This is a genomic window from Streptomyces sp. B1I3 (assembly GCF_030816615.1).
In the GTDB taxonomy this organism is placed as follows: Bacteria; Actinomycetota; Actinomycetes; order Streptomycetales; family Streptomycetaceae; genus Streptomyces.
In genome coordinates, this window is sequence record NZ_JAUSYD010000001.1 from 2674963 (window position 1) to 2788396 (window position 113434).

Genomic DNA, 113434 nt, shown 5'->3' on the forward strand with positions numbered 1-113434 from the left:
CCCTCCACCAGGGAGATGAGCCGGGCCACCGCACGTGGCCTGCCCTGGCGTGCCTGTTCCACCAGGGTGGGGACGTCCACCTTCACGCTCGGTCTCCTCGCTCGCTCGTACGGTGTGACTACTTGCCGGGGACCCGGATGATCAGGGCGTCGCCCTGACCGCCGCCGCCGCACAGAGCCGCCGCCCCGGTGCCACCGCCGCGCCGCTTGAGCTCCAGCGCCAGGTGCAGGACCACGCGGGCGCCCGACATGCCGATCGGGTGGCCGAGGGCGATCGCGCCGCCGTTGACGTTGACCTTGTCCGAGGTGACGCCGAGGTCCTTCATCGACTGGACCGCGACGGCCGCGAAGGCCTCGTTGATCTCGATGAGGTCGAGGTCCTCGACGCCGATGCCCTCCTTCTTGAGGGCGTGCCGGATGGCTCCCGACGGCTGCGACTGCAGCGAGTTGTCCGGGCCGGCCACGTTGCCGTGGGCGCCGATCTCGGCGATCCACTCCAGGCCCAGCTCCTCGGCCTTGGCCTTGCTCATGACGACGACCGCGGCGGCACCGTCCGAGATCTGGGAGGAGGTGCCGGCGGTGATCGTGCCGTCCTTGGAGAAGGCCGGACGCAGCTTGCCGAGCGACTCCGCGGTCGTCTCCGGGCGGATGCCCTCGTCCTTGGAGAAGAGGATCGGGTCCCCCTTGCGCTGCGGGATCTCGACCGGGGTGATCTCGGCCTCGAAGATGCCGTTCTTCTGGGCGGCCGCGGCACGCTGGTGGGACAGGGCCCCGATCTCGTCCTGGGCGGCACGGGCCAGGCCCAGACGGGTGTTGTGCCTTTCCGTGGACTCACCCATCGGGATGTTCTCGTAGGCGTCGGTCAGACCGTCGTACGCCATGGAGTCGAGCATCTCGATCGCGCCGTACTTGTGGCCCTCACGGGACTTCGGCAGCAGGTGCGGGGCGTTGGTCATCGACTCCTGGCCGCCGGCCACCACCACGTCGAACTCCCCGGCGCGGATCAGCTGGTCGGCGAGCGCGATGGCGTCGAGACCCGACAGGCAGACCTTGTTGACGGTGAGCGCCGGGACGTTCATCGGGATTCCGGCCTTGACCGCCGCCTGGCGTGCCGGGATCTGCCCCGCCCCGGCCTGGAGCACCTGGCCCATGATCACGTATTCGACCTGGTCGCCGCCGATGCCCGCGCGGTCCAGGGCGGCCTTGATGGCGAAGCCGCCGAGGTCGGCTCCGGAGAAGCTCTTCAGGGAGCCGAGGAGCCGGCCCATGGGCGTACGCGCGCCCGCGACGATCACTGAGGTGGTACCGGTCGTTCCTGACATGAGGCGCAGCCCCTTGGGATCGGTTGTGAACGAGGGTTTACTTGAATGTACTGAGCGGTACGGCGCCCGTCATCCGGCTGTAGGTGTGATCGCGCGCACGTTGCGTAACCATCGCCGTAGCGATGCACTGGTTCCATGCTGACGCGAATCGACCACATCGGAATCGCCTGTTTCGACCTCGACAGGACGGTGGAGTTCTACCGCGCGACCTACGGGTTCGAGGTGCACCACTCCGAGGTCAACGAGGAGCAGGGTGTCCGGGAGGCCATGCTCAAGATCAACGACACCTCGGACGGCGGGGCCTCGTACCTCCAGCTCCTGGAGCCGACCCGTGAGGACTCGGCCGTGGGCAAGTGGCTGGCGAAGAACGGCGAGGGCGTCCACCACATCGCCTTCGGTACCGCGGACGTCGACCAGGACGCCTCGGACATCCGCGGCAAGGGCGTCCGGGTGCTGTACGACGAGCCCAGGACCGGGTCGATGGGCTCCCGGATCACCTTCCTGCACCCCAAGGACTGCCACGGCGTCCTCACGGAACTGGTCACGGCCGTGGACGAGCACTGACCGACCCGTACCCGGCCCGGTAGAGTGGGCGGTTCCGGGCCGGGGCCGGGTCGGGGCCGCGCCGCGTCTCCGCCGTTGATCTGTCACCATTCCCCGGGGGACCGTTCGCCCGGCGAGCGGTACTCGTTCGGAGAATTGCGACCACGGGACGGATGGGACCGCGCAGTGCGGGGCTACGAGAGCCAGCAGAGCCACCGAGCTGACGACGACCATCTCTCGCGGTTCGAAGCCGAGATGGACCGGCTGAAGACCGACCGGGAGAAGGCCGTCCAGCACGCCGAGGACCTCGGCTATCAGGTCGAGGTCTTGCGTGCCAAGCTGCACGAGGCCCGGCGCAACCTCGCGACCCGCCCCGCGTACGACAGCGCGGACATCGGCTACCAGGCCGAGCAGCTGCTGCGCAACGCCCAGATCCAGGCCGACCAGCTGCGCAGCGACGCCGAGCGCGAACTGCGCGAGGCCCGGGCGCAGACGCAGCGCATCCTGCAGGAGCACGCGGAGCACCAGGCGCGTCTGCAGGCGGAGTTGCACACCGAGGCGGTTCAGCGGCGTCAGCGGCTCGACCAGGAGCTGGCGGAGCGCCGGCAGACCGTCGAGTCCCACGTCAACGAGAACGTCGCCTGGGCCGAGCAGTTGCGGGCCCGGACGGAGTCCCAGGCCCGCCGGCTCCTGGACGAGTCGCGCACCGAGGCCGAGCAGTCGCTGGCCGCCGCCCGCGCCGAGTCCGCCCGGCTCGCCGACGAGACCAGGCGGCGCCTCAACGCCGAGGCGGAAGCGGCCCGTTCCGAGGCCGAGGCCACACTGCTGCGGGCCCGCCGGGAAGCCGAGCGGCTGGTGGCCACCGCCTCCACGCAGGCGCAGGAGGCCGCCGCCCACGCCGAACAGCTGCGCTCGACGGCCACCGCCGAGACCGATCAGACCCGGCAGCAGACCGCGGAGCTCAACCGCACCGCCGAGCAGCGCATGCAGGAGGCCGAGACCCGGCTGCGCGAGGCCCGTCTGGAGGCCGAGAAGGTCGTCGCGGAGGCGAAGGAGGCCGCGGCCAAGCGGCTGGCCGGCGCCGAGTCGCAGAACGAGCAGCGCACCCGTACGGCCAAGTCGGAGATCGCCCGGCTCGTCGGTGAGGCCACGAAACAGGCCGAGGCCCTCAAGGAAGAGGCCGAGCAGGCACTCGCCGACGCCCGGACGAAGGCCGAGCGGCTGGTCACCGAAGCCGCGGAGAACGCCCGTACGGTCGCCGCCGAGGACGCGGCGGCCCAGCTCGCCAAGGCCGCCCGCAGCGCCGAGGAGGTCCTGACCAAGGCCTCCGAGGACGCCAGGTCCACGACGAAGGCGGCGGCCGAGGAAGCCGAGCGGATCCGCCGCGAGGCCGAGGCCGAGGCGGACAGGCTGCGCGGCGAGGCCGCCGAGCAGGCCGACCAGCTCAAGGGCGCGGCCAAGGACGACACCAAGGAGTACCGGGCCAAGACCGTCGAGCTGCAGGAGGAGGCGCGCCGCCTCCGCGGCGAGGCCGAGCAGCTGCGCTCCGAGGCCGTGGCCGAGGGCGAGCGCATCCGCGGCGAGGCCCGCCGGGAGGCGGTCCAGCAGCTGGAGGAGGGTGCCCGCACCGCCGAGGAGCTGCTGACCAAGGCGAAGGCCGACGCCGAGGAACTGCGGACCTCGGCGAGCGCGGAGGGCGAGCGCGTGCGCGCCGAGGCCGCCGAGCGCGCCGCCACGCTGCGCAAGCAGGCCGAGGAGGCGCTGGAAGCCGGCCGTGCCGAGGCGGAGAAGTTCCGTACCGAGGCCGAGGAGCAGGCCGCCGCCCTCACGTCGGCGGCGGAGAAGGCCGCCGAGGAACTGCGCGAGGAGACCGAGCGCGCGATCGAGGCCCGCAAGGCCGAGGCGGCCGACGAGCTGGCCCGGCTGCGCACGGAGGCCGAGTCCCGCCTCACCACGGCGGAGGAGGCGCTCGGCGAGGCCCGCACGGAGGCGGAGCGGATCCGCCGTGAGACGAGCGAGGAGTCCGAGCGGCTGCGCGCTGAGGCCGCCGAGCGGCTGCGCACGCTCCAGGAGCAGGCCACGACGGAGTCCGAGCGGCTGCGTACCGAGGCCGCCGCCGACGCCGCGGCGTCCCGCGCCGAGGGCGAGGCCGTCGCCGTACGGCTGCGTACCGAGGCCGCCACCGAGGCCGAGCGGCTCAAGACGGAGGCGCAGGAGAGCGCCGACCGGGTGCGTTCCGAGGCCGCGGCCGCGGCCGAGCGGGTCGCGACGGAGGCCGCCGAGGCCCTCGCCGCCGCGCAGGAGGAGGCCAACCGGCGCCGCCGCGAGGCCGAGGAGACGCTCGGCAGCGCACGCGCCGAGGCGGAGCAGGAGCGCGAGCGCGCCCGCGAGCAGAGCGAGGAGCTGCTCGTCTCCGCCCGCAAGCGGGTCGAGGAGGCGCAGGCCGAGGCGCAGCGGCTGGTCGAGGAGGCGGAGAGCCGGGCGAGCGAGATGGTCTCCGCCGCCGAGCAGACCGCCCAGCAGGTGCGGGACTCCGTCGCCGGGCTGCAGGAGCAGGCCGAGGAGGAGATCGCCGGGCTGCGGTCCGCCGCGGAGCACTCGGCGGAGCGGACGAGGACCGAGGCGCAGGAGGAGTCGGACCGGGTACGGGCCGACGCCCACGCCGAGCGCGAGCGGGCCACCGAGGACGCCAACCGGATCCTCCGGGTCGCGCACGAGGAGTCGGAGGCCGCGAAGGCACTGGCCGAGCGGACCGTCTCCGAGGCGATCGCCGAGTCGGAGAAGCTGCGCTCGGACACTTCGGAGTACAGCCAGCGGATGCGGACGGAGGCGTCCGACGCCCTGGCCTCCGCCGAGCACGACGCCTCACGCGCGCGGGCCGAGGCCCGGCAGGACGCCAACCGGATCCGTTCCGAGGCGGCGGCGCAGGCCGACCGGCTCATCGGCGAGGCGACGAGCGAGAGCGAGCGGATCCGCGCCGAGGCCGCCGAACAGGCGGAGCGGTTCGTCGGCGAGGCGACCGACGAGGCGGAGCGGCTGCGCGCGGAGGCGGCGCAGACCGTCGGATCGGCGCAGGAGCACGCGGCCCGCACCCGCGAGGAGTCCGAGCGGCTGCGCGCCGACACGGAGTCCGCGGCGGAGCAACTGCGCGCGGAGGCACGCCAGGAGGCGGACCGGATGCTGGACGAGGCGCGCGAGGCCGCGGCGAAGCGCCGTGCCGACGCCGCCGAGCAGGCCGACCAACTCGTCGCCAAGGCCCAGGAGGAGGCGTTGCGCGCCGCCACGGAAGCCGAGGAACAGGCCGACCGGATGGTCGGCGCCGCACGCAACGAGGCCGTACGGATCACCTCGGAGGCCACCGTCGAGGGCAACTCCCTGGTGGAGCGGGCCCGTGCGGACGCGGACGAGCTGCTCGTCGGCGCCCGCAGGGACGCCACCGCCACCCGGGAGCGGGCGGAGGAGCTCAGGGCCCGCATGGAGAGCGAGATCGAGGAGCTGCACGAGCGGGCGCGCCGCGAGACCTCGGAGCAGATGAAGACGGCGGGCGAGCGCGTCGACAAGCTGATGAAGGCGGCGACGGAGCAGCGGGCGGAGGCCGAGGCGAAGGCCAAGGAGCTGCTGGCCGACGCGAACTCGGAGGCGAGCAAGGTCCGGATCGCGGCGGTGAAGCGCGCCGAATCGCTGCTCAAGGAGGCCGAGACCAAGAAGGCCGAACTGACCCGCGTGGCCGAGAAGCTGCGCGCCGACGCCCAGGCGGAGGCCGAGAAGATCGTCGACGAGGGCCGTCGCGAGCTGGACCTCCTGGTCCGAAGGCGCGAGGACATCAACACGGAGATCTCCCGGGTCCAGGACGTACTGGAGGCGCTGGAGTCCTTCGAGGCTCCGGCCGGTACGGGCAAGTCCGCGAACGGCGGTACGGGGGCCGTCAAGGCGGGCGCGGCCGCGGGTAACCGCGCGGGCGGCAAGGCGTCGGATGGGTAGGCAGTGCTCATCCGCTCGTCAGCCGGTCCGCGCCGGTTATTTCGTCATGAACATTCAACCCTTCGGGTGGCAAGCGCTCCGGGGGTCAGCCACTCAAAAGGGGTGTCATTCTCCATAGCAAAGCGGCATCTTCATGTTGACACGCCGCCCAGGCCCCTAGGATTCCCTCCAACACCTCACCGGTCTCATTCGACAGGAACCCCATGAGCGACCCTTCTTCCCCCTTCGGCTTCGAGCTCGTGCGACGTGGATACGACCGCGGTCAGGTGGACGACCGCATTACCAAACTCGTCGCCGACCGTGACAGTGCACTCGCCCGCATCACCTCTCTGGAGAAGCGAATCGAGGAGCTCCACCTCGAGACGCAGAACGCGCAGGCCCAGGTCAACGAGGCCGAGCCGTCCTACGCCGGGCTCGGCGCCCGCGTGGAGAAGATCCTCCGCCTGGCCGAGGAGGAGGCGAAGGACCTGCGTGAGGAGGCCCGCCGCGCCGCCGAGCAGCACCGCGAGCTGGCCGAGTCGGCCGCCCAGCAGGTGCGCAACGACGCCGAGTCGTTCGCCGCGGAGCGCAAGGCCAAGGCCGAGGACGAGGGCGTACGCATCGTCGAGAAGGCCAAGGGCGAAGCGGGCACGCTTCGCACCGACGCCCAGAAGGACGCCCAGCAGAAGCGCGAGGAGGCGGATGCCCTCTTCGAGGAGACCCGCGCCAAGGCCGCCCAGGCCGCCGCGGACTTCGAGACGAACCTCGCCAAGCGCCGCGATCAGTCGGAGCGCGACCTCGCGTCCCGCCAGGCGAAGGCCGAGAAGCGTCTCGCCGAGATCGAGCACCGCGCCGAGCAGCTCCGCCTGGAGGCCGAGAAGCTCCGCACGGACGCCGAGCGCCGGGCCCGCCAGACGGTGGAGACCGCGCAGCGCCAGTCCGAGGACATCGTGGCCGACGCGAACGCCAAGGCCGACCGGATCCGCAGCGAGTCGGAGCGCGAGCTGGCTGCGCTCACCAACCGCCGCGACTCGATCAACGCCCAGCTGACCAACGTCCGCGAGATGCTGGCGACGCTGACCGGTGCCGCGGTGGCCGCCGCCGGCTCCCCGGTGGACGACGAGCCCGCCTCCCGCGGGGTCCCGGCCCAGCAGACCCGCTGACACCCGCCTACATCAGCTGTACCCCTTGCGCGCCCGGTTCCGCCTGTGTGGTGGCGCCGGGCGCGCGGGCGTTCTAGCGTGAGCGCATGATCGAGCTCGACGGCCTCACCAAACGCTTCGGCGACAAAGTTGCCGTCGACGGCCTGTCATGCCGCGTCAGACCGGGAATGGTGACGGGTTTCCTCGGTCCGAACGGGGCGGGCAAGTCGACCACCATGCGGATGATGCTCGACCTCGACAACCCGACCAGCGGCTCGGTGCGCATCGACGGCAAGCCCTACCGCGAGCTGCAGGAGCCGCTCAAGCACATCGGGGCCCTGCTGGATGCCAAGTCCATGCACGGCGGCCGGAGCGCGTACAACAACCTCCTCTGCCTCGCACAAAGCAACCGCATCCCCGCCGGCCGGGTCGCCCACGTGCTCGACACGGTCGGGCTGAGTGCGGTGGCGAAGAAGAAGTCCAAGGGATTCTCGCTCGGTATGGGTCAGCGGCTGGGAATCGCCGCCGCGCTGCTCGGCGATCCGGAAATCCTGATGTTCGACGAACCCGTCAATGGTCTGGACCCCGAGGGAATTCACTGGATCAGGAATCTGATGAAGGCGCTCGCCGCGGAAGGCCGCACGATCTTCGTTTCCTCACATCTGATGAGCGAAATGGCGCTGACGGCCGATCACTTGATTGTGATCGGCCAGGGAAGGCTGCTCGCCGACACCTCGATGGCCGACTTCATCCACGAGAACTCCCGCAGTTACGTGCGGATGCGTTCCCCGCAGCGGGAGCAGCTGCGGGACATGCTGCACGAGGCGGGGGTCGTGGCGGTCGAGGCCGACGACGGCGCGCTGGAGATCGACGGCGCGGAACCGGAACGGCTCGGTGAACTCGCCGCGGGACGAGGCATCGTGCTGCACGAGCTCAGCTCCCAGCGCGCGTCGCTGGAGGAGGCTTTCATGCAGATGACCGCGGGCTCGGTGGAATACCACGCCCATTCCGAGCACGAGGCGGCCGAACCACCGCAGGCGGGGCCCCACTGGGACGACCGGTTCGACCGGCAGGCCGGCGGCGCGGCGCCCGGCGACGGCACGAAGGGGGCGTGAGGGTCATGGCATCGGTGCCCGCGGTATTGACATCCGAGTGGACCAAGATCCGTACGGTCTCCTCGACCACGTGGACCCTGATCTCCGCCTTCGTCGTCACGGTCGCGATGGGCGCGGCGCTCAGCGCGCTGCTGAACGCCCAGTTCGACGACCTGCCCACGGCGGAACAGGCCACGTTCGACCCCACGTTCGTGAGCTTCTCCGGCATGGTCCTGGGGCAGCTGGCGATGGTCGTCTTCGGAGTCCTGGTGGTAGGTACGGAGTACAGCTCCGGCATGATCCGCACCTCCCTCGCGGCCGTACCCCAGCGCGGCTCGTTCCTCTTCAGCAAGATCGCGGTCGCCGGGGTGCTGGCCCTGCTGGTGGGCCTCGCCACCAGTTTCGTGACCTTCTTCCTCAGCCAGGCCCTGCTGGGCGACCACCGCACGGACATCGGCGCGGACAACGTGCTGCGCGCCGTCTTCGGCGGTGGCGTCTACATGGGGCTGATCGCGGTCTTCTCCATGGGCGTGGCCACGATGCTGCGCAGCTCCATGCTGTCGCTCGGCATCCTGATGCCCTTCTTCTTCCTCGTCTCGCAGATCCTCTCGGCGGTGCCGGGCGCCAAGAACGTGGCCCGTTACTTCCCCGACCGGGCCGGGTCCAAGATCATGCAGGTGGTGCCCGACGCGATGAACAGCGATCCGGCGCCGTACGGGCCGTGGGCCGGGCTCGGCATCATGGCGCTGTGGGTGGTGGCGGCACTGGTCGGCGGGTATCTCGTCCTGAAGAAGCGGGACGCCTGAGCGCCGCGGCCGTCCGCCCCGCCCCGCGTGACGACTTGGCCGGAACCGCTATGGCGTGGTTATCCTCCTAACTCTTACGGGGGTGCGCGGCCGGGTGGCCTGGGCCCCGACGACAGATACGTCGATGGGGCTGGAGAATGATCGAGGCAGTCGGCCTGACCAAGCGCTACGGCGCGAAGACAGCCGTGTACAACCTTTCCTTCCAGGTGCGGCCGGGAGCGGTCACGGGTTTCCTCGGTCCCAACGGGTCGGGCAAGTCGACCACCATGCGCATGATGCTCGGCCTCGACCGGCCGACCTCGGGCCACGTGACGATCGGCGGCCACGCCTTCCGGAGCCTTCCCAACGCACCGCGTCAGGTGGGCGCACTGCTCGACGCCAAGGCGGTGCACGGCGGGCGCAGCGCCCGTAACCACCTCCTGTGCCTGGCCCAGCTGGCCGGTATCCCGGCGGCCCGGGTGGACGAGGTCCTCGGTGTCGTCGGACTGCAGGACGTCGCGAAGAAGCGGTCCCAGGGTTTCTCCCTCGGCATGGGGCAGCGGCTCGGGATCGCGGCGGCGCTGCTCGGTGACCCGCAGGTGCTCCTCTTCGACGAGCCGGTCAACGGCCTCGACCCCGAGGGCATCCTCTGGGTGCGCAACCTCATGAAGCAGCTGGCGTCCGAGGGCCGTACGGTCTTCGTCTCCAGCCACCTGATGAGCGAGATGGCGGTGACCGCCGACCACCTGATCGTGATCGGGCGGGGCCAGCTGCTCTCGGACATGAGCGTCACGGACTTCATCTCCGCCAACTCCGCGGACTTCGCCAGGGTCCGTGTCGCGACGGACCGGCCGGAGGGGCGGGAGAAGCTGACGGCCTCGCTCACCGAGGCGGGCGGCCGGGTCATGCCGGAGGTGGACGGAGCCCTGCGCGTCACCGGGCTCCCGCTGCCCCGGATCAGCGACCTGGCGCACGCCTCGGACGTCCGGCTGTGGGAGCTCTCGCCGCACCAGGCCTCCCTCGAGGAGGCGTACATGCGGATGACCCAGAGCGCCGTCGACTACCGCTCGACGGCCGACGCCAAGGCGGGACTCCAGCTCCCGCCCCCCGGCTACGGAACCGGCTACGGAACCGGCTACGGAACCGGCTACGGATCCGGCTACGGTCACGGGGAGGCCGGGCAGCCCGGTCACGCCGCCCAGCCTCCGGCCGAGGTGCCGCAGCAGGGCTGGTACGCCCCGCCGCCGCCGGGACAGAATCCGTACGCCGCGCCCGCGCCGGCCTCGGCCCCCGGGCCCGTACAGCCGGCCGGAGCGGCCCCGGCCGCCCCCGCAGATCCGACCACGCGCGAGACCAGCGAGGACATCCGATGACGACGCCGGCCACCCCGCCGCACCCGCAGCCACCCCTCGAGCCTTCCCCGCAGCCGCAGCAGGGCTGGGGCGGTCCGGCGGGGTCCTACGCCTCGCCGATCCCGGTGCGCAGCCCCGGCCTCGGCGACGCGATCGCGTCCGAGTGGACCAAGATCCGCTCCGTGCGCTCCACGATGTGGACCCTCGGGGTGATGGTCGTGCTCCTGTTCGCGGTGGGGCTGCTCACCGCGTTCGCCGTCAGCGCCGCCGACGCCGATCTCGAGGACACCCCGGTGCTCAGCCTCGGCTTCTTCGGTGTGCTGCTCGGCTCGATCTGTGTGATCACCCTGGGCGTGCTGACCATCGCCTCCGAGTACGGCACGGGAATGATCCGTACGACGCTGACCGCCTGCCCGAGCCGCGCCCGCGTGCTGATCGCGAAGTCCGTCGTCTTCTTCCTGCTCTCGTTCACGATCACCGCGGTGACGACGGGCATCGTCGCCCTGCTGCAGACGGCCATGCTCGGTGGCGCGACGCCCACCGGCGGGGACTGGCTGCGGGCCACGGTGGGCGTGGCGCTCTACGTGGCGACGCTGGGGCTGCTCTCGCTCGCCCTCGGCGCGCTCATCCGGCACTCGGCCGGTGCGATCACGATCATGATCGCGCTCGTGCTGCTGCCACTGGTGCTGGCGATGTTCATGTTCTCGCCGACGCTGTCCGGCCTCCAGGAAGCACTCTTCGAGTACTCGATCCCGAGCCAGATCGGCGCCTTCTACAACGCGTCGGTCACCGTGTCCGGGCCGTCCGGCTGGGAACCGCTGTGGATCATCATCGGCATGACCGCCGTCGCCATGCTCGGCGCCTTCGCCTCCCTGGACCGCCGGGACGTCTGAGGCACCCCGCCCGTCCTCAGTGGCGTGGCGCGTTCCTGGACCGCTGCACCCGTGTGGTGCGGCGGTCCTTCGCGTTCCAGCAGGCCTTGTGCCAGTGCCTGCGGTCGTCGATGCCGCCGAACTCCGGCCAGGCGACCAGGTGCGGGACACCGGAGGGGATCTCCTGGTCGCAGCCGGGACAGCGGTAGCGCTTGCCCGCCGCGCTCGCACCGCTCACCGGACGCACCGACCACTCCTCGCCCCGCCAGCTCTCGGTGGCGCCGCCTCCCCCGTACCCCTCCGCCGGCCCGCGTGCGTTGCCGGTGGGACTCTCGCCGCCTCGGGGGCGGTTGCGGCGCGGGGACACGTGACACCTCACGGGGCGGTACGGGCAGGTCCGTCAAGCCTAGAGCCCTTCATCCCGCGCCGATGCCGCGTGCGACAGGGGGTATGCGACGGGGCAGGTGAGTTAGCGGAAAATCGCAACAACTTCGTGCAGGACCGTGCCTTTGGCACGTGTCGGACGTTGTTGCCAGTAGGGGGAGAGCCGCGTCGGCCGCAAGGAGGTAGAAGGCGATGCGCGTGGGAACGTTCGTACTGGCGGCACAGTTTCCGGGCCAGGGGCCGGGCGAGGCCCTGCACCGGGCCGTCCGGTCCGCGGAGGTGGCGGAGGAGTCCGGACTCGATTCGGTCTGGCTGGCAGAACATCATTTCGTGCCGTACGGCGTGTGCCCGTCGGCCGTGACACTGGCCGGGCTGCTGCTCGGCCGCACCCGCAGGATCCGCGTGGGCACGGCGGTGAGCGTCCTGTCGACGCAGCACCCCGTCTCCCTCGGGGAGCAGGCGGCCCTGCTGCATCTGACCAGCGGCGGCCGCTTCACCCTCGGGGTGGGCCGCGGTGGGCCCTGGGTGGATCTGGAGGTGTTCGGCGGCGGTCTCGACGCCTACGAGAACGGCTTCCCCGAATCGCTGGAGCTGCTGCTGGACTGGCTCCGGGAGCCCAGGGTGGCGGGCGGCGGCGAGCGCTTCGGCTTCCGTGAGGTGGCGGTCGTGCCCCGCGCCGACGAGATCCTCGGGGGCGGTCCCGCCGTGCCCGAGGTGATCGTTGCGTGCACGTCGCCGAAAAGCGTGAAACTCGCCGCTGAAAAGGGTTTGCCGATGCTGCTCGGGATGCACTGCGGCGACGAGGAGAAGGCCGGCATGGTCGCTCTGTGGCGTTCCGCCGCTCTCGAGGCCGGTCAGCCGCCCGAGGTGGTGGAGCAGGTCGGACATGTGTCCGCAGGGGTGGCCCAGATCGCCGACGGGCAGGCGGACGCCGTCGAGACGCTCGTGAAGGCGATGCCCGGCTGGCTGCGGCAGGGGCTCGAGGCCCATGTCACGGTCGACGGCAGGCACCGGGTGATGCGCGACCCCGTCGCGTACACCGAGTTCCTGTGCGGCCTGCATCCGGTGGGTCCGCCCCGGCTCGCCGCGGACCGGCTGGCGGCCACGGCGGAGCGCACGGGCATCTCCCGTTTCGCCCTCCTGGTGGAGGGCTCGGGCGACCTCGCGACGACCGAACAGAACGTCCAGCGGCTGGGCACGGAGGTGCTGCCGCTGCTGACGTGAGGTGTCCATGCCGGTAGTCCTGGTGGTGCGGTGGTGCGGGAGCTGCCGCCCCGGAGCCAGTTGCACCTCCCGCGGCCCGAAGCGGCAGCAGAAGCGCTCAGCAGTCCCGAAGTCCGGGCGACTGGTTGAGCAGCTGGCCCCTCACCGAGGTGAAGCGGGCCAGGCGCTCGTCGACCGAGGCGTCCAGCGGGAACACCGCGACGCGGTGGCAGTTCTGGAATGCCAGACGCACTCCGAAGTGCCGCTGCAGCGCACCACGTATCGCATCACTCGCGAGCGCGCGCAGCAGCTGACCACGTGCCTGCTCGTCCGGCGGAGGCGTCTGGTTGTCGGCGAACTGTCCGCCGTCCACCTTCAGCTGGGCCACCAGGGAGCTGATCATCTCCCATGCGTAGGGCAGGGAGGTCCGGACGCAGTCGACGAAGTCGGCTTCGTCGACCTCGCCTCGCTCGGCCTGTTCCAAAAGGGCCGGTGAGACGTCGAGCGACATGGGTTCTCCTCTCGCGACCCCGGCGGGTCACCGGGGCCTTACGGGCAGGGAAGAAGGCCGGCGACGCTGCGTGCACAGACGGCGACCTCCTGCTTCCACGGTAAGGGCGCAGTCCGGGCCGCACCAGGAGATTGGGAACACAACCGGCCAATAACGAACGGTCGCAAAGACGGACAAGCCCGAAAGCCGTCCGTCAAGGGCCCGACCGGGCGCCGGGACCGGGAATCGCGTCGGACACCGGTCGTCGAGTAGCGTTGCCGACCATGCGTCTCGTCATCGCCCGTTGCTCCGTCGACTACGCGGGCCGGCTCACCGCCCACCTGCCCTCCGCCCCCCGTCTGATCCTCGTGAAGGCGGACGGCAGCGTCTCGATCCACGCCGACGACCGGGCGTACAAACCTCTCAACTGGATGTCCCCGCCGTGCACCTTGAAGGAGGGCGCCGACGGCAGCGAAGGCGTCTGGACCGTGGTGAACAAAGCGGGCGAGAAACTGATCATCACGATGGAGGAGGTCCTCCACGACTCGTCCCATGAGCTGGGCGTGGACCCGGGGCTCATCAAGGACGGTGTGGAGGCGCACCTCCAGGAACTGCTCGCCGACCGGATCGAGACACTCGGCGAGGGTTACACCCTGATCCGCCGCGAGTACCCGACCGCCATCGGCCCGGTCGACATCCTGTGCCGGGACGCGGAGGGCAGGACCGTGGCCGTGGAGTTGAAGCGGCGGGGCGACATCGACGGTGTGGAGCAGCTGACCCGCTATCTCGATCTGCTCAACCGCGATCCGCACCTGGCGCCGGTGCGGGGTGTCTTCGCGGCCCAGGAGATCAAGCCACAGGCCCGGGTGCTGGCGACGGACCGCGGCATCGGGTGCCTGGTCCTCGACTACAACGCGATGCGCGGCATCGAGGACGACAAGCTCCGGCTGTTCTGACCTGGGGCCGATCGTGCCCGATCGCCGGGCGGGCCGGGATCATCCCGGCCCGCCCGGCGATTTCCGGTTTTCAGACCACGGTCGATGCGGTGCCGGAGGGGCTCGACGATCCCGCGCCCGCTTCCGAGGCGGTCGCCGACTCCGCGGGGCCGCTCGCCGAGTCGGTGTTCTCCGGCTCCGACGGGGAATCGGTCGGGGTCGGCTCCGTCGTGCTCTCGCTGGGGGTCGGCTCCGGCGACGTCGTCGGGGGCGTGGTGCTCGGCGAGGCCGTCGGTCCGGTCGATTTCCCGGTGGGCGACGGCTTCCCGGACGGCGGCGGGTCGCTGGGGCTGCCGCTGGAGGGGGTGTCCGTGCCCGGGCTCGTCCCAGGGCTCGACGTGCCCCGCGACGGCGTCGCGCTGCCGGACGGGACCGTGTCCCCCGACGCCCCGGGGGACACGGTCCCGTCGGCCGGGCCGTCGTCGGAGGCCGGGCCGTCGGCCGGCTCGTCCGCGGGGGAACCGTCCTGGCTGTCGTCCTCGGTGACCGATTGCTCGGTCGTGACGTCGCTGCCCTCGGGATCCTCGCTGCCGGAGGTCGCACCCAGCGTCACCACGGTGCCCAGCACGGCTGCCAGCAGGGCGCCCGCGCCCACCGCGACCACGTTGCGCCGGGCGCCCCGGAGCACCGTACGGCCGCCGAGCGCGCCGGCGACCCTGCCTGCGGGACGTGGCGCGGGGACGTGGTGGGACACGCGGGTGAACGGCTCCTCGACCACGCGCGGGAAGAGGGGCATCACGGCCGGCACCCCGCCGGGCGGCGAGGCGGGCGAGGCTTCGGCCGGCGGGACCCCGCCGCTCGGTGCGGGCCCGCCGGAACGGTCCTCGACCAGGGCCAGCGCCCTGCGTCCCGCCACCGCGCCGGCCTTGTCGGCGAGCGCGCCGCGCATGCCGATGGACGCCTCCAGCTCCGCCCTGGCCCGGTCCAGGTGGCCGGTGCAGAGCGCGAGGACGCCCAACTCGTGGTGGAAGTAGGCCTCCTCCGCCACCTCGCCGGCGATCCTGGCGGCTTCCTGCCCGATCCTGAGGGCCTTCTCCCAGACGCCCCAGTGCATCCCCGCCGCGAACGCGGGCGAGGCGCTGCGGGCCAGCAGGACGGCCACGCTGGCCTGTTCCCCGGCGTCGCCCGGCAGGAGGGGTGCCATCGACGCGAGGACGGCGTCCGCCTCGGCGACCGCACGTTCGGGGGTGACGGACGGGTGCCCCGCCCACCAGGCGTAGTGCTGGGCGGCGCTGCGGGCGTGCGCCGCAGCGTCCTCGCCGTAACCGCTCGCCTCCAGCTGGGCCAGGACACCGGCGGCCAGCCGGTAGCGGGGGCCCGCCGGGGAGAGCAGACCGCACAGGGACAGCTCCCCCAGCGCGGCATCGGCGTGGGTGTCCCCGACGAGGGCCGGCAGGTGCGCCTGGTGCGGGACCTCACCGCCGAGGGCGACGGCGAAGCGCAGGGTCTCGCGGGCCGACTCGCTCAGCCGGGAGGCGAGCAGGGCGGCGGGTGCCGCGGCCTCGCCCAGGCCGGGCAGGGGCACGTCCTTCGGCTCGATCCGGCCGAACGGCGTATCGGCGGGTTCTCCGTCGCCGTAGCCGTCGAAGGACTGCGGGTCCGTGCGCATCTCGTCGCGTCGGCGCAGCAGGGCGCCGGCCTGGACGAAGCGCAGCGGCAGGCCTTCGGACTCGAACCAGAGGTCGCCGGCCCAGTTCGCCTCGTCGTCGGTGAGGGTGCGCTCGACGACGTGTTCCAGGAGCTCGATCGAGGCGCTGCGGCTCAGGCCGGAGAGGAAGACCTCCTCGAGGTCCGCGTCGGCGGTGGATGCGGGCACCTCGGACGTCGTGCCGAGGAGGAACGCACACTCGGGCGTCGCGTCGAGCAGCTCCTGCAGCGCTCCGCCCCCCAGCTCCAGATCGTCGAGCACGACCACGGCGCCGATGCCGTGGACGAGGGCCAGGAGGCCCTCGCGGTCGGGCCGGTGCAGCGGAGCCCGGTAGACGGTCTCGAAGAGCCCGTACAACAGGTCCGTGGCGGTCCGCTTGTGCCCGGAGAGCCGGACGACCCCGTCGGGCGCCAGGTCCGCGCAGTCGGTGGCGACGGCGTTCAGGAGAGCCGTGCGGCCGGACCCCGCGGGGCCGGTGAGCCGCACCGAGCGACCCCGCGCCAGCAGCCGTACGAGACGTTCCCGCTCGTCCTGGCGCTCGAGGAGCGGCAACCGGGGTGCGGGCGGTCCCGGAGGCACGGGCGGCGCGGTGGCGCGTTCCCGCTCGGCGCGTTGCGCGGCGGTGTGCCGTACGGGCGGGGCGGGCTGCTCCCCGGGCCGGCACGGCTCGATCTCGCTGCCGTCGACCGGGTTGACCGTGAGCAGGAAGTCGCCCGAGGTCAGCTGCACCGTGCGGGACTGCTGTGCGGCCTGGTGCCCGAAGTCCGGCGTCAGGGCTTCGCGGGACTGCCGTCGCCGCTCGGTGTCCTCACCGGGGTGGTCGCCGTCATGCCCGTACTCTTCCGGTTCCCGGTTGGTCGGGTCCATCGTCAAGTCCCCCAGACGCATAGCGCGCGGTTGCCCCACCCGGCCTCGCACGCCCCGCTGTCGCTTCCGGTCCGGTGTCCGCCCGTGGGTCCGTGTACCGGCAGACGGCCGAACCTTAAACCTTCGCACAGTATCCACGCACCGGCGGGGGGCCGCGCCGCCCAGCCCGTCACGTTCTCGTGAGGATTGTGCGTGCATCCCCGCCGGGCAGGGCTCAGACGCGCGGCAGGGAGTCTGCGGCGATTCCGCCCTCGATGGCCAGAATGCGATGCAGTCTCGTCGCCACCAGCAGGCGCTGCATCTGCGGCGGCACACCGCGCAGCACCAGCCGTCGGCCCGCCCGGCCCGCCCGGCGGTGCGCACCCATGATGACGCCGAGTCCGGTGGCGTCCCAGGAGTCCAGCTCGGTCAGGTTCAGTACGAGGTCACCGGCGCCGTCGTCGACGGCCGCATGCAGAACCGTACGGGCGTCCGCCGCGCTTCGGACGTCGAGGCGGCCCCCGACGGCCATCTCGACGTGGTCGCCCCTGATGTGCATATGCGCTCCCCGGATGACTCCGCAGCAAGGTCGGTCTGTCTGAAATCTCTTCCGTCTCTGCCACAACTGACTGCCGCAGCGACATGGAAGTTGCCGTCTGTGGGTGAACCGATACCGAATTCACCCCGAGGGGTGAAGGGGATCCCCCGGATCGTGGCATCCGGGCACCGGATCCCACGGGACCCCCGGCTGGTTGACGGCACGTCGGACAGCCGGGGACCCGGAAACGATCAGTAGGTGTAGAAGCCCTGCCCGCTCTTGCGGCCGATGTCACCTGCGTCGACCATCCGGCGCATCAGCTCCGGGGCGGCGAACTTCTCGTCCTGCGACTCGGTGTAGATGTTGCCGGTGGCGTGCAGCAGGATGTCGACGCCGGTCAGGTCGGCCGTCGCGAGCGGCCCCATGGCGTGGCCGAAGCCGAGCTTGCAGGCGGTGTCGATGTCCTCGGCGGAGGCGACGCCCGACTCGTACAGCTTGGCGGCCTCGACGACGAGCGCCGAGATCAGCCGGGTGGTGACGAAGCCGGCGACGTCGCGGTTGACGACGATGCAGGTCTTGCCGACGGACTCGGCGAACTCCCGTGCGGTGGCGAGGGTTTCGTCACTGGTCTTGTAGCCGCGCACCAGCTCGCAGAGCTGCATCATGGGAACGGGCGAGAAGAAGTGCACGCCGACGACGCGCTCCGGGCGCTCCGTCACGGCCGCGATCTTGGTGATCGGGATGGCGGAGGTGTTGGAGGCGAGGACGGTGTCCTCCCGCACGACCTTGTCGAGCGTCCGGAAGATCTCGTGCTTGACCTCGAGCTTCTCGAAGACGGCCTCGACGACGACGTCGGCGTCGGCCACGGCGTCGAGGTCGGTGGTCGTGGTGATCCGGGCGAGCGCGGCCTCGGCGTCGGCCGCCGCCAGCTTGCCCTTGGAGACGAACTTGCCGTAACTCGCCTCGATGCCGTCGCGTCCGCGCGCCAGGGCCTCGTCGGTGACGTCACGCAGGACGACGTCCCAGCCCGCCTGGGCGGAGACCTGCGCGATACCGGACCCCATGAGTCCGGCGCCGATGACGGCGAGCTTCCTGGCCACGTTGGCACCCCTATGCACTGTCGACGGTTCACATGCTCTCCGGCGGAGGTTAGTACCCGTGAGGGGCCCTGGGGCGGCTAAGAGATGCGCGTCACGTCTCACATGACGGACATCACACCGGCCCGCGTCACGCGGCGGCGCGTCGCGCGTAGTTGAGCACCTTCTCGCCGAGGAGGCCCTCGACGCCGTCCAGCAGCACGAGGGCCTCCCTGGACACCTCGGCGGGCTTGCGGCCCGCCACCATCACGCGGCCGATGTGTCCCATGAGGGTGTCGTGCACCCGGGAGAGCTGACCCGCCACCAGGACCGCGGTCGGGTCGCCGGTTTCCGCGCCGGACTCCTCCAGGACGGTCGCCTCCAGGTGGAGGAGGGCGTCCTGCTGGATGTGCCAGAGACGCGCCTTGAGGCTTTCGGCGCCCTCGATGACCCGCATGAAGCGGTCGTAGCCCTCCATCAGGCCGACGGTGGGCGAGACGCCTGCGGTCCGCGACGCCTACACCGGTTCGCACGCCACCGCGCACATGCGGTACGGGGTCCTGGTGTCGGTGGCCTGCGCGGTTCCCGCCGTGACGGTGGGCACACGCGTCTTCCGCAGGGCCGGGGCTTAACTAGGCTGGCCCCATGGTCAACCTGACGCGCATCTACACCCGCACCGGCGACCGGGGCACCACCGCCCTCGGGGACATGAGCCGGACCGCGAAGACCGATCTGCGGATCTCCGCCTATGCCGACGCCAACGAGGCCAACGCGGTCATCGGTACGGCGATCGCGCTCGGCAGTCTCTCCGAGGACGTGGTCAAGGTCCTCGTCCGCGTACAGAACGACCTGTTCGACGTGGGTGCGGACCTGTCCACACCGGTCGTGGAGGACCCGAAGTACCCGCCGCTGCGGGTCGAGCAGTCCTACATCGACAAGCTGGAGGCCGACTGCGACAGCTTCCTTGAGGAGCTGGAGAAGCTGCGGAGCTTCATCCTGCCGGGCGGTACGCCGGGGGCGGCGCTGCTGCACCAGGCCTGCACGGTGGTCAGGCGGGCGGAGCGTTCGACCTGGGCGGCGCTGGAGGTGCACGGGGAGGCGATGAACGCGCTGACGGCGACGTACCTCAACCGCCTCTCCGACCTCCTGTTCATCCTCGCCAGGTCGGCGAACAAGGAGGTCGGGGACGTGCTGTGGGTGCCGGGAGGCGAGCGCTGAGTCAGCGGCCGGCTCCCACCCGGCCCTTCGGCTCCCGCTTCGGGGCGACGGTGTAGCCGACGGCGATGATCAGGTTGATGCCGATCACCCAGAGCATCTTCTGCTGCCACATCCGGAGCGAACCGGTGTCCCCGTCCACGCCGACGTACCAGACCGCGCCCTGGAGCAGGGCCATGGCGGTCACCGCGGCCAGGCTCCAGCGGGCCGCGGTCCGCCACTCGTGGGCCGCCCGGGCCATTCCGTACGTGGGGGGCTTCACCGGCGCCGGTCCGCCCGCGAAGCGGTGGACGACCCTGGCGTCCGCCCACCTGATGGTCGAGCGGCCGAGTCCCACGGTGAAGCCGATGTAGACGGCGGCCAGGCCGTGCTTCCAGTCAGGCTCGGCGCCGTTCCTGAGGTCGAAGGCCGTCACCACCAGGAGCACGAGCTCCAGCAGCGGCTCGCACAACAGGACGGCCGCGCCCAGCCGGGGCTTCTTCGCGGCGTACCGCAGTGCGAGTCCGGCGGCCAGCAGGACCCAGAAGCCGACCTCACAGAGCAGGATCAGTGTGACGATCACGGGATTTCCCCTTCCGGTCCCCTCCAGACTCCCCTCCGTACGGCGCCGGATCGTCGTCGGCGGGGACGAAACGGGACTGCATCCTTCGATGTAGCCGGGGCTCCCCCCTCGTACGGACGTGCCGTGGACCCGCGCCGTGTTGGATGGACCCGTGTCCCTCTCTTCACGACCGCACCGCCACGACGTACTGATCGCGGTGACCGGGCTGGTGGGTGGGCTGGCTCTCTGGGCCGCCGGGCTGCACACCCAGGGCGGGCGGCTCTTCGGCGCCCACTGGGTGGCTCTCGTGCCGCTCGCGGTGACGGCCGGCCTGGAGCTGCTGCGCCGGTGCCGGCCACGGACCGCGATCGTCCTCGGGACGTTCGCGCTGCTCGCCGACCAGTTCACGACGGGCAGCCTGGCGACGGTCCTGATGTACACCGACCTCGTGTACGCGGCCGTGGTGTACGGAAGCCCGGCCGCGGCCCGGCGGATCCCGGTGGCCACCTTCCTGGTCACCGTCGCGGTCACCATCGGGTTCTTCGCCTGGTTCCGCGACGCCGAGGCACTGCTGATCGGCGTGGTGACCGGACTGGTCTCCTTCGCCCCCGCGATCACGGGGGTCAGCGTGCGCAATCATCGCGACGCCGCCGAGACGGCCCGGCTGCGTGCCGACCAGACAGCGTTGCTCGCCGAGATGGACCGGGTCCAGGCGGTCACCGCGGAGCGGTCCCGGATGGCCCGCGAGCTGCACGACATGGTCGCGGGCCACCTCTCCGCGATCGCCATCCACTCCACCGCCGCGCTCTCCATCGACGACCCGGCCGACCCGGCCACCTCCCGCGACGCGCTGGGCGTGATCCGGGAGAACAGCGTCGAGGGGCTGGCCGAGATGCGGCGGCTGATCGGACTGCTGCGGGAGCCCGGTGGCGATGACGCCCCTGCCGCGGCGCCGACCCTCGCCTCCCTGGACGTCCTCGTCGGGCAGGCGGGGGCCACGTCCGCGCCCAGCGGGCTGACCGTCACGCTGGACGACGGCCGGGAGGGGGCCGGGAAGCTGCCCGCCCCGGTGGAACTGGCCGCCTACCGCATCGTCCAGGAGTCCCTCACCAACGCGCTGAAACATGCCGCGCCGGGACCGGTGGAGGTCCGGCTGGGGCGGTCGGGGAACCGGCTGACGGTCGAGGTGAGCAGCGTGGCCGGTGACCGTCCGGACCCTCGCGCCCCCGGGTCGGGGGCCGGCCTGGCAGGGATGCGGGAGCGGGTGGCACTGCTCGGCGGGACGCTCGAGGCGGGGCCCGTGTCCGGGGACGGCACGGCGCTCTGGCGGGTACGGGCCGTACTGCCCGTCGGCGAAGGGATCCCGGGACGATGACGATCCGGGTACTGGTGGCCGAGGACCAGTCGGCCGTACGGGCGGGTCTCGTGCTGATCCTGCGCAGCGCACCGGACATCGAGGTCGTGGGTGAGGCCGGCGACGGCGAGGCCGCCGTGCGCCTCGCACGTGAACTGCGCCCCGACGTGGTGCTGATGGACGTACAGATGCCCCGCCTCGACGGGGTGTCCGCGACACGGCAGGTCGTGTCGGAGGAGCTCGCGGACGTCCTGGTGCTGACCACCTTCGATCTCGACGAGTACGTCTTCGGGGCGCTGCGCGCGGGCGCCGCCGGCTTCCTGCTGAAGCACACGGACGCGCGCGACCTGATCGACGGGGTGCGTACGGTGGCGCGGGGCGAGGGCCTGATCGCCCCGGCCGTCACGCGCCGGCTGATCGCGGAGTTCGCCGGCACCACGCCGGCACGCAGGGCCGCGGCGCCGGACCCGCCGGGGCTCGACACGCTGACCCGACGGGAACGAGAGGTACTCGCCTGCCTCGGTGAAGGGCTGTCGAACGCCGAGATCGCGGGGCGGCTCTCGATGGCGGAGGCAACCGTGAAGACCCACGTCAGCAGGCTTCTGGGCAAGCTGAATCTGCGCAGCCGGGTCCAAGCAGCCGTACTCGCACAAGAGTTGCGCCTCTGAGTCGTCCGAGTCGACGCGGGAAACTTTGGTCTGGACCTCTTGACGATTGGTCCAGACCTTCCTAATCTCACCGAGCACGCACGCTGCGGTGAGTACGCCATGACAAGCGCGCTCAGGGCGACGCAGGGTTTGCAGTCCACGGACCACCCCCCGTTTGCCGGACCTCACCCGAGGAGCACCGTTGAGCACTGAAACCCCCCTACGCCGATCCCGACCCAGATGGAGACTCGGAGCCGGCGGAGCCACACGATCCAAGGCGGTCGCGGGCTTCACCGCGCTGCTCCTGCCGCTCGCCGCGATGGTCGGGCTGGCCTCCCCCGCCGAAGCCGCCACGTCGGCGACCGCCACCTACGTCAAGAAGTCCGACTGGGGCAGCGGCTTCGAGGGGCAGTGGACGGTCAAGAACACCGGCACCACCGCCCTCTCCTCCTGGGCGATCGAGTGGGACTTCCCCTCCGGCACCGCGGTCGGCTCCGCCTGGGACGCCTCCGTCACCAGTTCCGGAACCCACTGGACCGCCAAGAACCTCGGCTGGAACGGCACGGTCGCCCCCGGCGCCAGCATCAGCTTCGGCTTCAACGGCACCGGCTCCGGCTCCCCCACCGGCTGCAAGCTGAACGGCGCCTCCTGTGACGGCGGCAGCGTCCCGGGGGACAACGCCCCCTCGGCACCCGGCACCCCCACTGCGAGCGGCGTCACCGACACCTCGGTGAAGCTCAGCTGGAGCGCCGCGACGGACGACAAGGGCGTCAAGAACTACGACGTCCTGCGCGACGGTTCCAAGGTCGCCACGGTCACCGGTACGACGTACACCAACACCGGGCTCACCGCCGGTACCGACTACTCGTACACCGTGCAGGCCCGTGACACCGCCGACCAGACCGGCCCGGTCAGCGGTGCGGTGAAGGTGCACACCACCGGCGGCGGCGGCGGCAACCCGGGCCCCGGCGACAAGGTCAACCTCGGCTACTTCACCGAGTGGGGCGTCTACGGGCGCAACTACCACGTCAAGAACCTCGTGACGTCGGGTTCCGCCGCGAAGATCACGCACATCAACTACGCGTTCGGCAACGTCCAGGGCGGCAAGTGCACCATCGGTGACGCCTACGCCGACTACGACAAGGCCTACACCGCCGACCAGTCGGTCGACGGCGTCGCCGACACCTGGGACCAGCCGCTGCGCGGCAACTTCAACCAGCTGCGCAAGCTCAAGGCGAAGTACCCGCACATCAAGGTCATCTGGTCGTTCGGCGGCTGGACCTGGTCGGGCGGCTTCGGCGCCGCGGCACAGAACCCGGCCGCGTTCGCCCAGTCCTGCTACGACCTGGTGGAGGACCCCCGCTGGGCCGACGTCTTCGACGGCATAGACATCGACTGGGAGTACCCCAACGCCTGCGGTCTCACCTGTGACACCAGCGGCCCCGCCGCGCTGAAGAACCTCTCCTCGGCGCTGCGCAGCAAGTTCGGCTCGAACAACCTCGTCACCGCCGCGATCACCGCGGACGGCTCGGCGGGCGGCAAGATCGACGCGGCGGACTACGCCGGCGCGTCGGCGTACTTCGACTGGTACAACGTGATGACGTACGACTTCTTCGGCGCCTGGGAGGCCAAGGGCCCGACGGCCCCGCACTCCCCGCTGACCTCGTACAGCGGCGTCCCGCAGGAGGGCTTCAACTCCGCCGCCGCCATCGCCAAGCTGAAGGCGCAGGGCGTCCCGGCCAAGAAGCTGCTGCTCGGCATCGGCTTCTACGGCCGCGGCTGGACCGGCGTCACCCAGGCCGCTCCCGGCGGCACCGCGACCGGCGCCGCCCCGGGCACGTACGAGGCGGGCATCGAGGACTACAAGGTCCTCAAGAACAGCTGCCCGGCCACCGGCACCATCGCCGGCACCGCGTACGCGCACTGCGGCACCAACTGGTGGAGCTACGACACCCCGGCCACGATCACGTCCAAGATGGCCTGGGCGAACAGCCAGGGCCTGGGAGGCGCGTTCTTCTGGGAGTTCAGTGGTGACACCGCGAACGGCGAGCTCGTGAGCGCGATGGACAGCGGCCTCAACTAGTCCCCACGCCGCACCGACCGCACCACCCCGCACAAGCGCCGGGGAGACGGGTCCGCCCCCTGTCTCCCCGGCTTTCGCATGCTTCCGAGGGGCCGTCGGCGCCTCAGGCAGCGGGACCCACGGGGGCGCAGTGCCTCAGGCACTCAGGCACTCAGGCACTCAGGCACTCAGGCCACATTGACTCGCTGGCCGGGCGGTGCCGCCTCCAACCAGGCGAGGAAACCGGTCAGCGCGTCCTCGCTCATCGCCAGCTCCAGGCGCGTCCCCCGGTGGAGACAGCCGAGCACGACGGAGTCGGACAGGAGCGCCAGCTCCTCCTCGCCCTCGGGCAGCCGGCGCGCGACCACCTCGATGGCGGAGCGCTCCAGACCCCGGCGCGGGCGGGGGGCGTAGGAGAAGACCCGGAACCAGTCGACGCGGTCACCGCTGTAGCGGGCGACGCCGTACACCCATCCCTTGCCGGACGGATCGGGCTCCTCGGACACGTCCCAGCGCAGGCTGCAGTCGAAGGTTCCGCCGGACCGCTGGATCAGCCGCCTGCGCAGACCGAAGACGAACAGACCCACCGCGACCAGCACGACGACCAGGCCGCCCACCCACAAAGCGAGGACCATCTCCACCGACCTCCTCGCATCGTCGAGTAACGGATACCGAACCGAGCCGAACCGGACTGCACCTGCATCGCCTCAGCCGCGACACGCTCCGGATGATTCCGGAACGGGCCGCGGCTGAGTCAAAACATCTCGTGGGGACGCTCAGTGCGCCGCCACCGCACGCAGTCGCACATCGGCGCGCCGCTCGGAAGCGGCGTCCGTGTCCGACTTCGCACGCTCCAGCGCACGCTCGGCGCGCTGGACGTCGATCTCGTCCGCCAGCTCGGCGATCTCCGCGAGCAGCGAAAGCTTGTTGTCGGCGAACGAGATGAAGCCGCCGTGCACAGCGGCGACGACCGTCCCGCCGTCGCTCGTACGGATCGTCACCGGGCCCGATTCCAGCACACCCAGGAGCGGCTGGTGACCGGGCATGACGCCGATGTCGCCGGACGTGGTACGTGCGACAACGAGGGTGGCCTCGCCGGACCAGACACTGCGGTCCGCGGCGACCAGCTCGACATGCAGCTCAGCAGCCAAGGGTGGCTCCTCGGGTCACCACCCGGCGGTCGTGCCGGGTGTCGTTTCGATTCTACGGGGCGTGGTGAGGGGGGCGGGACACACCCACCCCCCTCGGTGAGCCGGAGGCTCAGGAGACGCCGAGCTCCTTGGCCTTGGCCTTGAGGTCGTCAATGCCACCGCACATGAAGAACGCCTGCTCGGGGAAGTGGTCGTACTCCCCGTCGCAGATCGCGTTGAACGCGGCGATCGACTCGTCGAGCGGAACGTCCGAACCGTCCAGGCCGGTGAACTGCTTGGCGGCGTGGGTGTTCTGCGACAGGAAGCGCTCGACGCGACGGGCACGGTGGACAACGAGCTTGTCCTCCTCGCCCAGCTCGTCGATACCGAGGATCGCGATGATGTCCTGGAGGTCCTTGTACTTCTGGAGGATCCCCTTGACGCGACTGGCGGCCTCGTAGTGGTCCTGCGCGATGTAGCGCGGGTCCAGGATGCGGGACGTCGAGTCCAGCGGGTCCACGGCCGGGTAGATGCCCTTCTCGGAGATCGGACGGGAGAGAACCGTCGTCGCGTCGAGGTGGGCGAACGTGGTGGCCGGGGCCGGGTCGGTCAGGTCGTCCGCGGGGACGTAGATCGCCTGCATGGAGGTGATCGAGTGACCACGCGTCGAGGTGATGCGCTCCTGGAGCACACCCATCTCGTCGGCCAGGGTCGGCTGGTAACCCACCGCGGACGGCATGCGCCCGAGCAGCGTGGAGACCTCGGAACCGGCCTGCGTGAAACGGAAGATGTTGTCGATGAAGAGCAGCACGTCCTGCTTCTGCACATCGCGGAAGTACTCCGCCATGGTCAGGGCGGACAGCGCGACCCGCAGACGGGTGCCCGGCGGCTCGTCCATCTGGCCGAAGACCAGCGCGGTCTTGTCCAGGACGCCCGACTCGGTCATCTCGTCGATGAGGTCGTTGCCCTCACGGGTGCGCTCGCCGACACCGGCGAACACCGACACACCGTCGTGCAGCTTCGCCACACGCATGATCATTTCCTGGATGAGGACCGTCTTGCCGACGCCCGCACCACCGAACAGACCGATCTTGCCGCCCTTGACATACGGGGTCAGCAGGTCGACGACCTTCAGGCCGGTCTCGAACATCTCGGTCTTCGACTCGAGCTGGTCGAAGGCCGGGGCCTTGCGGTGGATCGGCCAGCGCTCGGTGATCTGCGCCTCGGCCTCCGGCTCGTTCAGGATCTGACCGAGGGTGTTGAACACCTTGCCCTTGGTCACGTCACCGACGGGGACGGTGATGCCCGCGCCCGTGTCGGTCACCGCGGCCTGGCGAACCAGACCGTCGGTGGGCTGCATCGAGATCGCGCGGACCACGCCGTCACCCAGGTGCTGGGCGACCTCGAGGGTCAGCAGCTTGCGCGCACCGGCCTCGGCCGGGTCGTCGACCTCGACGTGCAGGGCGTTGTAGATCTCCGGCATCGCGTCGACGGGGAACTCCACGTCGACGACCGGGCCGATGACCCGGGCGACGCGGCCCGTGGCAGCGGCCGTCTCAACTGTCGTCGTCATTACTTGTCACTCCCCGCGGACGCGTCGGCCAGAGCACCTGCACCGCCGACGATCTCGCTGATTTCCTGGGTGATTTCGGCCTGGCGGGCCGCGTTGGCAAGCCGGGAGAGGCTCTTGATGAGGTCCCCGGCGTTGTCGGTCGCCGACTTCATCGCGCGGCGGCGGGCGGCGTGCTCGGAAGCGGCCGCCTGCAGCAGTGCGTTGTAGATGCGGCTCTCGACGTAGCGCGGCAGAAGGGCGTCGAGGACGTCCTCGGCCGACGGCTCGAACTCGAACAGCGGAAGGATCTCGCCCTTCTCGGTGCTCTCGTCCTCGCTCTCGTCGAGCGACAGCGGCAGCATCCGGCCGTCGACCGCGTTCTGCGTCATCATCGAGACGAACTCGGTGAAGACGATGTGCAGTTCGTCGACCCCGCCCTCGGCCGTGTCCTTCTGGATGGACTCGATCAGGGGCGCGGCGATCTTCTTGGCGTCCGAGTACTCGGGGCTGTCGGTGAAGCCCGTCCACGAGGCCGCGACCTTGCGCTCACGGAAGCCGTAGTAGGCGACACCCTTGCGGCCGACGATGTACGTGTCGACCTCCTTGCCCTCGGCCGCCAGCCGCTCCCGCAGCCGCTCCGCCGCCTTGATGGCGTTGGAGGAGTAGCCGCCGGCCAGACCGCGGTCGCTCGTGAGGAGCAGGACCGCGGCCCGGGCCGGAGCCTCGGCCTCGGTGGTGAGGGGATGCCTGGTGTTCGAGCCGGTCGCGACCGCGGTCACCGCACGGGTGAGCTCGGTCGCGTACGGCATCGACGCCGCCACCTTGCGCTGCGCCTTGACGATGCGCGAGGCGGCGATCATCTCCATCGCCTTGGTGATCTTCTTGGTCGCGGTGACGGCTTGGATGCGGCGCTTGTAAACGCGAAGCTGAGCGCCCATCGATCAGCCCTCGCCCAGGAGCTTGCCGTCCGAGGTCTCGAACTGCTGCTTGAAGGCGGCGATCGCGTCGGCGATCGACTGCAGCGTGTCGTCGGACATCTTGCCGCCCTCGGCGATGCTGGTCAGGAGGTCCTTGCGCTCGCGGCGCAGGTACTCCAGCAGCTCGCTCTCGAAGCGGCGGATGTCCTCGACCGGGACGTCGTCCATCTTGCCCGTGGTACCGGCCCAGACGGAGACGACCTGCTCCTCCATCGGGAACGGCGCGTACTGGGGCTGCTTCAGCAGCTCGACCATGCGCTTACCGCGCTCCAGCGACGCCTTGGAGGCCGCGTCCAGGTCGGAACCGAAGGCGGCGAACGCCTCCAGCTCGCGGTACTGGGCGAGGTCCACGCGCAGACGGCCGGAGACCTGCTTCATGGCCTTGTGCTGGGCGGAGCCACCGACTCGGGAGACCGAGATACCGACGTTGAGCGCCGGACGCTGACCCGCGTTGAACAGGTCGGACTCCAGGAAGCACTGGCCGTCGGTGATGGAGATGACGTTGGTCGGGATGAACGCCGACACGTCGTTCGCCTTGGTCTCGACGATCGGGAGGCCCGTCATCGAACCGGCGCCCATGTCGTCGGAGAGCTTGGCGCAGCGCTCCAGCAGACGCGAGTGCAGGTAGAAGACGTCGCCCGGGTAGGCCTCGCGGCCCGGCGGACGGCGCAGCAGAAGCGACACGGCGCGGTAGGCGTCGGCCTGCTTCGAGAGGTCGTCGAAGATGATGAGGACGTGCTTGCCGGCGTACATCCAGTGCTGGCCGATGGCCGAACCGGTGTACGGCGCCAGGTACTTGAAGCCGGCCGGGTCGGACGCCGGGGCGGCGACGATGGTCGTGTACTCGAGCGCGCCGGCCTCTTCGAGGGCACCGCGCACGGAGGCGATGGTGGAGCCCTTCTGACCGATGGCGACGTAGATGCAGCGCACCTGCTTGTTCACGTCGCCCGAGCGCCAGTTGTCGCGCTGGTTGATGATCGTGTCGACGGCCAGAGCGGTCTTACCCGTCTGACGGTCGCCGATGATCAGCTGACGCTGGCCGCGGCCGATCGGCACCATGGCGTCGACGGCCTTGTAGCCGGTCTGCATCGGCTCGTGGACCGACTTGCGGACCATGACGCCGGGGGCCTGCAGCTCGAGGGCGCGACGACTTTCGGTCGCGATCTCGCCGAGACCGTCGATCGGGTTGCCGAGCGGGTCGACGACGCGGCCGAGGTAACCCTCGCCGACGCCGACGGAGAGCACCTCACCGGTGCGCTGCACCGGCTGGCCCTCCTCGATTCCGCTGAACTCGCCGAGGACGATCGCACCGATCTCGCGCTCCTCGAGGTTGAGGGCGAGACCGAGGGTTCCGTCCTCGAACTTCAGCAGCTCGTTCGCCATGGCGGAGGGCAGGCCCTCCACCTTCGCGATGCCGTCACCGGCAACGCTGACCGTACCGACCTCCTCGCGCGAGGCCGCGTCCGGCTGGTACGACTGGACGAAGTTATCCAGTGCGTCCCGGATCTCCTCCGGCCGGATCGTGAGCTCCGCCATCTGGGTTCCCTGCTCTCCTTGTTGGGCCCGAAGTTTCTCAATGGGGTCTGGGGGCGACCCCCAGGAATCTTCTGCAATTTCTGCACGGCCCAACCGGGCCGCTGTTCTTGCTCGTTCAGTTGGTGCGGTGTGGCGCTGCGCGCTGTCAGCCGGCCATCCTGCGGGTGACCTCTTCGAGGCGCTCCGCGATCGTGCCGTTGATGACCTCGTCACCAACGCGCACCGAGATCCCGCCGAGGACTTCGGGGTCCACGTCCAGGTTCAGGTGCATCTGCCGGCCGTAGATCTTCGCCAGGGCGGCGCCGAGGCGCTGCTTCTGGCGATCGGACAGCGGCACCGCCGAGGTGACGACGGCGACCGTGCGGTCCCGGCGCTCCGCGGCGAGCCTGGACAGGGACTCGAGTCCCGCTTCCAGGCTACGTCCACGGGGCTGCGTCACGAGACGCGTGACCACGCGCTCGGTGACGGGCTGCGCCTTTCCGCCGAGCAGGCTGCGCAGCAGCTCACCCTTGGCGGAGGCCGGCGCGGACTTGCTGGTCAGGGCGGACCGCAGTGCCACGTCCGAGCCGACGATCCGGCCGAACCGGAACAGCTCGTCCTCGACGTCGTCCAGGACACCCGCGCGCTGGGCGGCGGTGAAGTCCGCGGTGTTCGCCAGTTCCTCGACCGAGTCGACCAGGTCACGCGACTGCGACCAGCGGGAGCGGACCATGCCGGACACCAGGTCCACGGCTTCGCCGCCGACCTGACCGCGCAGCAGCCGTCCGGCCAGCTCGGCCTTGGCCTCGCCGCCCTGCGACGGGTCGGTCAGGACCCGGCGCAGCGACACCTCGCGGTGGAGCAGCGCGGTGACGGCGGCCAGCTCTTCGGCGAGCTTCGCCGCGTCGACCGACGTGGAGTCGGTCAGCGCGTCGAGACGCTCACGTGCGGCAGCCAGTGCCTCGCGGCTCGCTCCGTTCATCGGACAGCCTCGGCCTTCGCCTCGAGCTCGTCGAGGAATCGGTCGACGGTGCCGCTCTGCCGGGCGTGGTCCTCGAGGGACTCGCCGACGAGCTTGCCGGCCAGGGCGGTGGCGAGTGAGCCCACGTCCTGACGCAGCGCCGAGGCCGCGGCCTTGCGGTCGGCCTCGATCTGGGCATGGCCGGCGGCGATGATCTCCTCGCGCTGCCGCTGACCTTCCGCCCTCATCTCCTGGATGATGACGGCACCCTGCTCCTGCGCCTCCTGGCGCAGACGGGCGGCCTCGTGGCGGGCCTCGGCGAGCTGAGCCTTGTACTGCTCAAGAACGCTCTGGGCCTCGGTCTGGGCCGCATCGGCCTTCTCGATACCGCCTTCGATGGCCTCGCGGCGCTCTTCCAGAACCTTGTTGATGTTCGGGAGGAGCTTCTTGGCGAGGAAGCCGAAGACGATGGCGAAGGCGATCAGGCCGATGACGATCTCAGGGATCGCCGGAAGCAGCGGGTTCTGGATCTCTTCCTCGGCCGCCAGCTGTAGGGCGTTCACATCAATGCCTTTCGTCGCATCGGGCAGTCGGAATGCCGCGACTTAGTCGACCGGGTAGACGAAGGGCATGACGAGACCGATCAGGGCGAGCGCCTCACAGAGGACGAAGCCGAGGATCTGGTTCGAGCGGATCAGGCCGGCAGCTTCGGGCTGGCGGGCCAGCGCCTGGGTGCCGTTACCGAAGATGATGCCGACGCCGACGCCGGGGCCGATCGCGGCGAGGCCGTAGCCGATGGAACCGAGGTTGCCCGTGATGTTGACGGCGGCGAGGGTCTCAAGAGCGGACATGCCGTTTCTTCCTTCTCTTTCAGAACCGGTGGGGGTTGGCCACCGGACGACTATCGGGGGTGGAGCTGGCTGCTCAGTGGTGCTCGGCGAGAGCGCCCTGAATGTAGTTGCAGGCCAGAAGCACGAACACGTAGGCCTGCAGCGCCTGGATGAAGAGCTCGAAGGCGGTCATCAGGATGGTCATCACGAACGAGACACCGGCGTAGGCGATGCCGATGCCGTTCAGCAGGTACCAGCTGGCGATCGTGAAGATCAGCAGCAGCACGTGGCCGGCGAACATGTTGGCGAAGAGTCGCACGGCGTGGGTGAAGGGCCGGATCAGCAGGTTCGACATGATCTCGATGAGCATGACGAACGGGAGCGCCGGGCCGATCGACGGGTCGTAGCCGGAGATGTTCTTCCAGCCGCCGACGAAGCCGTGCCGCTTGAAGGTCAGGCTGACCCAGAGGACGTACACGATCGCGGCCAGCGCCACCGGGAAACCGATGACCGAGACCACCGGGAACTGGGCGAGCGGGATGATCGCCCAGAGGTTCATGATCCAGATGAAGAAGAAGAGCGACACCATGAGGGGCACGTACTTCTTGCCCTCACGCTTGCCGAGCGTCTCGTAGACCACGCCGGTGCGGATGAAGTCGTAACCCGCCTCGGCGACCATCTGGAGCTTTCCGGGCACCAGCTTCGGCTTGTTGAACGCCGCCCAGAAGAAGCCGACGACGACAACGGTGCTCAGGACCGCCAGCAGCATCGGCTTGTTGATCTCGATGCCGCCGACGGTGAACATCGGCTCGAAAACAAAGGAGTGCAGGCCAGGAGCCGGGAAGCCGCATCCGTCGAAGATGTGGCAGTCGGTCTCGAAGGCGAGCACCGTCGTCGGGTCAGCACTCACCGCGGGCTCCTTCAGCGTGGCGCATAGGTACGGCAACCTCGTTGTGTCGGCGCGGCAGGCAGCCGCTGGTCGGCACTGGACTGGTGTTACGGATGGGGGGCGGCTCAGGCATTACGCCTCGCGTCGGAGCGGGCGTCGATTCGGATCGGATGCCCGCGCCCGCAGTGCCGCAGTTGGCACCGGACGATAGCAGGGTCTCGAACGCCCGCTTATCCCGGCCCTACCCCTCACGACGAAGACCCCGTGTTCTGGGGCTTCTTGGCCACGGACGGTTCCGGTTCGACATAGAGGATCTTGGTCTTCATGTGGACGCGGATCTGAGCGGCGACCCAGGAGAGCGTCGCGACGATGATCGCCGCGGCGAAGGCCCTCGGGTTGAAGAGCGTCGTGTCCTTGAATGCGGCCACGAAGACGAAGAGCAGCAGCAGCTCGGTCGTGTAGAGGGCGAGCCCCATGGACTGGAACAGGTGCGGCAGCGACTTCGCGGTGCGCTGGAGGACGGTGAGACCGATCCCCATGAAGAGGATCACCACCAGCGTCCCGACCGCCGCTCCGATCGCCCCCTTGCCACCCGCGACCGCACCGCTGACGGCGACGGTGACGGCACCGGCGACAGCAGTGGGCACGGCGGTGTGGAGGAGAGTCCGGACGTCGTTGGACGGCATGGCGGTAACTCCGCTTTGCAGGGGGTGGGCAGTGGTCGTCAGGGACGAGCGTAGGCCCGGTACGAGTCGGTACCTCCGGCCGAGGAACCGTCTCTCGAGGTCCCTTCGGCTCCGTCACCGGGCTTAGTGAACGGTATCACAAACTATTTGATGAGGTCTTTACCCGAAAGGTGTGCTCGCTGTCACACATGAGAGTTAACCCGCGCGTGTGTGCAGAACATCACGGCACCTTGTGTGGTAATGAACCTTGGCGTCCGAATCGTCAACGCGAGGAATCGGCACGATCCCGAGCGGCGAAGCGCGAACGGGGGCCGATCGCGGTCGCTCCGTTGACGCCGGACACCCCCACGGCCACCGGGGCCCGGTCCGGGGCCCCGGACGCCAGGTGCGAGCCGCCGGGCAGATGCCGGTCCTCCGCCTCCCCGTCCGCGGCCGGCTCCGGCCCGTCCACCGGCTCGTCCTGCGCGGAGTCACGGCGGCGGCGCCGGTAGCGCGGGGGCACGAACCTCTCGGCCCAGCGCGGAGCACGCGGCGTGAATCGTGGCATCAGCAGCAGGACCAGGCCCACGGCGCTGAGTCCGACGACCACGAGCACGATCCACAGCGAGGCCGAGTGCACGGAGTACCCGACGGCGCCGAACGCGATGAGCGCGGACCAGAAGTACATGATCAGGACGGACCGGCTGTGCGAGTGCCCGATCTCCAGCAGCCGGTGGTGCAGGTGCCCGCGGTCGGCCGCGAACGGCGACTGGCCGTTCCAGGTGCGCCGCACGATCGCGAGGATGAGGTCGGCGGCCGGGATGGCGATGATCGTCAGCGGCAGCAACAGCGGGATGAAGACCGGCAGCATCGCGTGGGTCGCCTGCCGTTCGCTGCCCTCGAAGAGCTTCATCGCGTCCGGGTCGACCTGGCCGGTGACGGAGATCGCGCCGGCGGCGAGCACCAGACCGATCAGCATCGAACCGGAGTCGCCCATGAAGATCCGGGCAGGGTGCATGTTGTGCGGCAGGAAGCCCAGGCACATGCCCATCAGGACGGCGGCGAAGAGCGTCGCCGGGGCCGCGGCCTCGATCCCGTACCCGTACCAGAGCCGGTAGGTGTACAGGAAGAACGCGGCGGAGGCGATGCACACCATGCCGGCCGCGAGACCGTCCAGGCCGTCGACGAAGTTCACCGCGTTGATGGTGATCACGACCAGCGCGACGGTGAGCAGCGTCCCCTGCCACTGGGTCAGGGCCACCGTGCCGACCCCGGGGATCGGCAGCCACAGGATCGTCAGACCCTGGATGACCATGACGGCGGCGGCGATCATCTGCCCGCCGAGCTTGATCAGGGCGTCGATCTCGAACTTGTCGTCCAGGACGCCGATCAGCCAGATCAGCGCGGCGCCGGAGAGCAGGGCCCGCGGCTCGTTGGAGAGTTCGAAGACACCGTTCAGATTGAACAGGTGGTCGGCGACGATCAGTCCCGCGCACAGTCCGCCGAACATGGCGATGCCACCGAGCCGCGGTGTCGGTTCTCGGTGTACGTCACGCGCACGGATCGCGGGCATCGCCCCGACCGCGATGGCGAACTTCCGCACCGGCCCGGTCAGCAGATAGGTAACTGCGGCCGTGACACAGAGCGTCAGCAGGTAATCACGCACGGGCTGCCCCACAGATTTCGCCGGCCATCTCAGCCCCACACCCTAGTCCCATGTACAAGGACACCGAGGTACGGGTGATGGTTGCACGGGCTTCGGCTACGCCGGATAGGGCGGATTGCGCTCCGCCAGGCCGCGCACCTCGGCCCGCAGCCGCCCGGCGTCGTCCTCCTCCCGCACCGCCGCGCCGATCAGGGCGGCGATCTGTGCCATGTCCGCGTCGTCCATCCCCTGGGTGGTGACGGCCGCGGTACCGAGCCGGATGCCGCGGCCGTCCCCGTGGGGCAGCGCGCAGGTGTCGAGAACCACACCGGCGGCCGCGAGGCGCTCACGGGCGGTACGCCCGTCGACCCCCAGCGGCCCGGGGTCCGCGACGACGATGTGGGTGTCCGTGCCGCCCGTGGTGACCTCGAAGCCCTCGGCCTCCAGGGCCGCCGCGAGGACGCGGGCGTGGGCGACCACCTGGTGGGCGTAGAGCGCGTAGGCCGGCGTGGCCGCCTCCCCGAACGCGACGGCCTTGGCGGCGACGGTGTGCATCTGGGCGCCGCCCTGGCTGAACGGGAACACCGCTCGGTCGATCCGCTGGGCCAGTTCGACGCCGCACAGGATCATGCCGCCGCGGGGTCCGCGCAGCACCTTGTGCGTCGTGGCGCACACCACGTCGGCGTACGGGACCGGGCTGGGTGCCGCTCCGCCGGCGATCAGGCCCATCGGGTGGGCCGCGTCGGCGATCAGGTAGGCGCCCGCCTCGTCGGCGATCTCACGGAAGACCTCGTAGTCGGGGTGGCGGGGATAGGAGATCGAGCCGCAGACGATCGCCTTGGGGCGGCGGGCCCGCGCCAGGGCGCGCACCTGCGCGTAGTCGATCAGCCCGGTCTCCGGGTCGACGCCGTAACCGGCGAAGTCGAACCAGCGGCCGGAGAAGTTCGCGGGAGCTCCGTGCGTGAGGTGCCCGCCGTACGGGAGCCCCATGGCCAGCACGGTGTCTCCGGGGCGCAGCAGGGCCGCGTAGGCGGCGAGGACGGCGGAGGAGCCGGAGTGCGGCTGGACGTTGGCGTGCTCGGCGCCGAACAGCGACATGGCCCGCCGCACCGCGACACGTTCGGCGGCGTCCGCCTGCTCGCAGCCGCCGTGGTGGCGGGCGCCGGGGTAGCCCTCGGCGTACTTGTTGGCGAGCGGGGAGCCGAGGGCGGCCAGGACGGCGGGTGAGGTGAAGTTCTCGGCGGCGATGAGCTGCAACGTGCTCGACTGGCGGCCTGTCTCGGCCAGCAGGATGCCCGCGACCTCCGGGTCCTGCCGGAACAGGGCCCCGAAGTCCTGCGGCATGGCGCCGCCGGACGAGGCCGGCGGGGACACGGCGGCGGGTGCGGCTGGAGTGGTGACCGGCATCTGACGGCTCCGGGCCTGAGGAGGGGTGCACTGGTCGGGAGCCGTCGCCCCACTCCCGCCGCCGGACCGGCTCGAGGCGCGCCCGGTGCGGTCGATCGCGGGGCGCCTGCGCGCCCTCATAGCGGAGCTATCAGGGCGTTACGGCTGCGCCACGAGCGGCCGTGCCCGGCATTCCGGGCCCAGCGTGGGTTGGACAGCGGCTTCCAGCTCCAATGTAGGCCCGCTCCGGGCGGAGTGCCCGCTGCCGTGCGGCCCCGTACGCCGGTCGGCGCACCCGCACGTCCGGAGCCGTCAGTGCGGGGCGCGTACGCCCGTCAGCGCCGTCACCACGGGGTCGAGTGCCTGGTTGATCTCGTCGCCGATGGAGCGGAAGAACGTGATCGGGGCGCCGTACGGGTCGAAGACCTCGTCGGCCTCCGCGGTGGGGGCGAGCAGCCAGCCGCGCAGCGCCGCCGCGGCGCGCACCAGCGCGCGGGCGCGTTCGACGACACCCTCCTCGTGCGCGTCGGGCAGCGTCGCGGGGTCTATGGCCCTGACGAGCCGGGTGAACTCCTTGAGCGTGAAGGTGCGCAGCCCCGCCGAGTGCCCCATGGAGATCACCTGGGCCCGGTGGTCGCGGGTGGCGGTGAGGACGAGGTCGGCGCGGATGACGTGCTCGTCGAGCAGCTCGCGGCCGACGAAGCCGGAGGCGTCGGCACCGAAGTCGGCGAGGACCACCTCGGCGTTGGCCTCCATGGGCGCGCCCTCGTGCCCCCAGGTGCCCGCGCTCTCCACGATCAGGCCGCCGCTGAGCGGATCGCCGAGGCGGTCCACCAGGGCATGGCGGGTCAGCCGCTCGGTGATGGGCGAGCGGCAGACGTTGCCTGTGCTGACGTGGAGGATGCGGAAAGTGTCGTGTCGTCCCGCTATGCCACGCCCCTCAGGGGCGGTCAATTGGCCACCTCGAGGTCGGGTACCACCTTGCGGAGCTCTTCGACGGAGAGCGCTCCGGCCCGCAGGAGAAGAGGAACCTTGCCGGTGACGTCGACGATCGAGGACGGGACGATCCCGGGGGTCGGCCCGCCGTCGAGGTAGACGGAGACGGAGTCCCCGAGCATCTCCTGAGCGGCGTCGCAGTCCTCGGGCGAGGGGTGTCCGGTGAGGTTGGCGCTGGAGACGGCCATCGGGCCGACCTCCGTGAGGAGTTCGATGGCGACCGGGTGCAGGGGCATCCGGACGGCGACCGTGCCCCGGGTGTCGCCGAGGTCCCACTGGAGGGACGGCTGATGCCTGGCGACGAGCGTCAGGGCGCCGGGCCAGAAGGCGTCGACGAGCTCCCAGGCCTGCTCGGAGAAGTCCGTGACCAGGCCGTGCAGGGTGTTCGGGGAGCCGATCAGGACGGGGGTCGGCATGTTCCGGCCGCGGCCCTTGGCATCGAGCAGGTCGGCGACCCCCTCGGAGCTGAAGGCGTCCGCACCGATCCCGTACACGGTGTCGGTGGGCAGCACGACCAGTTCACCGCGGCGGACGGCGGACGCGGCCTCACGCAGGCCGGTCGTACGGTCGGTCGCGTCGTTGCAGTCGTATCGCCGTGCCATCAGCCGGCCTCCTCGGACATGTGCGGGTCTGGCGGGTAGGGGTCGTCGTGCGGTTCCGGCGTGCCGGCGGTCACGGCATGGCCTTGCGGGCCGTCGCGAACCGGGGCCGGTTGTTCAGGTCGGGGTGGTCGGCCGCGTCGGCCCAGCCCCGCTCCTCGGTGAAGATCCACGGCACCTGGCCGCCCTGGGTGTCGGCGTGCTCGATGACGACGAGCCCGCCGGGACGCAGGAGGCGGTGCGCGGTGCGCTCGATGCCGCGGATGGTGTCGAGGCCGTCCTCGCCGGAGAAGAGCGCCATCTGCGGGTCGTGGTCGCGGGCCTCGGGCGCCACGTACTCCCACTCCGTGAGAGGGATGTACGGCGGGTTGGAGATGACCAGGTCGACCTGTCCGTCGAGCTCCGGGAGGGCGCTGAGGGCGTCCCCGCGGTGGACGGTGACCCTGGACCCCTCGGCGTTCTTCCGGGTCCACCTCAGGGCGTCCTCGGACAGCTCCACGCCGTGCACGCGCGAGCGCGGAACCTCCTGGGCCATGGCGAGGGCGATCGCGCCCGAACCGGTGCAGAGGTCGACGATGAGCGGCTCGACGACGTCCATGGCGCGGACCGCGTCTATCGCCCAGCCGACGACCGACTCGGTCTCCGGACGGGGCACGAAGACGCCGGGTCCCACCTGGAGCTCCAGGTAGCGGAAGAAGGCGCGGCCGGTGATGTGCTGGAGCGGCTCGCGGGCCTCGCGGCGGGCGACGGTCTCCCAGTAGCGGGCGTCGAAGTCGGCGTCCGGCACACGGTGCAGCTCACCCCGCTTGACGCCGTGCACGAAGGCGGCGAGTTCCTCGGCATCGAATCGCGGCGAGGGGACACCGGCGTCGGCCAGCCGCTGGGTGGCCTGGGCCACCTCGGCGAGCAGCAGGTTCATCGCGGATCTCCGTACGGGTTCACGGGGGTGGGACGCAGCTTATGCGGCAGCGAGCTTGGCGGCCGAGTCGGCGTCGACGCAGGCCTGGATGACGGCGTCGAGGTCGCCGTCCAGGACCTGGTCCAAGTTGTACGCCTTGAAGCCGACCCGGTGGTCCGAGATCCGGTTTTCCGGGAAGTTGTAGGTCCGGATCTTCTCGGAGCGGTCGACCGTGCGGACCTGGCTGCGGCGTACGTCGGAGGCTTCCTGCTCGGCCGCTTCCTGGGCGGCGGCCAGCAGCCGGGAGCGCAGGATGCGCATGGCCTGCTCCTTGTTCTGGAGCTGGCTCTTCTCGTTCTGGCAGGAGGCGACGACACCGGTCGGCAGGTGCGTGATGCGCACTGCGGAGTCGGTGGTGTTGACGGACTGGCCGCCGGGGCCCGAGGAGCGGTAGACGTCGATGCGCAGGTCGTTGGCGTGGATCTCGACGTCGACCTCCTCCGCCTCGGGCGTCACCAGCACACCGGCGGCCGAGGTGTGGATGCGGCCCTGCGACTCGGTGGAGGGCACGCGCTGCACCCGGTGCACGCCGCCCTCGTACTTCATCCGGGCCCAGACGCCCTGGCCGGGTTCGGTGGCGCCGTTGCCGCCCTTGGTCTTCACGGCGACCTGGACGTCCTTGTAGCCGCCGAGCTCGGACTCGGTGGAGTCGATGATCTCGGTCTTCCAGCCGACGCGCTCGGCGTACCTCAGGTACATGCGCAGCAGATCGCCGGCGAACAGGGCGGACTCGTCGCCGCCCGCACCCGCCTTGATCTCCAGGAGCACGTCCTTGTCGTCGCTGGGGTCGCGCGGGACCAGGAGGAGGCGGAGCTTCTCCGTGATCTCGTCGCGCTGCTTCTCCAGGACCTTGACCTCGGCGGCGAAGTCCGGGTCGTCCGCGGCGAACTCGCGTGCGGTGCCGATGTCGTCGCCGACGCGCTTCCAGGTCCGGTACGTGGAGACGATCGGGGTCAGCTCCGCGTAGCGCTTGTTGAGCTTGCGCGCGTTGGCCTGGTCGGCGTGGACCGACGGGTCGGCGAGCCTCTTCTCGAGATCGGCGTGCTCACCGATCAGTTCCTCGACCGCCTCGAACATCGGGTGCTCCTGGTTCCGTGCGTCATACGTCTGCGGGCCTGCTGGACGGCCTGCCGCCGGCGGGCGGTACAGCCGGAAAAAACGCCGGCCCCGGCGCCCCCGCAAGAGGGCGCCGGGAACCGGCGCAGTGGCTCGCTACTTGCTGGCGGAGCCGGCGGCCTTGCCGAAGCGGGCCTCGAAGCGGGCCACACGGCCACCGGTGTCGAGGATCTTCTGCTTGCCCGTGTAGAACGGGTGGCACTCGGAGCAGACGTCGGCGCGGATCGCGCCGCCCTCAAGGGTGCTCCGGGTGGTGAACGACGCACCGCAGGTGCAGCTGACCTGCGTCTCGACGTACTGGGGGTGAATCTCGCGCTTCAAGGTGTCTCCTAGTTTCGGGAGGGCTCCGGGTCGTACGCGCGGATTGCGCGTCCGTGAACCGGGGCCGACGTACCAGTCTGCCAGGACCGGCCGTATCTCCCAAAACGAGAGGCGGGGCGCGGGTATTCCCCGTACTGCCCGCGAACGTTCCGCGCCCGCGTGGTGACGGGACGCCCTCACCGCACGACGTCTCCCGCGTCGCCCTTGTCGCCGGCCGACGTCTCGGTGGCGGACGCCGGGATCGGCTCGTCGTGCTCGAGGGCCGTCCACACCTGCCTGCCGGCCTTCTCCTGGGGCAGCACCCGGTTCGGGTCGGCGGGGTCGTACTCCACGGGCAGCGTGACCATGTGGACGTGGGCCGGGTCGAGGGCCTTGAGGCCGTTCGCGAAGCCGGTGAGCTTCTTGACCGAGGCCAGCTCCGAGTCGGTGGTAACGGCCTTCGTGGCGGTGTCGGCGAGACCGAAGAGCTTCGTGGGGTCGGAGAACACCCCGACGCTCTTCACCTGGTTCATCAGGGCCTTCACGAAGGCCTGCTGGAGCTGGATGCGGCCCAGGTCGCTGCCGTCGCCGACGCTCTTGCGGGTGCGCACGAGACCGAGCGACTGCTCCCCACCCAGGGTGTGGGTGCCGGGCTGCAGATGGAGGTGGCTCTTGGAGTCGTCGATCGCCTGCGAGGTGGTGATCTCGACGCCACCGAGCCGGTCGACGAGCTTCTTGAAGCCGGTGAAGTCGACCTCGACGTAGTGGTCCATGCGGATGCCGGACATGGCCTCCACCGTCTTGACCGCGCAGGCCGGGCCGCCGACCTCGTACGCGGTGTTGAACATCGCGTGCTGCGCCGCACCGACCCGCTCGCCGGTCGTGTCGCTGGTGCAGGCGGGGCGGTCGACGAGGGTGTCCCGGGGGACGGAGACCACTTCGGCGGACTTGTGGCCCTTGTTCACGTGGACGACCATCGCGGTGTCCGAGCGCGCCGCGCCCTCGTCGGCGCCGTACGCGGAGTTGGCGCCCGAACGGGAGTCGGAGCCCAGCACCAGGATGTCCTGCGAACCGTTGTCGACGTCGTCGGGGCGCTCCGCGCCCAGGGCGGCGTTGATGTCGACGCCCTTGAGATTGCCGTTGAGCGTGAAGTAGGCGTATCCGAGCCCTGATCCTCCCGCGACGACCACGGCGGCGGCGCCCCACAGGGCCACGGTCTTCACCCGGCGCGCCCGGGAGGGCTTCCTGCGGCGGCTGCCGGTGCCGCGTATTCGGCCCGTGTTCCTGCTCTGCCCACTGCTCATGCGACTCCCTCGTTCCTCGACTGCTCCCCGCTCCCTGCCAGGGGTTCAGGTACGGCTGCCGGCGTCCTGGCCGGACGCCGAAGCAGGGGAAAGAGTGGCACAGGCGGCTGTGGGGCCGGGAGGCGCGACGGGGCGGCCGGGGCACGCCCCCGGCCACCGGGCACCGCCGTGTATCGCGGCCCTCACCTGCGCGTTCGTCCCGCGTCGCAGGGGCGGCCGGGGCCGGTGACCCGGGCCGGCCGCTGTGGGCAAGGTCTCTCCGGGGGGGGGACCGCGGACGGGGACCGGCGGACGCGACGGGCCCGTCGGCACGGACGCGACTGCCCCCGTCACGAGTGTGACGGGGGCAGTCGCGTGGTGACCAGCTGAGGCGGCGTCAGTCGTTGCCGTTACCGCTGCCCGGCGTCGTCTTCTGGATCTGGAGCAGGAACTCCGCGTTGGACTGCGTCTTCTTCATGCGGTCGAGCAGCAGTTCGATGGCCTGCTGCTGGTCGAGCGCGTGCAGCACCCGGCGCAGCTTCCACACCACGGCCAACTCGTCCGCGCCGAGAAGGATTTCTTCCTTACGGGTGCTGGACGCGTCGACGTCCACCGCCGGGAAGATGCGCTTGTCCGAGAGCTTCCGGTCGAGCTTGAGCTCCATGTTGCCGGTGCCCTTGAACTCCTCGAAGATCACCTCGTCCATGCGCGAGCCGGTCTCGACGAGCGCGGTGGCCAGGATGGTCAGCGAACCGCCGTCCTCGATGTTGCGCGCGGCTCCGAAGAAGCGCTTCGGCGGGTACAGCGCGGTCGAGTCGACACCACCGGAGAGGATGCGGCCGGAGGCCGGTGCCGCCAGGTTGTAGGCGCGGCCCAGACGGGTGATCGAGTCCAGCAGGACGACCACGTCGTGGCCCAGCTCCACGAGGCGCTTCGCACGCTCGATGGCCAGTTCGGCGACCGTGGTGTGGTCCTCGGCGGGACGGTCGAAGGTCGAGGAGATGACCTCGCCCTTCACCGACCGCTGCATGTCGGTGACCTCTTCCGGACGCTCGTCGACCAGGACGACCATCAGGTGGCACTCGGGGCTGTTGACCGTGATCGCGTTGGCGATCGCCTGGAGGATCATGGTCTTACCGGTCTTCGGCGGGGCCACGATCAGGCCTCGCTGGCCCTTGCCGATCGGGGCGACCATGTCGATGATCCGGGTGGTCAGGATGTTGGAGTCGGTCTCCAGGCGGAGCCGGTCCTGCGGATACAGCGGGGTCAGCTTCTGGAACTCGGGGCGACCGCGGCCGCTCTCCGGGGCCATGCCGTTGACCGAGTCGAGGCGGACCAGCGCGTTGAACTTCTCGCGGCGCTCGCCGTCCTTGGGCTGGCGCACCGCACCGGTGACGTGGTCACCCTTGCGCAGGCCGTTCTTGCGGACCTGGGCGAGCGAGACGTACACGTCGTTCGGTCCCGGCAGGTAGCCGGAGGTCCGGATGAACGCGTAGTTGTCGAGGATGTCGAGGATGCCCGCGACGGGGATCAGGACGTCGTCGTCGGCGACCTGGACGTCGGTCGCGAAGTCCTCGCGGCCACGACGGCCCCGGCGGTCACGGTAACGGCCCCGACGGCCGCGCCGGCCGCCCTCGTCGTCGTAACCGTCGTCCTGCTGGCCGCCGCCACCCTGCTGGCCCTGGCCCTGGCTCTGGCTCTGGCTCTGTCCCTGGCTCTGGCCGCCGCCCTGCTGGCCCTGACGGCGTCCGCCGCCGCCCTGGCCCTGGTCGTCGCCCTTGCCGCGCCGGTCGCGCTGGCGGTCACGACGGTCACCGCGGTCCTGGCGGTCGCCACGGTCACCGCGCCGGCCGTCCTGGCGGTCACCCCGACGGCCCTCGGCCGTGTCGACGGCGGACTCGGCCTTGGCCTCGCCCTTCGCCTCGGCGCGGTCGTCGCCGCGGTCCTGGCGGCCCTCGGCCTTGGGCTCGGCCTGCGGCTCCGCCTTGGTCTCCGTCTTGGTGTCGGGGCTGCCCGCCTGGGCGGTCGCCCGGCGGCGACGGCGCTCACCGGTGGGCTGCTCGTCGCTGGCCGGCTGACCGGGGATGTCGATCTGCTGCTGGGCCGCGGCCTTCTCGGCCGGTGCCGCTGCGGACTCGTCACCGGTGCGCGTCTTGGACGTGGCGCGCCTCTTCGGCTTGGTCTCGGCGTCCGCGGCGGCGGGGGCAGCGGTCTTGGAGGCGGTCTTGGGGGCGGAGCCCCCGGCCTGCGCCTCCTTGATGACCTCGATCAGCTGGCTCTTGCGCATCCGCGCAGTCCCCCTGATGCCGAGGCCGGACGCGACCTGCTGCAGCTCGGCCAGGACCATGCCCTCGAGGCCGGTGCCGGAGCGGCGGCGCCGTGCGGTGGTGCCAGTGGCAGCACCTTCGGCGGGCGCGGCGCTGTCGACGCTCTTGTCGGCAGTCACGCCCATCAGATCGGTGGTGTCGCTCACGAAGGGTCCTTCCCTGGAGCGGACGTCGGCCTTCTGGCTCGGCGACCGGTTGTGCTGTCCGACTGCGGTCTGTTGATCGTGTCGATCGCGGACCTTGCCGGGGCGGTGGTCCGCCGGGTACGGCGGAAGAGATGAATGTGCGGGGTTCCGGCGCGAGATCCCCCTGCTCGGCCCACTCCTGAGATGAGCAAGAGGGTGTCGTGCCGGTTCCGGAGCGTGCTCGAAAGCTCAGGCAGGCTGCTCAGGCAGTCGGGGAGGCTCCCGGAAGAGTGGTGGTCCCGGAGGGGGACACGAAGCAACGCGCCACAAAGACGTCGATTGCTGACTTGAGGTTAACACTACCGGCTCCAACAAACATTCCCCCTCTCATGCACCGGCAATCACGTGCGACTACGCGGCGAGCGGCAGCACGATCGCACCCGTGGCGTCGAGGGCGAGCCGGTTCGCGGCCCATCCCTCACCCGCCAGCCGGGCCACCTTGTCGGCCGAACCTTCTTCCGTCAGCGCGAGCACGGTCGGTCCGGCGCCGGAGATGACTGCGGGAACGCCGTCGGCGCGCAGCCGGTTGACCAGCTCCACGCTCTGCGGCATCGCGGGACCCCGGTACTCCTGGTGGATCCGGTCCTCGGTGGCGGCGAGCAGCAGCTCGGGGCGCCGGGCCAGCGCCTCCACGAGGAGGGCCGCACGGCCGGCGTTGGCCGCGGCGTCCACATGGGGGACGGTGCGCGGCAGCAGGCCGCGGGCGGTCTCGGTGAGGACCGGCGTCGACGGGACGAAGACCACCGGAACGACGGAATCGGCGGGGTCCATCCTGATCGCCCTCGCAGCTCCGCCGTCCATCCAGGCCAGCGTGAAACCGCCGAGGAGGCAGGCCGCGACATTGTCGGGGTGGCCCTCGATCTCGGTCGCCAGCTCCAGCAGCGCGGCGTCGTCGAGGCGGGCGTCGCCGCCCGTCGTCACGGCGCGGGCGGCGACGATCCCGGCGCAGATGGCGGCGGAGGAGGAGCCGAGTCCCCGGCCGTGCGGGATGCGGTTGGCGCAGACGATCTCCAGCCCGCGGGGCTGCCCGCCGAGCAGGTCGAAGGCCGTGCGCAGGGAGCGTACGAGCAGGTGGCTCTCGTCGCGGGGCAGCGTCTCGGCGCCCTCACCCGCGATGTCGATGTGCAGCCCGGAATCGGCGACCCGGACGACGACGTCGTCGTAGAGCCCCAGCGAGAGGCCGAGGGCGTCGAAACCCGGACCCAGATTGGCGCTGGTTGCGGGGACGCGCACCCGGACGGCGGCGGCTCGGAACGCGGGACCGGCCATCGGTTGGACGACTCTTCCTGTACGGCGGCGGGGATGGTGGTGCGAGGTGGTGTCGTGCGGAGTGGTGTCGTGCGGGTACTTCGACGTGCGTGGGGGTGCCGTTCGGTGCCGGGTGGGGTACCCGGCAGTCACTACGGCGACTGCACCGCGGCGCGTGCGGCGGGGCGGGTTGTGTACAGCTTATCGAAGGAAGGTTCTGCGGCGACATAGGGCGCACAGGAGGCGCACGGTGCGTGTCGCACGCCTCCTCTGCGCTCTCCGCCCCGGAACCGGGGCGGAGAGGCCGACCGGGGTGCCGGTTACACGAGGCCCAGCTTCTCGGCCGCGGTGGTCGCGTCGACGGGCACCGTGACCGGCTGGGGGGCACCCGCGACGGCCCAGTCGGGGTCCTTGAGGCCGTTCCCGGTGACGGTGCAGACGATCTTCTGGCCGGGGTCGACCTTGCCCTCCTCGGCGGCCTTGAGCAGCCCGGCCACCGAGGCGGCCGAGGCGGGCTCGACGAAGACGCCCTCCTGCGAGGCCAGCAGGCGGTACGCCGACAGGATCTGGCGGTCCGTCACCTCGTCGATGAAACCGCCCGATTCGTCCCGGGCGTCCAGCGCGAACTGCCAGGAGGCCGGGTTGCCGATGCGGATCGCGGTCGCGATGGTCGCCGGGTCCTTGACGATCTCCCCGCGGACGATGGGCGCGGAACCGGAGGCCTGGAAACCCCACATGCGCGGGGTGTGCGTGGAGATCGCGTCGCTCGCGTACTCCTTGTAACCCCTCCAGTAAGCAGTGATGTTGCCCGCGTTGCCGACCGGGAGGACGTGGATGTCGGGGGCGTCGCCGAGTGCGTCGACGATCTCGAACGCGGCGGTCTTCTGGCCCTCGATCCGGACCGGGTTGACCGAATTGACGAGCGCCACCGGGTAGTTGTCCGAGAGGCTGCGGGCCAGCGTCAGGCAGTCGTCGAAATTGCCGTCCACCTGAAGGATCTTCGCGCCGTGGACGAGGGCCTGCCCCATCTTGCCGAGCGCGATCTTGCCCTGCGGCACGAGGACGGCGCAGACCATCCCGGCCCGCACGGCGTAGGCGGCGGCGGAGGCGGAGGTGTTGCCGGTGGAGGCGCAGATGACTGCCTGCGCACCCTCCTCCTTGGCCCGGGTGATCGCCATCGTCATACCGCGGTCCTTGAACGACCCGGTGGGGTTGGCGCCCTCGACCTTGAGGTGCACCTCGCAGCCCGTGCGCTCGGAGAGAACCTGCGCCGGGACGAGCGGCGTTCCACCCTCACGGAGTGTGACGACCGGCGTCGTGCTCGTGACCGGAAGGCGGTCCCGGTACTCCTCGATGATGCCGCGCCACTGGTGGGTGCCGTTGCTGGTCATGGGTCCTTACTCCCCTTCAACACGCATGATGCTGGCGACACCGCGCACGGTGTCCAGCTTGCGCAGCGCCTCGACGGTCCCCGAGAGGGCGGCGTCGGACGCGCGGTGGGTGACGACGACGAGGGATGCCTCGCCGTCTCCGTCCTGTCGGCTCTGCTGTCGGACCGTATCGATGGATACGCCCTGTTCGGCGAAGACCGTCGCGACCTGGGCGAGTACGCCAGGCTTGTCGGCCACGTCGAGACTGATGTGGTAGCGCGTGACGACATCGCCCATGGGGCTGACCGGCAGGCGCGTGTACGCGGACTCACCGGGACCGGTGGTCTCACCGATGATGTTCCGGCACACGGCGACGAGGTCGCCGAGGACGGCGGACGCGGTCGGGGCGCCGCCCGCCCCGGGGCCGTAGAACATCAGCTGACCGGCCGCCTCGGCTTCGACGAAGACCGCGTTGTACGCCTCGCGGACCGAGGCCAGCGGGTGGCTGAGCGGGATCATCGCGGGGTGCACCCTGGCCGTGACGGACCTGCCGTCGGCGGCCCGCTCGCAGATGGCGAGGAGCTTGACGGTGCAGCCCATGCGGCGGGCCGAGGCGATGTCGGCGGCCGTGACCTCGGTGATGCCCTCGCGGTGCACCTCACCGATCCTGACCCGGGTGTGGAAGGCGATGCCGGCGAGGATGGCGGCCTTCGCGGCGGCGTCGAAGCCCTCGACGTCGGCGGTGGGGTCGGCCTCGGCGTATCCGAGGGCCGTCGCCTCGTCGAGCGCCTCGGAGTATCCGGCTCCGCTCGTGTCCATCTTGTCGAGGATGAAGTTGGTCGTGCCGTTGACGATGCCGAGGACCCGGTTGACCTTGTCCCCGGCGAGGGACTCGCGCAGCGGTCGTACGAGCGGGATGGCGCCGGCCACGGCCGCCTCGTAGTACAGGTCCCGGCCGTGCTTCTCGGCGACGGCGTGGAGCGCGGAGCCGTCCTCGGCGAGCAGCGCCTTGTTGGCGGAGACGACGCCCGCGCCGTGCTCGAAGGCCGTCGTGATGAGGGTGCGGGCGGGTTCGATGCCGCCGATGACCTCGATGACGACGTCGATGTCACCGCGTTTGACCAGGGCGGTCGCGTCGGTCGTGATCAGCGCGGGGTCGATGCCCTCCCGCACCCTGGAGGGCCGGCGGACGGCCACGCCCGCGAGCTCGACCGGCGCACCGATGCGCGCGGCGAGGTCGTCGGCGTGCGTCGTCATGATGCGCGCCACCTCTGAGCCGACCACTCCGCAGCCCAGCAGCGCCACCTTCAGCGGACGCGTACGCATCATCCGACCTCGTTTCTCATACTTCTGATGTGTGGACCAGTCTCACTCACCGGACGGGCGTTTCTGCCACCCGTCCGGATTTTGAGATGTGAATTTCATCAGCCGACATCGAGACGCAGGAGGTCTTCCTCCGTCTCACGCCGGACGATCACGTGCGCCCGGCCGTCACGCACGGCGACGACTGGCGGACGCAGGGCGTGGTTGTAGTTGCTCGCCATCGAGCGGCAGTACGCGCCGGTGGCGGGCACGGCGATCAGGTCGCCGGGCGCCAGGTCGGCGGGCAGGAAGGCGTCCTTGACCACGATGTCCCCGCTCTCGCAGTGCTTGCCGACGACGCGGACGAGCATGGGTTCGGCGTCCGAGCTGCGCGAGACGAGCGCCACGCTGTACTCGGCGTCGTACAGGGCGGTGCGGATGTTGTCCGACATGCCGCCGTCGACGCTCACGTACGTACGCAGCCCCTCCAGGGGCTTGATGGTGCCGACCTCGTACAGCGTGAACGCGGTGGGCCCGACGATCGCGCGGCCCGGCTCGACGGAGATGCGCGGGGTGGCGAGACCCGCCGCCTCGCACTCGCGGGTCACGATGTCGCTGAGTGCCTTGGCGATCTCGTGCGGCTCGCGGGGGTCGTCCTCGGAGGTGTACGCGATGCCGAGGCCCCCGCCGAGGTCGATCTCGGGGAGCTCGACGCCGTGTTCGTCGCGGACCGCGGCGAGCAGCTGCACCACGCGCCGCGCGGAGACCTCGAAGCCGGCCATGTCGAAGATCTGCGAGCCGATGTGCGAGTGGATGCCGATGAGCTCCAGCCCGTCCAGGGTCAGCGCCCTGCGGACGGCCTCGGCTGCCTGACCGTCGGCCAGCGCGATGCCGAACTTCTGGTCCTCGTGCGCGGTGGCGATGAACTCGTGGGTGTGCGCCTCGACACCGACCGTGACCCGGATCTGTACGCGCTGCCGCGTGCCCAGCCGCTGCGCGATGTGGGAGACACGGACGATCTCCTGGAAGGAGTCGAGCACGATCCGCCCGACTCCCGCCTCGACGGCCCGCTCGATCTCGGCGACGGTCTTGTTGTTGCCGTGGAAGGCGATCCGGTCGGCGGGCATCCCGGCGTCCAGCGCGGTGGCCAGTTCACCGCCGGAGCACACGTCCAGGTTCAGCCCCTCCTCCGTGAGCCAGCGCACGACGGCGCGCGACAGGAAGGCCTTGCCGGCGTAGAACACGTCGGCGTCCGGCCCGAAGGCGTCCGCCCAGGCGCGGCAGCGGGCTCGGAAGTCGCTCTCGTCGAGGAAGTACGCCGGGGTGCCGAACTCCTCGGCCAGCCGGGCGACTTCGATCCCGCCGACGGTCAGTGCGCCCGCGTCGTCACGGGTGACGGTACGGGACCACACCTTCTCGTCCAGCACGTTGAGGTCGGTCGCCGGCGCGGTGTAGTGGCCTTCGGGGAGTACGTCGGCGTGGCGGGGTCCGGCGGGGTGTGCGGATCGGCTCATCGTTCTGCTCTGCTCTCTCGGTTCTCAGAGGTGTTCGGGTGCGCTGATGCCGAGCAGGGACAGGCCGCCTGCGAGCACCGTCCCGGCTGCTTCGGCAAGAGCCAGCCGGGAGCGGTGGGCGGCCGAGGGTTTCTCGTCGCCGACGGGAAGCGGCGGGCAGGCGTCGTGGAAGTCGAAGAAGGCGTGCGCCACCGTCTCGAGGTGCCGGGCGAGCCGGTCGGGCGCCCGGTGGCGGGCGGCGCCGGCGAGGACGCCGGGGTGGTCGGCGAGCGCGGCGTGCAGCGGGGGTGCCTCGACGTCCTGCTCGTACGCGCCGGTGAGGCCGAGGAGCGCCCCGTGGCGGGTGAGCGCGCGGGCGCGGGCATGGGCGTACCGGACCAGGAAGAGCGGGTTCCCCTCGCCCTGCACGAGCAGTTCCTCACCGAGGGCGGCACGGTCGTGCCCGGCGGGCCGCAGCAGGCCCCACCGGGCCGCGTCGGCGCCCAGCCGCTCCAGCAGCTCCCCCGCCGTGGCGCCGGCGGGGACGGGCCTGATCTCCGCGAAGGGGGAGGGCCGCCCGTGCGCGTCGACGGTGACGCCGAGGCGCGCCCAGTCGGGGTCGGGCCCCTCCTCACAGGTGGTGCGCGCCAGGGCCCCCTGCGCACGCAGCAGCTTCGTCACCGTGTCCGCCAGGACCGCCGCCCGGACCTCGCGCCGGTGGTGGAACCGGTGGAGCTCTCCGGCGCACTCCGTGCCCCACCCGTACCGGAGCCCCTGCTCGCGCACCTGGCGTACGCGTGCGGAGCGCGCGGAGCCGTCGGTGGAGGCGTCGGGCGTGAAGTTCAGGAATCCGGGCCCGGTGATCTCCACCCGGCCGACACCGGGCGCACCGGCGATCCGGTCCCGCAGAAGTGCGGCGACTTCGCGCGCCGGGAGTTCCGCGGGCCCCGCCAGCTGCAGAGCGACCGCGCAGGCGTACTCCCCGCTGCCGCCCGGACGTGTCCTCTCCACCCGCACCCGCGCGGGCACGGGCGCGCGGAGGACGTCCTCGTCCACCGCGCGGCGCACGGCGTGCAGCACGGTCCGGGAGAGGTCGGCGGGGGTCATGGGACAAGCGTATGGGAGGGAGGGGGTCACTTCGCCAACCGGTTTCGCGATGCGGGCGGCCGACGGTGCCGGTGCGCGGACCGGTACCGGTGGCGTGGAGCGGGCGGCCGACGGGTCACCCGGCGGCGCTCCCGGCCCTTCCGGCACCGCGCCTGCCGTCGCACGGCGGCGGGTCCCCGCGGCTCGCGAGCCGCCGCACCATCCGCACGAGCTCACTCGGCTCGAACGGCTTCGCGAGGAAGGCGTCCACCCCGGCGGCCACGCCGGAGTCCACCTCGTACGGTGTGCAGGCGCTGACGACGGCCACGGGCAGATGGCTGGTACGCGGATCGGAGCGCAGCCGGACAGCGGTCTGTATTCCGTCGAGCCGGGGCATGACGACGTCGAGCGTGATCACGTCCGGGCAGACGTGGTGCACGAGATCCAGGCATTCGACACCATCGGCCGCGGTCACGACCTCGAAGCCCTCCAGCTCGAGGTTGACCCTGATCAGCTGCCGGATGACCTTGTTGTCGTCGACAACAAGCACGCGGCCGTACGCCCCTGACACCCTTCGAGAGTAGGTCGGCCGGAGGGGCTGCGTGCGGGTTTTGCCCACTTCCGCCCGCACCGGGCGCCCGGGACCGCCCGGCGGCGGCTCACCACCCGGTGCGCCACGCGCACGCCGGAGCGTCCGCGGCGGGCACCGACGCGGAAATACCTGTTCCCGGCCACCCCCTCGGAGCTGGTAGGGTTTCACTCGTCGCCGCCGAGTGCAGCGACATCGCCCCCGTAGCTCAGGGGATAGAGCATCGGCCTCCGGAGCCGGGTGCGCAGGTTCGAATCCTGCCGGGGGCACTTCGCAGGAAGTGCCGAAAAGACCTTCTGATCAGTGGAAGCACTGAGCAGGGGGTCTTTTTTTATGACCGCCGGGTCTTTGTCCACGCTGCCGGGCCCTGTGCGGCAGTGACCCCCGCGCGCCACCTTCCGGGGCCGGGCCGGCTCCGGGCCGGCGGTCCCCCGGCGGGCGGACACGGTCGCGGTGGACGTCGGACCGCCCCGGCACGAAGCGCCCGGGCCGGCGCGTGCGGGCAGCCGCGTGCGGGCCGGCGCGTGCGGGCAACGCCCCTGGACGTGGCGGAGCCCGGGAGTCGTATCCAGCTCCCGGGCCCCTGGGGTTGCCACCCAATTGCGCTTGCCAGCGCCGTTTAAGAGTGCGGATCAGTCGTCATACCGTCGCGTTCTGCCTTTGAACTACCGCGCCACGGCAGAGGCGCAGGCCGGATTCGAACCAGCATTCAACGGTGTTCGTCCGTACTCGGTCGATCTGGCAATCGGCGGCGATACTGAAGCTGGAGCGAGAGTCTGAGTGTGATCGCGGCTGCCTCTGCCATGTTGGGCCACCCCGGCGTGTGGTGCCGGGGGGAGGACTCGAACCTCCACCGTTACCGCGTCTTCAGGCTGAACGTCAGTTTCAGCTTGCGCTCGTCACACGGGACGGACCTCGAGTCCGCCTCGTGCAGTGTGCGCACCCCCACGACGTGCGCGGGGGCGTTCGGGGGTGCCGCCTCGCGTCCGGCGTCAGCCGAACAGGTAGCCGAACACCGCGTCACCGACCCGCCGGTCGGTGACCTCGGCGCTGTTGGCCTCCTCACGGGCGAACTTCACCGCGTGCTGGAGCTTCTCGACCCGCTCCAGCAGTTCATTCACCCGGCGCGCAGGCAGCGCCCCGGAGAACTTCACGGTGGTCCAGTACCCGATCGGTACGTCCTCGTAGTACACGTCGACCTGCGCCGGGTGCTTCTCGGTCGCCTCGGCCTTGACGTGGTTGCGCGGGACCTTCTTCGTGCGGATGGTGCGTACCGGGTCGGTCTTCCACCAGTCCGTCGACGGGTCGGGCGACCAGGACTCGGCGGCGTCGAGCGTCGGGAGCTTCTTCACGAAGGTGTGCAGGTCGGTGAGTTGCTTCTCGAGGAACAACAGGTAGCTGACCGGCACTTCGGCGACCACGGTCCGCCCGTCCACGGCGACGTCCGCGCGGGCCGTGCAGTTGGCCCAGTCCTTGGTGGCGGTCACGTCGAACAGCCGGGTCAGCGACGCGGACATCTCCCGGAGGACGTCCTCCGCCTGGACCTGCACCCGCGTCGACTCGGGCGGGAGTTGCTCGCCCTCCTCGTCCTTGGGCTGGTACGTGCGCGAGATGCCGGCCAGCAGCGCGGGTTTCTGCACCTTGTGGTGGGCCGCGGTGATGTCCTGGAGCGACTTGCTCTTGACACCCTTCTCCACGGCGATGATCTGGTTGAGCTTCGTCACTTCGCCCCCTTCGAATGGCAGAAACGTACCTCACACGACGTCGATCACCCGTATGAATTCCGCTCCTGCCGTCGCGGGCGGCCTACGGCGCCGGGTACGTCACCCCGCCGTGCTCGTCGACCCGGGGTTCCGCGCCCCAGGCGCCCAGTTCGTGCACGCGCGTCCCGCCGGCGCCCATGATGTGCCGGACCGTCCAGCCGCGGGCGGTGAGCGTGTTCGCGATCAGCAGGCGGTGACAGCGCCACGGCATCGGCTCGCCGCACATGACGGCGACGCGCTCGCACTCCGCGAGGGAGGTCAGGCGGGAGATGCCGCGCTCGTACGCCGGCAGCAGGGTGTGGTCGGCGTAGTTCCTGAAACTCGGGTTGTGCCAGCCCGCGTTGATCACGGGGTCCACGTCCTGCTTGCGCCGCCGGCCGCCGAGCTCGTCCAGGTACACGTAACCGATCCCGGCCCGCTCCAGCCACCCGCGCATCGCCTCTGCGGAGAACTGTGGGCTGCGGCGTGAGCCGGGGTGTGCCCGGACGTCGGCCAGTACGCCGATGCGCTGGGCGTCGAGGAGGCCGATGAACGTCTCTTCCGGGCACGTCCAGTGCCCGATCGTCCAGAGCTCACGCATCGCGCCCCTCCCGTCGAAGGACCCGGCGGACGGTTCGCCCCCGCGTCCACCCTGACATCATGCGTCCACCACCCCTGAAGGCCCGGGAGACATGCGAAGAAGTCCCACCGGCGACATCGCGAGGGGCGACGGGCGGACCAGTCCGCGGAGCATTCCTCTTCTGCGGGACCTGCCCTCGACCGGATGCGCCCGGCAGGCCGACCGGGTGCTCACAAGCTCGGCCGCATGACGCGGCCACTCGCGGTCAGCCGAGCAGGCGCACGGGCTCTCCGTCGAGGTACGCCCGGATGTCCTGGACGGCGTGCGTGTAGTACGTGGCGTAGTTGGCCCGCGTGACGTATCCCAGATGGGGAGTGGCCAGCAGCCGCGGTGCGGTGCGCATCGGATGGTCCGCCGGGAGGGGTTCCACGTCGAACACGTCGACACCCGCGCCCGCGATGCCCCCGTTGCCGAGCACGTCCAGCAGCGCGTCCTGGTCGACGATCGCCGCCCGGGATGTGTTGATCAGGTAGGCCGTGGTCCGCATCAGGGCGAGCTCCGCCGGACCGATCAGGCCCCGGGTGCGATCGCTGAGCACCAGGTGTACGGAGACGAAGTCGCTGCTCCTGAGCAGTTCCTCCTTCGACGGGGCAAGGACCGCCCCCACCTCCTCGGCCCGCTCCCGGGTCAGGTTGTGGCTCCAGGCCACCACGTCCATGCCGAACGCCCGGCCCACCGCGGCGACCCTGCCGCCGATCTTGCCCAGCCCGAGGAGCCCGAGCCGGCGGCCGTGCAGGTCGGCGCCGACGGTGGACTGCCAGGGCCCGTTCCCGCGCAGGGCGTCGGACTCGGCCACGATTCCGCGCGCCAGGCCCAGCAGCAGCGCCCAGGTGAGCTCGACGGGCGGGGTCGTGGTGCTGGCGGTGCCGCACACGGTGACCCCGTGCCGCTCGGCGGCGGCGTAGTCGATGACGGAGTTACGCATGCCGGAGGCGACGATCAGCCGCAGGCGGGGCAGCCGTTCGATCAGGCCCGCCGGGAAGGGCACCCGTTCCCGGAGCGTGACGACCATGTCGAAGTCGGCCAGTCGGGCCGCCAGTTCGTCCTCGGTGGCGCAGTGCTCGGTGAAGCTCACCACGTCGACGTCTTCGGCGACGGGCGACCAGTCGGCGACGGTGGTCGCGACGGACTGGAAGTCGTCGAACACGGCACAGCGGAGCTTCATGGCGGGCTTCTCCCTCGGCGGCGGCACCGCGAAATCTACCGGCTCCGCCCTGGGGCACTCGCCCAGTCCTGGGTCACTCGCCCAGCCATGCCTCCCGGTGCCGCGCGACGTCGTAGACCTTCTCCACCTGGGTGGGTGTGAGCACACCGGTCAGCGGCGCGAGTGCGGACACCTGACGGTCCCGGTGGACGCGGACGCCCGCGGGGGCGGCGACGACGTCGAGGGCGGCGACGCCGACGAACACCAGCACGGTGTGGACGGGCACGGGGAAGGTGCAGTGCGCCTCCAGCACCGCCTGGGCGGTCGCCGTCCCGGGGTGGTCGGCGAGTGCGTGGGGCCGCGGGATGCCGTCGTCGATCTGCAGGGTGTCCTCCCCGACCCGTACGGAGGCCTGCGGGTGGTGTTCGGTGTGCACGGCGAACACTCCGCCGGGCCCGATGAGGAGGTGCCCGAGCTCACTGCCGTCCGGCAGGGGCACGGAGTGCAGGACCCGCCAGCCGTGCCGGGTCAGCCGCTTCAGCTCGGCGCCGGACCGCCGTTCCCCCGCCAGTGCGGTCCGGCGGGGGTCCGCGTCCTTGTGGCGGCGCAGCGCCCCGGTGGCGGCCCGCACGAGCGCCGTGGGGCCGGACCCGTCGAGCTGCTCCCTCAGTGCGGCGCCCGGACGCCGGGCGGCGAGGTCGTCCGCAGGGGTGAGAGCGGGCAGCTCGGGCCGGGGGGACCGCCCCGGCGGCGGGACCGACGCGGTCGCGGGCGCCCCGTGCGGGCGGAGTCCCGGCGCGGAGCCGGATGCGGACGCACGGTCCTGCCGGGGCTCCGCCACGGGACCCGGCGCCACGGGACCCGGCGCGGACGCACGGTCCTGTCGGGGCTCCGCGACGGGACCCGACGCGGGGACCCGGTCACCCTGGCGCGGGGCCGGGGCCGGCGCTGTTGGCGGCGCGGATGGCGATGCCGATGCCGATGCCGATGCCGGGAGCGTCCCGGGGGCGCGTACGCGGGCCGGACCCGTCTCCGGGGCCGTAGGCGGACGGGGTTGCGGGACCCGTGAGGTGGCCGGCTGCGCGAGCGGTACCGACGGCCCGTCCGCCGGTCCCGCTCCCGGTCCTTCTCCCGCACCTCGCTTCCGCAGCCGCCGCAGGGGCGGGATACGGGGTACCGGCGGCGGGACCGGCGGTCCCGGGGGTGCCACCTCGCCGAGGGCCGGGATGTCCGGGACCTGGCGCGCCAGTGCGTCGGTGACGGCATCGCGGTAGCGCGGGTGCAGGACCGTTATCGTGCCGCTCGCCAGGTCGGCCCATCCGATCGCGGTGCCGTCCGGCAGGTTCACGTAGAGCCGGTCGTGCCCGAAGAGCTGCCATGACGTGACCTTGAGATCCTGCATCGTGCCCCTCCTGTTCACCGTTCCGACGTCCCTGCTCCCCAGCGTGGACGCCGGTCCGGCCGCCGGACAGGGCGCAGAGCGGGCGCGCGGGGTCGAGGGCACGGCGTTCCCGGAGCGGTCCGGGCCCGGGTGTACCCCGGACCGCTCCGGCGCCCCGGTCAGGCCAGGGGGAGGCCGGGCGCCGGATAGGCGTCCATCATCGTCTTCACCTCGGCCCGGACCTTGGAAACGATGGTTTCGTCACCTGTACGGGCGGCATCGACCACGAGGTCGATCCACTGTGCGACGGCGCGCATCTCCGATGCCGGTACGCCTCGGGACGTCAGGGCCGGGGTCCCGATGCGGATGCCGGAGGGGTCGAAGGGCTTGCGGGGGTCGTACGGAACGGTGTTGTAGTTGACGACGATCCCCGCCCGGTCCAGTGCCTTGGCCGCGACCTTGCCCGGTACGCCCCGCGCGGTGAGGTCGAGCAGCAGCAGGTGGTTGTCCGTACCGCCGGAGACCAGGTCGAGGCCGCGGGCCGCCAGCTCCTCCCCCAGTGCGCGGGCGTTGGCGACGACCTGATGGGCGTACGCGCCGAAATCGTCCCCCGCGGCCTCCTTCAGCGCGACCGCGATCGCGGCGGTGGTCTGGTTGTGCGGGCCACCCTGGAGTCCGGGGAAGACGGCCCGGTCGATGGCTCGCGCGTGCTCGGCCCGGGACAGCAGCATCGCCCCGCGCGGCCCGCGCAGCGTCTTGTGGGTGGTGGTGGACACGACGTCCGCGTAGGGGGCGGGGGACGGGTGCGCGCCGCCGGCGATCAGCCCCGCGATGTGGGCGACGTCGGCCACCAGCACCGCCCCCACCTCCCTGGCGATGTCGGCGAACCCGGCGAAGTCGATCACCCGGGGGACGGCGGTGCCGCCGCAGAAGATCACCTTGGGCCGCTCGGCCCGCGCCAGGTCGCGCACCTCGTCGAGGTCGACGCGCCCTGTGTCGCGCCGCACCCCGTACCGCACGCCCCGGAACCACGTGCCGGTCGCGGAGACGCCCCAGCCGTGCGTGAGGTGTCCGCCCATCGGCAGCGACATGCCGAGGACCGTGTCCCCGGGCTTCAGGAAGGCAAGGTAGACGGCGAGGTTGGCCGGTGAGCCGGAATAGGGCTGCACATTGGCGTGCTCCATCCGGAACAGCGCCTTGGCCCGCTCGACGGCGAGCGTCTCCACCTGGTCGATGACCTGCTGGCCCTCGTAGTACCGCTTTCCGGGGTAGCCCTCGGAGTACTTGTTCTGCAGGACGGTGCCGGAGGCCTCCAGTACGGCGGCGGACACGTAGTTCTCGCTGGGGATCAGGCGCAGGGTGTCCGCCTGGAGGCGCTCCTCGGCGCCCACCAGGGCGGCGAGCTCCGGGTCCGCGGCGGTCAGGGCGGGGTGGCGGATGTCGGACGGCTGGACGGTCACGGGAAACCTCCCGGGTCGGTCGCACTGCTGCGACATGGACCCGGATGCCCAGGCGGACGGCCTTCCGGAGATGACGCCCCGGACACGCCCGGGGTCTGCCGCTCCCTCGTGGTCGTTTCCACGGAGCACCCTGCCGGGCGCGCGCCAGTCGCGGCATCTCGCACTGTAGTGCCCGGGCATCCGGAACGACGCGTGCATTGCGATGAGTGCGGGCAGCTTTTCGGGGACTCGCGGTGGTACCACGGTTGGGGGACCGTATGGAAGCACGGGAGCGTGCCCGGATCCGGGTTACACGTACACGAGCTGCACCTACGTGATCGAGCGGGACAGGTACAGCGGCGACCGGCGTGCCTTCGGCCATCAGGGTGGGGTGGGGAGGTCAGGCCGAGGTGCGCTTCCGGGGGGCGGACGACTTCTTCGGGGCGGCCCGGCCGCCTGAGGCGGTCTTCTTGGCGGCCGTCCGCTTCGCCGGTGCCTTCTTCGCCGGTGCCTTCTTCTCCGCGGTCTTCGCCGGTGTCTTCCTCTCAGCGGTCTTCGTGGCCGGCTTCTTCTCCGAGGTCTTCCTGGCCGGCTCACTCTCCGCGGTCTTCTTCGCCGCGCCCTTGGCCGGAGCCTTCTTCGCGGGAGCCTCTTCGGCGGGCGCCTTCTTCTCGGCCGCTCGCTTCCCAGGCGCCCTCTTCCGGGCCGGTTCCTCCGAGGCCGGCTTCCTCCCCGCCGTCTTCTTCCGCTTCCCGCCGGAGGTGATGTGGTGCACGTCCGCCACCTCGCCCCCCTCCGCGTCCCCGCCCCCGTCCCCGCCATGGGACTCCTTGGCGGCCCGCACGCTGCTCTCAAGTGCCGCCATCAGGTCTATGACCTTGCCCCCGCCCGCCTCCTCGTCCCCCTCCGGCTCCACCGTCTCCCCGGCGGCCTTCGCCGTGACGAGTTCTTCGACCGCCTCGCGGTAGTCGTCGTGGAGCGTGTCGAGATCGGCCTCCCCGAGGGTGTTCATCAGGGCGTCGGCCAGGTCGAGTTCGGCATCGCGGACCGTGACGCCGGAGTCCGGGGCGACGCCCTCCGGGGCGCGGATCTCGTCCGGCCACAGGAGTCCGTGCATCGCGATCACGTCGTCGACCACCCGCAGCATGCCGAGCCGCTCCCGCCCGCGCAACGCGTACTTCGCGACGGCGACCTTCTCACTGCGCTTCAGTGCCTCGCGCAGGAGGGCGTACGGCTTCGCGGCCGGGACCCCGTTGGCCGAGAGGTAGTAGGCGGAGTCCAGCTGGAGCGGGTCGATCGCGGAGGCGGGCACGAAGCCCTCGATCTCGATCGTCTTGGCGGTGGGCAGCGGGAGCGAGGCCAGATCCTCGTCGGTCACGGGGACCACGGTGCCGTCGGACTCCTCGTACGCCTTGACGGTGTCCGACGCGGGGACCTGCTCCTCGTCGAGTTCGCAGACCTTGCGGTACCGGATCCGGCCACCGTCGGCGAGGTGGATCTGCCGGAAGGAGATCGAGTGGTTCTCGGTGGCGTTCATCAGTTTGACCGGGATGCTGACCAGGCCGAACGAGACGGAGCCGTTCCAGATGGACCTCACCGTGCACCCCTTACGCCCGCAATCACCGCATCAGACCGATTTCATGTGATTCTTATCGTATGACGCCGATCACAGAGGTGGAGGGGCGGCGGCTGGCGCTCAGCAATCTCGACAAGGTGCTGTACCCGGCCACCGGGACCACCAAGGGAGAGGTGCTGCACTACTACGCGGCCACGGCGGCGGACGTGATGCTCACACACCTGAACGACCGGCCGTTGTCCTTCCTGCGGTACCCGGACGGACCGGACGGGCTGCGCTTCTTCACGAAGAATCCGCCGCCGGGTACGCCCGACTGGGTACGGACGGCCCCCGTGGCCCGCACCGACGACCCCGGCGCCCGGCAGGTGCTGGTCCAGGACCTGCCGTCGCTGATGTGGGCGGCGAATCTGGTGGTGGAGTTCCACACCCATCAGTGGCGGGGGGACACGCCGGGGGTCGCCGACCGGATGGTGTTCGACCTGGACCCCGGGGCGCCCGCGACGATCGTCGAGTGCTGCGAGGTCGCGCTCTGGCTGCGGGAGCGGCTGGCGGCGGACGGACTGGCGGCGTACGGGAAGACCTCCGGTTCCAAGGGTCTCCATCTGCTCGTGCCCCTGAAACCCACCCCTTCCGGGGACGTGACGGCGTATGCGAAGGGGCTGGCCGTCGAGGCGCAGAAGGCGCTGCCCGAGCTGGTCGTGCACCGGATGACGCGGGCCCTGCGCCCGGGGAAGGTGTTCGTCGACTTCAGCCAGAACGCCGCGGCCAAGACCACCGCGGCCCCCTACACACTGCGCGCCAAGGACAGCCCCACCGTCTCCGCCCCCGTCACCTGGGACGAGGTCGAGGCATGTGCGGCCCCCGCCGAGCTGGTCTTCCTGGCCGGCGACATGGCGGCCCGGCTGGCCCGGCACGGAGATCTGCTCGGCCCGCTGACCGATCCGGGGCGTGCGCGGCCGCTTCCCGGCGGATGAGGCGGACAGGGAAGGCGCAGCCCCTCCACAGCCGCCCGTACACGGCCCGAGGAAAGGCCACAAGTGGAGGGTGGATTCGCCTGGCCGTGGTGCACACTCTGCGCAGACGCTGCTTCGTGGACCCGGTTTCCGCCGGGTACACGGAGCAGAGGACGACACGGGGAGGGAATGGCGTGTTCTCGGGGATCGACGAGGTCGGCTGGGCCTCGATGGAGCATGCCTACGGGCCGGCCGACGACGTGCCGGGGCTCCTGCGGGGGCTCGCCTCCGCCGACGCGGCGGAGCGCGAGAGCGCACTCGACGGGATGTACGGCGCGGTGCACCACCAGGGCGACGTCTACGCGTGCACGCTCGCCTGCATCCCCTTCCTCTTCGAACTGGTCGTGGACACCCGGGTGCGGGACCGGGGCTCTCTCGTCGAGCTGCTCACCAGCATCGGCGGCATCGACCTGGACGAGGACGACGAGGACGACCTGGACGAGGACGAGATCGAGGGCGCCGCGAACTACGCGATGGCGGCGGCGGCGGTCACCGCGGGCGCGGGGGTGTTCTTCGAACTGATGGCCGACGAGGACCCGGGTGTGCGGCTGGCCGCCCCGCTGGCCCTCGCCACGCTGCACGGGCACCCGGTCAGGGTGCTCACGGTGCTGCGGGAGCGGCTGCCGGTGGAGGCGGACGGCGAGGTGCGGCTCGCGCTCGTCGAGGCCGCCGGCCGGGTCGCCCTGCGTCACCGCCCGCTGGCGGGGCGGGTGGCGGACTGGCTGGCCCGGCTGGCCGCGGAGGAGTACGCGCCGGGGCTGCGGCTCGCGGCCCTCGCCCAGCTGGCCCGCTGCGCCCCGGAAGCGGTGCCCGGTGATGTCGTCGCAGTGGTGTCGGGGCTGCTGCGTGAGCTGCGGTCCGGGCCGGCCCCGTCGGGGCCGCAGCAGGTGGAGCCGCCGGTGGAGCGGGCCTCCTCGACGCTCGTGGGCCAGTTGCGGGCGCTGTCCGCCGCGGAGTCCGCCGAGCGCAGTACACCGTGGGCGGCCGACCTGCTGCGGACGCTGCACGTCGGCCTGGACGACCGCGTCGAGGACCGTACGGCGCTGCTGGCGGACCAGCTGTGCAGCCCCGACCCGTGGCAGCGCATCGATGCCGTGCGGATGAGCGGCGGCCTGATGCGGGCCTGGCGCGGCCCGTACGAGGGCCTCGTGCGTCTGGTCGGTGCTCAGCTCACCGACCCGGAACCACGGCTGGCCGAGGCGGCCTCGCACGTGCTGGAGGAGTTGTTCGGGCTGGCGGCGCCCGCCGCCGACGCCCTGGCCGAACGGGTGGCCGCGGATCCCGGCGCCTGGGTGAGGGAGTGGGCCAGCGGGCCACCCGGGCTCGGCTCGGCGGTGAAGGCGCTGGCCCGGCTCGGCGACGCCCGGGTCCTTCCCGCGCTGGCGACCGCGCTGGAGCGGCCGGAGATACCCCACGACGTGGGATTCGCGATCAGGTATCTCGGCGCCGCGGCCGCCCCGCTCGCCGGGGCGCTGCGCCGCAGACTCGGCGAGGTCGGTCTGGACGAGGGGGCGTACGACCGGGCGAGTCCGCTGCTGAGCGGGCTGACTGCCCTGCGTGCGGGCGAGGCCGCGCCGGAGGTGCTCCGGGTGCTGCGGGGGGCACCCGAGTACCGGGGCGAGTGGCTGCGCACGGCGGCGCTGCGGGCACTGGGCTCGTTCGGGCCGGCGGCCCGCTGCGCCGTCCCGGAGCTGCGGGCGCTGCTCCGGCGCCCCGGCACGGCGGCGGCCACGGAGGCGGCGGAGGCACTCTGGGCGGTCGCGGGCGACGCCGGCGCGGTGCTGCCGGTGCTGCTCGAAGGCCTGCGGACGGAACGGGTCCACGACTGCCGGGCGGCGGCGAGCGCCCTGGGCGGGCTCGGCGCCGCCGCGGCGGTGGCCGCACCGGGGCTGCGGGCCCTGCTGGCGCACGACGAACTGTGGCTCCGGGTCGACGCCGCGATCGCCCTGTGGGAGGTTACGGGGCGGACCGCCGACACGGTGCCGGTGCTCCTCGCGGCCTGGGAGAAGAATCGTCACGTCAGGGTCCGGGTGGCGGACTGTCTGGCGCGGATGGGGCCGGCTGCGGCAGGGTCGGACGCGGCACGGGTGCTGCGGGCCGAGCTCCTGTCCGTACGCCGCCACAACGCGATGGACGGCGGCTACGGCAGTCACGACACTTATGAGGACGAGAAGCTGCTGGCGCTCTGCCGGCGGGCACTTCTGGGGAACACGGGGAAAGGAATCACATCATGATCATTTTCGGTACGCGGGGCTACCTCTACCAGCTGGCGGTCCTCACCATGGTGTGCGGCTGGTGCGGCAATCCCGCGGCGCACACGCTGCGCAAGCGCGTCACGAAGTTCACGCTGTTCTTCGTGCCGCTGTTCCCGTTCTCCACCAAGTACGCGACGCAGTGCACCTTCTGCGGCGGTGAGCGTCAGATACCGAAGGAGCAGGCCGACCAGCTGCTCGCCCAGGCGCACGCCGGTCAGGACGGGAATCCGTACGGGGCCGCGCAGCAGCAGCCCGGGTACGCGCCCGGCGGCCACAACCCGTACCAGGGCTGAGCCGCACCCGGGAGGTGCCACGAGGCTGACATAAGGGAAATGGCACCCGCCTCTTGCTACGTTGCGGGACATGACCGCAACGACGGCGGAGGCGCGCCCGCCCGAGCTACGCCTGCCCAAGCGGCGCGGGGTCGAGCTCTCGCTCCTGATCGGGGCCGTGCTCATCTCCGTCTACGGTTACGCCGCCGTCGGCCTCGCCAGGAACAACGCCGTACCTCCCGACGTCGCCGGGTACGGCGCCGGCCTGGGCCTCCTGGCCCTGCTCGCCCACCTCGCCGTCCGCTTCCGCGCCCCCTTCGCCGATCCGCTGCTGCTGCCCATCGCGGTCCTGCTCAACGGGCTGGGCCTGGTCCTCATCTACCGGCTCGATCTGGAGACCCCGAGCGACCGGGCGGCCACCACCCAGCTGATCTGGTCCACACTCGGGGTCGCGTTCTTCATCGCGGTCGTGGTGCTGCTGCGCGATCACCGGGTGCTCCAGCGCTACGCCTACCTCTCGGTCGCCGTCGCGCTGGTCCTGATGATCGTGCCGATCTTCTTCCCCGCCGTGAACGGCGCCAAGATCTGGATCCGGTTCGGCGGACTCTCCTTCCAGCCGGGCGAGTTCGCCAAGATCCTGCTCGCCGTCTTCTTCGCCGCCTACCTCGCGGCCAACCGCAACGCCCTCGCGTACACCGGCCGCAGGATCTGGAAACTCCAGCTCCCCACCGGCCGGGTCCTGGGGCCCATCGTGGCGATCTGGCTGCTCAGCGTCGGGGTGCTGGTCCTCGAACGGGACCTCGGCACCTCGCTGCTCTTCTTCGGGCTCTTCGTGATCCTGCTGTACGTCGCGACCGGCCGGACCGGATGGATCGCCGTCGGACTGCTCCTCGCCGCCGCGGGTGCCTTCGCCGTCGGCTCGTTCGAACCCCACGTGCACAGCAGGGTCCAGGACTGGCTGGACCCGTACGCCACCATCAACGCGGGCCGGGGCCCCAGCCAGCTCGCCCAGTCGCTCTTCGCGTTCGCCGCGGGCGGCATCCTCGGCACCGGCCTCGGCCTCGGCCACTCCATCCTCATCGGCTTCGCCGCCAAGTCCGACTTCATCCTGGCGACCGCCGGTGAGGAGCTCGGTCTGGCCGGGCTCACCGCGATCTTCCTGCTGTACGCCCTGCTGGTGGCCCGGGGGTACCGGGCGGGGCTGGCCCTGCGCGACCCCTTCGGCCGGCTGCTCTCGATCGGCCTCGCCTCGATTCTGGCGCTCCAGGTCTTCGTGATCGCGGGCGGGGTGATGGGGCTGATCCCGCTGACCGGCATGGCCATGCCGTTCCTGGCGCAGGGCGGCTCGTCCGTCGTCACCAACTGGATCATCGTGGCGCTGCTCATCCGGGTCAGCGACGTGGCCCGCACCCCGCACCCCGGTCAGCAGGCGACGGGGGTCATCGCGCCCGTCGTGGAGGAGGACCCACCGGACATCGGGCACCCCGGAAAGGACGGACGGTGATCCGCTACATCCGGCGGGCCGCCGCCTTCTGCCTGCTCCTGCTCCTCGCCCTGCTGGCCAACGCCGCCCGCGTCCAGGTCTTCGAGGCGGACGAGTTGAACAGCAACCCCGCCAACCGCCGCACCACGATCGACCGTTACGACCAGCCGCGAGGCAACATCCTGGTCGGCGACGAGTCCGTCACCGGCTCGAAGGACACCGGCGAGCAGCTCGCCCACGAACGGACCTACCGCCACGGCCCGCTGTACGCCCCGGTCACGGGTTACGCCTCCCAGACGTACGGCACCTCGCTGCTGGAGCACGCCGAGGACGACATCCTCTCCGGTACCGCCCCGATCCTGGCTCCCCTCCCGCTGTGGGGCGACATCACCCGCAGCCGGCAGCCCGGAGGCAACGTCGTCACCACCGTCGACGCCGCGATGCAGCGGGCGGCGTACAAGGGCCTGGCCGGCCGGCGCGGAGCGGTCGCGGCCCTCGACCCGGCGACCGGCAGGATCCTGGCGCTGGTCTCCTCCCCGTCGTACGACCCGGAACTCCTGTCCGGTACCGGGTCCTCGGTCACCGACGCGTGGGCACGGCTGAACCGGTCCGCGAGCCAGCCGATGCTCAACCGGGCCATCCGGCAGACCTACCCGCCGGGCTCCGCCTTCAAGATCGTGACGGCGGCGGCGGCACTGGACGCGGACGTGGTGACCGAGCCGGACGCGGAGACGGACACGCCGTCCCCCTACGTGCTCCCGGGCACGTCGACCACGCTCCCCGACGAGGCCCGTGGCTGCGAGCAGGCGTCGCTGGCGGAGGCGATCCGGGTCTCCTGCAACACGGTGATGGCGCACCTGGGGGTCGAGGTGGGTCTGGAGGGCATGCTGGAGACGGCGGGCAGATTCGGCTTCAACGACAACGACCTCGAGATCCCCTCCCGGGTGGCCCGCAGCAACTTCGACTCGGACATGAGCGACGACCAGCTGGCGCAGTCCTCGATCGGTCAGTTCGACACGACGGCCACCCCGCTCCAGATGGCGATGGTGGCCTCGGCGGTGGCGAACGGCGGCGAGCTCAGGCGCCCCTACCTGGTGGACCGGGTGACCACCGCCGACGGCGGCACGGTGCGGCACGGTGATCCGGACTCCTACCGCCGGGTGACGGACCCGTCGACGGCTGCCCAGTTGCGGCGGATGATGGTCGACGTCGTGGAGAACGGCACGGGCACGAACGCGGCGATCGACGGGGTGGAGGTCGGTGGCAAGACGGGCACCGCCCAGCACGGCGTCGAGAACTCCGGCACGCCGTACGCCTGGTTCATCTCGTGGGCGCAGGACCCTGGCTCGGACCGCCCCGCGGTCGCGGTGGCCGTGGTCGTGGAGGACGCCTCGGCGAACCGGGCGGACATCAGCGGCGGCGGAAGCGCGGCCCCGATCGCCCGGGCGGTGATGGAGGCTGCGCTGCAGGGCTGAGACCGGTCCCATGACTCCTGCCGTCGAGGCTGCCCTGACGCGGATCGACCGGCTGGACCCGGAGCTGTGCGCCTTCACCGAGGTCTGGCACGAAGAGGCGCGGGCCCGTGCGGGAACGGCCTCCGGACTCCCCCTGGGCGGGTTGCCGTTCGCGGTGAAGGGGCGCGCGGGGATCCGCTCGTACGCGGCCCGCCGGCTGATCGAGGCGGGCGGGGTCCCGGTCGGTGCGACGTCCGTGCCCGGCCCCGGGACGTACTGGCAGACCTGGGGTCAGGGCGCGCACGGCCGGACGGTCAACCCGTGGCGCGCGGACCGGACTCCGGGCGGTTCGTCGGCGGGCTCGGCGGTCGCGGTCGCGGCGGGCATGGTGGCGCTCGCGACGGGGAGCGACGGCGCCGGGTCGGTACGCGTCCCGGCGGCGTGGTGCGGGGTGTTCGGCCTGAAGACGACGACGGGGCTCCTGCCCTCCCCCGACCGCACGGGCCTGGCCTCCCCCGGCGTGCTCGCGAGCTCGGCCGCACGCGCGGAGACGTGTCTGCGCCATGTACTGGACGCGTACGTGCCCCGGCCCGCAGACCTTCCCGTGCCGGCCGTCCTCAGCCCGGACCTGGGCTTCGCCTCCGTCGACCCGGACGTGGCGCGTGTGGTGCGCAACGCGGTGGACCGGCTGGTGGCGGCCGGGGTGGTCCGCCTGCTTCCCGGCGCCTGCGAGCTGCGCGACCCGGTGGACGCGTGGACAGCCGTGCGCCGGACGTCGCAGACCCCTGCCACCCGGGCGCTCCGGGCCTCCAACGACCGCGCACTCGACGCCTTCTTCGCGCGCACGCCCCTGCTGCTCTGCCCGGTCACGCCGAACCGGCCGCACGGCCACGAGGGCCCGGGAGAGGTCTACTCGACGGCCCTCACCTGGGCTTTCAACCTCAGTGGGCATCCGGCGGCGAGTGTGCCGGCCGGTTTCACACCGGACGGCTGCCCGGTCGGTCTCCAACTGGTGACCGACCGGGGAACGGACGCGGAACTGCTCGGCATGGCCCGCGCGGTGGAGCGGGTCCTGCCCGCCCCGCGCCCGGCCGCGTTCAGCTGAGCGGCTTGCGGATCTCCTCGCGCACCTCGGCGGTCTCCTCGGCTGCCTTCGCCAGGTCGATGGAGCTCGCGTCCTTCGTCGCCTCGTCGAGCCGGACCACAGCGATCATGGCGGCCGTGTTGTCGTCCCCCCAGGCGCACATCGGCATGTTGCTCGTCCCGCCGACGCCCGTGGACTGCACGACCTGGCACTCCACGGTGACGTCGTAACCCTCGGGCCTGAACTCCTCGGCGGGCACGACCACCTTGGCGCCCTCCGCCTCGGCCGCCCCCTCCATGATCTTGCCCCGCATGAACGAGGGGTCGGCGATGCGTCCGTACATCCCGGAGAGCACCAGGACATCGCCGTCGTCCGACGTGTACTGGGCGACGGTGGCCTGCCCGTCCCGGATACCCGGGTCGGGGGTGTCCTCGATCTCCTTGCCCTCGGTGTCCGACGCGTCCTGGGTCAGGGCGAATTCCTCGTCCAGGACTTTTTCAGGGACGAGGAGTTTGTGTGTGGCCTCGGGGAACGCGGCGTCCGCACCCGCGCCGACCAGCTTGTACGCACCGAAGCCGAGCGCGGCGACGGCGACGAGCGCCCCGGCCACGATCCCGATGACCAGGCCGGTCCGCTTCCGGCGCGGCGGCTGCGGGGACCACCCCGGGGCACCGGGCATCCCGGGCTGCCCGTAGGGACCGGGCGCGCCCTGCGGCGGCTGTGGCGGGTAACCGTAGGCCGGCGGTTGCTGCGGGTAGCCGTAGGCCGGCAGTTGCTGCTGCGGGTAGCCGTAGGCCGGCGGTTGCTGCTGCGGGTAGCCGTAGGCCGGCGGCTGCTGCTGCGGGTAGCCGTAGGCCGGCGGCTGCTGCTGCGGGTACGGGTTTCCCTGGGGCTGCTGTGCGTACGGATTCTGCGGGGGCCGGGGCGGCCCGTTCGGGCCCTGCGGCGGCATGGTCATACGGTCACGGTACGTCACCCTGCGAGGTGGGATTGGGCGACCGGACAACCCGCCCCCGGCATCGGCCCGGGCGGATCCGCCCGGCCCTACGGGGTGCGGGCGTGCCTCGATTCTGCGGCGCGCCGCTGCCGAATCATGCCTGTGCACGGCGGAGTCCAAGCCGTCGTTCTCCATCTGCCGGGCGAGGGACGCCGGTGGTTGCCCAGGCGTGCGTACGCGGACGTACCGTCCTGAGTACGCCTACTCATGATCGGCCCCCGCATCCCGGGCAGGCTGACTCCATCAGCCCAGCCGTACGCAGAGGAGCCGATCATGCGCAGGATCCGCCGAGCTCTCCCTCCGGCCCCCGTGAAGGGCAGCCGCCGCACGGGGCGGCCCGCTGCGGGCCTCGCCGTGGCGGCCGTGACCGTCGCCCTGCTGACCGCCGGCTGCTCCATGGCGGACGCGACCTGCGGCGGCGGGGAGTACCCGGTCCTGGCCGTGGGCGGCCCCGGCAGCGCGTGCGTGCCTGACGGTGAGGAGCCGCCCAAGGGGTACGCCCGTTACCCGCGGGGGAAGGTCCCCGAGCACGTCGGCGACACGTGGGACACGTACTGGGAGACCAGGACCGTCGACAAGGACGGCAGGACCGTGGAGCTGCCCGAGGAGTGAGGGGTGGTCAGGCGGAGGGCGCGCCACCCTCCGCCACCGCCTCCGCGACCTCGGCCACCCTGGCCTCCTCCTCCGCCGCGAAGCGGTCCCGGTCCAGCTGTTCGGCCATCTCCTCGTCCTGAGCCATCAGCAGGTCCAGGTTCGAGTCGCCGAGGTCGAAGACGCCCATGTCCACATAGGCCTTCTGGAGTCGCTCGCCCCACAGGCCGATGTCCTTGACGCAGGGGACGATCCGGCTGAACAGCAGCTTGCGGAAGAGCTGTAGGTACTCCGAGTGCTCGGAGAGGTCCTTGGCCTCCTGCTTGCCTATGCCGAAGTTCTCCAGTACCTCGACACCGCTGAGCCGGTCGCGCATCAGGTAGCAGCCCTCGATGACGAAGTCCTCGCGCTCGCGCAGTTCCGCGTCGCCGAGCTGTTTGTAGTAGTCGCGCAGGGCCATCCGCCCGAAGGCGACGTGCCGGGCCTCGTCCTGCATGACGTAGGCGAGGATCTGCTTCGGCAGCGGCCTGGTCGTCGTGTCCCTGATCATGCCGAACGCGGCGAGCGCCAGGCCCTCGATGAGGACCTGCATGCCGAGGTAGGGCATGTCCCAGCGGGAGTCGCGCAGGGTGTCCCCGAGCAGCCCCTGGAGGTTGTCGTTGATCGGGTAGAGCATCCCGACCTTCTCGTGCAGGAACCGGCCGTATATCTCCGCGTGCCGCGCCTCGTCCATCGTCTGGGTCGCGGAGTAGAACTTCGCGTCCAGGTCCGGGACCGCCTCCACGATCCTGGCCGCGCAGACCATCGCGCCCTGCTCGCCGTGCAGGAACTGGCTGAACTGCCAGGAGGTGTAGTGCTTGCGCAGCTCGCCCCGGTCGCGTTCGGTCATCTTCGCCCAGTGCGGGGTGCCGTAGAGGGTGAGCGCCTCGTCCGGCGTGCCCAGCGGGTCGGCGGGGTCGACCTCGAGGCTCCAGTCGATGCGCTTGTTGCCGTCCCACTGCTTGTCCTTGCCCTTCTGGTAGAGGGCGAGGAGGCGTTCGCGGCCGTCGTCGTAGTCCCAGCTGAAACGGGCCGCGCCGGTGGCGGGAACCTGCCACGTCGGTGCGTCGGGCGGGGTGGTGTAGAGGTCGTGTGTCGACACGGACAGCTCCTTCGCCTGGCGAGGATCGTATGTTCCGTGGTGCAGCGGTCAGTTGGCAGGTTCACACGTTGGTAGACGCCGGGTCAACAAGTCGCGCACAAGGGATTGACGGTCTTGCTGACAGGCAGTCTCATAAAGCATGACCGCCGGTAACCCATGCGCGAGGGACCTACAGCCATGACGACAGTGACCGAACAGGACATCCAGGCGCTGCGCGACGCGCTCGGACCGCTCAAGGACCGCGAGCAGGTCGCGGCGCGCCTGCTCGAGGCCTCGGCCAAGCACTCCTTCGACCCGGACACCGAGCTCGACTGGGACTCCGCCGTCGAGGAGGGAAAGTGGTTCTGGCCGCCCGAGCTCGTCTCCCTGTACGACACCCCGCTCTGGCGGAGGATGTCCGAGGAACAGCGCATGGACCTCGCCCGGCACGAGGCGGCGTCGCTCGCCTCGCTCGGCATCTGGTTCGAGATCATCCTGATGCAGCTGCTCGTCCGGCACATCTACGACAAGCCCGTGACCAGCAATCACGTCCGGTACGCCCTCACCGAGATAGCCGACGAGTGCCGGCACTCGATGATGTTCGGCCGGATGATCGAGTGGGGCGGAGCCCCTGCCTACCCCGTGCCGCGGGTCTACCACAACCTGGCGCGGGTGCTGAAGACCGTCTCCACCACACCCGGTTCCTTCGCCGCGACCCTGCTCGGCGAGGAGATCCTGGACTGGATGCAGCGGCTCACCTTCCCCGACGAGCGGGTGCAGACACTCGTACGCGGGGTGACCCGCATCCACGTCGTCGAGGAGGCCCGGCACGTCCGTTACGCACGCGAGGAGCTGCGCCGCCAGATGGTGACCGCGCCCGCCTGGGAGCGCCGGCTGACCCGGCTCAGCTGCGGGGAGGCGGCACGCGTGTTCTCCGTCTGCTTCGTCAATCCGCAGGTGTACGAGAACGTCGGTCTGGACCGTCGTGAGGCCGTCGCCCAGGTGAAGGCGAGCGGCCACCGGGCCGAGGTGATGCAGACGGGCGCCCGACGGCTGACGGACTTCTTCGACGACATCGGGGTGCTGAACGGCGTCGGGCGCAGGCTGTGGAAGCGCTCCGGCCTGCTGGCCTGATCCGGCCCCGGCCGGGCGCGGGGCCGTACGACGCGATCCGACCTCTCCCGTGCTCCGGGTCGTTAGGCTTCGGAGTATGACCTCCGTCCCCGCAGCACCTCCGGCCCGCGCCTACCGAAGGCTCGGCGTCGAGGAGCGCCGCACCCAGCTGCTCGGCGCTGCGCTCACCCTCTTCGCCCACCGGGCGCCGGACGACGTGTCGATCGACGAGGTCGCCGCCGTGGCCGGCGTCTCCCGGCCGCTGGTCTACCGCTACTTCCCGGGTGGCCGGCAGCAGTTGTACGAGGCCGCGCTGGGCTCGGCGGCCGAGCAGCTGACACTCTGCTTCGCCGAGCCCGCCGTCGGCCCGCCGACCGAGCGGGTGAGCCGGGTCCTGGACCGCTACCTCGGCTTCGTCGACGAACACGACGCCGGTTTCAGTGCGTTGCTGCGCGGCGGCAGCGTCGCCGAGACTTCGAAGACCTCCACGATCGTGGACGGCGTACGCCGGGCGGCTGCCGAGCAGATCCTGTGCCACCTGGGCAGGGGGGGCGGCCCCGGGCAGGAGGCCGCCGGACCCCGGTTGCGGATGATGGTGCGCACCTGGATCGCGGCCGTGGAGGCGGCGTCGCTGATCTGGCTGGACGAGGCGAAGCAGCCCCCCGCCCAGGAACTGCGCGGCTGGCTGGTCGACCATCTGATCGCGCTGCTCGCGGCCACGGCGGCCTCGGACGGCGAGACCGCCTCCGTCGTCGCCGGCCTGCTGGACCAGGAGACCGCCGACGGTCCGGCCGGACGGCTGGCCGCGCTGGTGGTTCCGGTGGCGGGGCGCGCGGCGCACCTGCTGCCGCCCGCGAGCAGCCCGGGCAACTGACGACGACGCGGCGAGGCGCGGTGCCGGGGCACGCGAGCCCGGTCCCGTCCGCACGGACGGCCCTGGGTCAGACTGGCACCGTGAAAAGCGAGAACACGCCCTTCCGCGGCGGCCCCCTGGACGGCCGGGAGCTGCCCGTCCTGCTCGGGCCGACCGGGCATCCGCCCAAGTGGTACGAGGTCCCCGTGCCGGACCCGGACGGCGGCCCCGCCACCGTGTACGCCTACCGCCGCACCCCGGCGGGCTATACGAAGCGGCTCGGGCTGCAGCGTGGCTGGGTGTACGAGTACGCCCCCGGCGGCCGCGAGCGCCCGACGCCCAAGTGGCCCTGGACGAAGCCCGACCGGAGCGTCTGAGCGCCGACCCCGCCCGGGCTCCCCGCACCCTCTAAGATCGACGGTCAGGTGCCGAGGGCACGGTCACAAGGGGGGTGCGCCATGGAGGCGCTGCGTCAGGACGATCCACGCCACTTCGGCCCGTACACCGTGCTGGCGCGCTTCCGTGAGACCGCGAGCGCGGTGCAGTACCTGGTCAGGGACGCGGACGGCGAGGACATCGCCGTGGTGAGCTCCGCGCGGCCCTCCCTCGCCGCCGTGCCCGCCTTCCGGCGCCGCTTCCGGTCCGAGGCCGGCACCGCCGAACGGCTGTCCGGGGGCTGGGTGCAGCCTCCGCTCGCCGCCGCCGAGGCGGACGGCGAGCTGTGGACGGCCGCGGCGTACGTACCGGCCCTGACGCTCGCCGAGGCAATCGACCTCGCCGGTCCGCTGCCCGAGCGTGCCGTGCGGATACTGGGCGCCGGCCTGGCCGAAACCCTCTCCCGGGTTCACGCCACCGGGGCCGTGCTCCAGGGGCTGGCGCCGGGGACGGTACTGCTGGCCGGGGACGGGCCGCGACTGACCGCGTTCGGACCGCTGGGCGCCGCCGCCCGGGCCGAGGCCCGGGCCGGCGGACAGCTGTCCGTGCGGCTCGGCTACCTGACGCCGGAACAGGTGGAGGGCAAGGAGGCGGGCCCCGCCTCCGACCTCTTCGTCCTGGGCCTGCTGCTGGCGTACGCGGCGACGGGTACGACCCCGCTCGCCGACGGGCCCCTCGACGAGGCGGCCGAGCGGATCGCGCACGCCTCGGCCGAACTCGACTCGGTTCCGGCCGAGTTGCGTGACCTGATCGCCCGCTGCCTGGCGAAGGACCCGGCCGATCGGCCGGGCGCGGGCTCGGTCGCCGCGGAGCTCGCCCTGGAGGGCGCGGCGGGCCTCGCCAAGGGCGACTGGCTTCCGCGGGTCCTGGCGGACGCGCTGGCGGACCAGGCGGCGCGGGTCCGGGCGCTGCCGGTACCGGAGGAGGCGCGGGACGTCCTGCGGGCCAGGGACGAAGCACAGGGGCAGGACGCACCGGTGGCGCAGTCGGACTCGGCCGGCGCCGACGCCGGCGAGGACAGCCGGACCACGCGCTTCCTGGCACCCGGCGCACGTGCGCCGCAGACCGATCGGGCGACGGCCCACCTCGCCCTCCCGCGCGAGCCGGCCGGAGCCCCGCACCTACCCGCCCTGCCGCAGCCCGCGCCGCACCAGCTGTCGCAGGCCCCCGCGCCCGCGCTGCCCGCCGCCCGGCCGCACTCCTACGCGTACCCGGCCGCCGCCTCCCCCGCGCTGCTCCCCGGACCCGTGCCTCCCGCCGCGCCCGCACCCTCCGCGACGGGGCGGCGCGCCCTGCTCACGACCGTGGCGGCCGGGGTGGCCGGGATGCTCGTCGGCGGCGGCGCCGTACTCGCGCTCGGCTCCGGCGACTCCGCCCCCGCTGCGGACTCCGACGACAAGCCCGCGCCGAAGCCCCGGACGACACTGGCGGGCCGCGCCCCGGAACCGCAGTGGACGTACGCGCATCCGGCCGACGCTCCCGCACCGCTCTCCGCAGGACTCTGGCAGGACGAGCTGCTCCTACTGACCAGCACGGCCGGGGCCACGGCCGTCGACCTGCGCACCGGCCGGAAGGTCTGGGCCCAGGCGGACGCCGCCGGCGCCCAGGAGGTCCGGGCCGGCGGAAAGGGCCTCTGCTTCCTGGCGGGTCCGACCGGATTCCTCTGGCTCTCGTCCGAGGACGGGCGGATCGCGCACCGGGTCCGGTACGCCGACCAGTTCGCCGGTGTACCGGGCCTGAAGGTGGCGGCGCTCACCGGGAGTTCCGGGCCCGTCGTCTGGTTCACCGGCTCGCACACGGTCACGGTGAAGGCGCCCAAGCCGAAGAAGGGCAAGAAGCCCGGCAAGGACACCCAGGTCGTCAAGGCCTACTTCTTCGCCTACGACGTGGTGGCGCGCAAGGAGTTGTGGCGCGTCCCGGTCCCCGTGGGCCGGGCACCCGGCACGCCCGCCTACCGGCTGACCGCCGTCCGGGACGCCGACATCGTCGTGGCCCAGGACGCGGCCACCCTCACCCCGGCGGACGTCAAGGCGGCCAAGGGCAAGGCATCCTTCCGCTGCTTCGACCGCGCCACGGGCAAACAGCTGTGGAATCGGCAGTTCGGCGCCCTCACGCCGGCCGGCGCCGCACTCGGCGACGACGAGGGGCGGCTGTACGGCGCGGTGGGCGACGACCTCCAGGCGTTCGAGACGGCCACGGGCAAGCCGGTGTGGACGGTGAACGGCACCGAGGGCTCCGTGTTCGGCACGCCGGTCCAGGCCGGGACGCTGCTGCACACCACCAATCGCAACCAGGAGGTCGGCGCGGTCGAACGCGCGACCGGACGAGTGCTCTGGCGGCGGTCCACGGAGGTGCCGCTCGGCGGCGCCGCGCCCGCCCTCACCCTCAGCGGCGGTGGGAAGACCCTGCTCGCGGCGGACACCTCGCAGGTGACGGCGTTCGCGGCGGCGGACGGGCGGCGGATGTGGAAGTTCCAGGACATCGGCGTACAGGACCCGAAGGGCGCCACGGTCGGCGGGCCCTACCGGGTGCTCGCCACCGGGAAGACCGCGGTCGTCCAGCGGGAGCGGGCCGTGTACGCGTTCCCCGTGGACTGAGGCAGGGCTCCCCCGTCCGGGGGACAGGAGGGACGCCACGCCGGGAGGTCCTTGCCTTGCCCGGTGCCGAGTGACCGGATGGACCAGATCCGATCATTTGTGGGCTGGTCCTACTCATGGCTGTGCCCCCGTCACCGGAGGTGATGTCGTGTCAGGCCGACTCGCACATACGCTCTGTACGGTGGCCTTGGCCGCAGTCGTCGCGGCCTCCCCCGCCGTCGCCGGACCCACGGCCGAGCCCACAGGCGACCCCACGGCGGAGTCCACGGCCGGCCCCACGACAGAGTCCTCAGCCGGCCCTACGACACGGTCCGGCCCCGGCACCGGCACGGCCACGGCCGGCACGGACCCCACCCCCACCCCCGCCGCCGCCGCCGGTGCCCGTGCCGGTGCCGGGGCCCCGCAGGGCGTCGCCGGGCTGCTCAAGCGGCTGCAGACCCTGTACCAGGAGGCTGAGGAGGCCGGCGAGCGCCACAACGCCATGGAGGAGGAGCTGAAGAAGCGGGCCGCCGAGTCCAGGAAGCTCGACACCGCTCTCCGTGAAGCCCGTAAGGCCCTGGGCGGCAGCCGCCGTGACGCGGGACGCCTGGCCCGCGACCAGTACCAGGGCCGCACCGACTACTCCGTGTACCTGCGGCTGCTGCTCTCCAGCGACCCGCAGCAGGCCCTGGAACAGACCCACGTCATCCAGCGGGCCCAGGCCGGCCGCACCGCCACGGTCGAACGGCTCACCCGTGCGGAGAAGCGGGCCGACGCGCTGGCGGCCGAGGCCCGCCTCGCCGTGAACCGGCAGAAGGTGCTGGCGAGGAAGGCGAAGAAGCAGCGCGCCGCCGTGAAGGCCCGGCTGAAGGACGTCGAGGCGATGCTCGCCTCGCTCTCCGAGGAACAGCTCGCACAGGTGTCGCAGCTGGAACAGAAGAACATCGACGAGGACCAGGACGCCCTGGTGGCGTCGGGAGCGCTCAGCTCGACCCGGCTGCCGTCCGAGGAGGGCAGCGAAGCCGTGCGGTACGCGGTCGGGCAGATCGGCAAGCCGTACGTCTGGGGCGCCGAGGGACCGGAGTCCTTCGACTGCTCCGGGCTCACCTCGCAGGCCTGGTCGGACGCGGGGCGGACCATTCCGCGGACGTCGCAGGAACAGTGGCGGCGCCTGCCCAAGGTTCCGGTCGAGTCGCTGCGCCCCGGCGACCTGGTGGTCTACTTCCCGAAGGCGACCCACGTGGCGCTGTACATCGGCAACGGCCTCGTCGTGCAGGCGCCCAGGCCGGGGAGCTCGGTCAAGGTCTCACCCATGGCGTCCAACCCGCTGCTGGGCGCCGTCCGGCCGGATCCGGGGAGCGAGCCGCTCAGCACGTACTCCACGCCGGAACTCCCCGAGGTCGCCACGGCCGGCTCGGACGCGGGGTACGAAGTGGAGTCGGCCCCGCGGACCTGAGCATCGCCCGTGCCCACGGGACCGGGCCGGCCGGACCGCCGTGGCGCCGCCGTGCCGGGCGCGGCGGTCCGGCCGCCCGTGTGCGCGGAGGTCAGCCGGCCTGGCCGCCGGAGACCTCGGCGAGGTACGCGTTCGTCTTCTCCGGCTCGAAGAAGAAGTTGTCGAAGTCCGCCGGGTCGTTGAACCCGTTGGCGAAACGGTCCGCGACCGGCTGGAGCTGACCTGCGGCACCGATCAGATTCAGCACGTGCTCCGGGGGAACGCCGAGCATGGCGTTCGTCCACTTCACGACGTGCTGCGTGTTCTCCCAGTGCCGGTCGAAGGTGGACTGCATCCACTCCGCGTCGAACTCGCGGTCGCCGTGCTCGACGATCGACTGCAGGTAGGAGTGCGCGCACTTGGACGCCGTGTTGGAACCCTGGCCGGTGATCGGGTCGTTGGCCACGACCACGTCGCCCACCCCGAGGACCAGGCCGCCGCCGGGCAGCCGGCCGATCGGCTTGCGCACGGTGGGGGCGTAACGGCCCGCCAGCGTGCCGTTGGCGTCGGTCAGCTCCACCTTCGTCGCGCGCGCGTACTCCCACGGCGTGAACCTCTCCATGAGCTCCAGGGTCTTGGCCAGGTGCTCCGAGGGGTCCTTGATGCCCTGGAACGCGTCGAGCGGGCCTCCGGGGATGCCCTCCCAGAAGAGGATGTCCGCACGGCCCGACGTGGTCAGGGTCGGCATGATGAAGAGCTCACCCACGCCGGGGACCAGGTTGCAGCGGACCGCGTCGAAGTCCGGGTGCTCCGGGCGCGGGCCCAGACCGTGGACGTACGCGACGGCCAGGGCGCGCTGCGGGGTGTCGTACGGCGAACGGGAGGCGTCCCGGCCGAACATGGAGACCAGTTCACCCTTGCCCGCCGAGACCATCACCAGGTCATAGGTGCGGGAGAAGTAGTCCAGGTCGGAGACGGCCGCGCCGTGGATGACGAGCTGACCACCGCGCTGCGCGAAGGTCTCCATCCAGCCGGCCATCTTCACCCGCTGGTCGACGGACTGCGCGAATCCGTCCAGCCGGCCCACCCAGTCGACGGCGCGCGAGGAGTCGGGCGCGGCGACCGAGACGCCGAGCCCCTCGATGCGCGGGGCCTGCGACTCCCAGAAGTTCAGCTGGAGCTCACGCTCGTACTCCAGCGCCGTGTGGAACATGCACTGCGTCGACATGACCCGGCCGGACCGGATCTCGTCCGCCGTGCGGTTGGACATGAGGGTGACTTCGTACCCCTGGGACTGAAGGCCGAGGGCCAGCTGGAGACCGGACTGGCCGGCTCCGACTATGAGTATCTTCCGCATCGCGGTTCTCCGTTACGTGTGCCTGATTGCGTCGGACAGGGTCTTTCCTCCGGATGAGGCCGGGCTCACGGGCCATGCCGCCCGCTCCCTCATCCGGCCTGTTCCGTACGGGAAACCCTAGGCGGGCGTGGCGTCGAGGGCGTGCCCCACCAGGGCGAGCAGCGACTCGACGACCGTGACCCTCTTGCGCGCGTCCATGATCACGACAGGCACCTGCGGCGGAACGGTCAGGGCGTCCCTGACGTCCTGCTCCTCGTAACCGGGCGTTCCCTCGAAGTGGTTGACGGCGACGATGTACGGAAGCCCGCAGCTTTCGAAGTAGTCGAGCGCCGCGAAGCAGTCGGCGAGGCGACGGGTGTCGGCGAGCACGATCGCGCCGATCGCACCGCGCACGATGTCGTCCCACATGAACCAGAACCGCTGCTGGCCGGGTGTGCCGAAGACGTACAGCACGAGGTCGTCGTCGAGCGTGAGGCGGCCGAAGTCCATGGCGACGGTCGTGGTGATCTTGTCCGGCGTGGCACTGAGGTCGTCGGTGGCCTCGCTGGCCTGTGTCATCAGCGCTTCGGTCTGGAGCGGGGTTATCTCGGAGACCGAATGGACGAAGGTCGTCTTGCCCACGCCGAACCCGCCCGCCACCACGATCTTGGTGGCGATCGGCGCCCGGGTGTGGTCCAGCTGCCAGGCCTGCACCGCTTCGTCGGTCTGGTCCTGCGGCCCCGGCTGACGCGGGGCGAAGAGCGGCGCCTCAGAGACGGCGGAGTCCATTGAGCACCCTTTCGAGCAGTGCGCGGTCGGGCTGGCCGGCGCCGTGGCCGGTTCCGTACACGCGGATCTTTCCCTGGTCGGCCAAGTCGCTGAGCAGCACCCTGACCACGCCGAGCGGCATCCTCAGCAGGGCGGAGATCTCCGCGACCGTACGCATACGACGGCAGAGCTCGACGATGGCGCGGAGCTCCGGCATGACACGTGAGGCGAGGTTGCCGTTCGTCAGTTCCCGGCGCTCCTCGGGGGCCTCCAGCGCGGCGACGAACGTCTCGACGAGCAGGACGTGGCCGAAGCGGGTGCGGCCGCCGGTGAGGGAGTACGGGCGGACCCGCGCGGGCTTGCGGTCGGCCCCCCGGACGGGGAGCCTGCGTACGGGTTCAGCAGCTGACGTCACTGGGCGCTCTCCATCGATTTGCGCAGCTCGCTGCGGAGTTCGGGGGTGAGTACGTGTCCGGCACGGCCGACGAAGAGCGCCATGTGGTAGGCGACGACGCTCATGTCGCAGTCGGGCGTGGCGTGCACGCCGAGCAGGGAACCGTCACTGATCGACATGACGAAGACACTGCCCTCGTCCATGGCGACCATCGTCTGCTTGACGCCGCCGCCGTCCATCAGCTTCGCGGCGCCGATCGTGAGGGAACCGATGCCGGAGACGATGGTGGCGAGGTCGGCGCTGGAGCCCTTGGGGCCTTCCTGCCGCCCTGCCGCCTTGGCTGTCGCGAGGCCGGGGTCCGAGGAGAGCAGCATCAGCCCGTCGGACGAGACGACGGTGACCGAGTGGACCCCTGGCACCTCCTCCACGAGATTGCTCAGCAACCAGTGAAGGTTCCGGGCCTCGGCGCTCAGCCCGAATGTGCTGGGTGCAGTCAACTGCGTGCCTCCTCGACTGTGTCCCCCGTCTCATCGATGCGACCGCCGGTACGGCCGGTCAGGTCGGTGTGGTCGTTGCGGTCCGCGCTCTCCGCGTCCGTGTCCCCGGTGATCTCGGCCTCGACGTCGCGCCGGCCGTTCTTCGCGCCCTGGTGGAAGCCGCCGAGCTTGCGGCGCAGGGCTTCCTTGTCCACACCGCCCTTGCGGCCGGTGACCGGGGCGGCTGTGGGGGCCACGATCTTGGGCGTGCGCTTGGGCAGTCCCTTGTCGGTGACGCGTGCGGGCGAGGGTGCCGGGTCGGGCACCTCCTCGCCCAGCCCGGTCAGGGGCTGCCGGGGGCCCGGGAGGGCGTCGGCGACGGGCGGGGCGGCAGCGGCGGCCGCGGGGCTCGTGTCGGCGGCCCGCTCGTGACGGTCGGGGCCGACGGCGTACGGTCCCGGCGCGTCCTGCGACGCGGCCGGGTCCGGCCGCACGGGGGCGTCCTCCCGCTCGGGGGCGCCGTGCAGACCGGGCATGCGGAACTGCATCGTGGTCTCGGCCGGGGACTCGGCGGGAGCGGGTGCCCCGGGAGCCGGCGCCTCGGGAGCGGGCTCGGCGTCACGAAGCTCACCGGCAGCGGGCTCGTCCGGCAGCGGGGCCGGAGCGGGCGCCTCGGGGGCGGGCTGCGGTGCGGCGGGCTCCGGTGCGCCCGAGTCGCGTACCGTCCGCTCGGCCGCCGCGATCAGCGGATCCGGGAGCACGCCTGCCGAACGCTGCGGCAGCGCGTTGGAGTTGGCTTCGGCGACCGAGCCCGGCAGATTCAGCGTCGGCGCGTCCCCGGGCATCTGCACGGGCGGCGGGGACGCGGTGGGCGGTGCCTTCGGCAGCAGAGCCTGCGGGAGTACGACGACGACGGTCACCCCGCTCCCCTTCTGCTCGCGCAACTGGACCCGCACACCGTGGCGTGCCGCCAGCAGTGAGGTCACCTGAAGTCCCAGTCCTGCCCCGTCCGCCGCCTGCTCACCCGCCTCGAACGATGCCGGGTCGGCCAGCCTGGCATTGAGCTCGCTCATCCGGACCGCCGACATGCCGATGCCCTCGTCCTGTACGGAGAGCATCACCTCACCGGTCTCCAGCAGCCAGCCGGACAGTTCGACATGCGAGTCGGGCGGCGAGAACGAGGTCGCGTTCTCCAGGAGTTCGGCGACCAGGTGACTCAGGTCGTCGGCGGCGAAGCCCGCGATCTGGGCGTGCGGCGGCAGGGACTGGATCGTCACCCGCTCGTACCGCTCGATCTCGCTGACGGCGGCGCGCAGTACGTCGACGAGCGGGATCGGGCCCGCGTGCCCGTGGCCGTGCTCGGCGCCCGCGAGGACCAGCATGTTCTCGCTGTGGCGCCGCATGACGGTGGCCATGTGGTCCAGCTTGAAGAGCGTCGCGAGGCGCTCCGGGTCCTGCTCCCGGTCCTCCAGGCCCTCGATGACACCGAGCTGGCGCTCCACGAGCCCCAGGGTGCGCAGCGAGAGGTTGACGAAGGTGTGGTGGACCGTGTTCTTCAGTTGCTCGAGCTGGGTGGCGAGCTCGGCGGCCTGGACCTGGAGTTCGGCGCGCTGCAGGATCAGGGCCTCGCGGCCCGTGATCAGCTCGGCGCGCTCGGTCTGCAGCGCCTCCAGGCGGCCCGTGATGTCGTGGTGCAGCCCGTACAGCTTGCCGTGCAGGCTGTTGATGGAGCGGACGACCTGCGCGAACTCGTCGTTGCGCCCGTTGTAGCGGACGGGTTCCGCGGTCTCGGGTTCGGCGGCGATGCGGGCGGCACCGATCCGCAGGACGGCGAGCGGCTGGGTCAGGGTCCGTGCGACGGCGGTGGAGACACCGACGGCGATCAGCACGCAGCCGCCGAGCAGCGCGAGCCTGAGTTCGAGAGCGGTGACGTCGTCGTCCCGCAGCTGCTCCAGGCGCTTGACCTGGGCCGTGCCCAGCGCCGATTCGACGCTCCGCATGCGGTCGATGCGGGCGGAGAGCGCCGAACCCACCTTCTCGCGGTCGGACTTCCGGTCCGAGTCGGACAACTCGGGGCGGTCCGTGAGCCGGGTGAGGTACTTCTCCGCGCTGTTGACCTCGGGCCCGGTGACCGTGGAGGCGAGCTTGTCCCGTGCGACGGGCCCGGCGGCCTGGTCGAAGTCGGCGAGGGAGGCCAGTTCACGGACCCGCGCCTGCTGGGCGGCGGCGCTCAGCTCGTCCCGGTTGCGGTCGTCCTCGCCGGCGCCCTCGTCCCGCGTCTGCACCGGCAGCCCCGTGTAGGGATCGATCTGCGGGTCGGCCGGCTCCGCACCGGGCACGGAGAGCGCGGCCACGAGGAGGCCCCGGGTCGCGGACGCCTGCTCGACGGCGCCTCCGAGTGCGAGCGGTGCGCGGGTGGCGTCGGCGGCACGCGGCGGGGTCCTGTCGGCGAGCTCGGCGGCGAGGTCGTGCAGCTTGGTGATGACCTCGGTGTAGGCCTGGTAGGCCTCCATCGCCGAGCCCTTGCCCGTCAGGGCCGTGCGGCGCAGCGAGGCGATGGTGGAGAGGTCGCGGCGCAGCGCGGCGGGGGCCGCCTCGTGGATCTCGTCCACCTGCTGGTCGACACGGGCCGCGGGGCCGGCGGGACCGCTCTCGCCGTCCTTGCCGTCGTCGTCCTCGCGGCCGGCCGCGATGTGGGCGGTGACCTCGTCGCGCTCGTCCGCGAGGGAGTGCGCGAGGGAGATCGCCTGCTGGTTGAGTTCGGCGAGCGTGACGAGCCGCTGGGACTCGTTGAGATCGGCGGAGGCACCGAGGGCCGCCGGCGCGCCCGCCGCGATGACGGTGATCCCGACGACGGCGACGCCGGCGACGAGCCGGCTGCGTACCCGAACGGTCCGCTTGCCGTCACCCGCGGCCGGAGCCATCGCCCCGGTCTCCTCGCGCGTGCCGTCCTTGCTCCGAGGCCGCTTCTTCTGCACCGGTGCTCGCAATCTTGATTCGTCCACCCTTGAAGCAGAGGTGACGTACGGTCACGTGAAAATGCGCCCCCACCCCTGGTACGGCTTCTGACCATTCCAGCGCTTTTGGGAGGGGGGCGCGCATCAACCGCTCCGCCACACGAACGAGTGAACATCACTCCGGAGTTGGCGAACAAGTCTCCCCACCGGGCCTGCGGGTCATGCACGGGTCGCCGGGTGGAACTTCCGCCCAGGCTTTGGCAAGATGCCCACCCGCATATGCGCGGAGCACCTCCCTTGACCCCGGTCAGTGGCTCTGACCTGCTGGTACGACCCAACGACCGGGGCGTGCGCGCTTGGTGAAGACATCGTGCAGACTGACCTGATGCGTATCGACCTCGCCACGGAGCCGGGCAGCCCCGAACGCCCCAACGAGGACTGGGCGGCGACAGCGGTCCCCGCGTCCGGCCAGGGCGGTGTCCTCGTTCTGCTCGACGGTGTCACGCCGCCGGGCGGTGACGTCGGGTGTGTACACCCGGTGCCGTGGTTCACCGCACGACTGGGTGGCTCCCTGGTCGAACTGTCCGCTTCGCGGCAGGATCTGACGCTGACCGACGTCCTCGCGGAGTCCATTCGGCGCACCGCCGACTCACACCGCACCCTGTGTGACCTTTCTCACGCGCGCACGCCTCAGGCGACGGTGGTCCTGGCGCGTTGGGACCGGGAGCGGGTCGAGCACCTGGTGCTCTCCGACTCCGTCCTTCTCCTCGAGGCGCCCGACGGCACTGTCGTGCCGGTGCTGGACGACCGCCTGGACCGGCTGCCACCGGGCCTTCTCGCCTCCGAGGCCGTCACGGACGCGCGGGTGCGGAACAAGGAGGGCGGCTTCTTCACCGCCGCCGCCGACCCCCTGGTGGCCTCACTCGCGGTGACCGGCGAGACCCCGCGTTCGGAGGTCCGGGCGCTGGCGGCACTGACCGACGGGGCGAGCCGCTGGACGGAGAAGTTCCGTGAGGGCGACTGGACGGCCGCCCTGGAGCTGCTGCGCGAGGCCGGGGCGCAGGGGCTGATCGACCGCGTCAGGGAGCTGGAGCGGGGCGACACGGAGCGCAGGTACCTGCGCCGGAGCAAGACGCACGACGACGCGACCGCGGCACTCGCCGAGCTGTAGCCGACCCGGGCCCGGTCGGGCAACGCCCCCAGGCCCGGTGGAACACCTTCCCGGGCCCGGCCGGGCATCTTCCCGGGCCCGCTCAGTCCTCGGCGCGGGCGTTCAGGTGGTGCAGGAGCCGTGCGAGCTCGGCGACCTCGGCCCGGTCCCAGTCCGCCAGCTTCCGGGCGTACCGGCCACGGCGGGCGTCCCGCACGCTGCGGAAGCGGGCGAGGCCCTCGTCGGTGAGGTGGACGAGTGAGGCGCGGCCGTCCGCCGGGTCGTCCTCGCGCGCCACCAGGCCGAGGGTCTCCAGGGCCCGCAGCTGGCGGCTCATGGTCGCCTTGCCCACTCCGAAGTAGGCGGCGAGATCGGTGGCGCGCTGGCGGCCGGCGGACTCGAGCCGGACGAGCAGGCCGTAGGCCGCGGCCTCCAGGTCGGGGTGGACCTCGCGGGCCATCTCCCCCGAATTGGCCCGCGCCCTGCGCAGAAAGACCGACAACTCGCGCTCGAGCGCGAGGAACTCGTGGTCCACACCACTCCCGGACGGTGCACCGGGTTCACTTCCGCTTCCACTCCCGTGCACGTCAGCACCCCTCGTACGCTTTCCAGCCGATGAAAGTTTCTTTCAACTCCGGCCATCGCCGCAGCTGGGCCAGTATTTCGCAGGCGTAGACCTTCGGCAGCGACCGGGCCCTCTTCCGGAGGGCGGGTCTACGTGCGTAGCTTCATGGGTGCCACGGGTGGCATGTCCACACCATGGCGGCACGCACCGCAGGGGTGTCCCGCATCCGCCCCTGCTCCACGAGCTCCCCCCACCGAGCCCTCGGAGGCACGCACATGCCCGTGCTCAGACCCGGAACCACGACATCCCGCCGCTCGCACATCGCCGCGGCGGGAGCGCTCCTCGCCGCCCTCTCCCTCCTGATCGCCCTGCCCGGGGCGGCATCCGCCGACGCCACCGCCGTTCCCGATCGCGGCACGGCCAGGATGGGCCAGGGCGTCATCGCGCACGACGGCCGGCAGACCGGCGACACCACCGGCACCGACGCCGTCCAGACCGAAGGCGTGGACGTCAGCAGCCACCAGGGCAACGTCGCCTGGTCGACCCTCTGGAACAGCGGCGTGAAGTGGGCCTATGTGAAGGCCACCGAGGGGACGTACTACAAGAACACGTACTTCACGCAGCAGTACACCGGTTCGTACAACGTCGGCATGATCCGGGGCACGTACCACTTCGCCACCCCGGACACCACGAGCGGAGCCGCCCAGGCCAACTACTTCGTGGACAACGGGGGCGGGTGGTCGAGGGACGGAAGGACGCTGCCGGGCGTGCTCGACATCGAGTGGAACCCGTACGGCGCCGCGTGCTACGGCAAGACCCAGGCCGGCATGGTCGCCTGGATCCGCGACTTCGTGAACACCTACAAGGCCCGCACCGGACGCGACGCGGTGATCTACACCGCGACCAGCTGGTGGAAGGACTGCACGGGCAACAACTCCGGCTTCGGCGCCACCAACCCGCTCTGGGTGGCCCGGTACAACACCACCGTCGGTGAACTGCCGGCCGGCTGGAGCTACTACACGATGTGGCAGTACACCTCGTCCGGCCCCACGGTCGGCGACCACAACCACTTCAACGGCGCCCTCGACCGCGTGGTGGCGCTCGCGAACGGCTGACCCCCTCCCCGCACACCCGGCCCCGGCGACGAACCCATGTCGTCGGGGCCCGGCGTCTTGCGCACCTGACCTTCTCCGCACCCCGCTGTGCATCCGGTGCGCCGTGCCGGTGCCGGGCATCATCGACGCGCTGCGGGCGGACGGCTGCACCTCCGTGACCCCGCGGAGCCGGAGCCGGGCACGGTGTACCGCCCCTGAGGCCCGTCCGGCACGGCCGTGCGTCCCTGGCGCGCGGAACGGCCCGCCCTCCCTCGCGGGAGAAGCGGGCCGTCCGTACCGGCCGTGTCCGTGGCGCCGCGCCCGTCACTGCGTGGCGCCTACGCCGCGGCCGGGATCCTGTCCTGCGCCCTGGTGGAGGCCGGGGCGAGCGCGATCTCCAGCACCTGACGGACATCGGTCACCGGGTGGACCTCCAGCGTGTCGAGGACCTCGGCCGGGACATCGTCCAGGTCGGGCTCGTTCCGCTTGGGAATCACCACGGTGGTGATTCCCGCCCGGTGAGCGGCCAGCAGCTTCTGCTTCAGGCCGCCGATCGGCAGCACCCGTCCGGTGAGCGAGACCTCGCCGGTCATCGCCACGTCCGTACGGACCAGCCGCCCGGAGAGCAGCGAGGCGAGCGCCGTCGTCATGGTGATACCGGCACTCGGGCCGTCCTTGGGAACCGCGCCCGCGGGGAAGTGGATGTGGGCACCCCGGTCCTTGAGGTCCGCGACCGGCAGTTCCAGCTCCGCGCCGTGCGACCGCAGGAAGCTCAGCGCGATCTGCGCGCTCTCCTTCATGACGTCGCCGAGCTGGCCGGTCAGGGTCAGTCCGGACGCACCGGTCTCCGGGTCGGCCAGCGACGCCTCGACGAACAGCACGTCGCCGCCCGCGCCCGTCACCGCGAGCCCGGTGGCCACACCCGGCACGGCGGTCCGGCGCTCGGCCGGGTCCTGGGCGGATTCCGGGACGTGGTGCGGCCGGCCGATCAGACCCCGCAGATCGGTCTCGGTCACCGTGAAAGGCAGGTGACGCTCGCCCAGTTCGTGCTGGGCCGCGACCTTGCGGAGCAGCCGGGCGACAGCCCGTTCCAGGTTGCGTACGCCGGCTTCCCGGGTGTACTCGCCGGCCAGCTTGCGCAGCGCGGACTCGTCGAGGCTCACCTCGTCCGTCTTGAGACCGGCCCGCTCCAGCTGACGCGGGAGCAGGTGGTCACGGGCGATGACGACCTTCTCGTCCTCGGTGTATCCGTCCAGGCGGACCAGCTCCATGCGGTCGAGCAGGGCCTCCGGGATGGCTTCGAGAACGTTGGCCGTGGCCAGGAACACCACGTCGCTGAGGTCGAGTTCGACCTCCAGGTAGTGATCGCGGAAGGTGTGGTTCTGTGCCGGGTCGAGCACCTCGAGCAGGGCGGCGGCCGGGTCGCCCCGGAAGTCCGACCCGACCTTGTCGATCTCGTCGAGCAGGACGACCGGATTCATCGATCCGGCTTCCTTGATCGCCCGCACGATGCGTCCGGGCAGCGCGCCGACGTACGTACGCCGGTGGCCGCGGATCTCCGCCTCGTCCCGGACACCGCCGAGCGCGACACGGACGAACTTGCGCCCCATGGCGTGTGCGACGGACTCTCCGAGGGAGGTCTTGCCGACCCCGGGCGGCCCGACCAGCGCCAGCACGGCGCCGCCGCGCCGGCCGCCGACCACGCCCAGCCCGCGCTCGGCACGCCGCTTGCGCACCGCGAGGTACTCGGTGATGCGCTCCTTCACGTCCTGCAGACCCGCGTGTTCGGCGTCGAGGATCTCCTGTGCGCCCTTGATGTCGTAGGCGTCCTCGGTCCGCTCGGTCCACGGCAGCTCCAGGACGGTGTCGAGCCAGGTGCGGATCCAGGAGCCCTCGGGGCTCTGGTCGGACGCGCGCTCGAGCTTGTCGACCTCCTTCAGGGCGGCCGCCCGCACGTGTTCCGGCAGATCGGCGGCCTCGACACGGGCCCGGTAGTCGTCGGACTCGTCCTCAGGGTCGCCGTTGAGCTCGGAGAGCTCCTTGCGCACGGCCTCCAGCTGGCGCCGCAGCAGGAACTCGCGCTGCTGCTTGTCGACGCCCTCCTGGACGTCCTTGGCGATGGACTCGGCCACGTCCTGCTCGGCGAGGTGCTCACCCAGCCACTGGATGGCGAGCTTCAGGCGGGCGACCGCGTCCACGGTCTCCAGCAGCTGCACCTTCTGGGAGGTGGTCAGGAAGGGCGAGTACCCGGAGTTGTCGGCGAGGGCGGAGACGTCCTCGATCTGCTGGACCCGGTCCACGACCTGCCAGGCGCCGCGCTTCTTCAGCCAGCTCGTGGCGAGCGCCTTGTACTCCTTGGCCAACTCGGCCACCGAACCGGGCAGGGGGTCGGGCAGGGACACCCCGATCCGGGTGCCCTCCACCCACAGCGCGCTGCCGGGGCCACTGGTCCCCGCACCGATCCGCACCCGGTCGCGTGCCCGGATGAGCGCTCCGGGGTCCCCGTCCGAGAGCCGTCCGACCTGCTCGACGGTGCCCAGCACACCGGTGCCGGTGTAGTTCCCGTCGATACGCGGCACGAGCAGCACCTCGGGCTTGCCGCCCCCGGACCGCGCGACCGCCTGGGCGGCCTCCACGGCGGCGCGCACCTCCGCGTCCGACAGGTCGAGCGGCACGACCATTCCGGGCAGGACGACCTCGTCGTCGAGCGGCAGCACAGGCAGGTCGATCGGCGTGAACGCCTGGGACGCATTGGACTCAGCAGTCATGATCTCCCCTTCGGCAGGCAAGTTGAGTTATGCCGACTCAATGCTTGTGAGCCTCAGAATGTTCCCGACGCCTTGTTCGCTCTCAGCGATCACCGCCGTGGACACCACGTCACCTACCTGGATCCCGCGGCCGCCCCCGCTCATACGCCAGCGCCCCGGCAGGCGCCGTCATTCCCGGCAGCCGGTTCCCGGGGCGGCCACAACCCCCTTCGCGCCGGCCGCCGGACGGCCCGGCCCCCCGGGCCCCACGGCGGGGCCGCGGTGGTCACGCGCGAAAGCGCCCCACCCTTCGGGGGAGGTTCGGGAAACCTGCTGGTCCCGGCGGGCGGGGACCGGGAGGATGGGCCGATCACTACCGCCCGCCCCGACCGGAGACCGGAGACCGCGCCCATGTCCGCCACGCATGCCCCCAGCCCCGTCACCCTCGACCGGCGTGAAGGGCCGTACGGCGAGGTCGTCCTGCGGGAGCGCGGCGACGACTACGAGATCATCGCCAACGGGTGTTTCCTGATGGACACCTCCGACGGGCGCTCCGAACGGCTGCTGATCGACGCGGCCCTCGCCGCCCTCCCCGCCGGCCGACCGGACCCGTCGGTGCTCGTCGGCGGGCTGGGCGTCGGCTTCTCGCTGGTCCGCGCCGCCGCCGAGCGGCGGTGGGGCCGGATCTGCGTCGTCGAGCGCGAGCAGGCCATCGTGGACTGGCACACCGAGGGGCCGCTCGGCCGGATCTCCGCAGGGGCCCTCGCCGATCCGCGGACCCGGATCATCCGCGCGGACCTCGTCGATCACCTCCGGACGACCACGGAGCGTTACGACGCCCTCTGCCTGGACATCGACAACGGCCCCGACTGGACCGTCACCGAGGACAACGAAAGCCTCTATTCGCCCACCGGTCTGGCCACCTGCCGGGCGCGTCTGACCCCCGGCGGAGTCCTCGCGGTGTGGTCCGCGCAACCGTCCCCGGCCTTTGAGACAGCGCTGCGGAATGCCGGATTCCACGCGGTACGGACCGAAGAAGTAGCCGTTGCCCGAGGTGTACCGGACGTGGTCCATCTCGCACTCGCCGCCGACTGAACCCCCTCTCGGTACCCACAGACCCGGCGCGCCACGGGCCGAGCGGCACGAGGCCGCCGCTCCGCCGTGCCCGCCGGGGTAACGGCTTCACGTCGGACAACACCCTGCGTAGCCGAGAGCCGTCCTCTGCCTTTACGCTGCTGACCGGCACAAGGGATCACCGACGACATCCACAAGCGATAAACCGTGCCTCCGGGGGAATGGCCCCCGCGAGAACGGGCAGGGGCGGGGCGATGGAACAGACACACACCACCCACAACGGCGTCGCGGCCACCCCCGGGGCTCAGCGCCGGGTGCTGGTGGTCGAGGACGACGCGACGATCGTCGACGCCATTTCCGCCCGGCTGCGGGCCGAGGGCTTTCTGGTGCAGACCGCACTGGACGGGCCGGCGGCCGTGGACGCGGCCGAGGCCTGGCAGCCCGACCTGATGGTGCTCGACATCATGCTCCCGGGCTTCGACGGCCTGGAGGTCTGCCGGCGCGTACAGGCCCAGCGGCCCGTCCCGGTGCTGATGCTCACCGCACGGGACGACGAGACCGACATGCTGGTCGGCCTCGGGGTCGGTGCCGACGACTACATGACCAAGCCGTTCTCGATGCGCGAGCTGGCCGCGCGCGTCCACGTCCTGCTGCGGCGGGTCGAGCGGGCCGCGCTGGCCGCGGTCACCCCGCGCAGCGGCATCCTTCGCCTGGGCGAACTGGAGATCGACCACGCCCAGCGCCGGGTGCGGGTCCGCGCCGACGACGTCCACCTGACGCCGACCGAGTTCGACCTCCTGGTGTGCCTGGCCAACACCCCGCGCGCCGTGCTCTCCCGTGAGCAGCTGCTCGCGGAGGTCTGGGACTGGGCGGACGCCTCGGGGACCCGCACGGTCGACAGCCACATCAAGGCCCTGCGCCGGAAGATCGGCGCCGAGCGCATCCGTACCGTGCACGGCGTCGGGTACGCCTTGGAGACCCCCGCGCCATGACCCGGCCCGGCTCCGGACTGCGGCCTTTCTCGATCAAGGCCAAGCTGGGCACGCTCGTCGTGATCTCGGTGTTCATCACCACGGGACTCCTGATCGTCGCCCTGCGGACCAGGACCGAATTCCGGTTCATCACGGTCTTCTCGGTGATCGCCACGCTGCTGATCACCCAGTTCGTGGCCCATGGCCTGACGGCACCGCTGGACGAGATGCGCGCCGTGGCCCGGTCGATCTCGCACGGTGACTACACGCGGCGGGTGAGCGGCGCCGGACGGCGTGACGAACTCGGCGACCTGGCACAGACGATCAACCGCATGGCCGACGACCTGGAGGCGGAGGACCGGCACCGCAAGGAGCTGGTGGCCAACGTCTCCCACGAGCTGCGGACCCCCATCGCCGCACTCCGGGCCGTCCTGGAGAACGTGGTGGACGGAGTGTCCGCCGCCGATCCCGAGACGATGCGGACGGCGCTGAAACAGACCGAGCGCCTCGGCAGGCTGGTGGAGACCCTCCTGGACCTCTCACGCCTGGACAACGGCGTGGTGACGCTGAAGGCGCGCCGCTTCGAGGTGTGGCCCTACCTCTCCGGCGTGCTGAAGGAGGCGAATCTCGCGGCCTCGCAGCGCCGGCTCTCCTCCGGTTCCGGCAACCACTCCCGTACGGACGTCCATCTGCACCTCGACGTGTCGCCGCCGGAGCTGACGGCCCACGCGGACGCGGAGCGTCTGCACCAGGTGGTCGCCAACCTGATCGACAACGCCGTCAAGCACAGCCCGCCGCACGGCCGGGTCACGGTATTGGCGCGGCGCGGGGCGTACCCCGAGTCACTGGAGCTCGAGGTCATCGACGAGGGACCGGGCATCCCGGAGCCTGAGCGGCACCGGGTCTTCGAGCGGTTCAACCGGGGCCAGGCGCCGTCCCCGCACGGGCCCGGCAGCGACGGCGGTACCGGCCTGGGACTGGCGATCGCCCGGTGGGCGGTGGATCTGCACGGCGGCCGCATCGGTGTGGCCGAATCAGCCCGGGGCTGCCGGATCCAGGTCACCCTTCCGGGGAACCAACAGCTACACGCTTGACCCCGCGTTCGAACCGGAGGGCCTCGTTCTCCCCTGCGCCCGAGAAGAGATACGGTCCAGGGGGCCGCACTGTCGGCCTCGCGTACCCGAAGTGCAGCGGAACCCCGCTTGTTTCCCGCCATTTCATGCGCCGAAACCCGGCTTCCGATGTGATGTGCACGACGAAGACCGGCCCGGCCTGCACGTTACGGCTGGGGAGGCGTAGCCTTGATTTCCGCTGTCCATCACCTTGTGAAGCGGAAGAGGGCGGTTGCCGCCGTGTCGTCTCAGTCCCCCAGTAACTCGAGCATCTCGACCGATCAAGAAGCAGGCTCCGGGTCCAACCCGGCGGCCGCTTTCGGCCCCAATGAGTGGCTCGTCGACGAGATCTACCAGCAGTACCTCCAGGATCCCAATTCGGTCGATCGCGCCTGGTGGGACTTCTTCGCCGACTACAAGCCGGGCACATCCGGCACGGCGGACAAGCCCGTTCCCACAGCTGCGGCCGCGTCGCCCCAGGCGCCGGCCCCCTCGGCCGTGAACTCGGTCGACAACGCCGCTCCGGCCAGGACCGAGGCGCCCGCCGCGGCCCCCGCCGCACCTGCGGTTCCCGCTCCGGCGAAGGCGGCGGCTCCCGCGCCGGCCTCCCAGTCCGCGCCCACCGCACCGGCCAAGGCCGCGGCACCGGCGGCCGCGCCCGCCAAGGCCGCCCCGGCGCCCGCGAAGGCCGAGGCCCCCGCGAAGGCCGACGCCTCCACGGAGGCCCCGGCCGGCCCCGAATACGTGACGCTGCGCGGCCCGTCGGCCGCCGTCGCGAAGAACATGAACGCCTCGCTGGAGCTGCCGACGGCCACGTCCGTCCGCGCCGTCCCGGTGAAGCTGCTCTTCGACAACCGCATCGTCATCAACAACCACCTCAAGCGCGCCCGCGGCGGGAAGATCTCCTTCACGCACCTCATCGGGTACGCGATGGTGCAGGCCCTCAAGGCCATGCCGTCGATGAACTACTCCTTCGCGGTCAAGGACGGCAAGCCGACCCTGGTCAAGCCGGAGCACATCAACCTCGGCCTGGCCATCGACCTGGTGAAGCCGAACGGCGACCGCCAGCTGGTCGTCGCGGCCATCAAGAAGGCCGAGACGCTCAACTTCTTCGAGTTCTGGCAGGCGTACGAGGACATCGTCCGCCGCGCCCGTGTCGGCAAGCTCGGCATGGACGACTTCACCGGCGTCACCGCCTCGCTGACGAACCCCGGCGGCATCGGCACCGTCCACTCGGTGCCCCGCCTGATGCCCGGACAGGGCCTCATCATGGGCGTCGGCGCGATGGACTACCCGGCCGAGTTCCAGGGCACCTCGCAGGACACGCTCAACAAGCTGGGCATCTCGAAGGTCATGACCCTGACCTCGACGTACGACCACCGGGTCATCCAGGGTGCCGCGTCGGGTGAGTTCCTGCGCGTCCTGGCCCAGCTCCTGCTCGGCGAGAACGAGTTCTACGACGAGATCTTCAAGGCGCTGCGCATCCCCTACGAGCCGGTCCGCTGGCTCAAGGACATCGACGCCTCGCACGACGACGACGTCACCAAGGCCGCACGGGTCTTCGAGCTGATCCACTCCTACCGGGTCCGCGGTCATGTGATGGCCGACACCGACCCACTGGAGTACCGCCAGCGCAAGCACCCCGACCTGGACATCACCGAGCACGGCCTCACCCTGTGGGACCTGGAGCGCGACTTCGCGGTCGGTGGGTTCGCCGGCAAGACGATGATGAAGCTCCGCGACATCCTCGGTGTCCTGCGTGAGTCGTACTGCCGCACCACCGGCATCGAGTTCATGCACATCCAGGAGCCGAAGGAGCGCAAGTGGCTCCAGGACCGGGTGGAGCGTCCGCGCCCGGCACCGGAGCGCGAGGAGCAGCTGCGGATCCTGCGCCGCCTCAATGCCGCCGAGGCGTTCGAGACGTTCCTGCAGACCAAGTACGTCGGTCAGAAGCGATTCTCCCTGGAGGGCGGCGAGTCCGTCATCCCGCTGCTCGACGCGGTCATCGACTCCGCGGCCGAGGCCCGCCTCGACGAGGTCGTCATCGGCATGGCCCACCGCGGCCGGCTGAACGTCCTGGCGAACATCGTCGGCAAGTCGTACGCGCAGATCTTCCGGGAGTTCGAGGGCAACCTCGACCCGCGGTCGATGCACGGCTCCGGCGACGTGAAGTACCACCTGGGCGCCGAGGGCACCTTCACCGGTCTGGACGGCGAGCAGATCAAGGTCTCGCTGGCCGCCAACCCCTCGCACCTGGAGGCCGTCGACCCGGTCCTCGAGGGCATCGCCCGCGCCAAGCAGGACATCATCAACAAGGGCGGCACGGACTTCACGGTCCTGCCCGTCGCGCTCCACGGCGACGCGGCCTTCGCCGGCCAGGGCGTCGTCGCCGAGACGCTGAACATGTCGCAGCTGCGCGGCTACCGCACCGGCGGCACCGTGCACGTGGTGATCAACAACCAGGTCGGCTTCACCGCCGCCCCGGAGTCCTCGCGCTCCTCGATGTACGCCACCGACGTGGCGCGCATGATCGAGGCGCCGATCATCCACGTCAACGGCGACGACCCGGAGGCCGTGGTCCGCGTCGCGCGCCTCGCCTTCGAGTACCGGCAGACGTTCAACAAGGACGTCGTGATCGACCTCATCTGCTACCGCCGCCGCGGTCACAACGAGGGCGACAACCCGGAGTTCACCAACCCGCAGATGTACACCCTGATCGACAAGAAGCGCTCGGTGCGCAAGCTGTACACCGAGTCCCTCATCGGTCGTGGCGACATCACGCTGGAAGAGGCCGAGCAGGCCCTCCAGGACTTCCAGGGCCAGCTGGAGAAGGTCTTCGCGGAGGTCCGTGAGGCCACCTCGGCGCCGTCCCAGCCGCATGTCCCGGACGTGCAGGCGGAGTTCCCGGTCGCCGTGAACACCTCGGTGTCCTCGGAGGTCGTCAAGCTGATCGCCGAGTCCCAGGTCAACATCCCCGACGGGATCACCGTCCACCCGCGTCTGATGCCGCAGATGCAGCGTCGCGCCGCCTCGGTGGAGAACGGCACGATCGACTGGGGCATGGGCGAGACCCTGGCCATCGGTTCGCTGCTGATGGAGGGCACCCCGGTCCGGCTCGCCGGCCAGGACACCCGCCGCGGCACGTTCGGCCAGCGTCACGCCGTCCTCGTCGACCAGAAGACCGGCGAGGACTACACCCCGCTGCTCTACCTCTCCGAGGACCAGGCCCGTTACAACGTCTACGACTCGCTGCTCAGCGAGTACGCGGCGATGGGCTTCGAGTACGGCTACTCGCTGGCCCGCCCGGAGTCCCTGGTGATCTGGGAGGCCCAGTTCGGTGACTTCGTCAACGGCGCGCAGACCGTCGTGGACGAGTTCATCTCCTCGGCCGAGCAGAAGTGGGGCCAGACCTCCGGCGTCACGCTGCTGCTGCCGCACGGTTACGAGGGCCAGGGCCCGGACCACTCGTCCGCCCGGCCGGAGCGTTTCCTGCAGATGTGCGCGCAGGACAACATGACGGTCGCGATGCCGACGCTCCCGTCGAACTACTTCCACCTCCTGCGGTGGCAGGTGCACAACCCGCACCACAAGCCGCTGATCGTCTTCACGCCGAAGTCGATGCTCCGCCTCAAGGCGGCGGCGTCGAGCGTCGAGGAGTTCACCACCGGCGGCTTCCGCCCGGTGATCGGGGACGAGACGGTGAAGCCCGAAGCGGTCCGCAAGGTCGTCTTCGTCGCCGGCAAGCTCTACTACGACCTCGACGCCGAGCGCGAGAAGCGTGGCGACACGGAGACGGCGATCATCCGTCTGGAGCGTCTGTACCCGCTGCCGGGTGCCGAGATCCAGGCCGAGATCGCCAAGTACCCGAACGCCGAGAAGTACCTGTGGGCCCAGGAGGAGCCGGCGAACCAGGGTGCCTGGCCGTTCATCGCGCTCAACCTGATCGACCACCTGGACCTGGCCGTCGGCGCCGACGTCCCGCACGGTGAGCGCCTGCGCCGCATCTCGCGTCCGCACGGCTCGTCCCCGGCGGTCGGCTCGGCCAAGCGCCACCAGGCGGAGCAGACCCAGCTGGTCACCGAGGTGTTCGAGGCCTGATCCCAGGGACGTCGAGGGCCGAGGCTCCCGGCGACCCGGCCAGTTGTCGTACACCACCGAGGGCCCGGCCCCGCGAGTCGATCGCGGGGCCGGGCCCTCGGTGGTGGCTACGGCAGGCGTCCCTCGGCCGGGCTGCGGGCCGAGCCGACTCTCGGTGGAGCTGACGGCCGGGACCGCCGTCCGGCGGTTCGCGCGACGCCATACCCTTGCAATGACTACTACCGTCCCCACCCGGAGCGAGCACAGGCATGTATTTCACGGACCGTGGCATCGAGGAACTGGAGAAGCGGCGCGGCGAGGAGGAGGTCACCTTCGAGTGGCTCGCCGAACAACTGCGCACGTTCGTCGATCTCAACCCCGACTTCGAGGTTCCCGTCGAGCGCCTCGCGACCTGGCTGGCCCGGCTGGACGACGAGGACGAGGACGAGTAGTCACCGCGCGGGGCCCGCCGCCCCGCCGGACGCCCGCCCCCTGAACCTGTCGTACGCCAGCCCGAGCACGCCCTGCACCAGCAGGAGCAGGCCGGCCGCGACCCAGCCCCCGCTGCGGCGGCGGGCCCCCCACAGGGTGAGCGGCAGCCCTGCGGCGACCTGCGCCGCGGCCACCGCGCGGGCCTTCGGGCCGAGCATCCAGGGGCCGAGGCTGCCGCTCTCGACGGCGTCGAGTTCCACCCGCACCGCATCGCGCCAGCCGCCCCACTCGATCTGTCGCACCTCACGGTGGGCCCCGGCGGAGGCGCGCAACCGGTCGGCGGGTTCGCCGGGGACCAGTCCGGGCGGCAGCGACAGCCCGGTGCGGACGAGCACGGCCAGCAGCCCGGCCAGCCGGGCCTCGGCGTCCGCCTCCGGGTCCGCGCGCGTGAGCGTGTCGAGCGCCTCTCCGTCCAGGACGGGATCGAGCCCCAGCCGGGCGGCGAACGACCGCATGGCCTCGTCCTCACCTACGGGGGTGCCGTCGGCCAGCCAGACGTAGCCGACCGGGCGGCGGAAACCCGCCGCCAGCGTGTAGCCGGCCCTCTCCCTGTCCCACCAGAGGGCGAGACAAGGCCAGGCGGAGCCTACGGCGAGTGCGGTGGCCCAGCCGCCGACGACCCGGTCGACGGGCTCCGGGCCCGCCTCGCCCGGCGCGGTGGCGTCGGCCTCGTGGCCGTCCCGCTGCCAGGGCTTCCCTTCGGGAACGAGCGCGCTCCAGCCCTCCCCGGCGGGCACGAGCAGCATGGACTCCTGCAGGAGGTGGGCCAGGGGCCGTACGGTCTCGGGGTCGGCCCGGCACAGCACCAGGGCGCCCACGGATGTCGCGGTCATGGTCCATACGCTAGGGCAGTTTGCGTACATATGGCGCCTTTACAGATCTTTCGGGCACGCTCCCCGGCCCTCCTTCCTCCACTCGGCCACCCCTCCCTCCTCCCCACCCCTGCCTGACCTTTCCCCACCCGGCCCTCCCCTCCCTCGGTCGACCTCCTCCCGGATTCACCCTTGACTTCGAGAACCCGCGATATATCGTGTTCCCAGGAGACGCGATATGTTGCGTCGTCCAGCACCCCAAGGAAGGTCGGATTCATGCCTGAGTCGAGGTGGAACGTCGCCGAGCCGCAGAAGCTCACGTTCGACGAGCCCGTGACCGCGCTCCATGTGCGCATCGTCGACGGCGCCGTCAACGTCGTCGGCACCGACGAGGCGACAGCCCACCTGGAGGTCTCCGAGATCGAGGGCCCGCCCGTGATCGTGACCCAGCAGGGCGGCACGATCACCGTGGCCTACGAGGACCTGCAGTGGAAGGGATTCCTCGCCTGGCTGGACCGCAAGGCGCCGCGCCGCCGGGCCGTCGTCTCGCTCGCCGTGCCGTCCGGCGCGGCGGTCGAGGTCGGAGTGATCGGCGCCGGGGCCGTCGTCTCCGGGATCCAGGGGCGCACGGAGCTGCGCGGCATCTCGGGCGACACGACGCTGGTCGGGCTCACGGGCTCGGTCCGCGCCGAAACCGTCTCCGGCGGCCTCGAGGCGCAGGGAGTCACCGGCGATCTCCACTTCCAGTCCGTCTCCGGCGATCTGACGGTCGTCGACGGGGCCGGCACATCGGTCCGGGCGGAGTCCGTCACCGGTGACATGGTGCTCGATCTCGGCACGTCCGGGAAGCCGACCGACATTCGGCTGACCACGGTGTCCGGCGAGGTCGCCATCCGGCTCCCGCACCCCGCGGACGCCAAGGTCGAGGCGAACACCGCGAGCGGTGCGGTCTCCAACGCCTTCGAGGACCTCCGGGTCGGCGGCCAGTGGGGGGCGAAGAAGATCACCGGCACACTCGGCGCGGGCACGGGGAAGCTGAAGGCGACCACCGTCTCCGGATCGATCGCCCTGCTGCGCCGCCCACCAGCCGAGGACGACGACCTGCTCGACCCCGAGCCGACCGGAAAGGTGCTCTGACATGCCTCCCGTATTCGCCCACGGCCGTCTGCGCCTCTACCTCCTGAAGCTGCTGGACGAGGCCCCGCGCCATGGTTACGAGGTGATCCGGCTCCTGGAGGAGCGTTTCCAGGGGCTGTACGCGCCGTCGGCCGGCACGGTGTATCCGCGGTTGGCCAAGCTGGAGGCCGAGGGCCTGGTCACCCATGCCACCGAGGGCGGCCGCAAGGTGTACTCGATCACCGATGCCGGGCGCGCCGAGCTGGCCGGCCGTGGCGGCGAGCTGGCCGACCTGGAACTGGAGATCGGGGAGTCGGTCTCCGGGCTCGCCGCCGAGATCCGCGACGACGTGCGCGGCGCGGCGGGCAAGCTGCGCAGCGAGATGCGGGCGGCGGCGTCCGAGTCACGGCACACGGCCAGTAGTGGACGGAGCGGCTGGGAGCCCGACTTCGGGGACGGCTTCCGCGAGAGCGAGGCCTGGCGCACTGCCAAGGAGGAGCTGCGCAAGGCCAAGCAGGAGTGGAAGGAACAGGCCCGCCGGGCGAAGGAGGAGTCCCGCCGCGCCCGGGAGGACGCCGACCAGGCCCGCCGCCAGGCGCAGGAGGCTCACGAGAAGGCGCGCGAGCAGATGCAGAACGCCGCACGCCAGGTGCAGGAGCACTTCGCCCGCGGTGACTGGCCGACGGGTGTGCGCGAAGGGCTGGCCGAGATCACCGGCCAGCTGGGCGGCTTCGCCAGGACCGGCAGCTGGCCCTCGTTCAGCAGGCCGGACCCTGCGGCCCCGGACATCGAGTGGGCCGCGGACACGACCGCCACGGGTGATCCGGCTCGCGACCTGGACCGCCTGCTGGACCGCTTCCGCGACGACATCCGGGACGCGGCGCGGGACCGTGGCGTCACGGACGCCCAGCTCGCGGAAGCCCGCGGTCACTTGGCCGCGGCCGCGATCCGGATCGACACGCTCCTGCGCGAACCCACCGAGGACGGGGCGGGCCCGCGCAAGAAGTCCTGACCGCCCGGTGATGTCCACAGCCTGACGGCCACCACGCCCCCGTCCGCCCTCCACTCCGTTCGCCCTGCTCCCTCGGGAAGCGCGGGCGGCCCTGAACGCGGCGGGGCGGGCGGTCCCGGGCGCGGTGGGCGGGTGGGCGGCGCCCGGTCAGACGGCTTCGGCCTGCCCCCGGCCCTCGTCGCCGTACAACGCGCGCTCCACCGTCGTGTACGTCGCACCGTGATCCGCCAGGACGTCGGCGACCACCCCGGAGCAGGCGGTCAAGGCCAGCAGCAGGTGTTCCTCGCCGATGAAGCGGTCTCCGCGACCCAGCGCGATGCGCAGCGACTTCACCAGGATGCCCTTCGCGCCGGCCGCGAAAGGGCGGTGCCCCGACCACCACCGCCGGTTCCCGCGGTCGCCCGCCAGGGCACCCGCGCCGTGCGCACCCTCGACACGGGCCACGATCTCCGTGACGTCGATGCCGATGCCCGCCAGCGCCTCGGTGTCGGCCTTGGTGAGTCCGCCGCGCCGCCGGGCTTCGGCGAGCTGCGCCTCCACCGAGCCCCGGTGGTCGACGAGCCCCAGGGCCGCGAGGGCGAAGGAGGAGCGGCTGCCCGTCCGGTCCAGCAGGGAGAGCAGCAGATGTTCCTCGGTGACGGAGTCTGCCCCGATCCGCTCGGCGTGGGTCACCGCGCCGGTGACTGCGGCCCGGGCCCCTTGGGTGAAGCGCTCGAACATCAATGCCTCCCGTACTTCTTGTGCACGGCCTGCCGGCTGACACCCAGCTCGGCAGCGATCTCCTGCCACGACCAGCCCTGCATACGGGCACTTCTCACCTGGACGCTTTCCAGCTGCTCCAGCAGTCGCCGCAGCGCGGCGACGGCGCGCAACCCGACGCGCGGGTCGTGGTCACCCGCGCGGGTGGCGAGTTCCGTTGCTTCGGTCATGGCGTCAACTTACGTTGACACGGAAAGGCGTGTCAACCGATGTTGACAGGGTCGGAGGCGAGGCGTGCGTGGCGCTCCACGTCGTGCCGGACGTCCCGGTGGCGGAGCTTTTGCCGCTCGACGCCCTCCACGGCGAAGCCCACCCGCCGGGCCACCGTGCAGCAGCCGGGTTGTTCGTCCCGTCCTGGCCGAGTTCCAGCCGGTACAACCGAGCTCGCCGAAGGCCCACCGGGCGGGTGTTCGCACACCGGCGGTGGCGACGCCCGTCACGCGCGCCTCCTCGGTGGTCCAGTACGAGCCCCAGCCGGTGTCATGGGCGTGGTTCACCGCCGCCACGGCCACACAACCGAGCATCACGCCCCCGCGAACAACGGCCCACGCGCAGCCCGTGCCCGCCGCCCACCGGTCCTCGCGCTCGGCGACCCATGCCAGGGCCTCGGACTCGGCGGTGACGGTGCAGCCCGCCTCACGAGGCGTCTCGACCTGGCATGAACGCCCGGAGCGCGGCGGGGGCGTCACAGGGGTGTCAGGGCCGCAGCGAGAACCCCTCGGGAGTCCCGACTTCCACCGCGTCCGTCATGAGGTGCTGAGCACGATCTTCCCGAACAGGTCTCCGGCGGCGAGCCGCTCGAATCCCTCGCGGGCCCGGTCCAGCGGCAGGGTCGCGTCGATGACGGGCCGCACCCCAGTGGCCGCGCAGAACGCCAGCAGGTCCTCCAGCTCGTCCTTGGAGCCCATCGTGGAGCCGACCACCCTGAGCTCCAGGAAGAAGATCCGCGTCAGCTCGGCATGGGAGGGCCGATCGCCGCTGGTCGCTCCCGAGATGACCAGCGTGCCGCCCGGCCGCAGCGACTTGACCGAGTGCGACCAGGTGGCGGCCCCGACCGTCTCGATGACGGCGTCGACACGGCGGGGCAGCCGTGCGCCTGGCTCGTACGCCTCGATGGCACCCAGCTCGACGGCCCTCTCACGCTTGGCCTTGTCGCGGCTGGTGGCGAACATCCTGAGCCCGGCGGCCTTGCCCAGCACGATCGCGGCGGTGGCCACGCCACCGCCGGCGCCCTGCACCAGTACGGAATCGCCGGGCCGGACACCCGCGTTGGTGAAGAGCATCCGGTACGCCGTCAGCCAGGCGGTCGGCAGGCAGGCCGCCTGTTCGAAGGTGAGTTCCTTCGGCTTGGGAAGGACGTTCCAGCTGGGGACGGTGACCTGCTCGGCGAACGTGCCCTGATAGCGCTCGGTCAGGATGGAGCGGGGCTCGTCCGGACCGACGCCGTGGCCGGTCTGGCCGATGACCGAGTGGAGGACGACCTCGTTGCCGTCCTGGTCGATCCCGGCGGCGTCGCAGCCGAGGATCATCGGCAGCTTGTCCTCGGCGAGGCCCACACCCCGTAGGGACCAGAGGTCATGGTGGTTGAGGGACGCGGCCCGGACCTGGACGGTGGTCCACCCGGGCCGTGCCTCCGGTGCCGGGCGCTCGCCCAGCTCGAGGCCGTCGAGGGGCTGGTCACGGTCGATGCGTGCGGCGTAGGCGGCGAACATGGGCACGACCCTAGAGCGTGACGCCCCGTGACGTAACCATCCGATGGTGTGACACACACCCCAGCCGCGGCGGCCCGGCCACCCGTGGGCCCGGTCCTCAGGCCAGGGCCACCCGTGGGCCCGGTCCCGCAGACCGGGTACGGCAAAGGGCGGAGCGGGGAGGGGCCCGCAACAGCGGACCCGCACCCCACCCCGCCCCCGGCGCATCACGTCAGCGACGTGCGACGCCCTCGGCCCGCGCGGCAGCGGCCACGGCCGCGGTGACGGCCGGTGCGACCCGCTCGTCGAACGGCGAGGGGATCACGTAGTCCGCCGCCAGCTCGTCCCCGACGACATCCGCGAGCGCGTTCGCCGCGGCGATCTTCATGCCTTCGGTGATCCGGGAGGCCCTGACCTGCAGCGCGCCCGCGAAGATGCCGGGGAACGCGAGCACGTTGTTGATCTGGTTCGGGTAGTCCGACCGCCCGGTCGCCACGACGGCCGCGTACTTGTGCGCGACTTCGGGGTGGACCTCGGGGTTCGGGTTGGCCATGGCGAACACGAACGCGCCGGGCGCCATCGAGGCGACGGCCGGCTCGGGGACCGTACCGCCCGAGACGCCGATGAACACGTCGGCGCCCGCCAGTGCCGCCTCCAGGGAGCCGGAGAGACCCGCCCGGTTCGTGAGCTCGGCCAGCTCGCGCTTGACGTCCGTGAGGTCGTCCCGGTCCCGGCTGACGATGCCCTTGCGGTCGGCGACGGCGACGTCACCGATGCCCGCCTCCAGGAGGAACTTCGCGATGGCCACACCAGCCGCACCGGCACCGGAGATGACACCGCGCAGGTCGCCGAGCGTCCGGCCGGACAGCTTCGCCGCATTGCGCAGGGCCGCGAGCGTCACGACGGCCGTGCCGTGCTGGTCGTCGTGGAAGACGGGGATGTCGAGGCGTTCCTGGAGCTTGCGCTCGATCTCGAAGCACCGGGGCGCCGAGATGTCCTCGAGGTTGACCCCTCCGAAGGACGGCGCAAGCCGCACGACGGTGTCGACGATCTCGTCCGCGTCCGTCGTGGCGAGCGCGATCGGCACCGCGTCCACCCCGCCGAACTGCTTGAAGAGGATCGCCTTCCCCTCCATCACGGGGAGGGATGCCTCGGGGCCGATGTCCCCCAGGCCGAGCACGGCGGTGCCGTCCGTCACGACGGCCACGACCTGCGACTTCCAGGTGTAGTCGTGGACGAGCTCAGGATTGTCCGCGATGGCGCTGCACACCTTGGCGACGCCGGGCGTGTACGCGAGGGACAGGTCGTCCTTGTCGCGGATCGGGACGGTGGACTGCACGGCCATCTTCCCGCCGCGGTGGAGGGCGAAGGCCGGATCGAAGAGCTCGTCCGCACCGCTGAGGCCGTCCGCACCGGCCGTGCCGTGTGTCTTGCTGTCGCTGCGAGGATTGACGATCTCCGCTGCCATTGTGTTGACCCCTTAAGTCTTCATCAGTTGAGGGTGGCCACTCCTGGTTGAGGAGGGGTGGGCGGGCACCGCGTACGTTCCCGGCCCTGAGCGGTTGGCCCGCTCCGGCTGGGGAGTCACATACGCGCGGGCGCGCCGCACACGCGCCCTGAGCCCCGGATGAGGGGTGTAAAGGTCTTTCTTACCGGACGGACCGGGCCTCGGACGAGTCCGTATCGACGCGGTGACATGACTCATAGTCGAATATCTGGACAAGTCCACTAAGCGCCACAAAGGTCGCCCGAAGGTTGAGACGCACCGGAGATTCTCCGGAGGAAAGCTTGGATTCCAACAGATGGTCCGGCCTTGCAGTACCGGCCTGTGGAGGTTCGGGGGTCGCCCGTTACCCGATTTTGACATGCCGGGCCCCCTGAATGGGCTAGTCCGAATGGCAAGATGCCGTCATCACACAAGGTGGCGACACCCGAAGGTGCGTGCGTATCCACCTGACCTGCACCCCTCACCGCCGGAGGATTCCGACCATGACCGCAAGCACCATCTGCCGTTCGACCGCGAAGTCCCGGATTGCCGCGGTCTGCGCAGTCGCGGTCGCCGGCACCATGCTGCTGACCGCCTGCGGCGACCAGACCGACAGCGGCAGCAAGAAGGAGTCGGGCGCGACCGCCACCAAGGACGCCCCGCTCGCCGACCTCGTCCCCCAGTCGATCAAGGACAAGGGCGAAATCAAGGTCGGCTCCGACATCGCGTACCCGCCCGTGGAGTTCAAGGACAAGTCCGGCAAGACCGTCGGTATCGACCCGGATCTCGGCGACGCCCTCGGCAAGCAGCTCGGCGTGAAGTTCGTCTTCGAGAACGGCACCTTCGACACGCTGCTCACGGGTCTGCGCTCGAAGCGCTACGACCTGGCGATGTCGGCCATGACCGACACCAAGGACCGCCAGGAAGGTGTCGACTCCGAGACCGGGAAGAAGGTCGGCGAGGGCGTCGACTTCGTCGACTACTTCACCGCCGGTGTCTCGATCTACACCAAGAAGGGTGACGACAAGGGCATCAAGACCTGGTCGGACCTCTGCGGCAAGAGGCTCGTCGTGCAGCGGGGCACGGTCTCCCACGACCTGGCCAAGGCCGAGAACGCCAAGTGCGGCAGCAAGGGCAAGATCGGCATCGAGGCGTTCGACAACGACCTCGAGGCCCAGACCCGTCTGCGCGGCGGCGGCGCCGACGCCGGTTCCTCCGACTTCCCGGTCGCCGCGTACGCGGTGAAGACCTCGGGCGGCGGCAACGACTTCCAGCTGGTCGGCGAGCAGGTCGAAGCTGCCCCGTACGGCATCGCGATCGCCAAGGGCAACGACGAGCTGACCAAGGCCGTGCAGGCCGCCCTGGACGCGCTGATCAAGAACGGCGAGTACGGAAAGATCGTCGCCAAGTGGGGTGTCGATGCCGGAGCGGTCACCGAGGCCAAGATCAACGGCGGATCGTGACGGCGATCGGCGCTGAAAGGCAACACCTGTGACTGACATCAAGAAGGCAGACCCGGCGACGGCCGTCCCGCCCACCCCGTCGGCGGGGCCGGAGGCGATCAAGGCCATTCCGGTGCGCCACTACGGCCGGTACGTCTCGGCGGTCGTCGCCCTCGGCCTGCTGGCCTCGCTCGTCTACGCGTTCGCCCAGGGTGACATCAACTGGGCCGCGATCCCCGACTACTTCTTCGACGACCAGATCCTCGAAGGCGTCAAGAACACCGTCATCATCACCGTCCTGGCGATGATCATCGGCGTTGTCCTCGGCATCGTCCTCTCGGTGATGCGGCTCTCCAAGAATCCGGTGACATCCGCCATCGCGTGGGGTTACATCTGGTTCTTCCGCGGCACCCCGGTCTACGTGCAGCTGCTGGTCTGGTTCAACCTCGGCATCGTCTTCGAGTACATCAACCTCGGGCCGATCTACAAGGACGAGTGGTCGTCCTTCATGACCCCGTTCCTCTGCGCGCTGCTGGGCCTCGGGCTCAACGAGGCCGCGTACATGGCGGAGATCTGCCGGGCCGGCCTGCAGTCCGTCGACGAGGGCCAGACCGAGGCGGCGCACGCCTTGGGCATGAGCCACAACAAGACGCTGCGCCGGATCGTCGTCCCGCAGGCGATGCGCGTGATCGTGCCGCCGACGGGCAACGAGGTCATCAACATGCTGAAGACCTCCTCGCTGGCGGTCGCCGTCCAGTACACCGAACTGCTGCGTTCCACCCAGAACGTCTCGCAGACCTCGGGAGCCACCGTGGAGATGCTGTTCCTGGCCGCGGCCTGGTACATGGTCCTCACCTCCATGCTCAGCATCGGCCAGTACTACCTGGAGCGGTACTACGCACGCGGTTCCAGCCGCAGCCTGCCCGACACCCCGTTCCAGAGAATCAGGGCCAACATGCTCTCGCTGGGCCGCCCGAAGGGAGGCGCCGCATGACCGCCATGGTGAAGGCCGAAGGCGTACACAAGTCCTTCGGTCCCGCGCACATCCTCAAGGGCATCGACCTGGAGGTCGCCCCGCGTGAGGTCTTCTGCCTGATCGGCCCGTCCGGCTCCGGCAAGTCGACGTTCCTGCGGTGCATCAACCACCTGGAGCAGATCAACGCCGGACGGCTGTCCGTCGACGGCGAACTGGTCGGCTACCGCCAGAAGGGCGACAAGCTCTACGAGCTGAAGGACAGCGAGGTCGCCCTGAAGCGCCGGGACATCGGCATGGTCTTCCAGCGCTTCAACCTGTTCCCGCACATGACGGCGATCGAGAACGTCATGGAGGCGCCGGTCCAGGTCAAGGGCGAGTCCAAGGCTGTCGCCCGCGCCCGCGCGGAGCGGCTTCTGGACCGGGTCGGGCTGTCCGACAAGGCGAAGAACTACCCGTCCCAGCTCTCCGGCGGACAGCAGCAGCGGGTGGCCATCGCCCGCGCTCTGGCCATGGAGCCGAAGCTGATGCTCTTCGACGAGCCGACGTCGGCGCTCGACCCCGAGCTGGTCGGCGACGTCCTGGACGTCATGCGCGGGCTGGCCGAGGACGGCATGACGATGATCGTCGTCACGCACGAGATGGGCTTCGCCCGCGAGGTCGGCGATGCGCTGGTCTTCATGGACGACGGGGTGGTGGTCGAGTCCGGCCACCCGCGCGACGTGCTGACGAACCCGCAGCACGACCGGACGAAGTCGTTCCTGTCAAAGGTGCTGTAGCCGCACCGCGGTGCCGAAGCGGTACGACCCCCGGATGAGGGCGGTACGGGCACGGCCCGTACCGCCCTCGTCCGCGTTCCCCTGCCGGACGGGCAGCGGTTCCGGCCACCGCATCGACGCGCGCACCTGCTCCCAGGTCACCTGCGGGCTCGTGGGCATCGGACATGGAGCCCGCTCACCGGTGAAGCCGGTGCTCGACGCACGGCCGGGCATGGAACCGTCCTTCAGGACGAGACGGCCGACGAGCTCAGAATTCCACCGGGGCGTGCCGTCGTGGTGAGACGCAGAGGGGCGGTGGAAGCCGCCCCTCTGTTCTGCCGCCGTGTCTGCGCCGGCGCCGTGCGGCTACTTCACCGCGAGCACCAGGCTGTCCGACGGCGAGGCCCACACGGCGCGCGCCTCGGCGAAGCCGGCCTCTCGCAGGGTGCGGGCGTGCCACCGCGCGGACGGCATGTCGCCGTCGGCGTGCTCGCCGTAGATCGCGAAGCGTTCGGCGGCCGGTCCCGCGAGGACCGGGTCCTCGGCGGCGAGGGCCCACCACTCGGCCCAGTCCACCGCGCCCGCGGCCCTGGCGCGGTCCATGGCGGCGTGCCGGTGGGCGCGTTCGGCGGCGTTGATGCGCGGAGTACCGGCGTCGATCATGTGGTCCGCGTTCATGAAGACCCCGCCGTCCCGGACCAGCCGGCCGATCTGTCCGTACAGCACGGTCAGTGGCTCGCTGTGCAGCCAGTGCAGGGCCGTCGCGGTGAGCACGGCGTCGTACGAGGTGTGCGGGAGCCGCTCGGTCCAGGCGGGGTCCTTGAGGTCGGCGGTGACGAAGGTGACCCGGTCGTCGCCGTGGAAGGTGCCGCGGGCGATGGCGAGCAGCGCGGGGTCGAGATCGACGCCGGTCGAGGTCGCCTTCGGGAACCGCTGGAGGAGCCGGTCCGTGATACTTCCGGTACCGCACGCCAGGTCGAGGACCCTCGGCTCGCTTCCCACGACGGCCTCGACCATGTCCAGCATCACCCGGAACCGCTCCTCACGGTCCGGCATGTACCACTCCTGCTGACGGTCCCAGCTCTCCTGCCATGCCTGCCAGTCGCCACCCGCCGCTGTCTCCGTCATCCCGACCTCCACGTACCCCAGAGCGAGTAATGCCCGTTATCGAAGTGCAGCCATTACACTGGCCGACGCCTCGACCCTAGACCGACGCCGTAAGGACTACAAGTGGAACTGGCCTATTACTCGGACTATGCCGTGCGTCTGGTCAACACCGAGGAGCCGGCCCGCAACAAGGACTCCCTCACCACGGTCGAGTCCGTCCGTGAGCTGTTCGGCGCGAACGCCCAGGCGGCCCGCCGCGCGACCGACGCGGACGTGACGCGCTTCCGTTCGGTGCGGGCACGGCTGCGCGCGGTCTTCCAGGCGGCGGACGGCGGCGACGAGACCCTCGCCGTCGATCTGCTCAACTCACTGCTGCTGGAGTTCCCGGTGAGCCCCCAGATCTCGGGCCACGACGCCCGGGACGAGGACGGCAAGCCGGACTGGCACATGCACCTCGCCGACCATCCGTCCAACGCGACGGCCGGCTTCGCGGCGATCGCGGCGATGGGCCTCGCCTTCCACCTCACCTCCCACGGCGTGGACCGGCTCGGCCTGTGCGAGGCGGCGCCCTGCCGCAACGCCTATCTCGACACCTCCACCAACCGCGTCGAGGCGCTACTGCTCGGACCGCTGTGCGACCAGGGCCAACGTGGCCGCCTACCGGGCCCGCAAGCGCCTGGAGACGGAACGGTCCGTGGAAACGGGCCTCAGCGCGGTCACCGCCCAGCCCAGCAGCCCGAACACCGACCGCTGATCCTTGCGCAGCGGACGGTAGCGCGCCCGCACCCGGGCCAGTACCAGCTCCTCGGGCACCGTCCCGTAGTCCGTGCTGTCCCCGCCCGCGAACGAGTTGTCGCCCAGCACCCACCAGCCGCTGCCGCGCCGTTCGGCGGCGCGCTTGACCACCAGCAGGTCCTGCTGGAACGGATGGCGCAGGATCACCACATCCCCCGGCCGCACCGGCGCCCCGTGCTGCACCAGCAGCCAGTCCCCGTGGTAGAGCGTGGGCACCATCGAGGGCCCCGTCACCTCCACCACCTGGAACCGCCCCCTGGCCGCCCGCCCGTTCCCCGTACCCTGCGCCGCTTCCGGCATCCGTGACACCTCCCGGTCCGTGCTCCGGTACACCGCTGCGCGCACCGATCCGTAGTTTCGGCCACTGGTCCTGTCCACACCCTGGACTTTTGGCCTAAGCCCTAGGGGGCAGCCGCAAAAAGCGGTACCCCACGGAGTAATGTCCCACCTGAGAAGACGATCACGAGGAAGGACAGCTCCATGCTTTCCCGCCTGTTTGCCCCCAAGGTGAAGGTCAGCGCTCACTGCGACCTGCCCTGCGGCGTGTACGACCCGGCCCAGGCCCGCATCGAGGCCGAGTCCGTCAAGGCCGTCCAGGAGAAGTACCAGGCCAATGAGGACGCGGACTTCCGCACGCGCGCCATTCTGATCAAGGAACAGCGTGCCGAGCTCGCGAAGCACCACGTGTCGGTGCTCTGGAGCGACTACTTCAAGCCCCCGCACTTCGAGAAGTACCCGGAGCTGCACCAGCTGGTCAACGACACCCTCAAGGCGCTCTCGGCGGCCAAGGGTTCGAACGACCCGGCCACGGGCCAGAAGGCTCTGGACCTGATCGCCCAGATCGACAAGATCTTCTGGGAGACCAAGAAGGCCTGATCCGCGGTCGCCGTTCCGCTGGATCAAGCTGTCCGCGCCCGGTCCGCAGGGTCTCCCCCGGGAGGCCCTCGCGGGCCGGGCGTGGTCGTTCCGTCTCCGGGCCGTCACCATGGCCGGGGTGGTTCACCGGGTATCGTCGTCCGCCCCCGCCCCGGGGCCTCTCCAGTGCCGCACCTCCACGACCGCACTCACCGGCACGGGGCCGTAGATGTGCGGGAACTCCTCCCCGCCGGGCTTCATGGGCTCGTACCGCACGGGAGCCCGGAGCCGGTCCGGGTCGATGACCAGCACGACCAGTCCTTCGGCCTCCGCCCCGTAGAGCGCCCGTGCCACACCGGGAAGCTGGTGGGGCAGCGAGCAGTGGATGAAGCCCTCCTCGCTCAGGGTGCGGCCACGGGTGGACATCTCGTACGTCCCGGTCCTGCGGGCCGCTTCCCACAGCGACTTCTCGGTGAGGTGCAGCAGCAGTCCGCTCATCGGGCCACCCCTGCGAGGAGTCGCGCCTCGGTACTCGGGTCCAGGCCGACCGGTGGCCGGTCCGGGCGCTGTGGCGCCGTGCCGCCGCGCTCCCCCAGCCAGGCCCAGGTGTCGGCGACCGTCTCCGCGACGGGTCTGCAACGCAGCCCGGCTGCCTCCGCCTTGCCGGCGTCGCCCCGGTGCAGGGCGTCGTGGAGCTCACCGGCGGGCAACCAGACGGGCAGGTCGGTCCAGGGTTCGACGCCTGCCGCGAGCAGCACCTCCGGATCGGTCCAGCACAGCTCCGCGCGGGAGCCGGTCACCCGGACACAGGCGTCGAGCAACTCGCCCATGGTGGTGTGCCCGGGCCGGCTGACCGTGTTGTAGGCGCCGCCGAGGCCGTGCGACGCGGCATCCAGCAACCAGGTGGCCAGGTCGCGGGCGTCGATGTACTGGATCTCCGCGTCCCGTGGTCCCGGCGCGATCACGGGGCCGCCACGGGCTGTCCGCGTCAGCCACCACGGCAGCCGACCCACGTTCTCCCCGGGGCCGAGGATCAGGCCGGCCCGGGCCAGCAGCGCACGGTCGCCGAAGGCGTCGAGCGCCGCCAGCTCACCGCCGCGCTTGGCCTGGGCGTACGGGACGTCGGCGCCCGCGTCGGGGGATGCGCCGGACACCGGGGGACCGTCCTCCGACAGCCCGGCCGGGGCGGGGTACTCGTACACCGACCGGCTGGAGACGTAGGTGAAGTGCCCGGTCCGGCCGGAGAGCAGCCGGGCTGCGTCCCGTACGGCGGAGGGCGCGCCGCTCCACGTGTCGACCACCAGGTCCCAGCTGCCGTCGGCCAGGGCGGCCAGGCCCTCCTTGCCGGCTGTCCGGTCCCCGGTCAGGATCCGGACGCCCGGTGGCGGCGCGTGGCGGCCCCGATGGAACACGGTGACCTGCCAGCCCCGCGCGAGCGCCGCCTCGGTGACGGCGCGTCCGACGAACTCCGTACCACCCAGCATCAAGAGCTTCATGGCGTCACCTTGCCCCCTGGAACGAGGCACGGGAACGGTGCCTCGCTGTCAGCAGAACGGGGAACTTCCGCCGGTCAGGGCGTGTGCGCCAGAGGGCTGTGGTGGCGCAGCAGCCACCGGTGGTAGTCGGCGGCCCGCCGGGCGGCCTCGCGGTAGGCCGCTTCCAGTTCCCCGTACACCGTGTCCATGTCCGCGCCCGGCCGCGAGACCAGCAGGAGCCGCACGGCCAGCGGGTCTCCGCGCAGGGGGCGGATCGCCATGTCGTCGCGGGGGCCCGAGGTCGGCTGGCACGGGGCGACGGCCTCGCCGAGTACGACCAGGGAGGCCGCAGTGAGGTAGTCACCGTGCAGGACGGGCGGGTCGAGACCGGCGGCACCCAGCACCCGGCGGACGCCGTCCCATTCGCCGTCCACCGAGGGATCGACCATCCACCGGTCGGTGGCCAGGTCGTCGAGGTCCACCACGGGGCTGCCGGCGGCGGGATGGTCGCGCGACAGGGAGATGAACTGCGGTTCCCGGTCCAGGAGTACGCGTTGCCGCAGACCGTCCGGCACGGGCAGCGGGCACCCCTCCACCTCGTGCACGAAGGCGACGTCCAGCCGGTCGGCCGCCACCGCGCGCAGCAGCGCACGGGCCGAGACGTCGACCCGGAGGGAGATGTCCGTGCCGGGCAGCCGGACCCGCAGTCTGCGCAGCCAGCCGCCGATGACCCGGCTCGCCGTGGATCCGATGCGCAGCCGGGCACTGTCGGCGCGGGCGGCTTCGGCCTCCGCCATCGCCGCGCCGACGAGCGCGGACATGCCGTCCAGCAGGGGGCGGGCCCGGCTGAGGACCGCACGCCCGAGCAGGGTCGGCCGGCAGCCCGTCCTCTCCCGGCGGAAGAGCTCCGCCCCCATCGTCTTCTCGATCCGCTGGAGCTGGGTGGTCAGGGAGGGCTGGCTGACGCCCAACCGCCGCGCGGCTTGATGCAGGCTGCCCGTGTCCGCGATGGCGCACAGCGCCCTGAGGTGTCTGACCTCAAGCTCCATGACGAGGAGCGTATGGCTGTTCGCCTTCGGAACACCAGATGGCCCAACCCCATTAAACGGGCCGATTCGGGGGCTGTTGGGGCGTTCGGTGTGTGCGACTGCTGTACGGCTCCTGTGCGGGGATAGGACGGCGCTATCCCCGATTGACATCATCCGCTGCGGCACCGGCTGCCCTGACACTCACTCCGTACCGACAACCCCCCACCCGTACCCCGTCCGGCCAGCCGGACGGGGTACGGCGGACAGGTAGGAGAGAACACCGTGAGACACCCCAGGACAGCCGTCATGTCGGCCGTGGCCGGTCTCGGTCTCGGCCTCGCCGCCGCTTTGGGCACCACCCCCGCGGTCGCCGCAGCCCCGGTCCCCGCCGCCACCTCCACCACCGCCTCCACGGCCACCGCGCAGGCCGGCTACGCCGCGTACGCCGGGTCCAGCGAGAACGCCGCCGCGAACAAGGCCTTCTTCGACGCCGTCATGAAGTCGGTCGCCGAGAAGCGTGCCGCCACGCCGGGCGCGCAGGCCGTCACCGTCGTGTACAGCACCGCGAACGCCCCCAGCTTCCGCAGCCAGATAGCGAGCAGCGCCGGCATCTGGAACAGCTCGGTCAGCAACGTCAAGCTGCAGGAGGGCTCGAACGCCGACTTCGCCTACTACGAGGGCAACGACTCGAGGGGCTCGTACGCGAGCACGAACGGGCACGGCAGCGGCTACATCTTCCTGGACTACGCGCAGAACCGGCAGTACAACTCGACCCGGGTGACGGCCCATGAGACCGGGCACGTGCTCGGCCTGCCGGACCACTACAGCGGTCCGTGCAGCGAGCTCATGTCGGGCGGTGGTCCCGGCACGTCGTGCACCAACGCCTACCCGAACTCCACCGAGCGCTCGCGGGTGAACACCCTGTGGCGGAACGGCTTCGCGGCCGCGCTCGCCGCCGCCACCAAGTCCTGACACCTCGTGACGTGGTGTGCCGGGTCCGTTCCGCCGCGCTGAGCGGACCCGGCGCACCGGCAGCCGGGTCCCGCGGGGCACGGTCAGGCCGGCTCCAGCGGGAAGGCGCCCCGGTGACCGGTGCCGGCACCCTCGGCCGGCCGCGGTTCGAACTCCCGGCAGCTCCATATCTCCTGGACGAATCCGGTGCGCCGGTCCCAGAGGCCCGCCACGGCTCCCGCGTCCGCCGCGTCGCGGTAGGCGGCCTTCGCGCCCCGGAAACAGGCGAGCTCACCGGAGAGGCCCCGGTCCGGCGCGGGGAAGTAGTCGGAGAGGGCGCAGGCTATACAGGTCTGCAGATGGATGTCCGGCGGGAGGACGCGCTGGATCGTGGCCAGTGCCGCCGCGAAGTCGCTCTCCGCACGGTTCGACTCGTACACGGCGCCGTCGAGGTGGAGGGCGAGGTACAGGTCGGGGTCGGCCCGCCGCAGGGACAGCAGGCAGCTGAGTGTGGCCTGGCGGACCGCACCGGCCGTGAGGACCGGCAGGGGCAGGTCCCACTCCAGGACGCAGTCGCCGAGCACCCCCTCCATCAGGTCGAACACCCCGGCCTCGACAGGTACTCCGGCCACGGGGCGCAGGCCGTCGAAGCTCTTGCCCTCGAAGTCCGTACCGCGGACGCGGACACGGAGTTGCTGTCCGTCCGTGGTGAGAATGACGGCTTCGGAACCGTGACCGTCCCGGTACCAGCCTGCCCACGACTCATCTGTCATGAGCAGGGACTGTAGCCCGTGTCCGGCGCCCTTCCCGTGGCACCCTCCCCTTCCGTCCTCCCGGCTGCCGGCCACCGGTCAGCCCGCCCTCGGCGCACGCCACATGGGCCACATCGAGGGGCCGTCCGGCAGGTCCACGGTCTGGCCCGTGAAGGTGAAACCGAGACGCTCGTACAGCCTGCGGCTGCGCTCGCTGCTCGCCTCCAGGTAGGCGGGGAGACCCTCACGGTCGCACCGTTCCAGTACCTCGCTGATCAGTGCCTCTCCGATGCCCTCCCCCTGGCGCTCCGGGGAGACGCCGATCATCAGCAGATACGCGTGGGCACGGTCGTGCGGATGGACCGCGCCCGTCAGCCTGCCCACCAGCTCGGCCCGCTCGTTGCCGGGGTCGGCGGCCTCCCGCATGCGCGCGGGTGTGCCGTCCTCCTCCTCCGGCGCACCCGCGGGTACCCGGAGCCAGAGGGCCGTGGCGGTACCGTCCTCCGCCAGGTCGACACGGCCGCCGGCCAGGGTGACGTCGGCGAAGACTCCGAGGAACCTGCCGTGGACGGCGCGTCGGTGGTCCTCGTCCGGGAAGACCCAGCTGCTCACCGGATCGTCGTGGAACGCCTCCTCCAGGATCCGTACGACCTGATCCCTGTCTCGTTCGTCCGCCTGCCGTATGCGTACACCCATGACCGGCCCCGCCCCTTCGTCCGTCCGCAGTGGTGAGTGATCTCGCGTACGGAATCCTAGAGTTGGCCGCCGGCGCCGGGCCGGGTGGCTGGGTTCAGTGGGTTCTGCGGGTGACGAACTCCGCCAGCGCCAGCAGGTCTCCCGCGGCGGCCGGATCGGGCACCGCGCGGGACAGGTGGTGGACCGCGCGAGCCATCCGGTCCGCCGCGCAGGCCTGCGCCCAGTCGCGGCCGCCCGCCCGGTCGACGGCGTCAGCCGCTCTGCCCACCTCCCCCGGCGTGTTCATGGCCCCCCGGTACAGTTCCGCCAGCTCGGCGGCGGCGGGTGTGCTCGAGGTGAGGGCGGCCACCACCGGCAGGGACTTCTTATGGGCGGCCAGATCCGCTCCGACCGGCTTGCCCGTTCGGTCGGTGTCCCCCCAGATGCCGATCAGGTCGTCGATGAGCTGGAAGGCGAGACCGGCCTCCCTGCCGAACCCGTCCATGGCTCCGACCGCCCGCTCGCCGGCCCCGGCGTAGAGGGCGCCCAGGGCGCAGGCACAGCCGAGCAGGGCGCCCGTCTTGGCCGTGGCCATGGCCAGGCACTCGTCCAGGGTGACGTCGTCAGGGCCGCGTTGTTCCAGGGCGCAGTCCGCCTGCTGGCCGGCGCACAGTTCGATGACGCACGTGGACAGCCGGGCACAGGCCTGTGCGGATGCCGGGTGCGGGTCGTCCGCGAGCAGGCGCTGGGCGAGGGCGAGCATGGCGTCGCCCGTGATGACGGCGTCCGGCACCCCGAACACGGCCCAGGCCGTGGGCCGGTGCCGACGGGTGGCGTCCCCGTCGATGACGTCGTCGTGCAGGAGGGTGAAGTTGTGCGCCAGTTCCACGGCGACGGCCGCGCGCATCGCCGACTCCGAAGCACCTCCCAGCGCTCGGGCGGCGGCCAGGACGAGCGCGGGCCGGATCGCCTTTCCCGCCTGCCCCGAGGCCTCGGTACCGTCGGCGTCCTGCCAGCCGAAGTGGTACATGGCTACCCGGCGTATGCCGCCGGGCAGCGATTCCACGGCTGCTCGCAGGTGCGGGTCGACGACGCTTCGGGTGTGCTCCAGGAGCGCGGCGGCCTCGTGCCCCTCCGTCGCGGCATCCGTACTCGTCATGGTCACGGTCATTCCTTCCCGGGTGCCCCCGGGGCACCTCTGTCGCACCCTGCGTGTACCGGGGCCCGGGCCGGCTGCGCCCGGGCCCCCGGAGCGTCACTGCCAGCGACTCACCTCGACGTTCTCCAGGACGCCGAGGGCGTCGGGAACGAGCACGGCGGCGGAGTAGTAGGCCGTCACGAGGTACGAGATGATCGCCTGCTCGTCGATGCCCATGAAGCGGACCGACAGGCTCGGCTCGATCTCGTCCGGGATGCCGCTCTGCTGGAGTCCGATGACGCCCTGGTCCGCCTCCCCGGTCC

Annotated in this window: 102 protein-coding genes, 1 tRNA gene and 4 pseudogenes (2 of these 107 running past the window's edge); 42 read left to right on the top strand and 65 right to left on the bottom strand. The window is 71.3% G+C overall.

Annotated elements, in window-relative coordinates; genetic code table 11:
- Positions 1-86: the beginning of a methylmalonyl Co-A mutase-associated GTPase MeaB gene (meaB, locus tag QFZ58_RS12045; protein ID WP_307124919.1), read on the bottom strand. The gene continues 886 nt to the left of window position 1, outside the view; only the first 86 of its 972 coding nucleotides appear in the window; it begins with the start codon at positions 84-86; its stop codon lies beyond the left edge, outside the window.
- A gap of 32 nt (positions 87-118) precedes the next feature.
- Positions 119-1321, bottom strand: a complete 1203-nt coding sequence (locus tag QFZ58_RS12050; RefSeq protein ID WP_307124920.1) for an acetyl-CoA C-acetyltransferase — start codon at positions 1319-1321, stop codon at positions 119-121.
- A gap of 135 nt (positions 1322-1456) precedes the next feature.
- On the opposite strand from QFZ58_RS12050, the gene mce reads away from it, so the two are divergent.
- The 7 genes from mce (at position 1457) to QFZ58_RS12085 (ending at position 11090) form a co-directional block, all read left to right on the top strand.
- The gene (gene mce, locus QFZ58_RS12055) at positions 1457-1885 is read left to right on the top strand and encodes a methylmalonyl-CoA epimerase (protein WP_307124921.1); all 429 of its coding nucleotides are present in this window, start codon (positions 1457-1459) and stop codon (positions 1883-1885) included.
- Between the two features lie 165 nt (positions 1886-2050).
- Entirely contained in the window at positions 2051-5845 is a 3795-nt protein-coding gene (gene scy, locus QFZ58_RS12060; RefSeq protein ID WP_307124922.1) for a polarized growth protein Scy, read from the top strand.
- Between the two features lie 203 nt (positions 5846-6048).
- Entirely contained in the window at positions 6049-6987 is a 939-nt protein-coding gene (locus QFZ58_RS12065) for a cellulose-binding protein (RefSeq protein ID WP_307124923.1), read from the top strand.
- An 86-nt stretch (positions 6988-7073) separates the two neighbouring features.
- On the top strand, positions 7074-8081 hold the full coding sequence (locus tag QFZ58_RS12070; RefSeq protein WP_307124924.1) for an ABC transporter ATP-binding protein: 1008 nt from the start codon (positions 7074-7076) through the stop codon (positions 8079-8081).
- Between the two features lie 5 nt (positions 8082-8086).
- Positions 8087-8866 (top strand): ABC transporter permease subunit, encoded by a 780-nt coding sequence (locus tag QFZ58_RS12075; RefSeq protein WP_307124925.1) that lies wholly within the window; start codon positions 8087-8089, stop codon positions 8864-8866.
- A 137-nt stretch (positions 8867-9003) separates the two neighbouring features.
- Positions 9004-10218: an ABC transporter ATP-binding protein gene (locus tag QFZ58_RS12080; RefSeq protein WP_307124926.1), complete on the top strand. Its 1215-nt coding sequence runs from the start codon at positions 9004-9006 to the stop codon at positions 10216-10218.
- Positions 10215-11090, top strand: coding sequence for an ABC transporter permease (locus QFZ58_RS12085; RefSeq protein WP_307124927.1), 876 nt, complete (start codon positions 10215-10217; stop codon positions 11088-11090). Before QFZ58_RS12080 ends, QFZ58_RS12085 begins: the two co-directional genes overlap by 4 nt.
- A gap of 16 nt (positions 11091-11106) precedes the next feature.
- On the opposite strand, the gene QFZ58_RS12090 is transcribed toward QFZ58_RS12085, so the two are convergent.
- The gene (locus tag QFZ58_RS12090; RefSeq protein ID WP_307124928.1) at positions 11107-11436 is read right to left on the bottom strand and encodes an ATP/GTP-binding protein; all 330 of its coding nucleotides are present in this window, start codon (positions 11434-11436) and stop codon (positions 11107-11109) included.
- A 209-nt stretch (positions 11437-11645) separates the two neighbouring features.
- Here QFZ58_RS12090 and QFZ58_RS12095 point away from each other — a divergent pair, with 209 nt between their 5' ends.
- Positions 11646-12677, top strand: coding sequence for an LLM class flavin-dependent oxidoreductase (locus tag QFZ58_RS12095; protein WP_307124929.1), 1032 nt, complete (start codon positions 11646-11648; stop codon positions 12675-12677).
- A 97-nt stretch (positions 12678-12774) separates the two neighbouring features.
- On the opposite strand, the gene QFZ58_RS12100 is transcribed toward QFZ58_RS12095, so the two are convergent.
- Positions 12775-13167 (bottom strand): SCO5389 family protein, encoded by a 393-nt coding sequence (locus QFZ58_RS12100; RefSeq protein WP_307124930.1) that lies wholly within the window; start codon positions 13165-13167, stop codon positions 12775-12777.
- A 263-nt stretch (positions 13168-13430) separates the two neighbouring features.
- On the opposite strand from QFZ58_RS12100, the gene nucS reads away from it, so the two are divergent.
- The gene (gene nucS / locus QFZ58_RS12105) at positions 13431-14102 is read left to right on the top strand and encodes an endonuclease NucS (protein ID WP_307124931.1); all 672 of its coding nucleotides are present in this window, start codon (positions 13431-13433) and stop codon (positions 14100-14102) included.
- A 70-nt stretch (positions 14103-14172) separates the two neighbouring features.
- Here nucS and QFZ58_RS12110 read toward each other — a convergent pair whose 3' ends face one another.
- From QFZ58_RS12110 to QFZ58_RS12125, 4 genes and pseudogenes are all read right to left on the bottom strand, one after another.
- Positions 14173-16656, bottom strand: a complete 2484-nt coding sequence (locus QFZ58_RS12110; protein WP_307124932.1) for an ATP-binding protein — start codon at positions 16654-16656, stop codon at positions 14173-14175.
- A gap of 214 nt (positions 16657-16870) precedes the next feature.
- Positions 16871-17194, bottom strand: coding sequence for an STAS domain-containing protein (locus QFZ58_RS12115; protein ID WP_307124933.1), 324 nt, complete (start codon positions 17192-17194; stop codon positions 16871-16873).
- Between the two features lie 230 nt (positions 17195-17424).
- Complete coding sequence (locus QFZ58_RS12120; protein WP_307124934.1) at positions 17425-18273, bottom strand: 3-hydroxyacyl-CoA dehydrogenase family protein; 849 nt, start codon at positions 18271-18273, stop codon at positions 17425-17427.
- Between the two features lie 127 nt (positions 18274-18400).
- A pseudogene (locus tag QFZ58_RS12125) lies at positions 18401-18748 on the bottom strand (TetR/AcrR family transcriptional regulator); the annotation flags it as partial.
- 4 nt (positions 18749-18752) lie between these two features.
- On the opposite strand from QFZ58_RS12125, the pseudogene QFZ58_RS12130 reads away from it, so the two are divergent.
- Positions 18753-18881 (top strand): annotated as a pseudogene (locus tag QFZ58_RS12130) (ABC transporter permease); the annotation flags it as partial.
- A gap of 13 nt (positions 18882-18894) precedes the next feature.
- Complete coding sequence (locus tag QFZ58_RS12135) at positions 18895-19467, top strand: cob(I)yrinic acid a,c-diamide adenosyltransferase (RefSeq protein ID WP_307124935.1); 573 nt, start codon at positions 18895-18897, stop codon at positions 19465-19467.
- A gap of 1 nt (position 19468) precedes the next feature.
- Here QFZ58_RS12135 and QFZ58_RS12140 read toward each other — a convergent pair whose 3' ends face one another.
- A complete protein-coding gene (locus QFZ58_RS12140; RefSeq protein ID WP_307124936.1) occupies positions 19469-20026 on the bottom strand; it encodes a hypothetical protein in 558 nt (185 codons plus the stop codon).
- 151 nt (positions 20027-20177) lie between these two features.
- Here QFZ58_RS12140 and QFZ58_RS12145 point away from each other — a divergent pair, with 151 nt between their 5' ends.
- From QFZ58_RS12145 to QFZ58_RS12155, 3 genes are all read left to right on the top strand, one after another.
- Entirely contained in the window at positions 20178-21380 is a 1203-nt protein-coding gene (locus QFZ58_RS12145) for a sensor histidine kinase (RefSeq protein ID WP_307124937.1), read from the top strand.
- Entirely contained in the window at positions 21377-22027 is a 651-nt protein-coding gene (locus tag QFZ58_RS12150; protein WP_307124938.1) for a response regulator transcription factor, read from the top strand. The genes QFZ58_RS12145 and QFZ58_RS12150 overlap by 4 nt, the downstream gene beginning before the upstream one ends.
- A 181-nt stretch (positions 22028-22208) precedes the next feature.
- Positions 22209-24089 carry a glycoside hydrolase family 18 chitinase gene (locus QFZ58_RS12155; RefSeq protein WP_307124939.1) on the top strand — a complete coding sequence of 627 codons (1881 nt, stop codon included), beginning with the start codon at positions 22209-22211 and terminating at the stop codon, positions 24087-24089.
- A gap of 167 nt (positions 24090-24256) precedes the next feature.
- Here QFZ58_RS12155 and QFZ58_RS12160 read toward each other — a convergent pair whose 3' ends face one another.
- From QFZ58_RS12160 to QFZ58_RS12280, 25 genes are all read right to left on the bottom strand, one after another.
- Positions 24257-24703 carry a DUF2550 domain-containing protein gene (locus QFZ58_RS12160; protein ID WP_307124940.1) on the bottom strand — a complete coding sequence of 149 codons (447 nt, stop codon included), beginning with the start codon at positions 24701-24703 and terminating at the stop codon, positions 24257-24259.
- Positions 24704-24844: 141 nt separating this feature from the next.
- Positions 24845-25219, bottom strand: a complete 375-nt coding sequence (locus QFZ58_RS12165) for a F0F1 ATP synthase subunit epsilon (protein ID WP_307124941.1) — start codon at positions 25217-25219, stop codon at positions 24845-24847.
- 109 nt (positions 25220-25328) lie between these two features.
- A complete protein-coding gene (gene atpD / locus QFZ58_RS12170) occupies positions 25329-26771 on the bottom strand; it encodes a F0F1 ATP synthase subunit beta (protein ID WP_307124942.1) in 1443 nt (480 codons plus the stop codon).
- Complete coding sequence (locus QFZ58_RS12175; protein ID WP_307124943.1) at positions 26771-27688, bottom strand: F0F1 ATP synthase subunit gamma; 918 nt, start codon at positions 27686-27688, stop codon at positions 26771-26773. The genes atpD and QFZ58_RS12175 overlap by 1 nt, the downstream gene beginning before the upstream one ends.
- Positions 27689-27691: 3 nt before the next feature.
- Positions 27692-29263, bottom strand: coding sequence for a F0F1 ATP synthase subunit alpha (atpA, locus tag QFZ58_RS12180; RefSeq protein ID WP_307124944.1), 1572 nt, complete (start codon positions 29261-29263; stop codon positions 27692-27694).
- A 145-nt stretch (positions 29264-29408) separates the two neighbouring features.
- The gene (locus tag QFZ58_RS12185) at positions 29409-30224 is read right to left on the bottom strand and encodes a F0F1 ATP synthase subunit delta (protein WP_307124945.1); all 816 of its coding nucleotides are present in this window, start codon (positions 30222-30224) and stop codon (positions 29409-29411) included.
- Positions 30221-30766 carry a F0F1 ATP synthase subunit B gene (locus tag QFZ58_RS12190; protein WP_073745251.1) on the bottom strand — a complete coding sequence of 182 codons (546 nt, stop codon included), beginning with the start codon at positions 30764-30766 and terminating at the stop codon, positions 30221-30223. Before QFZ58_RS12190 ends, QFZ58_RS12185 begins: the two co-directional genes overlap by 4 nt.
- Before the next feature lie 42 nt (positions 30767-30808).
- Positions 30809-31054, bottom strand: coding sequence for an ATP synthase F0 subunit C (atpE, locus tag QFZ58_RS12195; protein WP_014048348.1), 246 nt, complete (start codon positions 31052-31054; stop codon positions 30809-30811).
- A gap of 73 nt (positions 31055-31127) precedes the next feature.
- The gene (gene atpB, locus QFZ58_RS12200; RefSeq protein WP_307124946.1) at positions 31128-31943 is read right to left on the bottom strand and encodes a F0F1 ATP synthase subunit A; all 816 of its coding nucleotides are present in this window, start codon (positions 31941-31943) and stop codon (positions 31128-31130) included.
- A 227-nt stretch (positions 31944-32170) separates the two neighbouring features.
- Positions 32171-32608 carry a hypothetical protein gene (locus QFZ58_RS12205; RefSeq protein WP_307124947.1) on the bottom strand — a complete coding sequence of 146 codons (438 nt, stop codon included), beginning with the start codon at positions 32606-32608 and terminating at the stop codon, positions 32171-32173.
- 262 nt (positions 32609-32870) lie between these two features.
- On the bottom strand, positions 32871-34265 hold the full coding sequence (locus tag QFZ58_RS12210) for an MraY family glycosyltransferase (protein WP_307124948.1): 1395 nt from the start codon (positions 34263-34265) through the stop codon (positions 32871-32873).
- Between the two features lie 84 nt (positions 34266-34349).
- On the bottom strand, positions 34350-35639 hold the full coding sequence (gene glyA, locus QFZ58_RS12215) for a serine hydroxymethyltransferase (protein WP_307124949.1): 1290 nt from the start codon (positions 35637-35639) through the stop codon (positions 34350-34352).
- Positions 35640-35930: 291 nt separating this feature from the next.
- Positions 35931-36572, bottom strand: a complete 642-nt coding sequence (locus QFZ58_RS12220) for a protein-tyrosine-phosphatase (RefSeq protein ID WP_307124950.1) — start codon at positions 36570-36572, stop codon at positions 35931-35933.
- A complete protein-coding gene (locus QFZ58_RS12225) occupies positions 36569-37216 on the bottom strand; it encodes an L-threonylcarbamoyladenylate synthase (protein ID WP_307124951.1) in 648 nt (215 codons plus the stop codon). The genes QFZ58_RS12220 and QFZ58_RS12225 overlap by 4 nt, the downstream gene beginning before the upstream one ends.
- Before the next feature lie 70 nt (positions 37217-37286).
- Positions 37287-38132 carry a peptide chain release factor N(5)-glutamine methyltransferase gene (gene prmC, locus QFZ58_RS12230; protein ID WP_307124952.1) on the bottom strand — a complete coding sequence of 282 codons (846 nt, stop codon included), beginning with the start codon at positions 38130-38132 and terminating at the stop codon, positions 37287-37289.
- 39 nt (positions 38133-38171) lie between these two features.
- Positions 38172-39248: a peptide chain release factor 1 gene (gene prfA, locus QFZ58_RS12235; protein WP_307124953.1), complete on the bottom strand. Its 1077-nt coding sequence runs from the start codon at positions 39246-39248 to the stop codon at positions 38172-38174.
- Between the two features lie 135 nt (positions 39249-39383).
- Positions 39384-39608: a 50S ribosomal protein L31 gene (gene rpmE / locus QFZ58_RS12240; RefSeq protein ID WP_056794327.1), complete on the bottom strand. Its 225-nt coding sequence runs from the start codon at positions 39606-39608 to the stop codon at positions 39384-39386.
- A 176-nt stretch (positions 39609-39784) separates the two neighbouring features.
- Positions 39785-40891, bottom strand: a complete 1107-nt coding sequence (locus tag QFZ58_RS12245; protein WP_307124954.1) for an LCP family protein — start codon at positions 40889-40891, stop codon at positions 39785-39787.
- Positions 40892-41267: 376 nt separating this feature from the next.
- A complete protein-coding gene (gene rho, locus QFZ58_RS12250) occupies positions 41268-43343 on the bottom strand; it encodes a transcription termination factor Rho (RefSeq protein ID WP_307124955.1) in 2076 nt (691 codons plus the stop codon).
- A gap of 390 nt (positions 43344-43733) precedes the next feature.
- Complete coding sequence (thrB, locus tag QFZ58_RS12255) at positions 43734-44651, bottom strand: homoserine kinase (protein ID WP_307124956.1); 918 nt, start codon at positions 44649-44651, stop codon at positions 43734-43736.
- A 299-nt stretch (positions 44652-44950) separates the two neighbouring features.
- Positions 44951-46021, bottom strand: coding sequence for a threonine synthase (gene thrC, locus QFZ58_RS12260; protein WP_307124957.1), 1071 nt, complete (start codon positions 46019-46021; stop codon positions 44951-44953).
- Positions 46022-46027: 6 nt separating this feature from the next.
- Positions 46028-47329: a homoserine dehydrogenase gene (locus tag QFZ58_RS12265; RefSeq protein WP_307124958.1), complete on the bottom strand. Its 1302-nt coding sequence runs from the start codon at positions 47327-47329 to the stop codon at positions 46028-46030.
- Between the two features lie 95 nt (positions 47330-47424).
- Positions 47425-48816 carry a diaminopimelate decarboxylase gene (lysA, locus tag QFZ58_RS12270; RefSeq protein WP_307124959.1) on the bottom strand — a complete coding sequence of 464 codons (1392 nt, stop codon included), beginning with the start codon at positions 48814-48816 and terminating at the stop codon, positions 47425-47427.
- A gap of 24 nt (positions 48817-48840) precedes the next feature.
- Entirely contained in the window at positions 48841-49902 is a 1062-nt protein-coding gene (gene nrtL / locus QFZ58_RS12275) for an ArgS-related anticodon-binding protein NrtL (protein WP_307124960.1), read from the bottom strand.
- 115 nt (positions 49903-50017) lie between these two features.
- Positions 50018-50500 (bottom strand): response regulator, encoded by a 483-nt coding sequence (locus QFZ58_RS12280; RefSeq protein WP_373428543.1) that lies wholly within the window; start codon positions 50498-50500, stop codon positions 50018-50020.
- A gap of 167 nt (positions 50501-50667) precedes the next feature.
- On the opposite strand from QFZ58_RS12280, the gene QFZ58_RS12285 reads away from it, so the two are divergent.
- A tRNA-Arg gene (locus QFZ58_RS12285) sits at positions 50668-50739 on the top strand.
- A gap of 723 nt (positions 50740-51462) precedes the next feature.
- Here the strand turns inward: QFZ58_RS12285 and QFZ58_RS12290 are convergent.
- From QFZ58_RS12290 to QFZ58_RS12315, 6 genes are all read right to left on the bottom strand, one after another.
- Positions 51463-52194, bottom strand: a complete 732-nt coding sequence (locus tag QFZ58_RS12290; protein ID WP_307124962.1) for a hypothetical protein — start codon at positions 52192-52194, stop codon at positions 51463-51465.
- A gap of 82 nt (positions 52195-52276) precedes the next feature.
- The gene (locus tag QFZ58_RS12295) at positions 52277-52813 is read right to left on the bottom strand and encodes a DUF488 family protein (protein ID WP_307124963.1); all 537 of its coding nucleotides are present in this window, start codon (positions 52811-52813) and stop codon (positions 52277-52279) included.
- Positions 52814-53057: 244 nt separating this feature from the next.
- Entirely contained in the window at positions 53058-54017 is a 960-nt protein-coding gene (locus QFZ58_RS12300) for a D-2-hydroxyacid dehydrogenase family protein (RefSeq protein WP_307124964.1), read from the bottom strand.
- 73 nt (positions 54018-54090) lie between these two features.
- Positions 54091-55398: an NERD domain-containing protein gene (locus QFZ58_RS12305; protein WP_307124965.1), complete on the bottom strand. Its 1308-nt coding sequence runs from the start codon at positions 55396-55398 to the stop codon at positions 54091-54093.
- 158 nt (positions 55399-55556) lie between these two features.
- Positions 55557-56837: a serine hydroxymethyltransferase gene (glyA, locus tag QFZ58_RS12310; protein ID WP_307124966.1), complete on the bottom strand. Its 1281-nt coding sequence runs from the start codon at positions 56835-56837 to the stop codon at positions 55557-55559.
- A gap of 379 nt (positions 56838-57216) precedes the next feature.
- Positions 57217-58413, bottom strand: a complete 1197-nt coding sequence (locus tag QFZ58_RS12315) for a Ku protein (RefSeq protein ID WP_307124967.1) — start codon at positions 58411-58413, stop codon at positions 57217-57219.
- Positions 58414-58472: 59 nt separating this feature from the next.
- Between QFZ58_RS12315 and ligD the strand changes: the two genes are divergently transcribed.
- The 6 genes from ligD to QFZ58_RS12345 all read left to right on the top strand — a co-directional run bounded on the left by ligD (position 58473) and on the right by QFZ58_RS12345 (position 65974).
- The gene (ligD, locus tag QFZ58_RS12320; RefSeq protein WP_307124968.1) at positions 58473-59366 is read left to right on the top strand and encodes a non-homologous end-joining DNA ligase; all 894 of its coding nucleotides are present in this window, start codon (positions 58473-58475) and stop codon (positions 59364-59366) included.
- A 173-nt stretch (positions 59367-59539) separates the two neighbouring features.
- On the top strand, positions 59540-61639 hold the full coding sequence (locus QFZ58_RS12325; RefSeq protein ID WP_307124969.1) for a PBS lyase: 2100 nt from the start codon (positions 59540-59542) through the stop codon (positions 61637-61639).
- On the top strand, positions 61636-61953 hold the full coding sequence (locus tag QFZ58_RS12330; RefSeq protein ID WP_307124970.1) for a zinc-ribbon domain-containing protein: 318 nt from the start codon (positions 61636-61638) through the stop codon (positions 61951-61953). The genes QFZ58_RS12325 and QFZ58_RS12330 overlap by 4 nt, the downstream gene beginning before the upstream one ends.
- A gap of 70 nt (positions 61954-62023) precedes the next feature.
- Positions 62024-63436: an FtsW/RodA/SpoVE family cell cycle protein gene (locus QFZ58_RS12335; protein ID WP_307124971.1), complete on the top strand. Its 1413-nt coding sequence runs from the start codon at positions 62024-62026 to the stop codon at positions 63434-63436.
- Positions 63433-64890 carry a penicillin-binding transpeptidase domain-containing protein gene (locus QFZ58_RS12340; RefSeq protein ID WP_307124972.1) on the top strand — a complete coding sequence of 486 codons (1458 nt, stop codon included), beginning with the start codon at positions 63433-63435 and terminating at the stop codon, positions 64888-64890. The genes QFZ58_RS12335 and QFZ58_RS12340 overlap by 4 nt, the downstream gene beginning before the upstream one ends.
- Before the next feature lie 10 nt (positions 64891-64900).
- Positions 64901-65974 (top strand): amidase, encoded by a 1074-nt coding sequence (locus tag QFZ58_RS12345; protein WP_307124973.1) that lies wholly within the window; start codon positions 64901-64903, stop codon positions 65972-65974.
- Here QFZ58_RS12345 and QFZ58_RS12350 read toward each other — a convergent pair.
- A complete protein-coding gene (locus QFZ58_RS12350) occupies positions 65967-66911 on the bottom strand; it encodes a hypothetical protein (protein ID WP_307124974.1) in 945 nt (314 codons plus the stop codon). The two genes, QFZ58_RS12345 and QFZ58_RS12350, sit on opposite strands and share 8 nt — an antisense overlap.
- A gap of 312 nt (positions 66912-67223) precedes the next feature.
- Here QFZ58_RS12350 and QFZ58_RS12355 point away from each other — a divergent pair, with 312 nt between their 5' ends.
- A complete protein-coding gene (locus tag QFZ58_RS12355) occupies positions 67224-67562 on the top strand; it encodes an SCO0607 family lipoprotein (protein ID WP_307124975.1) in 339 nt (112 codons plus the stop codon).
- A 7-nt stretch (positions 67563-67569) separates the two neighbouring features.
- Here the strand turns inward: QFZ58_RS12355 and QFZ58_RS12360 are convergent, their stop codons facing one another.
- Positions 67570-68682, bottom strand: coding sequence for a ferritin-like domain-containing protein (locus QFZ58_RS12360; RefSeq protein ID WP_307124976.1), 1113 nt, complete (start codon positions 68680-68682; stop codon positions 67570-67572).
- Positions 68683-68859: 177 nt separating this feature from the next.
- On the opposite strand from QFZ58_RS12360, the gene QFZ58_RS12365 reads away from it, so the two are divergent.
- The 5 genes from QFZ58_RS12365 (at position 68860) to QFZ58_RS12385 (ending at position 75094) form a co-directional block, all read left to right on the top strand.
- Positions 68860-69795, top strand: a complete 936-nt coding sequence (locus QFZ58_RS12365; RefSeq protein WP_307124977.1) for a diiron oxygenase — start codon at positions 68860-68862, stop codon at positions 69793-69795.
- Between the two features lie 76 nt (positions 69796-69871).
- Positions 69872-70648: a TetR/AcrR family transcriptional regulator gene (locus QFZ58_RS12370; RefSeq protein ID WP_307124978.1), complete on the top strand. Its 777-nt coding sequence runs from the start codon at positions 69872-69874 to the stop codon at positions 70646-70648.
- An 80-nt stretch (positions 70649-70728) separates the two neighbouring features.
- Positions 70729-71004, top strand: a complete 276-nt coding sequence (locus tag QFZ58_RS12375; RefSeq protein WP_307124979.1) for a hypothetical protein — start codon at positions 70729-70731, stop codon at positions 71002-71004.
- Positions 71005-71085: 81 nt separating this feature from the next.
- The gene (locus QFZ58_RS12380) at positions 71086-73659 is read left to right on the top strand and encodes a PQQ-binding-like beta-propeller repeat protein (protein WP_307124980.1); all 2574 of its coding nucleotides are present in this window, start codon (positions 71086-71088) and stop codon (positions 73657-73659) included.
- 187 nt (positions 73660-73846) lie between these two features.
- Positions 73847-75094 carry an NlpC/P60 family protein gene (locus QFZ58_RS12385; RefSeq protein ID WP_373428656.1) on the top strand — a complete coding sequence of 416 codons (1248 nt, stop codon included), beginning with the start codon at positions 73847-73849 and terminating at the stop codon, positions 75092-75094.
- 91 nt (positions 75095-75185) lie between these two features.
- On the opposite strand, the gene QFZ58_RS12390 is transcribed toward QFZ58_RS12385, so the two are convergent.
- From QFZ58_RS12390 to QFZ58_RS12410, 5 genes are all read right to left on the bottom strand, one after another.
- The gene (locus QFZ58_RS12390) at positions 75186-76430 is read right to left on the bottom strand and encodes a styrene monooxygenase/indole monooxygenase family protein (protein ID WP_307124982.1); all 1245 of its coding nucleotides are present in this window, start codon (positions 76428-76430) and stop codon (positions 75186-75188) included.
- Between the two features lie 117 nt (positions 76431-76547).
- Positions 76548-77198 carry an ATP/GTP-binding protein gene (locus QFZ58_RS12395; RefSeq protein WP_307124983.1) on the bottom strand — a complete coding sequence of 217 codons (651 nt, stop codon included), beginning with the start codon at positions 77196-77198 and terminating at the stop codon, positions 76548-76550.
- The gene (locus QFZ58_RS12400) at positions 77179-77592 is read right to left on the bottom strand and encodes a DUF742 domain-containing protein (protein WP_307124984.1); all 414 of its coding nucleotides are present in this window, start codon (positions 77590-77592) and stop codon (positions 77179-77181) included. The genes QFZ58_RS12395 and QFZ58_RS12400 overlap by 20 nt, the downstream gene beginning before the upstream one ends.
- The gene (locus QFZ58_RS12405; protein ID WP_307124985.1) at positions 77589-78068 is read right to left on the bottom strand and encodes a roadblock/LC7 domain-containing protein; all 480 of its coding nucleotides are present in this window, start codon (positions 78066-78068) and stop codon (positions 77589-77591) included. Before QFZ58_RS12405 ends, QFZ58_RS12400 begins: the two co-directional genes overlap by 4 nt.
- Entirely contained in the window at positions 78065-81025 is a 2961-nt protein-coding gene (locus QFZ58_RS12410; RefSeq protein WP_307128836.1) for a nitrate- and nitrite sensing domain-containing protein, read from the bottom strand. Before QFZ58_RS12410 ends, QFZ58_RS12405 begins: the two co-directional genes overlap by 4 nt.
- A 364-nt stretch (positions 81026-81389) precedes the next feature.
- On the opposite strand from QFZ58_RS12410, the gene QFZ58_RS12415 reads away from it, so the two are divergent.
- Positions 81390-82175 carry a hypothetical protein gene (locus tag QFZ58_RS12415; RefSeq protein WP_307124986.1) on the top strand — a complete coding sequence of 262 codons (786 nt, stop codon included), beginning with the start codon at positions 81390-81392 and terminating at the stop codon, positions 82173-82175.
- A gap of 82 nt (positions 82176-82257) precedes the next feature.
- Here the strand turns inward: QFZ58_RS12415 and QFZ58_RS12420 are convergent, their stop codons facing one another.
- Complete coding sequence (locus QFZ58_RS12420; RefSeq protein ID WP_307124987.1) at positions 82258-82740, bottom strand: MarR family winged helix-turn-helix transcriptional regulator; 483 nt, start codon at positions 82738-82740, stop codon at positions 82258-82260.
- A gap of 254 nt (positions 82741-82994) precedes the next feature.
- Here QFZ58_RS12420 and QFZ58_RS12425 point away from each other — a divergent pair, with 254 nt between their 5' ends.
- On the top strand, positions 82995-83834 hold the full coding sequence (locus QFZ58_RS12425; protein ID WP_307124988.1) for a lysozyme: 840 nt from the start codon (positions 82995-82997) through the stop codon (positions 83832-83834).
- Positions 83835-84151: 317 nt separating this feature from the next.
- Here QFZ58_RS12425 and lon read toward each other — a convergent pair whose 3' ends face one another.
- Entirely contained in the window at positions 84152-86581 is a 2430-nt protein-coding gene (lon, locus tag QFZ58_RS12430) for an endopeptidase La (RefSeq protein WP_307124989.1), read from the bottom strand.
- Between the two features lie 390 nt (positions 86582-86971).
- Here lon and QFZ58_RS12435 point away from each other — a divergent pair, with 390 nt between their 5' ends.
- The 5 genes from QFZ58_RS12435 (at position 86972) to QFZ58_RS12455 (ending at position 94246) form a co-directional block, all read left to right on the top strand.
- Positions 86972-87655 carry a spermidine synthase gene (locus QFZ58_RS12435; RefSeq protein ID WP_307124990.1) on the top strand — a complete coding sequence of 228 codons (684 nt, stop codon included), beginning with the start codon at positions 86972-86974 and terminating at the stop codon, positions 87653-87655.
- Positions 87656-87888: 233 nt separating this feature from the next.
- Positions 87889-88626, top strand: a complete 738-nt coding sequence (locus tag QFZ58_RS12440) for a response regulator transcription factor (RefSeq protein ID WP_014154105.1) — start codon at positions 87889-87891, stop codon at positions 88624-88626.
- A complete protein-coding gene (locus QFZ58_RS12445; RefSeq protein ID WP_307124991.1) occupies positions 88623-89699 on the top strand; it encodes a HAMP domain-containing sensor histidine kinase in 1077 nt (358 codons plus the stop codon). Before QFZ58_RS12440 ends, QFZ58_RS12445 begins: the two co-directional genes overlap by 4 nt.
- Before the next feature lie 258 nt (positions 89700-89957).
- Entirely contained in the window at positions 89958-93815 is a 3858-nt protein-coding gene (locus QFZ58_RS12450; protein ID WP_307124992.1) for a multifunctional oxoglutarate decarboxylase/oxoglutarate dehydrogenase thiamine pyrophosphate-binding subunit/dihydrolipoyllysine-residue succinyltransferase subunit, read from the top strand.
- Between the two features lie 248 nt (positions 93816-94063).
- Positions 94064-94246, top strand: coding sequence for a DUF6104 family protein (locus QFZ58_RS12455; RefSeq protein ID WP_003961784.1), 183 nt, complete (start codon positions 94064-94066; stop codon positions 94244-94246).
- On the opposite strand, the gene QFZ58_RS12460 is transcribed toward QFZ58_RS12455, so the two are convergent.
- The gene (locus tag QFZ58_RS12460) at positions 94247-95119 is read right to left on the bottom strand and encodes a hypothetical protein (protein ID WP_307124993.1); all 873 of its coding nucleotides are present in this window, start codon (positions 95117-95119) and stop codon (positions 94247-94249) included.
- A gap of 255 nt (positions 95120-95374) precedes the next feature.
- Between QFZ58_RS12460 and QFZ58_RS12465 the strand changes: the two genes are divergently transcribed.
- Both QFZ58_RS12465 and QFZ58_RS12470 read left to right on the top strand, forming a co-directional pair.
- Complete coding sequence (locus tag QFZ58_RS12465) at positions 95375-96235, top strand: DUF4097 family beta strand repeat-containing protein (RefSeq protein WP_307124994.1); 861 nt, start codon at positions 95375-95377, stop codon at positions 96233-96235.
- Position 96236: 1 nt separating this feature from the next.
- On the top strand, positions 96237-97226 hold the full coding sequence (locus QFZ58_RS12470; RefSeq protein ID WP_307124995.1) for a PadR family transcriptional regulator: 990 nt from the start codon (positions 96237-96239) through the stop codon (positions 97224-97226).
- A 147-nt stretch (positions 97227-97373) separates the two neighbouring features.
- Here QFZ58_RS12470 and QFZ58_RS12475 read toward each other — a convergent pair whose 3' ends face one another.
- The 5 genes and pseudogenes from QFZ58_RS12475 to QFZ58_RS12495 all read right to left on the bottom strand — a co-directional run bounded on the left by QFZ58_RS12475 (position 97374) and on the right by QFZ58_RS12495 (position 101144).
- On the bottom strand, positions 97374-97946 hold the full coding sequence (locus tag QFZ58_RS12475; protein WP_307124996.1) for a Clp protease N-terminal domain-containing protein: 573 nt from the start codon (positions 97944-97946) through the stop codon (positions 97374-97376).
- Positions 97946-98155 carry a helix-turn-helix domain-containing protein gene (locus tag QFZ58_RS12480; protein ID WP_307124997.1) on the bottom strand — a complete coding sequence of 70 codons (210 nt, stop codon included), beginning with the start codon at positions 98153-98155 and terminating at the stop codon, positions 97946-97948. The genes QFZ58_RS12475 and QFZ58_RS12480 overlap by 1 nt, the downstream gene beginning before the upstream one ends.
- 32 nt (positions 98156-98187) lie before the next feature.
- Positions 98188-98645 (bottom strand): annotated as a pseudogene (locus QFZ58_RS12485) (GNAT family N-acetyltransferase).
- A gap of 86 nt (positions 98646-98731) precedes the next feature.
- Complete coding sequence (locus QFZ58_RS12490) at positions 98732-99697, bottom strand: zinc-binding dehydrogenase (protein ID WP_307124998.1); 966 nt, start codon at positions 99695-99697, stop codon at positions 98732-98734.
- Between the two features lie 211 nt (positions 99698-99908).
- Positions 99909-101144: an NADP-dependent malic enzyme gene (locus tag QFZ58_RS12495; protein WP_307124999.1), complete on the bottom strand. Its 1236-nt coding sequence runs from the start codon at positions 101142-101144 to the stop codon at positions 99909-99911.
- A gap of 521 nt (positions 101145-101665) precedes the next feature.
- On the opposite strand from QFZ58_RS12495, the gene QFZ58_RS12500 reads away from it, so the two are divergent.
- The 3 genes from QFZ58_RS12500 to QFZ58_RS12510 are packed head-to-tail and all read left to right on the top strand — an operon-like array spanning position 101666 to position 104356.
- Positions 101666-102625, top strand: coding sequence for an ABC transporter substrate-binding protein (locus tag QFZ58_RS12500; RefSeq protein ID WP_307125000.1), 960 nt, complete (start codon positions 101666-101668; stop codon positions 102623-102625).
- 28 nt (positions 102626-102653) lie between these two features.
- The gene (locus QFZ58_RS12505; protein ID WP_307125001.1) at positions 102654-103598 is read left to right on the top strand and encodes an amino acid ABC transporter permease; all 945 of its coding nucleotides are present in this window, start codon (positions 102654-102656) and stop codon (positions 103596-103598) included.
- The gene (locus QFZ58_RS12510; protein ID WP_307125002.1) at positions 103595-104356 is read left to right on the top strand and encodes an amino acid ABC transporter ATP-binding protein; all 762 of its coding nucleotides are present in this window, start codon (positions 103595-103597) and stop codon (positions 104354-104356) included. Before QFZ58_RS12505 ends, QFZ58_RS12510 begins: the two co-directional genes overlap by 4 nt.
- Here the strand turns inward: QFZ58_RS12510 and QFZ58_RS12515 are convergent.
- A complete protein-coding gene (locus tag QFZ58_RS12515) occupies positions 104342-104569 on the bottom strand; it encodes a hypothetical protein (protein WP_307125003.1) in 228 nt (75 codons plus the stop codon). The genes QFZ58_RS12510 and QFZ58_RS12515 overlap by 15 nt on opposite strands.
- Before the next feature lie 132 nt (positions 104570-104701).
- Positions 104702-105463 (bottom strand): trans-aconitate 2-methyltransferase, encoded by a 762-nt coding sequence (locus QFZ58_RS12520; protein WP_307125004.1) that lies wholly within the window; start codon positions 105461-105463, stop codon positions 104702-104704.
- 102 nt (positions 105464-105565) lie between these two features.
- Between QFZ58_RS12520 and QFZ58_RS12525 the strand changes: the two are divergent.
- Positions 105566-106196: pseudogene (locus tag QFZ58_RS12525) on the top strand (ABATE domain-containing protein).
- Here QFZ58_RS12525 and sodX read toward each other — a convergent pair.
- Positions 106100-106537, bottom strand: a complete 438-nt coding sequence (sodX, locus tag QFZ58_RS12530) for a nickel-type superoxide dismutase maturation protease (protein ID WP_307128837.1) — start codon at positions 106535-106537, stop codon at positions 106100-106102. The pseudogene QFZ58_RS12525 and the gene sodX overlap by 97 nt on opposite strands.
- Before the next feature lie 180 nt (positions 106538-106717).
- On the opposite strand from sodX, the gene sodN reads away from it, so the two are divergent.
- The gene (sodN, locus tag QFZ58_RS12535) at positions 106718-107113 is read left to right on the top strand and encodes a superoxide dismutase, Ni (protein ID WP_136203216.1); all 396 of its coding nucleotides are present in this window, start codon (positions 106718-106720) and stop codon (positions 107111-107113) included.
- Positions 107114-107236: 123 nt separating this feature from the next.
- Here the strand turns inward: sodN and QFZ58_RS12540 are convergent, their stop codons facing one another.
- From QFZ58_RS12540 to QFZ58_RS12550, 3 genes are all read right to left on the bottom strand, one after another.
- Positions 107237-107590 carry a DUF952 domain-containing protein gene (locus QFZ58_RS12540; protein WP_307125005.1) on the bottom strand — a complete coding sequence of 118 codons (354 nt, stop codon included), beginning with the start codon at positions 107588-107590 and terminating at the stop codon, positions 107237-107239.
- Positions 107587-108576, bottom strand: a complete 990-nt coding sequence (locus QFZ58_RS12545) for an NAD-dependent epimerase/dehydratase family protein (protein WP_307128838.1) — start codon at positions 108574-108576, stop codon at positions 107587-107589. The genes QFZ58_RS12540 and QFZ58_RS12545 overlap by 4 nt, the downstream gene beginning before the upstream one ends.
- 86 nt (positions 108577-108662) lie before the next feature.
- Entirely contained in the window at positions 108663-109616 is a 954-nt protein-coding gene (locus tag QFZ58_RS12550; RefSeq protein ID WP_307125006.1) for a LysR family transcriptional regulator, read from the bottom strand.
- Between the two features lie 285 nt (positions 109617-109901).
- On the opposite strand from QFZ58_RS12550, the gene snpA reads away from it, so the two are divergent.
- On the top strand, positions 109902-110567 hold the full coding sequence (gene snpA, locus QFZ58_RS12555; protein WP_307128839.1) for a snapalysin: 666 nt from the start codon (positions 109902-109904) through the stop codon (positions 110565-110567).
- Between the two features lie 83 nt (positions 110568-110650).
- On the opposite strand, the gene QFZ58_RS12560 is transcribed toward snpA, so the two are convergent.
- From QFZ58_RS12560 to QFZ58_RS12575, 4 genes are all read right to left on the bottom strand, one after another.
- A complete protein-coding gene (locus tag QFZ58_RS12560; RefSeq protein ID WP_307125007.1) occupies positions 110651-111319 on the bottom strand; it encodes a DUF6304 family protein in 669 nt (222 codons plus the stop codon).
- Positions 111320-111397: 78 nt separating this feature from the next.
- Positions 111398-111994 carry a GNAT family N-acetyltransferase gene (locus tag QFZ58_RS12565; RefSeq protein WP_307125008.1) on the bottom strand — a complete coding sequence of 199 codons (597 nt, stop codon included), beginning with the start codon at positions 111992-111994 and terminating at the stop codon, positions 111398-111400.
- A gap of 94 nt (positions 111995-112088) precedes the next feature.
- Positions 112089-113132: a family 2 encapsulin nanocompartment cargo protein polyprenyl transferase gene (locus QFZ58_RS12570; protein WP_307125009.1), complete on the bottom strand. Its 1044-nt coding sequence runs from the start codon at positions 113130-113132 to the stop codon at positions 112089-112091.
- 96 nt (positions 113133-113228) lie between these two features.
- Positions 113229-113434: the end of a family 2B encapsulin nanocompartment shell protein gene (locus QFZ58_RS12575; protein ID WP_307125010.1), read on the bottom strand. The gene runs 1198 nt beyond the window's last position; the window shows 206 of its 1404 coding nt (coding positions 1199-1404); its start codon lies beyond the right edge, outside the window; it ends in the stop codon at positions 113229-113231.

Excerpts from the sequence above, each read along its gene's own strand:
- QFZ58_RS12490 (WP_307124998.1), bottom strand. The coding sequence starts at position 99,697 with ATGTTCGCCGCCTACGCCGCACGCATCGACCGTGACCAGCCCCTCGAC.
- QFZ58_RS12470 (WP_307124995.1), top strand. The coding sequence starts at position 96,237 with ATGCCTCCCGTATTCGCCCACGGCCGTCTGCGCCTCTACCTCCTGAAG.
- QFZ58_RS12550 (WP_307125006.1), bottom strand. The coding sequence starts at position 109,616 with ATGGAGCTTGAGGTCAGACACCTCAGGGCGCTGTGCGCCATCGCGGAC.
- QFZ58_RS12070 (WP_307124924.1), top strand. The coding sequence starts at position 7,074 with ATGATCGAGCTCGACGGCCTCACCAAACGCTTCGGCGACAAAGTTGCC.
- QFZ58_RS12515 (WP_307125003.1), bottom strand. The coding sequence starts at position 104,569 with ATGCCCGGCCGTGCGTCGAGCACCGGCTTCACCGGTGAGCGGGCTCCA.
- QFZ58_RS12135 (WP_307124935.1), top strand. The coding sequence starts at position 18,895 with ATGGTCAACCTGACGCGCATCTACACCCGCACCGGCGACCGGGGCACC.
- QFZ58_RS12205 (WP_307124947.1), bottom strand. The coding sequence starts at position 32,608 with ATGCCGTCCAACGACGTCCGGACTCTCCTCCACACCGCCGTGCCCACT.
- QFZ58_RS12080 (WP_307124926.1), top strand. The coding sequence starts at position 9,004 with ATGATCGAGGCAGTCGGCCTGACCAAGCGCTACGGCGCGAAGACAGCC.
- QFZ58_RS12540 (WP_307125005.1), bottom strand. The coding sequence starts at position 107,590 with ATGAGCGGACTGCTGCTGCACCTCACCGAGAAGTCGCTGTGGGAAGCG.
- QFZ58_RS12565 (WP_307125008.1), bottom strand. The coding sequence starts at position 111,994 with ATGGGTGTACGCATACGGCAGGCGGACGAACGAGACAGGGATCAGGTC.
- QFZ58_RS12065 (WP_307124923.1), top strand. The coding sequence starts at position 6,049 with ATGAGCGACCCTTCTTCCCCCTTCGGCTTCGAGCTCGTGCGACGTGGA.
- QFZ58_RS12355 (WP_307124975.1), top strand. The coding sequence starts at position 67,224 with ATGCGCAGGATCCGCCGAGCTCTCCCTCCGGCCCCCGTGAAGGGCAGC.
- QFZ58_RS12455 (WP_003961784.1), top strand. The coding sequence starts at position 94,064 with ATGTATTTCACGGACCGTGGCATCGAGGAACTGGAGAAGCGGCGCGGC.
- QFZ58_RS12440 (WP_014154105.1), top strand. The coding sequence starts at position 87,889 with ATGGAACAGACACACACCACCCACAACGGCGTCGCGGCCACCCCCGGG.
- prmC (WP_307124952.1), bottom strand. The coding sequence starts at position 38,132 with ATGAACCTGCTGCTCGCCGAGGTGGCCCAGGCCACCCAGCGGCTGGCC.
- QFZ58_RS12520 (WP_307125004.1), bottom strand. The coding sequence starts at position 105,463 with ATGACGGAGACAGCGGCGGGTGGCGACTGGCAGGCATGGCAGGAGAGC.
- QFZ58_RS12560 (WP_307125007.1), bottom strand. The coding sequence starts at position 111,319 with ATGACAGATGAGTCGTGGGCAGGCTGGTACCGGGACGGTCACGGTTCC.
- QFZ58_RS12390 (WP_307124982.1), bottom strand. The coding sequence starts at position 76,430 with ATGCGGAAGATACTCATAGTCGGAGCCGGCCAGTCCGGTCTCCAGCTG.
- QFZ58_RS12300 (WP_307124964.1), bottom strand. The coding sequence starts at position 54,017 with ATGAAGCTCCGCTGTGCCGTGTTCGACGACTTCCAGTCCGTCGCGACC.
- QFZ58_RS12345 (WP_307124973.1), top strand. The coding sequence starts at position 64,901 with ATGACTCCTGCCGTCGAGGCTGCCCTGACGCGGATCGACCGGCTGGAC.
- QFZ58_RS12160 (WP_307124940.1), bottom strand. The coding sequence starts at position 24,703 with ATGGTCCTCGCTTTGTGGGTGGGCGGCCTGGTCGTCGTGCTGGTCGCG.
- QFZ58_RS12335 (WP_307124971.1), top strand. The coding sequence starts at position 62,024 with ATGACCGCAACGACGGCGGAGGCGCGCCCGCCCGAGCTACGCCTGCCC.
- thrB (WP_307124956.1), bottom strand. The coding sequence starts at position 44,651 with ATGGCCGGTCCCGCGTTCCGAGCCGCCGCCGTCCGGGTGCGCGTCCCC.
- lon (WP_307124989.1), bottom strand. The coding sequence starts at position 86,581 with ATGACTGCTGAGTCCAATGCGTCCCAGGCGTTCACGCCGATCGACCTG.
- sodN (WP_136203216.1), top strand. The coding sequence starts at position 106,718 with ATGCTTTCCCGCCTGTTTGCCCCCAAGGTGAAGGTCAGCGCTCACTGC.
- ligD (WP_307124968.1), top strand. The coding sequence starts at position 58,473 with ATGACGCCGATCACAGAGGTGGAGGGGCGGCGGCTGGCGCTCAGCAAT.
- QFZ58_RS12150 (WP_307124938.1), top strand. The coding sequence starts at position 21,377 with ATGACGATCCGGGTACTGGTGGCCGAGGACCAGTCGGCCGTACGGGCG.
- QFZ58_RS12245 (WP_307124954.1), bottom strand. The coding sequence starts at position 40,891 with ATGAGCAGTGGGCAGAGCAGGAACACGGGCCGAATACGCGGCACCGGC.
- QFZ58_RS12510 (WP_307125002.1), top strand. The coding sequence starts at position 103,595 with ATGACCGCCATGGTGAAGGCCGAAGGCGTACACAAGTCCTTCGGTCCC.
- QFZ58_RS12500 (WP_307125000.1), top strand. The coding sequence starts at position 101,666 with ATGACCGCAAGCACCATCTGCCGTTCGACCGCGAAGTCCCGGATTGCC.
- QFZ58_RS12460 (WP_307124993.1), bottom strand. The coding sequence starts at position 95,119 with ATGACCGCGACATCCGTGGGCGCCCTGGTGCTGTGCCGGGCCGACCCC.
- QFZ58_RS12115 (WP_307124933.1), bottom strand. The coding sequence starts at position 17,194 with ATGCACATCAGGGGCGACCACGTCGAGATGGCCGTCGGGGGCCGCCTC.
- sodX (WP_307128837.1), bottom strand. The coding sequence starts at position 106,537 with ATGCCGGAAGCGGCGCAGGGTACGGGGAACGGGCGGGCGGCCAGGGGG.
- QFZ58_RS12185 (WP_307124945.1), bottom strand. The coding sequence starts at position 30,224 with ATGAACGGAGCGAGCCGCGAGGCACTGGCTGCCGCACGTGAGCGTCTC.
- nucS (WP_307124931.1), top strand. The coding sequence starts at position 13,431 with ATGCGTCTCGTCATCGCCCGTTGCTCCGTCGACTACGCGGGCCGGCTC.
- glyA (WP_307124949.1), bottom strand. The coding sequence starts at position 35,639 with ATGCCGGTCACCACTCCAGCCGCACCCGCCGCCGTGTCCCCGCCGGCC.
- mce (WP_307124921.1), top strand. The coding sequence starts at position 1,457 with ATGCTGACGCGAATCGACCACATCGGAATCGCCTGTTTCGACCTCGAC.
- QFZ58_RS12265 (WP_307124958.1), bottom strand. The coding sequence starts at position 47,329 with ATGATGCGTACGCGTCCGCTGAAGGTGGCGCTGCTGGGCTGCGGAGTG.
- QFZ58_RS12075 (WP_307124925.1), top strand. The coding sequence starts at position 8,087 with ATGGCATCGGTGCCCGCGGTATTGACATCCGAGTGGACCAAGATCCGT.
- QFZ58_RS12100 (WP_307124930.1), bottom strand. The coding sequence starts at position 13,167 with ATGTCGCTCGACGTCTCACCGGCCCTTTTGGAACAGGCCGAGCGAGGC.
- QFZ58_RS12495 (WP_307124999.1), bottom strand. The coding sequence starts at position 101,144 with ATGGCAGCGGAGATCGTCAATCCTCGCAGCGACAGCAAGACACACGGC.
- QFZ58_RS12095 (WP_307124929.1), top strand. The coding sequence starts at position 11,646 with ATGCGCGTGGGAACGTTCGTACTGGCGGCACAGTTTCCGGGCCAGGGG.
- QFZ58_RS12380 (WP_307124980.1), top strand. The coding sequence starts at position 71,086 with ATGGAGGCGCTGCGTCAGGACGATCCACGCCACTTCGGCCCGTACACC.
- QFZ58_RS12330 (WP_307124970.1), top strand. The coding sequence starts at position 61,636 with ATGATCATTTTCGGTACGCGGGGCTACCTCTACCAGCTGGCGGTCCTC.
- QFZ58_RS12465 (WP_307124994.1), top strand. The coding sequence starts at position 95,375 with ATGCCTGAGTCGAGGTGGAACGTCGCCGAGCCGCAGAAGCTCACGTTC.
- QFZ58_RS12425 (WP_307124988.1), top strand. The coding sequence starts at position 82,995 with ATGCCCGTGCTCAGACCCGGAACCACGACATCCCGCCGCTCGCACATC.
- QFZ58_RS12570 (WP_307125009.1), bottom strand. The coding sequence starts at position 113,132 with ATGACGAGTACGGATGCCGCGACGGAGGGGCACGAGGCCGCCGCGCTC.
- QFZ58_RS12415 (WP_307124986.1), top strand. The coding sequence starts at position 81,390 with ATGCGTATCGACCTCGCCACGGAGCCGGGCAGCCCCGAACGCCCCAAC.
- QFZ58_RS12350 (WP_307124974.1), bottom strand. The coding sequence starts at position 66,911 with ATGACCATGCCGCCGCAGGGCCCGAACGGGCCGCCCCGGCCCCCGCAG.
- QFZ58_RS12445 (WP_307124991.1), top strand. The coding sequence starts at position 88,623 with ATGACCCGGCCCGGCTCCGGACTGCGGCCTTTCTCGATCAAGGCCAAG.
- QFZ58_RS12365 (WP_307124977.1), top strand. The coding sequence starts at position 68,860 with ATGACGACAGTGACCGAACAGGACATCCAGGCGCTGCGCGACGCGCTC.
- prfA (WP_307124953.1), bottom strand. The coding sequence starts at position 39,248 with ATGTTCGAGGCGGTCGAGGAACTGATCGGTGAGCACGCCGATCTCGAG.
- QFZ58_RS12480 (WP_307124997.1), bottom strand. The coding sequence starts at position 98,155 with ATGACCGAAGCAACGGAACTCGCCACCCGCGCGGGTGACCACGACCCG.
- snpA (WP_307128839.1), top strand. The coding sequence starts at position 109,902 with ATGTCGGCCGTGGCCGGTCTCGGTCTCGGCCTCGCCGCCGCTTTGGGC.
- lysA (WP_307124959.1), bottom strand. The coding sequence starts at position 48,816 with ATGAGCCGATCCGCACACCCCGCCGGACCCCGCCACGCCGACGTACTC.
- atpD (WP_307124942.1), bottom strand. The coding sequence starts at position 26,771 with ATGACGACGACAGTTGAGACGGCCGCTGCCACGGGCCGCGTCGCCCGG.
- QFZ58_RS12370 (WP_307124978.1), top strand. The coding sequence starts at position 69,872 with ATGACCTCCGTCCCCGCAGCACCTCCGGCCCGCGCCTACCGAAGGCTC.
- QFZ58_RS12305 (WP_307124965.1), bottom strand. The coding sequence starts at position 55,398 with ATGCAGGATCTCAAGGTCACGTCATGGCAGCTCTTCGGGCACGACCGG.
- QFZ58_RS12545 (WP_307128838.1), bottom strand. The coding sequence starts at position 108,576 with ATGCTGGGTGGTACGGAGTTCGTCGGACGCGCCGTCACCGAGGCGGCG.
- QFZ58_RS12050 (WP_307124920.1), bottom strand. The coding sequence starts at position 1,321 with ATGTCAGGAACGACCGGTACCACCTCAGTGATCGTCGCGGGCGCGCGT.
- thrC (WP_307124957.1), bottom strand. The coding sequence starts at position 46,021 with ATGACCAGCAACGGCACCCACCAGTGGCGCGGCATCATCGAGGAGTAC.
- QFZ58_RS12110 (WP_307124932.1), bottom strand. The coding sequence starts at position 16,656 with ATGGACCCGACCAACCGGGAACCGGAAGAGTACGGGCATGACGGCGAC.
- QFZ58_RS12225 (WP_307124951.1), bottom strand. The coding sequence starts at position 37,216 with ATGGCACGGCGATACGACTGCAACGACGCGACCGACCGTACGACCGGC.
- atpE (WP_014048348.1), bottom strand. The coding sequence starts at position 31,054 with ATGTCCGCTCTTGAGACCCTCGCCGCCGTCAACATCACGGGCAACCTC.
- QFZ58_RS12175 (WP_307124943.1), bottom strand. The coding sequence starts at position 27,688 with ATGGGCGCTCAGCTTCGCGTTTACAAGCGCCGCATCCAAGCCGTCACC.
- QFZ58_RS12395 (WP_307124983.1), bottom strand. The coding sequence starts at position 77,198 with ATGGACTCCGCCGTCTCTGAGGCGCCGCTCTTCGCCCCGCGTCAGCCG.
- nrtL (WP_307124960.1), bottom strand. The coding sequence starts at position 49,902 with ATGACCCCCGCCGACCTCTCCCGGACCGTGCTGCACGCCGTGCGCCGC.
- QFZ58_RS12475 (WP_307124996.1), bottom strand. The coding sequence starts at position 97,946 with ATGTTCGAGCGCTTCACCCAAGGGGCCCGGGCCGCAGTCACCGGCGCG.
- QFZ58_RS12085 (WP_307124927.1), top strand. The coding sequence starts at position 10,215 with ATGACGACGCCGGCCACCCCGCCGCACCCGCAGCCACCCCTCGAGCCT.
- atpA (WP_307124944.1), bottom strand. The coding sequence starts at position 29,263 with ATGGCGGAGCTCACGATCCGGCCGGAGGAGATCCGGGACGCACTGGAT.
- QFZ58_RS12295 (WP_307124963.1), bottom strand. The coding sequence starts at position 52,813 with ATGCGTGAGCTCTGGACGATCGGGCACTGGACGTGCCCGGAAGAGACG.
- QFZ58_RS12435 (WP_307124990.1), top strand. The coding sequence starts at position 86,972 with ATGTCCGCCACGCATGCCCCCAGCCCCGTCACCCTCGACCGGCGTGAA.